Origin of the sequence: Pusillimonas sp. (assembly GCF_044464525.1) — a bacterium.
Classification (GTDB): domain Bacteria; phylum Pseudomonadota; class Gammaproteobacteria; order Burkholderiales; family Burkholderiaceae_B; genus Pusillimonas.
Genome location: NZ_JBIQLE010000013.1, coordinates 1 through 97,694, shown reverse-complemented (window position 1 = coordinate 97,694; position 97,694 = coordinate 1). Strand labels below are relative to the sequence as shown.

Below are 97,694 nucleotides of genomic sequence, written 5' to 3'. Positions count from 1 at the left end.
AAGAGCCCGGTGGGGCAGATGTTCCACCAGTTCTTCGGCGAAAACATGCTGCGCGCCGACGTCTGCAATGCGGTCGACGAATTGGGCCAGTTGCTGGACCACACCGGCCCGGTGGCCGAGTCAGAGCTTAATGCGGCCCGCATTTTCAATGCCGACCATTGCTTTTTCGTAACCAACGGCACTTCCACCTCGAACAAGATCGTCTGGCATGCCAACGTGGCGGCTGACGATGTGGTGGTGGTTGATCGCAATTGCCATAAATCCATATTGCACGCCATCACCATGACGGGCGCGATACCTGTTTTTTTGCGTCCGACACGAAACCATCTTGGCATCATCGGCCCGATTCCGCTCGAAGAGTTCGAGCCCGAGAGCATCCGGCGCAAGATCGATGCTCACCCGTTCGTCGATCGTATCAAGAACAAGAAGCCCCGCATTCTTACGATTACGCAAAGCACCTATGACGGGGTCAGCTACAACGTCGAGATGATCAAAGAGAAGCTGGGCTCTGAAATCGATACCCTGCATTTTGACGAAGCCTGGATTCCGCACGCGGCCTTCCACGAGTACTACAAGGATATGCACGCCATCGGCAAGAACCGTCCGCGCAGCAAGGATGCCATGGTCTTCGCCACGCATTCAATCCACAAGCTGCTGGCCGGCTTGTCGCAGGCCTCGCAAATTACGGTGCAAGACTCCGAGACCCGCAAACTTGATCGCAACGTGTTCAACGAGGCTTTTCTCATGCACACGTCCACGTCGCCGCAGTACGCCATCATTGCGTCGTGCGATGTGGCCGCCGCCATGATGGAACCGCCAGGCGGCACGGCGCTGGTCGAGGAAAGCATCAGCGAGGCCCTGGATTTTCGTCGCGCCATGCGCAAGGTCGAGTCCGAGTTCGGCAAGAACGACTGGTGGTTCAAGGTGTGGGGCCCCAAGCGTTTGGCCGGCGAGGGCATCGGGCATCGCGACGACTGGATGCTGGAGGCCGACGACGAATGGCACGGCTTTGGCCCGCTGGCCCCAGGCTTCAACATGCTCGACCCGATCAAGGCCACGGTGGTGACGCCGGGGCTTGATATTTCGGGCACGTTCGCCGAAACCGGCATCCCGGCGGCGCTGGTTTCCAAGTACCTGGCCGAGCACGGCGTCGTCATTGAAAAGACAGGCTTGTATTCGTTCTTCATCATGTTCACCATCGGCATCACCAAGGGCCGCTGGAATACGCTGCTTACGGCCTTGCAGCAGTTCAAGGACGATTACGATCGCAACAACCCCATGTGGCGCATACTTCCCGACTTCTGCAAAGAACATCGGCGCTACGAAAGAATGGGCTTGCGTGACCTGTGCCAGCAAATCCACGAAGCTTATCGCGCGCACGATATTGCGCGGCTAACCACCGAGATGTATCTTTCCGACATGGTGCCGGCGCTTAAGCCCTCGGATGCCTACGCCAAGATGGCTCACCGCGAGGTTGAGCGCGTGGCCATCGACGATCTTGAAGACCGCGTTACCGGCGTGCTGCTAACGCCTTATCCACCGGGCATCCCCTTGCTGATTCCGGGCGAGCGCTTCAACGACCGCATTGTTCATTACCTGCAATTCGTGCGCGAATTCAACGCGCGCTTTCCGGGTTTTGAAACCTATGTGCATGGTTTGGCGGAAGACGTCGGCCCCGATTCCCAGCCGCGTTATTACGTGGATTGCATCAAGGAAGAAGACTGAAGTGGCCGGTTTTGCGGCATTGGCGTCCGCTGCCTGCCGACGCAGTCGTATTGCGACCGGCGATCATAAGCTGACGGTTTGACGTGAGAGCAAAGCAAATCTTCGACGTTGCCGTCATCGGGGCGGGTGCGGCGGGCATGATGGCCGCCTCGGTGGCCGGACAGCGTGGCCTGAAGGTCGTGCTTATCGACCATGCCACACGACTGGCCGAGAAAATACGAATTTCCGGGGGCGGACGCTGCAATTTTACAAACGTCGGCACTACGCCGGCCCAGTTTATTTCTCAGAATCCGAATTTTTGCCGTTCGGCGTTGGCGGGCTATACGCCGCGCGACTTCATCGACCTGGTTGAGCGCCATGGCATCGCCTGGCACGAAAAGCATCGTGGCCAACTATTTTGCGACGAGTCCAGCGAGGACATCATTCAGATGCTGCGGCGCGAGTGCGATGCCGGCCGCGTCAGTTGGCGCATGCCGTGTCAAGTGTCGGCGATAAGCCACGAGGAAGAGCGATTTACGTTGACGACTCAAGCCGAACCCATTCAAGCCCGGCAGGTGGTGATGGCATGCGGTGGAATGGCTATTCCTCAACTGGGCGCAAGCGATTTCGCGCTGAAGATCGCCAGGCAGTTCGGCCTGAAGGTTATAGAGCCTCGTCCCGCCCTGGTGCCCCTGGCATTCGATGCCGAGCAATGGAAGCCCTTCGCCGCGCTAAGCGGCGTTGCGCTGGAAGTGACGGTGCGATGCGGCTCCGGAAAGCGCAAGACGGCTTTCCTGGAAGACCTGCTTTTTACCCATCGCGGCCTGTCGGGGCCCGCCATACTGCAGATCTCAAGCTATTGGAACCCGGGCGAAGCGATCGAGATCGACCTGGCGCCGGCGCAAGACCTTGAGCAGATCTTGCTTGCCGCCAAGCCCGGCAACCGCCAGCAGCTTGACACGGTCTTGGCCTCGATCTGGCCGAAAAGACTGGCCGAGCAATGGCTTGCAGCCGCAGCGGACTCCCCGGGTGTGATGCGCATGGCCGACATCCCCGACAAGATCTTGCGCAGATTGGCCGCAAGCATACATGAGTGGAGCCTGAACCCCAGCGGCACGGCGGGCTATCGCAAGGCCGAGGTAATGCGTGGTGGCGTGGATACGCGCGGGCTGGACCAGAAGACCATGCAGGCCAAGGCGGCGCCGGGCTTGTATTTCATTGGCGAAGCGGTGGACGTGACGGGTTGGCTGGGAGGGTATAACTTTCAATGGGCCTGGGCTTCCGGCGTGGCTTGCGGACGGGCGCTGCGCGCCGCTTAGGGCAAGGAGGTCAACCCGGTGTTGGCTTGCCGCATGGATTCACGCTATGCTCCTGAAAAGCACTAACCCCAACAAATCAAGAGGTCTAAATGAGTCAACCGGACGATCGCAAATACACGCCTTCGCATGAATGGGTAAAAGCCGACGGCGATGTGTTTCTTGTAGGTATAACAGACAATGCGCAAGATCAGCTGGGCGACCTGGTTTTCGTTGGCGACTTCAAGGTGGGCGCGCATCTGAAGGCGGGAGAAACCGCCGGCGTGGTTGAATCAGTAAAGGCGGCTTCCGACATCTACGCACCGGTTGCGGGCGAAATCACCGAGTTCAACGAGGCGCTGGACGGCCAGCCAGACCTGATCAACCAGACGCCTTTTGAGGCATGGATCTTCAAGATACGTCCCAGCAACCCGACCGACGTCGAAGCCTTGCTGGATGCCAACGGCTACCAGGGTCTGGTCGATTCCGACTGATCCGAACTGCCCGGTTTCCTGTTCTGCGTAATCTTAAGCATGAGCGCAAGTATGGAAACAAAACCGGGCCCGTCGCTTCGCGCACGCATGGCCGCTTTTGTGGCGCTTTCGTGCGCTTTCCTGCCTTGTGCCGCCGTGGCCGTTGAACTGGTCGACTCCATCAAGGGTGATCTGCATCTAGATTTCCAGGTTGGCGCCGGCGCCTATCACAGTCAACGCAACTACCAGCAATCAGGTACCCAGGAAGAAGGCTCTTCCACCTGGCAAGAGGGCTATGTGAAGCTGGGCCTGCGCGGGGCACGAAAATTATCCGAAGGCAGCGAGCTATACGGCGTCGTGTCGGCACTGGGCAAAAGCACATTCGGCGATGGCGACCCCGCCGGATGGACGAAGCCCAACGACAGCGGCGCGGCGCTTTCCGAAGCCTATGTGGGCTGGCGTTCGGGCGACATGTTTCCGGCGCTGGGCAAGGACGGGGTGCATGTCACCGCCGGACGCCGCCGGCTGTTCGTCGGTGACGGATTTCTTATCGCCAAGGACAGCCTCAGCCTCGGGCGCGACTACGCTGGCGGCGCCTATGACCGCGGCGGCGTTTATTATCTGGCTCCCGAGAACGCTTTTGCGCAGACGGCCGCTGTGCGGTTGGGCGGCGAGCAGGGCCTGGTTGGCGAGTTCATGTGGTTGAAGTCGAACAACCCCGGCCAGGCGCGGCCCGAGTTCGCCGTGGCGACGTTGATGGCAAAGTCGGCCCGCAACCTTGTCGGCGCCAGCTATATCGAAGTGCTTGATACTGACTCCGCCCTTGATTCGAAGCAGCGCAAGGGCGTCAAAACCTACAGCTTGCGCACCCAGGGTGACCTGGGCGTGGAAAACCTGTTCTTTTCAGCCGAGTATGCGCACCAGCGCAGGCATTCGGGCAACGAGCGCGCATGGTACGGCGAGGTGGGCTGGACATTTGCCGATCTGCCGGGCGAGCCAAGCATCAACTATCGTTACAGCTATTTTTCCGAGAGGTTCGATCCGCTGCTCTACGGCAACGTGCGCAGCTTGGGAACCTGGGTGCAGGGCGAACTGGCCGGAAACTACGCGGGGCCGTTCAACAGCAATACCAAGGTGCATCATGTCAACTTAAAGGTGTCCGCGTCCGACTCCTTTAGCGTGGGAATGCTGGCCTACCGATTCAGCTCCTTGAACAAAGCCCTGGGCCGCCTGGATGGGTACGAGATCGACCTGTATGCCGAGTGGGTGTTGGACAGCTTCTATGTAATGCCCGCCATCGGCTGGTACAAGCCCAAGTACGATGCCGCTCAAGGCGGAACGCAAATCGGCGGCGCCAAGGGTAATTTATGGGGCATGCTGCTGGTTACTTATACGTTCTGAGCATTGTGCTTATGGTCGGCAAAGGTCTCAGGCCACCTTGGCCAGTACAGACTTCAACGTATCGAACACTTGATCGATCTGGCTCTCGTCAATGATCAAGGATGGCGAAACGGCGAGGGTGTCGCCGGTATAGCGCAATAAAACGCCGCGATCATAGCAGGCCTGGAAGACTTCGGCGGCTCGTGCGCCGGGTGCGCCTTCCCGGGCTTGCAGCTCGATGCCCGCCACCAGGCCCAGGTTGCGAATGTCCTGAACATGGGGGGCGCCTTGCAGGCTGTGGGCCGCTTGCTCGAAATAGGGCGCCAGGGCGGCGGCGCGGTCGAATAAGCGCTCACGCTCGTAGATGTCCAGCGTTGCCTTGATTGCGACGGCGGCAAGCGGGTGGCCCGAATAGGTATAGCCGTGGAACAGCTCAATGCCGCCGGCGGCCTGGTCGACGATGGCGTCATGCACGCCTCGGTGCACGGCCACTGCGCCGCAGGGCACTGCGGCATTGCTGATTCCCTTGGCCAGCGTCACGATGTCGGGGTCTACGCCGAAACACGCACTTGCCGTGGCAGCACCCAGGCGGCCGAACGCCGTGATCACTTCATCGAAGATCAGCAGTATGCCGTGCTGCGAAGTGATGGCTCGTAGCCGTTCCAGATAGCCTGCGGGCGGAACCAATACACCGGCGGAGCCGGCCAAAGGCTCGACAATGACGGCGGCGATGGTAGAGGGGTCGTGCAGGGCGACGATGCGCTCAAGCTCGTCGGCCAGGTGGGCGCCCCACTGCGGCTGCCCCCGTGAGAACGCGTTGTGCTGCAGATTGTGGGTATGGGGAAGATGGTCTACCGCCGGCAGCAGGGCGCCGGAATACGTCTTGCGGTTGGCGGTGATGCCGCCCACCGAAATGCCGCCGAAACCCACGCCGTGATAGCCCCGCTCGCGTCCAATGAAGCGCGTGCGCTGGCCCTCGCCTCGGCTGCGATGGTAGGCCAGCGCGATTTTCAGAGCGGTGTCCACCGATTCGGAACCCGAGTTGGTGAAAAAGATGCGGTCCAACTGCGCGGGCATGATGCGAGCCAGGGCCGAAGCCGCCTCGAAGGCGGCGGGATGGCCCATCTGGAAGCCAGGCGCATAATCCAGTTGCGTGGCCTGGTGTGTAATCGCTTCGATGATTTCCGATCGTGCGTGGCCGGCATTGACGCACCACAGGCCGGCCATGCTGTCCAGTATCCGCCGGCCCTGGGTCTCGGTGTAATACATGCCCTGCGCTGTCGCCAGCAAGCGCGGGTTTTGTTTGAACTCCCGGTTTGCCGTAAACGGCATCCACAAATGCGATAGATCTGGCTGAACAGGCGCGCGGCCATGTGTGGTGCTGTCTGTGCTGCCTGCGGCGTTGTCGCCGCCGCCCGAAGCTTCTGTAGTCGAGTGGGCGGATGTGCCGGCCTTTGGTCCATCGGTATCGCGGCTGCGGCAATACGTGACGAAGTCGTAGCGGTAACCGTTTTCCTCGGGTTGCGGCAAGCGTGCTTTTTCCTGCCAGGCGCCGGCAGGTAAAGGCGGAAAGTACACATCGCCGTCGACGTCGGCATGGATTTCGGTGGCGATGATCTCGTCCGCAAGCGGCAGGGCGTCGGCAAAGATCTGTGCGCCGCCGATGACGCAGACGGAACTATCGCCCTGGCACGCAGCCAGTGCGTCGGCCAATGAAGCGAATACGCGAGCGCCCTCTGCCGCATAGCCGGCATTGCGGCTGATGACCAGATTGGGCCGGCCCGGTAGCGGGCGCCCCAACGATTCCCAGGTCTTGCGGCCCATTACGATGGGCTGCCCCATGGTTGTGCGCTTGAAATGCACCAGGTCGCTGGGCAAGCGCCAGGGCAAATCGTTGTCGCGGCCTATTACGCGGTTCCTGGAATAGGCGACAACCAGCTTGATATAGGGCAGTGCCATGGCGGTGCCTCGAGAAAATGCGTCAGACGGCGACGGGCGCCTTGATATGGGGATGAAACTGATAGTCGAGAATCTCGAAATCTTCGTATTCGTATTCGAACAAGCTGGCGGGCTTGCGTTTGATGTTCAGGCGCGGGTAGGGGAAGGGTTTGCGTGAAAGCTGTAGTTCAACCTGTTCGAAGTGATTGCTGTACAAGTGACAATCGCCGCCCGTCCAGATGAAGTCGCCCACTTCAAGGTCGCATTGCTGCGCCATCATGTGGGTCAGCAAGGCATAACTGGCGATATTGAAGGGCACGCCCAGGAAGATGTCGGCGCTGCGCTGGTACAGCTGGCACGAAAGCTTGCCGTCGGCCACGTAGAACTGAAAGAAGGCATGGCAGGGCGGCAGGGCCATGTTGGGAATGTCCGACACGTTCCAGGCCGAGACAATAAGGCGGCGTGAATCCGGGTTGTCGCGTATCTGTTGCAACACCTGGCTTATCTGGTCGATATGCCGGCCATCAGGCGTGGGCCATGAACGCCATTGCACACCGTACACAGGCCCAAGGTCGCCGTTGGCGTCCGCCCACTCGTTCCAGATGCTGACGCCCCGCTCTTGAAGCCAGCGTACGTTCGATCCGCCACGCAGAAACCAGAGCAGTTCAATGAAAATGCTTTTGGTGTGCAGCCTCTTGGTGGTGATCAGCGGAAAGCCTTCGCCAAGATTGAAACGCATTTGGTGGCCGAACACCGAACGAGTGCCTGTGCCCGTGCGGTCGGTTTTCGGGGTGCCGTGGTCGTACACGTGGCGCATGAGGTCTTCGTACTGTTGCATGGTAATCGCTGGAAATCGGTTGTCGGTGTGGCGCCGCCGCGTGCTCTGGCGACAGAACAGTCAGGCTTCCTGGATGGTTACGGAATGCGTGATTTCGGCGGTATGCGTCAGCATGGCCGTGGCCGAGCAGTATTTTTCGTGAGAAAGCTTGACGGCCCGCTCGACGGCCGCTTGCGGCAAGCCGGCGCCCGTGACAGTAAAGGCGAAGTGTATTTTGGTGAAGACCTTGGGGTCTGTGTCGGCCCTTTCGGCATTGAGCTTTACCTGGCAGCCTTTAATGCCGTGTCGTCCGCGTTTGAGTATGAGTACGACGTCATACGCCGCGCAGCCGCCGGCGCCCGTCAACAGCAATTCCATCGGGCGCGGCGCAAAGTTGTGGCCGCCGCCCTCGGGGGCGCCATCCATTGCGGTGACGTGTCCGCTGCCGGTGCGCGCGACAAAGAGCATGCCTTCAGGGCCGCCCCAATCTATAGTGCATTCCATTTCAGTCTATTTGCCTGGGTATGGTGGAAAGTGAGTCGGAACGATGCCTATTCCTTAGGTGTCAATCATAGCGCAAGCCTTCCGGGAACCAGATGCCGGCTGCGACCTGATCGAAGAATTCCTTTGCTGTGCAAGGCCGGTCGGGCAGATCAGTCGGGTCGGTCGGGGTTGGTTGAAGGCGTGGCATAACGGGACGGACGCCAGCGGTGGAGCCCGATTTTTTATATCATGATCAAGGTATGACCCAATTGACGGTGTTTGCACAGTCGAATACGGGTTTCAATGGAATAAGGAGAACGCCATGGCTGATTCAGATGCACTCGAGACAGCAGTGAAAAGCGCCGGCAATTCGCCCGCGCGATCAATGCAGGGGCTTGATGCCGTCTTGGCCGAAGCGGGGCGCGCCTTGCAAGTGCTGACGGGTTCTGCACAGGCCGGGCGGCCCAATCCGGCGGGGCATCAGCGCGGCGAATCTACATTGTCGGATGCCGAGCGGCGCCACGCAGCGGGTTTGATGCGGGTCAATCATGTGGGCGAGGTCTGCGCCCAGGCCCTGTATCGCGGTCAAGCCTTGTTATGCGAAGACCCAGCCACACGAACTTTATTATTGGATGCCGCCGGCGAAGAGGTCGATCATCTGGCGTGGTGTCGCGAGCGTCTCGAAGAGCTGCAAAGCCGGCCCAGCTATTTGAATCCGCTCTGGTATGCCGGTTCGTTCGCCCTGGGTCTTGCGGCCGGTCGTGCCGGAGCAGCGCGCAACCTGGGTTTCATGGCCGAGACGGAAGCACAGGTCGAGCAGCACCTCGATGGTCACCTAACCCAGTTGCCCGCCGACGACGAGCGTTCGCGTCGCATCGTCGAACAGATGCGCACCGATGAAATCGGCCATCGAACCACAGCCCAGCGAGAAGGCGCCGAACGCCTGCCTTTGCCGATTCGGCTGGGTATGCGGGTAATGTCCAAGATAATGACCACTACGGCGTATCGCATCTAGTGCGTCGAGGCCCAGCCGCTCTTTTGTTTGTAACTAATTAACCACGTTGCTTTTATTCCGCTTGCCATTCGGGTTTCCCCTAGGTATACTTCAGTTGTGTCGGCAAGAAGTTAGCAGGCACTAAGTATTAAAAGCAGCGCGGCAAGGCAATACACGACAAACTGCTTTAAATACAACAGGTTTCAAATATATCTTGCATTGCACCATTTGTGTAGATATAATTTAGTTATCGGATGTTGAAGCGTGATTGTAGAGGTAAACCCTTAACAAAACTCCAGTCACGTTGGCTCAAGCAACTGCTTTTGTAGCCCAACATGCCACGGTTGTCTCCTCCACCCTCCTCCTTTGGTGGATTTAGCCCGAGATCGCAAGATCTCGGGCTTTTTTTTTGTTTTTTCGGCCCCGGCTTCATTCCGATGCTGATCTACCCCGTGCCGGCCTACCATTAGATGGCTGACCGCCGGCGTTCGAACGCAGCGCTTATGTGCGTTTTTCATCAAGGCATCCGCCAAGGACATGCTGATTGGGCCGACAGGCCGCCGATCCTATTGCAAGCGCTTGGCGCTAAAATGGACCGCCTTCAGTTACATGTTTAGTTGCATATTTTTTTAAGGGTTTGCCCTGACTGTTACAGTTTCGGCCCATAATGTCGATAGTCCGATTGGGTACTGCTGATGCGCGTGGCCGCAAGCAGAACCGTTTCGGTGGCAACATTTAAATCGTAGCGGGGAGTTCTCCACTCGTGCCTCAAACTTGGGACACTTTAACTTGGCTATATATATGTATCGTCGCCTTCACGGTTGGCGGGCTTATTGTCGCGTCTGAACGTTGGCATGGCGCCTTCACAGGCGATTCCGACCTATCCAAGCCGCAGGCATCGCACACTCGGTCCACGCCCCGGGTTGGCGGTCTGGCTGTGGTGGCCGGCAGTTTGGCCGGCTTGCTGGTGCTTGGCCCCAGCAACATGACGCTAACCTGGCTTTGGCCGGTGCTGTTCATCGCAGCCATGCCCGTCTTTGTTGCGGGCTTGCTGGAAGACATCACGAAAGAGGTAGGGGCCGGCAAGCGCCTGCTCGCAGCTTTTGTGTCGGCCGCCATTGCCTGGTGGTTGCTGGGCGGCATCTCGCGTGTCGGCTTTACCGGCATCGACTGGATGTTGTCGTTCTGGCCTATTTCGCTGGTTGTGACAGTGGTGGCGGTGGGCGGCTGTACGCATGCGCTCAATATCGTCGACGGCATGAATGGGCTGGCCGGGATGGTGGCCACGCTGATGGCATTGTCCATTGGCCTGGTCGCGCTGCAGGTGCAGGACATCCCCATCTTCCTGATTGCTGCCGCGCTGGCGTCGGCCACCCTGGGTTTCCTGGTTTGGAATTTTCCGTTTGGGCGAGTGTTTCTTGGTGATGGCGGAGCATATTTCCTGGGCTTCATGCTGGCCTCGCTGGCTGTGCAACTGGTGGTGCGCAACCCAAGCGTCTCGCCTTTCTATGCCCTGGCGGCGGTGTTTTACCCTGTGTTTGAAACACTGTTCTCGATATGGCGGCGGCGCTTCAAGCGGGGCACGCCGGTGGATCAGCCCGACGCCCTGCACTTGCATCAATTGGTTTTTCGGCGCCTGGTACGTGTCACGTTCAGCCGAGACAGCCGCCATGCGGTGCCGGCGCTGTGCAATGCCATGGCGTCGCCCTATCTGTGGGTGTTGACGCTGATCGGCCTGGCGCCGGCCACGATCTGGTGGGATGACCCTGTCATTTTATGCATCAGTCTTGCGGTGTTCGCCGCTGTTTATATCTGGATATATTCGCGCTTGGTTTTGTGGCGCCGTCCGGCGTGGCTGCTGCTGCCTTCGCTGGGGCGCAACAATCGCAACAAGCACTGATAACGGGAGCGCACCAGCACGCCGCGCCGGGTGACCGGCAGCGTCATCGTGCTGGCCGACCCATTGATATTGTTCGAAAATTCTACGTGGGAGATTCGATTTGCAACTACAAGACGTGAAATTGGCCGTCGTCGGCCTGGGCTATGTGGGCCTTCCGCTGGCGGTCGAATTCGGCAAGAAGCGTTCGGTCCTGGGTTTTGATATCAACGCTCAGCGCATCGCCGAGCTGAAAAACGGCGAAGACCATACGCTCGAGGTCGAACCCGAGGAACTGAAGAGCGCCACGCAAATGGAGTTCTCGCACGAGGCTGAGTCGCTTGCTCGGGCCAATGTATTCATCGTGACTGTGCCCACGCCAATCGACGCTTATAAGCAACCCGACCTGACGCCCTTGATACGGGCCAGCGAAACCATAGGAAAGGTGCTCAAGCGGGGCGACATCGTTATTTATGAATCGACCGTCTATCCCGGAGCGACAGAAGAAGACTGCGTGCCTGTGCTTGAAAGGGTCTCGGGTCTGCGCTTCAACGAAGACTTCTATGCCGGCTACAGCCCCGAGCGGATCAACCCGGGAGACAAACAGCACCGAGTCTCCAACATCAAGAAAGTAACCTCGGGCTCGACCCCCGAAGTGGCCGAGCTGATCGATCAGCTTTACGGAGAAATCATCACGGCCGGCACGCATAAGGCGGCATCGATCCGTGTGGCTGAAGCCGCCAAAGTTATCGAAAACACGCAACGAGATGTCAACATCGCGCTCATCAACGAGTTGGCCCTTATTTTCAATCGCCTGGGCATCGATACCCAGGCCGTGCTCGAGGCTGCGGGCACCAAATGGAACTTCCTGCCTTTCCGTCCCGGCTTGGTGGGGGGGCATTGCATTGGTGTCGATCCGTACTACCTGACGCACAAGGCCCAGGCCATTGGCTATCACCCCGAAATCATCTTGGCCGGTCGCCGGTTGAACGACAGCATGGGCAATTACGTGGTGTCGCAATTGGTCAAGGCCATGACAAAGCGCTGCATCCAGGTGCAGGGCTCGAAGGTGCTGGTGATGGGGCTGGCCTTCAAAGAAAACTGCCCCGACCTGCGCAATACGCGCATCGTCGATATTGTGCGAGAGCTGGCCGAGTACAGCATCGACGTCGATGTCTACGATCCGTGGGTGGGAGAAGCCGAAGCTCAGCAAGAATACGGCATTACGCCCGTCAAGGCGCCGGCCAAAGGCGACTACGATGCCATCATCCTGGCCGTGGCCCACCAGCAGTTCGTCGACATGGGCGCCGACGCCATCCGGGCGCTGGGCAAAGAGCAGCATGTGCTTTACGATTTGAAGTACACACTGTCGGCCGAGCAGTCCGATTTGCGCCTGTGATCAACAAGACAAGAGGTCAGAATGACTAATCGCTACCAAGAGGTTATTGAGTCGCTGCGCGAAGAGCCCAAGCGCTGGCTTGTTACAGGCTGCGCCGGCTTCATTGGATCGAACCTGCTCGAGACTTTGTTGGCGCTGGGCCAGAAAGTAGTGGGCATCGATAATTTTTCCACCGGCCACCAACATAATCTGGACGAGGTCGAGAAAACCGTTGGCGCCGATAAATGGGCCAGCTTCGCATTCATCCAGGGCGACATCCGCGATCTTGACGTTTGCCGCCGCGCCATGCAAGACGTCGACCATGTCCTGCACCAGGCGGCCCTGGGCTCGGTGCCGCGCTCGCTGGAAGACCCCATCACCAGCAATGAAGTCAACGTATCGGGCTTCTTGAACATGCTGGTGGCGGCGCGAGACGCACACGTGAAATCCTTTGTCTATGCCGCGTCCAGTTCCACCTATGGCGACCACGAGTCGCTGCCCAAGGTAGAAGACCAGATCGGGCGTCCGCTTTCGCCCTATGCCGTCACCAAATACGTCAACGAGCTGTACGCCGACGTGTTCGCGCGCTCTTACGGTTTCGGCAGTGTGGGTCTGCGCTACTTCAACGTGTTCGGCAAGCGCCAGGATCCCAACGGCGCCTACGCCGCAGTCATTCCCAAATGGGTCGCCGCCATGATCCGCGGCGAAGAGGTCGTGGTCAACGGCGACGGCGAAACCAGCCGCGATTTCTGCTTTGTCGAAAACGCTGTGCAGGCGAATATTCTTGCCGCTCTGGCCCAGCCCGAAGGTGTCAACGAGGTATACAACGTCGCGTTCAACGCACGCACCACGCTCAATGAGTTGTTCCAGTATTTGGCTCAAACACTTGAGGAACAGGGCGTCAAGTACGACAAGCAGCCCATATACCGTGATTTCCGGGCCGGAGACGTGCGGCATTCGCAGGCCGACATCAGCAAGGCCAAAGAGCTGCTGGGCTACGAGCCGATGCACAATATCGTCCAGGGGCTTGAAGTGGCCATGCCGTGGTATACGCAGTTCCTGCGTTAACTTGAAAATCTCTTGAAGACCTTTTCCCAAAGGCTGGCCGGGCTGCATGCGGATCATCGCCGTATCGCCAAGGGCGCCGCCCGGGTGGCTTTCTTCCTGTTGCTGGGCAAGTTCGCAGGCGCCCTCAAAGAGATGGCGGTGGCATATCGCTACGGCGTCAGCGACGTTGTAGATGCCTACCAGTTCACATTGACGATGGCCGGCTGGCTGCCCGTCACCATTGTGGGCGCTTTGTCGGTGGTTCTTATCCCGGTTCTGGTGCGCACACGACGCGAAGACAGGTCGGCGCGGGCGCGGTTTCTGGGCGAGCTGCAAGGTTGTGCCCTGGTGCTGGGGGTGGCGCTGGCCGTCGCAAGCTATATTGCCTGGCCCTATTTGCTCGAACTGGCCGGCCAGGGGCTTGACCCGCGCACTCAGCGCATGACTTCCCAACTGATGTTCGCTTTTGCGCCCGCGGCGTTGCTGACACTCATGACGGGAATCAGTGCGGCGCGCTTGCGCGCGCACGAGCGCCACATCAACACTCTGCTCGACAGCGTGCCTGCGGTGGTGATTCTGGTGTGGGTGCTGCTTGCCGTAACAGTCGACGATGTGGGGCCCTTGCTTTGGGGTACGCTGGTTGGCTATTTGATCCAGTCGGCATGGCTGCTGTGGTTGGCCTCGCGCGCCGACGGCATGTGGGGGCGCCCCAGGTTGGGGTTTTCGGCGCATCAATGGCCCGACCTGGTCAAGGCGGCCGGGGTGATGTTGATCGGGCAGATAGCCATGAGTTTCGTCGGCCCCATCGACCAGTACACAGCGGCCAACCTGGGCGACAATGCCAACGCGACACTCGGCTACGCTGCGCGGCTGTTGTCGCTGGTGCTGGGCTTGGGCGCCGCGTCGGTCGGCCGGGCGGCCTTGCCCGTATTGGCAGACGTGCACAGCAGGGGGGATGCGGCCCATGCCCGGACGGTCGCCTTGAAATGGTCGGTGTGGATGTTGGGCGCAGGGGCAGCCGCAGCCGCGCTGGGCTGGCTGCTTGCTCCTTGGGGCGTGGCTTTATTGTTCGAGCGGGGCGCTTTTACCGACCAGGACACCCAAGCGGTGGCGCACGTATTGCGCTGGGGGCTGTTGCAGCTTCCGTTCTATTTCGGGGTGCTGATTCTGGTACAGCTTTTGGCCAGCCAGAACAGGTATCGGATCATGGCCGGCATCGCTGTGGCCAACTTCGCCATCAAGGCGGTCATGAACCAGGTGTTGGCGCCCACTATGGGCACGGCCGGCATCATGTTGGCCACCAGTTGCATGTATGCGCTGTCATACAGTTGCTATGTCATTGTTGCGCTGCGTCCGCCCGAGACGGCGTCCATAGCGCGTTGAGTTTGTCGATCAAGGTATTCAATTGTCTCGTTCTTCTGTTCGTTCTCCGTATTTGATGATTGTGATCCATTCGCTAAGGGGCGGTGGCGCCGAACGGGTGGCGGTCGACCTGGCCGCCTATTGGGTAGATCGGGGCTATCGCGTGGCCTTGGTCACGCAGGCCGATCCGGCGGGCGACGCCTACGAAGTGGATTCCCGCGTGAAGCGCGTTGCGCTGGGTACGGCGAGCGACAGCGGCGGGGGTCTGACGGGCTTGCTGGCGAATCTGCGCCGTATCTGGACGCTGCGCCGCCTGTTTCGGCGCGAGAAGCCGTCATTGGTGCTGGGCATGATGACAACCTCTTCCGTCTTGTGCGTAATGGCCGCGCGCGGCCTGCCGTGCCGGGTCATTGCCACCGAACACACTCATCCGCCGGCGCAAACCATTGGGCCGATGTGGCAGCGCCTGCGTCGATGGGCCTACCCGCAGGCTTCCAGAGTGATCGCGCTTACCTCGGGAACGGCCGCCTGGATAGAAAAACATGTGCCGGGTTCGCGGCTTAGCGTCATTCCCAACGCAGTGCGGTGGCCCATGCCGGCCGAAGAGCCCATTGTTGAGCCTCCGGCCCGCTATGGACGCCGTCGCCTGCTGGCGGTGGGCCGCTTGCATCGTCTCAAGGGCTTTGATCTTTTATTGGCCGCGTTCGCGCAGGTGGCCGACTATTTCCCCAACTGGGACCTGGTGATATTGGGCGAGGGGCAGTGCCGCGAGGCGCTGCAAGCTCAGATCGAGGCGGCAGGCCTGGCTGATCGCGTGTCCATGCCGGGCCGGGTCGGCAATGTCGGGCAGTGGTATGCCGAGTCTGATCTTTACGTGCTCAGCTCGCGCGTCGAGGGCTTGTCCAACACCCTGCTGGAGGCCATGGCCAGCGGCCTGGCGGCGGTGGCCTTCGATTGCGAGACGGGGCCTCGCGAGATTGTGCGTCATGGTATTGACGGTGCTTTGGTCAACCCGCCCGAAGATGCAGAAGCCCTGGCGGCCCATCTGTCAGACATGATGGGGCATGAAGATAAACGGCGGTTGTGCGCGCGTCGCGCCGTCGACGTGCTCGACCGCTTTTCGACGGCGCGCATAATGACATTATGGGACGAAGTGATTCGCGCTCGATAAACGCCGTGCATTCTTGCGTGCGTTCTTATTGAACGGAAGCCCGGTTTTTGGAGCATCGCAATGATACGAATCAAGCCAGTTGAATCCAGGTGCTTGGGCGGCCGGTCATGAAGATATTGTTTCTGGTCAGCTCGCTAAATACCGGAGGGGCCGAGCGCGTGGCCACGACCTTGGCCAGTGCGTGGGTCGCCCGGGGCGACGAGGTTACGCTGGTCTCCACCTATCCCCGCCGGGGTGAATGTTTTTATCCGCTTGACCCCGACGTGAAGCTCGTGTGGATGGCGGATTATCTGAAGGGTACCCGTAATCGGCTTGGCGTCACGGTGGCCAAGCTAAGGGTTATGCGCGCCATGATGCGCGACGAGGCCCCCGACGTGGTCATCTCCTTCCTGACCAATGTGAATGTCATGGCCTTGCTTGCGCATAGCGGCTTGAACGTTCCCATCATTGTCTGCGAGCGCACCAGCCCCATTGCAGCGACCAATAGCGGTCTCTTGTTGCGGACGCTGCGTCGCTTCACGTATCCCCGGGCGAACGTCGTGACGGTGCAAGCCGAGTCCAGCGTCGAGCCGTTCAAGCGCATGGTGCCCGGAATTCGCCGGCTCGAGGTGGTCTCGAACCCCTTGCCGCCCGAACTCTTGCTCCGCTCGCCACAGGGGGTATCCACGACCCAGCGCAAGCGCCTGATGGCTATGGGCAGATTGGTCCCCAACAAGCAGTTCGATGTGTTGATCGAGGTGTTCTCCTTGCTGGCGTCCCGGCATCCCGATTGGGATCTGGTGATCTGGGGCGACGGCCCGATGCGAGACCTTTTGCTGACCCAGGTGCACCGTCTCGGAATGGCCGAACGCATTTCTTTACCAGGGCGCAGCAATACTCCATGGGACGAACTGGCCGCCGCCGATGCCTTTGCCCTGACATCGGCGGTTGAAGGGTTTCCCAACGTGTTGCTCGAGGCCATGGCCTTGGGCTTGCCGTGCATTGCATTTGATTGCCCCAGCGGCCCGGCCGACATGACCCGCCATGGTCAGGATGCTTTGCTTGTTCCGTTGGGTGACGTGGCCGGGCTGAGCAAGGGCCTGGAACAGCTTATGCAAGATCCAGAGCTGCGCGCCAAGCTGGGGCGGCGGGGTGCTGAATCGGTCAGAACGCGTTATGCGCTGCCGCGTGTGCTTGAACGCTGGGATGGCATCATGAAGCAGGCGGGAGTCACGCCTGCCACAGGCTGAACAAAGGACATCCATGGGCGGTACTGATACCTTGCACGTCGTACACATTATTTCCGGCCTAGGGCAGGGCGGAGCCGAGACGGTTTTGCATCGTCTGGCGACGGCGCCTGGCCAGGCCGTTCGGCACACGGTGGTATCCATGGGAGGCGAAGGCGTCTTTGGTCCCTTGCTGCGGGACGCAGGCATACCGGTGGTGACGCTGGACATGCCCGCCGGCAAGCTCACCTGGCGCGGCCTGCGACGCTTGCACGGTCTTCTGAAAGCCGAGCAGCCCGACGTGGTGCAAACCTGGATGTACCACGCCGACCTCATCGGCGGCATCGTCGCACGCTGGGCGGGCGTGCGCACCGTTTCCTGGGGTATACGCAACTCGGGCGCCAACCTCGAAAAAAGCAGCCGGCTCACGAACCTGATTGCCTGGGTTTGCGCGCGACTTTCGGGGGTTGTGCCGGCCGGCATCATTGCCTGTGCCCAGGATGCGGCGACCCGACATCAGGCGCGGGGCTATCGTGCCGACCGTATGGCGGTGATTCCCAATGGCTACGACCTGTCGCGCTGGGAGCCGCGCGCGGGCGCTCGCGAACGATTGCGGGCCGAATGGGGGGTGGCGGGCGATACGCCGTTGTTCGGCAGCGTGGCGCGCTGGAATCCGCTCAAGGATCATGCCAATCTGCTCGAAGGCTTTGCCGTATGCCTGCGTTCGGCGCCTGACGCGCGCTGCGTGCTGATCGGCCACGGGTTGTCCCCCGACAACGCGGCGTTGATGGCTTTGCTAGATCGCTGGCAATTGCGCGACAAGGTAATTTTGCTGGGTCGCCGCGACGACGTGCCGGACATCATGTCGGCCTTGGATATGCACGTCTTGTCCAGCTGTGCCGAAGGCTTCCCCAACGTGGTGGCCGAGGCGATGGCGGCGCGCGTGGCTTGCGTTGTCACAGATGTGGGCGACGCCGCGCATATCGTCGGCGATTGCGGCTGGGTGGTCCCTTCGCAAAACGGTGCGCTGTTGGGGCAAGCCATGGAAGCAGCCCAACGCGAACTGGGAACCCCGGCCATGGAAGAGCGCTTGCGCCAGGGCAGAGGGCGTGTGGAACGCCTGTTCAGCCTGCCGGCCATGGTGTCGGCCTATGAGCAAAACTGGAGTCGCCTGGCTGAGCGCCATTCGGCGCAACGCTCGTTGCCGTCCAGCCAGGCGCAGGCTTCCTCCCGGACCGGCGGCGCCCTTGGGACGCAATCCGGCTCAAGGCTGCATACAGGCGGACTCGGACGTTTGCTGTACGTGGTGAACAACCCGGCTTTCTTTCTTTCCCATCGCTTGCCCATCGCACTGGCCGCCCAGGAGGCCGGCTACGATGTGCATGTAGCGACCATGGCGGGGGCAGCCTCGGCCGACATCGTGTCGCACGGCTTTCAGCACCATGAAATTCCCATGTCGCGCAGCGGCAAGAATCCTTTGCAGGAATGCGCCACGCTGTTCGCGCTATGGAGGCTGTATCGCGCGCTGCGCCCCGATATCGTGCATGCCGTCACGATCAAACCGGTGCTGTACGGGGGCATCGCGGCGCGCCTGGCGGGTGTTCCCGGCTATGTCGCCGCCGTATCTGGCCTGGGTTTCATCTTCATGCGCAAGCGCGGGGGCTTCGATCTTTTGCGCTGGGCCGCGCTGATGCTTTATCGGCTCGCGCTGGGGCACCGCAACAGCCGCGTCATCTTCCAGAACACCAGCGACCGCGATGTGCTGCTGCGGGCGGGGGCGGTTCGCCAGCGGCAGGTCGAGCTCATACGCGGGTCGGGGGTCGACCTGGACCACTTCGCGGTCCAGCCCGAGCCCGAGGGGCCGCTGGCGACCGTCATGGTGGCCCGCCTGCTTGCGGACAAGGGCGTGCGCGAGTTTGTCCAGGCGGCGCGCATGGCGTCGAGGCGAACGGACGGCATGCGCTGGGTGCTTGCGGGCAGCCTCGACAGCGGCAATCCGGCGGGCATTTCCGCCCAGGAGCTCCAAGGCTGGCAAGATGAGGGTGTGGTGGACTACGTGGGCGAACAAAAGGATGTGGCCGGCCTGTATGCCCGTTCGCATATTGCCGTGCTGCCTTCGTACCGCGAGGGGCTGCCCAAGTCGCTGATCGAGGCGGCGGCATGCGGCAGGGCCGTGGTCACCACCGACGTGCCCGGCTGCCGCGACGCCATCGAGGCCGACCGAACCGGCCTGCTCGTACCCGCTCGCGATGCGGCAGCACTAGCTTCGGCGGTACAGCGCCTGGCCGACGATGCGGCGCTTAGGCGGCAGTTCGGGGAAGAGGGCAGGCACTTGGCTGAGCGCGCCTTTGACATCAGGCTGGTGGTGCAGCGGCATCTCGAAATCTACGAGGCCCTTTCCGCCACAGCCGGCGCATCTCGCAGGTTCGAGCCGTCAGACCTCGATTAGCCGTTTGACTTTAATTAACTGCCCCTGTTTTTCCAGCCTGGACGCCGGAATTATTTCCGCACGGTAACTTGTCCAACTACCGGGTAGTCTGCAGGGCGGTGATCTGTCCATTCCATTCGTGACCGTGGAGTATCCCCGGCTTTTTGCCGCGGCTACTGATTTATTCACGCCGCATTCCGCCAGACGGGCTGAAAAAGCCTGTCTAGTGCGGGTGTGAAGAGCCAAACGCCGTGGGTTCTTTAGGGCAGGTTGAACTTAAAAGGGAAGCTGGGCGCCTCCCGCCAGGGGTGTCAGCGCGGCGCGGAATTCCTGCTGGATGCGCTCAAGCGCCTGCTGGCTATCGGCCTCGAAGCGCAGTACGACCACGGGCGTGGTGTTGGACGCCCGCGCAAGTCCGAAGCCGTCGGCGTACTCGGCCCGCACGCCGTCGATCGTATTGATGCTTTCGGCAGTTGCAAATTTTCCTTCTGCTTGAAGCCGCTTGATCAGGGCGTGCGGCTCGCCTTCTTGCATTTCCAGCTTGAGTTCGGGCGTGGAGATATCTTTGGGCAGGGCCTCGAGCACCGCTGAAGCATTATCGGAGCGCGCCAGAATCTCGAGCAGGCGGGCGCCGGTGTACAGACCGTCGTCGAACCCGAACCAGCGTTCCTTGAAAAAGGTGTGGCCGCTCATTTCGCCTGCCAATGGCGCATTGGTCTCGGCCAGCTTGGCCTTGATCATGGAGTGGCCGGTCTGCCACATCAGCGGTGTGCCGCCCGCCGCAGTAATGGACGCGGCCACGTGACGGCTGCACTTGACGTCGAAAATAATGGTTGCGCCCGGCACCCGCGACAGCACGTCGCGAGCATAGAGAATAAGCTGCCGGTCGGGCCAGATGATTTCGCCCGCCTTGGTGACCACGCCCAGGCGATCGGCATCGCCGTCGAACGCCAGCCCGATTTCGCAATCGGAGTTTTGCACGTGGCGGATGAGGTCTTGCATGTTGGCCGGGTCGGCCGGGTCGGGATGGTGGTTGGGGAAATGGCCATCCACTTCGCAATACAGCTCGTCCACTTCGCAGCCCAGGGCGCGGAAAAGCTGTGGGGCCACCGCGCCGCCCACGCCATTGCCGCAATCGATGGCGATTTTCATGGGCCGCGCAAGCTTGACGTCGGAGGCGATGCGTTGCACGTAGTCGTCGATCAAGTTCAGGGTGGTGCGTCGGCCTTGCAGTGCTTCGTCGGTAGGATCCAGCTCGCGCATGACGGCCTTCAGGGCCTGAACATCGGCGCCATGCAGCGTTTTGCCGCCCATCATCATCTTGAAGCCGTTGTAATTGGGCGGGTTATGGCTGCCGGTAATGGCCACGCCCGAGCCGGTTTGCTGGGTGTGGGCGGCAAAATAGACCAGGGGGGTCGGCGCCATGCCGATGTCGAGCGAGTCGACGCCTTCGGCGTTGATGCCTTCCTGCAGGGCCTGCGCCAGTTCGGGGCTGCTGAGCCTGCCGTCATAGCCGACGACCAGTGTGTCAATGCCTTCGCTGCGGGCTCTTTGGGCCAGGGCTCGTCCCAGCAGGCGGGCGAACTGCGCGTTGATCTGTTCGGGCACGGTGCCGCGGATGTCGTAGGCCTTGAAGACGGCATCGGGCAGGGCGTTGGTCGACGTCACGAGGTTTCCTTAGAAGAAATCAAATATTGGGCGTACCGACAAATATCGGGCGTACCGAGATTGAGGCCGCCTTTTCAGCGCCTGCGGCAATGCGCACAGGCCCTGGGATTATTGCATAGCCGCTCAAGGGCTAAAATGAAGGCCTTATCCGCGCAATGGGCGCATGGCAAAGGCAGGTAATGATAAAACTGGATCAACTCGTTGAACTTCTTGGCCCTTCTCATGTACTGACGGGGCCCGACACCGCTTCTTATGTGGAAGATTGGCGGGGGCGTTATCGCGGCCAGGCGCTGGCGGTGGTAAGGCCGGGCAGCACGGAAGAGGTGGCGCAGGTGGTGAAGTGGTGCGCTGAAAATGGTGTGCCCATTGTGCCGCAAGGCGGCAATACGGGGCTTTGCGGCGCGGCTACGCCCGATTCTACCGGCTCGGCCATCGTATTGTCGCTAGGGCGCTTGAACCGCATTCGGGGCGTCGATACCGATAACGACACGATGGAGGTAGAGGCCGGCTGCATTCTGCAATCGGTGCAACAGGCGGCGCACGACGCACAAAGGCTTTTTCCCTTGAGCCTGGCGGCGGAAGGCAGTTGCACCATAGGCGGCAACCTGGCCACCAATGCGGGCGGCACTCAAGTGCTGCGTTATGGCAACGCACGTGATCTGGTTCTTGGCCTAGAGGTCGTTACACCGCAAGGAGAGGTCTGGCACGGATTGCGCGGCTTGCGCAAGGACAATACCGGCTACGACTTGCGTAATTTGTATATGGGCAGTGAAGGCACGCTTGGCATCATCACGGCCGCCACGCTCAAGCTGTATCCCTTGCCGGTGGCGCAGTGCACGGCCCTTGTGGCCCTTAACTCTGTGGACGATGCGGTGGCTTTGCTGACGGTGGCGCGCCAAGGCTTCGGCCCGGCCCTCACGGGCTTCGAACTGATTGCGGGTTCTTGCCTGCACTTGGTCAACAAGCACTATCCTCAGCAGAAGCTGCCCTTTGAAGGCGAGTCGGCGACGTTGCCTTGGTATGCCTTGCTTGAAATCTCGGACAGCGAAAGCGCTGAGCACGCACGCGAGCGATTTGAAACGATTGTTGGTGATGCGTTCGAGGCGGGCTTGGTGGCGGATGCGGTCATTGCGGAAAACATCTCGCAAAGCAAGGCTTTGTGGCATCTGCGGGAAAGCATTCCGCTGGCGGAAAAAGACGCCGGCAAGAGCATCAAGCACGATGTGTCGGTGGCGGTCTCGAAGATGTCTGTGTTTATTGAGTCAGCCAACGCGGCCTTGCAGGCGCGGTTTCCTGGCATTGAGCACGTTATTTTCGGGCACTTGGGCGATGGCAATCTGCATTACAACGTGGCGCGCGGAACAGCTTTTACCGAGGATGAACTGCTGTCGCATCAGGACGCGGTCTACGAAATCGTGCACGACAATGTGCACAAGCTGGGCGGCTCGATCAGCGCTGAGCACGGGGTGGGGCAGCTTAAGCGGGATGTTTTGCCGCGCTATAAAGACCCGGTCGAGATGTCTCTGATGCGCCGGGTTAAAAGGGCGCTTGATCCTGAGGGCTTGATGAATCCGGGGAAGGTGTTGGGGGTCGAGCCTGATGTCGCCCCAAACCCCACTACACCGAAATCCATAGGCGTTATTCGGTAACGAATTCGTTGGTGAAGACGTCGTTCAGGTCGAGCTCTTTCTGAATAATGCCTTGTTCAAGGTAGAACTTTTGCAAGGCGTCGATGCGCTGGGGATCGAACTGGCCTAGCACTTCTTGACCGGGGTACACGTTGTTTGCGTAGTAGGTTAATACCTTGGTTACGAGTGCTTCGCGGCCTTTGTAGCTGGGCTGTGCCTCGACATACGCTTTGGCTGCGGATTCGGGGTCGTCGCGCACTTCGGCGAGCGACTTGAGGGTGGCGGCCACAAATTTCCGGATGGTGTCGGGGTTGTTCTTGATCATGTCTTCCGAGGTGAGAATTGCCTGCGCCATGCCTGGGAAGAATTCGCCCGTGGATTGCCAGTTGAGCGATGCGCCGGCGTCTTCGGCAAATGCGCCCATTTCGGGGGCGCCGACTATGGCGTCGGCATTGCCGTTGGCGACCAGTTGCCAGATACCATTGGGGCCGGCGGCCTGGATACTGGCGTCGTCCCGTGTCAGATCTGCGTTGGCTAGCACGGCAAGAGTGGCAAAAAACGAAGTGTCTTGGTAGGACATGACTGTAATCGTCTTGCCTTCAAGGTCGGCCGGGGTTTTGATGTCGCGGTCGGTGCGAGCCATGAGCTGGTGCAGGGCCTTGCCGCCCAACAGCGCTACGCCTTTAACGGGGATACCGTTCTGGCGCAAAATAAGCGGGGTATCACCCAAGGCGCCGCCGAGCTCGCCGTTGCCCGCACCCAGTTGTTTACCGACATCGGCTCCGCCCCGTACCGAGACAAAGCGCACGTTCAGACCGGCATCGGCGTAGTAGTTTTTGTATTGAGCCAGCATTAGCGGCGCGAACGCGATGGCGTTGGTCGGTGCCGGCAGTAAATAGGTAATGTTGACGGGCTGTTGCTCTGCGTGGGCGCTTGCCATCGCCAATGAAGCCGCCGTGGCTACGGCTGCGAGTTTCACCAGATTTCGTACTGTGTTAAAGATGTTATTCATAGTCTCTTCCCTGCTTTGCTTGGATTTACACTTCTTGGATTTACACTTTATTATTTAATTCACTTTAGCGGGAATTATAGAGGGTTGAAATTCGGGAGTCTAGCTTTGTGCGACTCCAGTTAGCAGTTTACGTATAAACCCTTAAAACCATCATGATGAAAGCCAGTAAGAACACAGTAAAAAAAGTGCGGGCCAAAGGCCGCCCCGATGCGGACGAGACCGTCGGCCGAGATGCTCTACTGACGGCCGCCATTGAAGAGCTGCGCGTTTCGGCGCCTGAATCCCTTACGTTGGCAAGCGTTGCCGCACGCGCCGGCGTGCATCCTGCCCTGATCCGCTATTACTTTGGCAACAAGGATCAATTGTTGCGCGCAGTCGTTCGCCGCCTGGTTGATGAAGGACAGGACGCGGCTCGCTCTACCTTGGAAAGCAGCGCCCCACTAAAAGAAAAGCTTACTGGGCGGCTGCAAAGCATGATTGGCCATATTCAAGCCAACCCCCAATTTCATCGCTTGGTGCTCGACAAGATCTACGGTGCGGGCAGCGGGTCCGACGGCGAAGACCTGCTGGCGCGTATTGCCACACGCGGCTTGCATTTAACGGTTTCCATGCTGCACGACCAGCCGTCTCAGCCGGTACGCCCGATCGATCCGCGCTTTTTACATGTGGCCATGATCGGCATGACGGAGTTTTTTGTGGCCGCCTCGCCGTTGCTCCACGAGCTGTTCGGTGAAGATGCAGACGTCGATGAGCTGAAATCCCGCTATGTGGATTTCGTCACTCACCTCATCATGCACGGCATCACGTCCGAGCTGCCCGATGCAGCCGCCGAGATTGACAATGAAGTAAGTTCTTCGCGATAATTCTCGTTAGAGTGAATTAATTGACGAGTCAGTTGACCAGTCATCCCCCGCGCCGCGCGTCTGTGAGCGCTACACGGAGAAGCTATGCTGAAGAACTATTGGTATGTTGCTTGTGCCGCCACGGAGGTGGGCGCACAGCCGCTCGGCCGAATTATCGGCGGCGAGCCGATTGTGGTGTTTCGACAAGATAACGGCGCCCCCGCTATTTTGCGCAATGTCTGTCCACACCGACAAGCGCCACTGTCCATGGGTCATGTTGATGGCAATGTCTTGCGTTGCCGCTATCACGGCATGGAGTTCAACAGCGAAGGCCGCTGTGTGCATATTCCTTCACAAGACGTTATACCGCCCCGGTCGCATATTAGAAGCTACCCCTGCGTGGAGCGCTACGGGCTGATCTGGATCTGGCCCGGCAACCCCGAAGCCGCCGACCCCAAGTTGATACCGCATCTGCCATGGCGCGAAGACGAAGGCTGGAACAGTGACATTGTTCAGTATTTTCATGTCAAAAGTGCACATGTGCTGATGAGCGACAATTTGCTCGATCTGTCGCACGTGGCGTTTTTGCATGCCGACTCGATTGGCTTTGATTCTAAGCGTCTGGATAATGACCCACTTGAGGTCGTGGTCGAAGATACTTGCATAACTTCGCAGCGTGTATTTAAGAACACCATTCAGGCACCGGCGCACAAGGCATGGCGCGAACTGAAAGAGCCCATTGACCGCACGCAAGTGGCGCAATGGCACCCGCCGTGCACTATTAATGTGCTGGCCCGGAACGAGAACAATGAAGCCCAAGTTGATCTACGCGCCGATCACTTCATCACCCCGGAAACCGACGAATCGCATCACTACTTTATTGCGATGTCGCGAAACTTTCGGATCGACGACGAGGCCTTGACACTTAAGCTGGACGAGGGTGCGCGTGTTGTCCATGGCGAAGACGTCGAGATTGCAGAGGCGCAACAAGCCATGAAGCCCTGGACTGGCGGTACCCCTGATATGGCTTTAAAGGCTGACAAGGCGGTTACCGCATCCCATAAGATACTGGCCAGGCTTCATGCCGCCCAAGAGCAAGACAGTAATCGCGCCGAATCGGCCATGGCCTGAGTTTTACCGTTGACACCATTTCCCACATAGAGACCCATGCCCCTTATCAAAAACGCCCTCATCGTTGGAGCCGGCATCGCTGGCTGCTCTGCGGCCATTACCTTGGCAAGCCGCGGCATTGCTGTTACGCTTCTCGACAAGCAAACGGAATGGCGGTTTCAAAGCTCGGGCATTTTTGTGTATGGCAATGGACTGGCGGCCTTACGCGATGTGGGCGTGCTGGACGAGATTCTGGCAGCGGGATTTGCCATTGAAGACGGCAAGAATATTTATCTGGATCACCATGGCGAACCGATCGTTGATGTGTATTATCCGTCGGCAAGAGAAGGTATGCCGCCAATCCTGGGCATCAAGCGGGCCGAAATCCACCGTATTTTGGCCGGCCGGCTCGAATCGCTTGGCGTAGGCATTCGTCTGAACACCACCGTCGCCAACCTGGACTGCGGTTCGTCCGATCAGGCTGCCCGCGTCTCGCTCTCCGACGGCAGTACGCAAGAATACGACCTTGTGCTGGGTGCCGACGGCATACGCTCGCAAATCCGTGGCCTGTTGTTTCCGGAAGTTCAACCGCGTAATACGGGCTTTGGCGTATGGCGCAGTGTGCACGACCGCCCCGCCGACCTGGATGTGAAGATCATGCTGATGGGGGTGGGCAAACGATTGGGCATAATGCCCATCAGTGACGATAAGCTCTACATATTCGGCACGGTCCCCGAACCACAAGGGCACTGGTATCCAAAAGAAGACTGGCCTGCGACGATGCGCAGCAAGTTTGCTGAATTTCAGGGCCCTGTACGACGTTTTCTGGACGAGATATCATCCCAGAACGAAGTGCTGTACACGGTCGTGGAAGAAGTGGCGGCGCCCTTGCCCTGGCACCTGGGTCGCGTACTGCTTATTGGCGATGCGGCCCATGCCTCGACGCCATTTATGGGCCAAGGCGGTGCAATGGCCGTTGAAGACGCAGTGGTGTTGGGCCGCATGGTGGCGCAGCATATGGCGAATGGCAACGTGCCCGGGTTGCTGCAGCGTTTCGGCGAACAACGCTATCCGATGTGCAAGTTCGTACAGGACGCTTCACGTCAGGTTGGCGAAGCGGGCGCTTTGGAAGACCCGGAAAGCTGCAAGATACGCAACGCCGCCATGCGGCAGAACGCGCAAGGGCACGTCGATAATTTTTATGCACGATTAGGCAAGCTACGCGGCTAACGGGTTGTTGTGATATTCGCTCAGGCTGTCTCCGACCTCCCCCAACGCTAATTGGCGGGCAGAATTGTGGCTGCGCAGTCGCCGAAGCCGATTGAAGGGTGGCCGTCTTTCTGGCAGTAGGCGTGCATGATGACTCGATCGTAGTCTTCAAGAAAGCAGCGGTCTTCGCCCCAGGGCAAGGCTACGCATTGCTTGCCGCCGCGCGTTGCTTCGAGCAAGGAGCCCTCTTGACCGGGGGCTGGGCCGGACAGGGTGCCGGTGCCGAGCAGGTCGCCGGGGCGCAGGTTGCAGCCGTTGACTGTATGGTGCGCAATCAATTGTGCAATGCTCCAGTAGGCATGCCTGAAGTTGCTTCGCGCCAGCCGGTGTGGCTCGTGTCGGGCTGCGCGTGATTTTCGTGTGCTAATGGCCACTTCAAGTTCGATGTTGATGCCGCCCGCGATGGTGTTCTGGTCGGAAGACAGGTAGGGCATGGGCTGGGGGTCGGCGGGGTCTCGCTCGAAGGGAGCGCGGTACGGCGCCAATGCCTCCAGGGTCACGATCCATGGCGAAATTGTGCTGGCGAAATTCTTGGCCAGGAAGGGTCCTAGCGGCTGGTACTCCCAAGCCTGCAGGTCGCGTGCGGACCAGTCGTTGAGTATACATAGACCGAACACGTGGGATTCGGCTTCATCCATGTCGATGCGGCGTCCTTGCGCGTTTCCGCAGCCAACGAAAACACCAAGCTCAAGTTCGTAATCCATGCGTTGGCTCGGGCCGAATGAGGGGATGTTTGCGTCTGCCAAGGGCCGGGTCTGGCCTTGGGGGCGTGGAAAGTCGGCGCCTGAGACGTTGATGCTCGAGGCTCGGCCGTGATAGCCGATGGGGACCCATTTGTAGTTGGGCAGAAGCGGATTGTCGGGGCGGAACAGGCTGCCCACGGCGGTTGCATGATGTAGAGAGATGTAGAAATCGGTGTAGTCGCCGATGTGTGCGGGAAGATGAAATTGTGCTGTCGCACGTTCGCTAAGCAAAGGTTCAAGCCGCGCTTGGTGGGCGTAGCCTTTGCTTAAAGCGCGCGAAAGGGCTAGCCGCAAGGCGGACCAATGCTCGGCATCGAGCGCCATCAGCGCGTTGAGAGAGTCTTCGCGGCAGGCATCCAGGGCGCGCGCGGCCAGTTGGCTGAAAGGCCCTTGAGCGGCCAGGGCGCGCAGGTCGAGTATGTGGCTGCCTATGGCGACGCCGGCGCGGTAGTCATTGCTGCCGGCGGGCCGGTAGATGGCAAAGGGCAGGTTCTGAATCGGAAAGCAACAGCCGTCTTCGTTGGCCGATTCAACCCAGCTTTTCAGGTCGGGATCGTGGGTTTCGTTCATGTTGCGAATTACCGGTGTTTTTTGTCACGTTCGATTGAAGCTTGTGAATCAATGCGTCAAGGGCTCAAAATCGCTGGCAGCGCGGACAGTAATAAGTGGCCCGCTGTCCTTGCACTATACGGCGTATCGGGGTCTCGCACAGCTTGCAAGGCTGCTTTTCCCGGTCGTAGACGGCGGCGTGAATCTCGAAGTATGAGCCTGGGTTGCCGGTGGCGTTCACATAATCGCGCAGGGTACTGCCGCCCGAGGTAAGTGCATCGTCCAAAGTGGCCTGTATGGCTACGCAAAGATGCTCGCACCGCTGCAATGATATGCGTCCGGCGGGGGTCAATGGGTGTATCCGTGCACGAAACAGGGCTTCCGAGGCATAGATATTGCCGACCCCGACCACGATGTCGCCGGCCAGTAAAGCCTGCTTGATGGCAAGGCGTTTGCCGCGCAGGCGCGAGTGCAGAAACGCAGGGTTAAGATCGGGGCCCAGCGGCTCGACGCCCAACTTGGCCAGCAGCGGATGCGCCGGCAGGGGCCCGTCTTGGGCGTCGTGCCACAGAACGGCGCCGAAACGGCGTGGATCATGCAGCAAGAAGCGGGCATCGTCGAACAGCCACTCGATATGGTCGTGCTTGCGGCGAGGCTCGTCCAGGTGCACGCGGCGTAAAGATCCGGACATGCCAAGATGGATGAGCATGGTGCCGTGGTCGAAGTTCAACAGCAGGTATTTGCCTCGTCGTTCGCAGCTTTGGACCACCCGGCCGGCGACGCGGGCGGACAGGTCGGCAGGCACCGGCCAGCGCATTCGTGGCTCGTGCACCATCAATTGGCGCAGGGGGCGGCCGGGCATGATCGTCGCAATTCCGCGACGTGTGGTTTCAACTTCTGGGAGTTCGGGCATGACAGGGTGATAACATCGCTAAATCTGATAATGTATTTTCGCCATTTTGCGCTTTTTGTCTTCGCGCCGCAGCGGCGGTTCATGAATGAAACTATCCAGTCTCCTGTTTTGGGCGGTATCGGCAAGTTTGTGTCTTCAGTTACCTGGTCTGGCGTCGGCGGCGCAAGACGGGGCCGTCGAACAGATACGCCTGCGTGCCGGCGAGCCGCCGGCGGTGGCACTGACCCCCGACCTCTTGTACCGCATTTTGCTGGCCGAGATCGCCGCCCAGCGCGGCGACTTCGACGTGGCCAGCGCCCAGTTCCTGAGCCTGGCCAAGGATACCTCTGATCCGCGTTTGGCCCAAAAGGCCTTCCGTGCATCCATTATCAACCGGAACATGGCTCGCGCACACGAGGCGGCGCAGCAGTGGGTGCTGCTGGCGCCCAGCGACCCCGAGGCCGTGGCAAGCTCCCTGGCGCTGGCGGCTTCGAATGGGCAGACCTCCGGCATGGCGTCGGCATTATGGAAGCGTATCGAGCATGCCGACGACAAAAACACGGCCATCCTGCAGGCGGCGGCCATTATTTCCAAGCTGAATGACAAACGGGTGGCCCTGGACGTGCTCGAACGCACCTTGCGCGCGCCTGTGCGTTCGCTGCCGATTTCACATGTGGTGCTTTCCGACGCGGCGTGGGCGGCGGGCGACCCCGCCCGAGCGCTGGACGAGGCTCGTCAGGCGCAGGCGCTCGACCCGGCGCTTGAGTCGGCCGCGCAACGGGTGCTCGAATATGGCATGAGCGTCGAGCCCGAGGCCGTGCTGGCCGAAACGCGCACGTTCATCCACACACATCCCGACGCCAACAAGGTCCAGCTCCTGCTGGCCAACCATCTTGTGCGGCGGGGTGATTTCGAGGGCGCGCTCGATGTGGTCCACACCCTGCGCCAGCGCACGCCCGAGGATTTCGACCTGCTGTATACCGAAGCCGAGATCAACTTCCGCGCCGAACGCTTCGAGGCTGCCCGGAATCTTCTGCTGGAATACATCAACGTACAGACCCAGCGCCGGCAATCGGTCGACGACAGGGTGACCGACGCCATGGGTGACACCTCCGACGCCCGGCTGATGCTGGTAAAGATTGCGGAAAGGCAGGGCGACATGGCGGAAGCCATACGCCAGCTTGAACAGATCGACGACCCGTCGCTTGTCTTCCAGGCACGTATCCACAAAGCCGTGCTTGAAAGCCGTCGGGGCGATCTGGCCCAGGCCCGCCGCACCCTTGATACTCTCAAGCCATCCAATGACCGAGAGCGCGCTGTCATCGCGCTTACGATGTCGTCCATATTGCGCGAAGGAGGGCGCACCGAGCAGGCCGTCACGGTGCTCGAGGAAGCGGACAAGGCCCTGCCCAATACGTCAGAGATCAAGTACGACCTTGGCATGCTTTACGAGCGCCAGGGCCGCTACGACGAGTTCGAGGCAATGATGCTGCGCGTGATCGAGCTCAAGCCCGATGACGCCAATGCCTATAACTCGCTGGGCTACACCTTTGTCGATCAGGACACGCGCCTGGATGAAGCACGCGAACTTCTAGAGCGTGCGCTGGAGCTCGAGCCGGACAACCCTTACATTTTGGACAGTGTGGGCTGGTATTTCTATCGGATGGGTGATTACGAGTCAGCCCAGGAATATCTCGAGCGCTCCTACGAATTGATGTCCGCGGCCGATGTCGCTGCTCACCTGGGCGAGGTGCTCTGGAAGCAGGGCAAGCATGCAGAAGCACGCCGCATCTGGCGTGAAGCCCTTGCAAAGGATGCCGATAACGAGGTGTTGAATAAGACGATGAAACAGTTTGGAGTCTCGCCTTGATGCACGTTCCATTCCGCGCCGCCAGGCGTCGCCTGATGGCGGGCGGCCTGGGCCTGGCAACCGTGCTGGCCGCCGGTTGCGCTTCGCCGCCGCGTATCGGGGGTGAATCCTCCGGGCTGTCTTTCGATCGCACCGGCCGCTTTGCACTGCTGGTAGAGCATCGCGCGGCAGAGCAGGACGCCGTTCAGGGCGGCTTCGCCTGGCGGGACACGCCCTCGGGGCAGCGGCTGGACCTGGCCAATCCATTGGGCAATACGCTGGCCCGTATCGATCTGCAGCCGGGCAAGGCCATATTGACGCGCACCAATGGTACGGTCGAAGAAGCCTCCGACCCCGACGCCCTGGTCGAGTTGGTGTTGGGCAGCCCCATACCTATCGCCGGCTTGCGCTATTGGCTGCGCGGGAAGCTTGCGCCCGGCCCGACCGAACATGTCGAGAAAGACGACGACGGCCGGCTGTACCGCTTCGGGCAGCAAGGCTGGCGTGTCGAGCTTTCGCGCTATGACGAGCAAGGGCCTCGCTTATTGCGCTTGCGCCGTACCGAGCCCGCGCGCGACATCAGCCTCAGGCTGGTGGTGGACGGCGCGTAAAAAAGCCCCATGTATTTGAACGAGGTTCCCGCACCGGCCAAGCTGAATCTATTCCTTCACGTGACAGGCCGGCGCAGCGATGGCTACCATCTGCTGCAAACGGCGTTCCGCTTCATCGACTTGTGCGACACCCTTAATTTTGAACGCACGGACGACGGGGCCATCGTTTGCGAAAACCCAGTTCCGGGCTTGCCGGCCGAGGATGACCTTATCTTCAAGGCGGCGACCGCGTTGCGCCGGGCTACGAATGTGAAGTGGGGCGCACGCATTTCCTGCGTCAAGCGCATACCGGCCGGTGGCGGTTTGGGGGGCGGTTCCAGCAATGCCGCCACGACGTTAATTGCATTGAACCGGCTCTGGCAGACCGGCCTGAACCGCCGACAGTTGATGGAGCTGGCCTTGCCATTGGGCGCTGATGTGCCGGTGTTCATCTTCGGCCAACCCGCATTTGCCGAAGGTGTAGGCGAGATTCTGACGCCGGTAAATTTGCCAAGTCGGGCTTATTTGGTCGCCCGGCCGGCCCAACATGTGTCTACAGCCCACATTTTTACCGACCCCAACTTGACACGCGACTCCAAACCCATCAAAATATCGGTCTTTGCTGAATGGCTGCTTGAACAGCAACAAAGGCGACAGGAAAGACAGCTTTCCGGGCAGGCGGGGCCAGAACCATTTTTTGGCCACAATGACCTGGAAGCGGTTGTAAGGGCTAGGTATCCCACGGTTGAAAAAGCATTGGTTTTTTTAGCCCGGCACGAAATACCGGCTCGCATGACCGGTTCGGGCGCATGTCTTTTTGCCGAGTTTGTAACGCATGGTCAGGCGCTGCTGAAGCAAGAAAAAATTATCGGTAAAATACCGAACTGTGGCAACACGGTACCGGTCATCGACGCAACATGGGTTTGCCATGGATACATCGATCATCCGTTGCGGTATTGGACCAAAGATTAATTGGGGAATCGCCAAGCTGGTTAAGGCACTGGATTTTGATTCCAGCATGCGAAGGTTCGAATCCTTCTTCCCCAGCCATTTCCACGCAGCTCTGGTCAAAGGCCGGAAGCGCGTATCACAAGCTGTTGAGTCAGCGCGTCGCTCTGGCGCGCGTCAACAGCTTTATTATTGACGCCGCGGAATCCCATCCATCATGGCAAATGACAGATTCATGATCTTCACCGGTACCGCCAATCCCCGGTTGGCGGTCGACGTTGTCAATCATCTGGACATGTCGCTCGGTAAAATGACCGTAGGCCGTTTTTCAGACGGTGAAGTCATGGTCGAAATCAACGAAAACGTCCGCGGTAAAGACGTGTTTGTCCTCCAGCCCACCTGCGCACCCACCAACGACAACCTGATGGAAGTCATGGTCATGGTCGATGCGCTGCGTCGGGCTTCTGCCGGACGCATTACGGCGGCCATTCCCTACTTCGGCTATGCAAGGCAAGACCGCCGCCCGCGTTCGGCACGCGTCGCCATTTCGGCCAAGGTGGTTGCGAACATGCTGCAGGTGGTGGGGGTTGATCGTGTCATGACCATGGATCTGCACGCCGACCAGATACAGGGCTTTTTCGATATTCCGGTCGATAACGTCTATGCGGGCCCCATCCTGCTGGGCGATATCTGGCGCCGCAACTACCAAGACGTGGTCGTGGTTTCGCCCGACATCGGCGGTGTGGTGCGGGCCAGGGCGCTGGCAAAGCAGCTTGAGGCCGACCTGGCCATCATCGACAAGCGCCGTCCGCGTGCCAATGTGTCTGAAGTCATGAACATCATCGGTGAAATCGATGGCCGCACCTGCATCATCATGGACGACATGGTCGATACCGCCGGAACGCTGTGCAAGGCTGCACAGGCCTTAAAAGAGCGCGGGGCGAGCGCCGTTTACGCTTACTGTACCCATCCGGTCCTGTCTGGCGGCGCCATCACCCGCATCAACGAATCCGAACTCGACGAACTCGTCGTCACCGACACCATTCCGCTATCCGACGAAGGCGTTGCCTGCAGCAAGATCCGCCAGCTCTCTTGCGCCTCGCTGCTGGGCGAGACCATGCTGCGCATTTCCAACGCCGAGTCGGTAAGTTCATTGTTCGTCGAATAAAACCCATGCGCCGTCCCGCTGGTCGCGGCGGGAAGGCGAAAGCGCGCGGCGCCCATCGCCGCGTTTTTTAACGGGCATTTGCCCTTTGTGTATTGGAGTACTTCCATGAAATTCAACGCCACTTTGCGTAGCGTCCAAGGTACGAGTGCGAGCCGCCGCCTGCGCCACGCTGGCCGTGTTCCAGCCATTGTCTATGGCGGCACCGACAAACCCCTGAACATCGAGCTGGACCACAACGAAATCTTCCACGCGCTGCGCAAGGAAGCCTTCCATGCATCCATTCTTGATATGCAGCTGGATGGCAAGTCGCAGCCCGTTCTGCTGCGCGCGGTGCAATGGCACCCATACAAGCAGTTGGTTCTGCACGTCGATTTCCAGCGCGTCGTGGCCAAGCAGGCCATCACCACCAAGGTGCCTTTGCACTTCATCAACGGCGATGCTTCGCCCGCAGTCAAGATCAGCAAGGCCATCATCAGCCACGTGCTCACCGAGCTTGAAATCACCTGCCTGCCTGCAGACTTGCCCCAGGGGATCGAAGTCGACCTCATCAACCTCGAGGCCGGCGCCACGCTGCACCTGGCCGACATCGAGCTGCCCAAGGGCGTCACCTTTGTGGGTCTGGGCGAAGCAGCCAACCCCGCGCTGGCTACCGCTCTGGTCAAGGGCGGCGGTGCTTCCGCCAGCGAAGACGAAGAAGTTGAAGAGGGTGATCAGCCAGCAGCGGACGACGAGCCCGCAGCCGAGTAAGCATCTTCGGCGAAAGGGTTCTGCGCGGGGAAAAGCCGCGTTGAGCCCGGCGAACCCCCTTTTGGCGACTGCCATAGGGGGTTTGTTTTATTTTTGTTTTACGATAGGCGCTTTGTGTTCATGTCTGCTCAAGACGCCATCCACCTTGCGCACTTGCCGAAATGCATGCTGGCAACAATAGTCTTATGAAACCACCCATACGCCTCATCATCGGCTTGGGCAACCCGGGCCCCGAGTATGAAGCCACGCGGCACAACGCGGGCTTCTGGCTTGCCGACCAGCTGGCCGATGACCTGCACGCCTCGTTCACGCTGGAGAAAAGTTTTTTTTCCTGGGTGGCCAAGGCGCGTGTCGATGGCGAAGTGGTATTGCTGGCCAAGCCCGCTACCTTTATGAACCGTTCGGGGCAGGCGGCGGGCGCTTTGATGCGGTTCTACAAATTGACGCCGGCTCAGGTATTGGTATTGCACGACGAGCTCGACCTTATGCCGGGCCAGGTAAAGATCAAGCAAGGCGGCGGCCACGCCGGCCATAATGGCCTGCGCGACATCCAATCCGTTTTTTCCAGCGCCGATTTCTGGCGGATGCGCATTGGTATCGGGCACCCCCGCTCCCTGGGGCTGGCGCAGCAGGTTGTGGGTTTTGTATTGGCTCCGCCTCGACGCGATGAACTGCTCGAGATAGAAAAGGCGCTTGAGCGTAGCCGGGTTGTGGTTCCCGCCTTGCTGCGGGGTGAATTTGATCAGGCCACCCAGCAGCTTCACGGCGGTAATGGTGGCTAGCGCGACGCCCGCCGTCACGTTCCGCCAAGAGTGGCGCGACTTCCTGCGTTTCATCGTCAGGCCGGCAGTGTCTCCGCGGCTGCCCGGGCGCCAGCCCGGCAACGGCGAATGGGTGGATTGGTTTCCCGAGGTTTCCTTTACGCGGTTGCTGCGGTGGGCCGCCATGTTGTGGGCAATCAATCTGCTCTTCCTGGGGCCGATCGCGCTGGCGGCGGCCGGCGCCGGCGGCGCCGAACATCGTCTGAATCTTGCCAGCATTCCCTGGCTGCAGGCCCTGATCTGGGCTCCCGTCGTCGAAGAGCTCGTATTCCGCTACGGCTTGCGCCGTCCCGGCCGAGCCCTGTGGCTGGTTCCGGTGAGCGTGTTCGCCTTGTTGAACGGGCCCCAATCGCATACGGTGGCTGTGGTGGGTATTGTCGTCCTACTGTGTTGGTGGCCCAGCCTGCGTCGCAAGCCACTGGCATCCACCGCCCTGCCATGGCGGCTGCGCCGTCTTTATCTGGCGGGGTTTCCCATCATGGTGCATGGCTCCTGCCTGTTGTTCGCAGCGGTGCACCTCAATAATTTTTCATTGAATCAGACCCCGTGGTGGCTGATGCCGCTATTGGTTTTGCCGCAATGGCTCACCGGCCTGGCTCTGGCTTGGCTGCGCGTGCGCCGCGGAATCGGCGCGGCCATGCTGCTGCATGGCATATTCAATGGCGGGCCCTTGCTGGTGGTATGGCTGGTATTGCAATGGATGCCGTTGCCGCCAGGCTGACGCTGCATTGGCGTGGAGGCGGCTGTTCCGCGCTGCGCTATCGAGGCCGGTTGCCTTGCGGCCAGTTAAAATAAACCCTATTTGCTTGCGATTTCTCGCTTCATTCAACTTTCAGGATATCCATGGCTTTGCAATGCGGCATCGTTGGCCTGCCCAACGTCGGAAAATCAACTTTGTTCAACGCGTTAACCAAAGCGGGCATCGCGGCTGAAAACTACCCCTTTTGCACGATAGAACCCAACGTGGGCGTGGTCGAGGTGCCCGACACGCGGCTTGATGCGCTGGCCGAAATCGTCAAGCCCGAGCGGGTGCTTCCCGCCGTGGTCGAGTTCGTTGACATCGCGGGCCTGGTTGCCGGCGCCTCAAAGGGCGAGGGTCTGGGCAACCAGTTTCTGGCCAATATCCGCGAAACCGACGCCATCGTGCACGTGGTGCGCTGCTTCGAAGACGAGAACGTGGTCCACGTTGCCGGTCGCGTCAACCCGATATCCGATATTGAAGTCATCAACACCGAGCTGGCGCTGGCCGACCTGGCTTCCGCCGAAAAAGCCTTGCAGCGCCATCAGAAAACGGCGCGGTCCGGCGATAAAGATTCCATCAAGATGGTGGCCGTGCTTGAAAAACTGATCCCTGTCTTGAACGAGGCACGCCCCATCCGCTCGGCGGCGCTCGACGAAGATGAACTCGCCCTTATCAAGCAGTTTTGCTTCATCACCGCCAAGCGCTGCATGTATGTGGCCAACGTGCGTGAAGACGGCTTCAACGATAATCCCCATCTGGATGCCGTGCGCCAGTACGCGCAGGCCGAGAACGCCCCCGTGGTGGCCGTGTGCGCCGCGGTCGAGGCCGAGATCGCCGAGCTCGACGACGAAGACAAGTCTGTATTTCTGGAAGACATGGGCATGGAAGAACCCGGCCTCGACCGCGTGATCCGCGCCGCCTACACCCTGCTGGGCCTGCAAACCTACTTTACCGCCGGCGTAAAAGAAGTGCGGGCCTGGACGATCCGCGTCGGCGACACCGCCCCGCAGGCCGCCGGTGTCATCCACACCGACTTCGAACGCGGCTTCATTCGCGCCCAAACCATTGCTTATGACGACTTCATCGCATGCAAAGGCGAGCAGGGCGCCAAAGAAGCCGGCAAGATGCGGGCCGAAGGCAAGGAATATGTGGTGAAGGACGGGGATGTGTTGAACTTTTTGTTCAATGTCTGATGGCCCGCATTCGATTGTGTCAGCATTCGCAAGAACCTTGCGGCGTAGCCAACGTTTCAAGAATGGGGTAGTCAAATACTGGTAATGAGGTAATTTTCGAGACAATACCCTTTTCAATGACTATGATTGCCCAACTAGTTAGCTCTTACGTTTGGGTTGTTTTATTTACATATTGGAATATTGCTTCCTTGCGGAAGATTTTTATGCCGTTTACGCCGGTGCGCCTAGCATGAATTACAAGGCTTATTTCGAAGCTCAAAAAGCGTTGAAAGGGCTTGAAGATATAACGTTCTCCGATGATGAGGTAGATGCTTTTCTTCCTAAGGAACTGAAGCGGAAGTAACACATGACCAACAAACCGATCTCCCTCGCCTCCGCCCCACAAGACTACGCAGACTGGCTGGCTGAACTGAAAGGCCGCATTCATACGGCGCAGCAGCGTGCCGCACTGGCGATCAATCGGGAACTGGTAGGGTTGTACTGGCAGATCGGCCGCGACATTCTGGCGCGGCAGGCCATGCAGGGTTGGGGGGCAAAGGTGATCGATCGGCTGGCACATGACCTGCGTGCGGCCTTCCCAGAGATGAAGGGGTTTTCGCCGCGCAACCTTAAGTACATGCGCGCGTTTGCGGAGGCTTGGCCGGATGAATCAATTGTGCAAGAGGTGCTTGCACAATTGCCTTGGTATCACCAGTTGGCCCTGCTGGACAAGCTGCCCGGCCCTGAAACGCGTCGCTGGTATGCCGCCAAGGCCATCGAGCATGGCTGGTCACGCAACGTGTTGGTGATGCAGATCGAGTCCCGCCTGCTGGAGCGCAGCGGTTCTGCCATGACGAACTTTCCGGCCACCTTGCCCGCACCGCAGTCTGGCTTGGCCATCGAGTCGCTGAAGGATCCGTACCGCTTCGATTTTCTGGGTCTGGGCGAGGAAGCACAGGAACGCGAGATCGAAAATGCACTGGTGCAGCACGTCACCGAGTTTTTACTGGAGCTGGGCGCAGGTTTTGCCTTCGTTGGCCGTCAGTTTTTGCTGAACGTGGGCGGTGATGAGTTTTTCATCGACCTGCTGTTCTACCATCTCAAGCTGCGCTGCTACGTGGTGATCGAACTCAAGGGGGGTAAATTCAAACCTGAGCACCTGGGGCAGTTGGGTTTCTACCTTACGGCGGTGGACACACAAGTGAAGCATCCAGACGACGGCCCAACCATTGGCATGCTGCTGTGCAAAGGCAAGAACAAGGTGGTGGCTGAATATGCATTGCGCAACAACGCCCAGCCGCTTGGCGTCGCCGAGTATCAACTGGTTGAATCCCTGCCCGCCGAATTGCAGACCAGCTTGCCTAGCATTGAGCAGATCGAGCGGGAACTGACAGGTCATGCCAGCGACGACGTGAAGGAGTGAAACTTGACTCATGCCGCGCTCCCAGCGCAACAGCCAGAACCGCGTGGCGCGGCTATGGACCACCGGCGTATCACCCTGAACGTTCGTCCTGGAGCCGATACAGGCAGACGGGAAGCCATCTACCGACGCTGGCAACGATCCTTGTTGCACGAAGCGATTCCGCCTTTGATTGCGCATTGGGAACAACGCATCGGAGTGAAGGTGGAAGGGTGTTTTTTACAGCGCATGAAAACCAAGTGGGGCAGTTGCAATCATTTGCGGGCTCACATTCTGCTCAATGCGGAGCTGGTCAAAAAGCCCCGTGACCTGCTCGAATATGTAATCGTGCATGAGATGATTCATCTGATCGAGCCGACGCACAGTGAGCGCTTCATCATGCTGCTGGAAAAATACTATCCAGCTTGGCGGGAGGCTCGTGCGGAATTGAACTCCCTTCCGCTGGGGTAAGCAGTCTGAGACACTATTGGCGACGTAAAACGTTTACTAAACTTGGGGCAAGCCCTAAGTGGCACGCTTATTTTTTTCGTGCAACAATATATTAGTTGAAACATAAACTATTCTCGGAGATAACCCCATGAAAATGCTTACCAAGCTAGCCGGGGCGGCCCTGGCTGTCGGCGCACTATTCGCGGCAGCCCCAGCCAGCGCAGACGAAGTCGTGCTGCGCGCTGTCAGTTCATTCCAACAAGGTTCGCTTATCGAGCGTCCGTTTGCCCGCTTTGTTGAGAAGGTCAACGCCGAAGGCAAGGGCTTGGTAAGAATCAACTACATGGGCGGGCCTTCGGCCATGCCGCCTTTCGAGGTCGGCAACTCGGTTTCTTCGGGCGTCATTGATATGGCGTTTGTAACCGCAGCGTTCTACACCAACCTGTTGCCTGCAGGCGATGGCCTGAAGCTCACCGAGCTCTCCATTCAAGAACTGCGCGAAAACGGCGGCTGGGAATACATCAACGAGCTGCACAATAAAAAGATGAACAGCTGGTACCTGGCTCGCACCGGCGACGGCAACCCATTTCATCTGTATGTGAACAAACCGGTCGAAAAGGCCGATCTTAGCGGCCTTACCCTGCGCGTAACGCCCGTTTATCGTGCGTTCTTCGAAAAGCTTAACGCCAGCAGCATTCAAACACCTCCCTCCGAGGTCTATACCGCACTCGAGCGCGGCGTAGTCGACGGCTACGGCTGGCCCATTCAGGGCGTGCTCGACCTGGGCTGGCAAGAGGTCACCAAGGCTCGCGTCGACCCCGGTTTCTACACTGTCGACGTCAACGTCTTGGTCAACCTCGACAAATGGAAGTCGCTCTCCGACGAGCAGCGCGAATTCCTGAACAAAATGGCCATTTGGCTCGAATCCACCAACGCCGAGAATGCCGAGATCAACAAGGAAGAAGCCAAGAAGCAGGCTGATGCCGGCATGGTCGTGTACACCATCGAGGGCGAAGAGCGCGAGAAATGGCTTGACACTGCTCGCGAAGCCGGTTGGGAACAGGTCATCAAGGCCGCACCCGACGACGGCCCGCGCCTGCGTGAACTGCTTACCAAGTAAAATTAACTTTTCGTTCCGGCTTTATTCAGGATACGCATGACGGCGTCAAATTTATTAATCGTGCGGGCCTACGATTCATTAATCGGAGGCCTGGCCGTCATCGGGGGGGCGATCTTCGGGTTAATGGCCTTTTTTATCGGCGCCGACGTGGTGGCACGCAACATGTTCGGCGGCGGCCTGGCCTGGGTGATCGAAACCCTCGAGTACGCCATGTATATTGCGACCGTCTTCGCAGCACCTTGGGTGCTTCGCGAAGGCGCTCACGTTTCCGTGGACGTTGTCACGGGCAACCTGCCCGAGCGCCTCAGGCGCATGGTCAACACCTTCGTTAACCTTTTGGGCGCGGTCATCTGCTTCATCATCTGCTACTACAGCACCATTGCCACGGTGGCGGCATTCAACCGGGGCAGCATGATCTACAAAACCTTCACCATCCCCGAATGGTCCATCAACGCCTTCGTGCCGTTTGGCATGCTCTTGGTGACCATTGAATTCCTGCTTCTTATGCGCAAAGAGTTTCGCCTTTTGTCGCACGCTTCCGCCAGTTAACCAGACACCCTCCCAATGGATTGGATTTCCTCACTGCTGTTGCTGACAGGATTACTCATCTTCCTGCTCATGCTGGGCCTGCCGGTCGCAGTAACCTTTTTTGGCGTCAACGTCATAGGCGCCTTTGTATTTCTTAATGGCGAGATAGGCCTTATCCAAATGACCCGCAACGTGGTCACGGCCATCACCCATTACAGTCTGGCGCCTATCCCGCTGTTCATTCTCATGGGCGAAATCCTGCTGCATTCAGGCATGGCTTTCAAGGCCATCGATGCAATCGAACGCTTGATCAGCCGGGTGCCCGGCCGCATGGCGGTGGTTACAGTGGCGGCGGGTACGGTGTTTTCGGCGCTGTCCGGCTCCAGCATCGCCAACACGGCCATGTTGGGCCGCTCGCTGCTGCCTGTCATGCTCAAGCGCGGCTATCACACCACGCTTGCCATGGGGCCCATCATGGCCACGGGCGCCATAGCCATGCTCATACCGCCTTCGGCGCTGGCCGTGCTGGTGGGCAGCCTGGCGGGCATGTCCATTTCGCGGTTGCTGCTGGCCGGTATTATCCCCGCGTTGCTGATGGCCTTCCTGTTCTTTGTCTACATCATTGTGCGGGCAAAGCGCCGGCCTCAAGACGCACCACCCGATGAACCCGTGCAGCGCACGCGCTCCGAACGCTGGCTTCCTTTCCTGATCTACGTCGTGCCGCTTTCAGGCATTCTTATTGTGGTGGTGGGGTCGCTGGTCTTGGGCGTTGCAACGCCCACCGAGTCTGCCGGGCTGGGGGTAATCGCTTCGTTCCTGGCTGCGCTATGCTATCGCAGCCTTACCTGGCAGGGCATTAAAGTAATGCTGGCGGAAACCGGCAAGACCAGCACGATGATTCTTTTCATCATCATGGCATCCACCACCTTCAGCCAGATTCTGGCGTTCTCCGGCGCCACCAGTGGCGTGGTCTCGGTGGTTACCAGCCTGGGCGCCGATCCGCTGACAGTCTTGGTCATGATGATGATCGTCCTGCTTATTCTTGGCTGTTTCGTCGACCAGGTCAGCATGGTGATGATCACCGTGCCGCTGTTCATACCTATTGCAAATGCGGTGGGCATCGACCCGATCTGGCTGGGCGTCATCTACCTCATCACGATGGAGATGGGCTTCCTGACCCCGCCGTTCGGCTTGCTGCTGTTTGTCATGAAGGGTATTGCGCCGCCCGATATACGCATGTCGGTCGTATACAAGGCGGCCGTGCCATTCTTGGCAATCGAGATGTTCGTGTTGATCCTGGTCGTGTTCTTTCCCCAGATCAGCTTATGGCTGCCTAGCCTGATACGCTAAACAAAGGGGGCTGCAAAGCCCCCTTTAGCTTGCACGTAACCGCGTCTCGGCCGAAAATGGCTCTATGACGTGTGTACAGCGGGGGGGTGGGATGCGCGTGTTGGTCATCGGCGGTACCGGGTTCATCGGGCAGCATCTGGTAGCCCAGCTCGTCAAAGAGGGCCATGTGGTGCATGTGCCCACGCGCCGCTACGCCAAAGGGCGCGATCTACTGGTGTTTCCCGCCCTTACTCTTTTCGAAGTCGATGTCCACGCCGACGCCGATCTCGAGAGTCTGCTGGCCCACGTAGATGTAGTGATCAATCTTGCCGGTGTCTTGCACAGTAAGCGGGGCAAGCCCTATGGGCCGGAGTTCGAACGCGTCCATGTCGAGCTTCCGCGTCGTATCGCGGCGACATGCCGCAAAATGGGTGTGCCGCGGCTACTGCATGTCAGCGCCCTGGGTGCCGACGCACAAGGCCCCAGCGCTTATCAGCGTTCCAAGGCGGCCGGCGAGGCGGCGTTAAAGTCTGAATTCTCTGCGTATCCCGAAGGCAACTACACAATTTTCAGGCCTTCGGTTGTCTTTGGCCAAGAAGACAGCTTCATGAATCTGTTCGCAAAGCTGGCGCGTTGGCTGCCTGTAATTCCACTTGCACAAGCGAAAGCTCGTTTGCAGCCGGTTTATGTTCGCGATGTTGCAAGGGTAATGGTTAACTCGCTCGAAAACTCGCTCACTTACAGAAAAACCTATGTCGTTGCAGGTTTGTCGCAGTACAGCCTGGCCGAGCTTGTGAGCTTGGCGGCGCGCTGGAGCGGCCGGCCGCGGCCTGTGCTTGCGATGCCCCGGTTTATTGGCTACCTGCAAGCCATGTTTTTTGAGTTATTGCCGGGCCAACCCATCATGTCGCGAGATAATCTAGATTCTTTGCGGGTCGACAACACAAGCGACGAGCGCATGGCGCCCGAGCTCGGGGTGGTGCCCACGCCACTTGAGTCGGTTGCGCCCATCTACTTGCGAAAGCGCAAGCCGTAACTGGCAGCTCGCCGCTGGGCAGGCTGCCTGAAACCCTAGTCCACCGCCTTGACCATGTCTTCAAGCACCTTCTTGGCGTCGCCGAATACCATCATGGTCTTGTCCATGTAGAAAAGCTCATTGTCGAGGCCGGCATAGCCTGCCGCCATGGAGCGCTTGTTGACGATAACCGTGCCGGCTTTGTAGGCCTCTAGAATGGGCATGCCCGCAATGGGCGATTGCGGGTCGTTTTTGGCGGCGGGGTTGACCACGTCGTTGGCGCCCAGTACCAACACAATGTCGGTCTGCGAGAATTCGCCGTTGATGTCGTCCATCTCGAAGACCTGGTCGTAGGGCACTTCGGCCTCGGCCAGCAGCACGTTCATGTGACCCGGCATGCGGCCGGCCACGGGGTGGATGGCGTATTTGACCGTGACGCCTTTTTCGGTGAGTTTTTCAGCCAGCTCTTTGAGGGCGTGCTGGGCGCGCGCCACCGCCAAGCCGTAGCCCGGCACGATGGTTACGGTTTCGGCGTTGCTCATCAAGAAAGCCGCGTCATCAGGGCTGCCCGATTTAACGCTGCGCTGCTCTTGCGAACCGCTTTGAGCCGGGCCGCCTTCCGAGCCGAATCCGCCAAGAATCACGTTGAAGAACGACCGGTTCATCGCCTTGCACATGATGTACGACAAGATTGCGCCTGACGACCCCACCAACGAGCCCGCAATGATGAGCATGGGGTTGTTGAGCGAGAAGCCGATGCCCGCCGCCGCCCAGCCCGAATAGCTGTTGAGCATGGACACCACCACCGGCATGTCGGCGCCACCGATTGGAATGATGATGAGCACGCCCAGGATGAACGCCAGCACCGTCATGATGATGAAGGGCGTCCATTGCTGGGTGAACATGAACCACAGGCCGCAGGCCAGCATGAAAAGGGCCAGCAGCAGGTTGAGCATGTGCTGGCCCTTGAAGACCACCGGCGCGCCCTTAAACAGCCGGAACTTGTATTTGCCCGACAGTTTGCCAAAGGCGATGACCGATCCCGAGAACGTGATGGCGCCAACAAAGGTTCCAATGAATAGTTCGAAACGGTTGCCAATGGGCAGGCCTTCGCCTTCGGCGGCAATATTGAAGGCGTGCGGCTCGGCCACGATGGCCACGGCGATGGCCACCGCCGCCAGGCCGATCATGCTGTGCATGAAGGCAACCAGCTCGGGCATTTTGGTCATTTCGACCCGCTTGGCCATGACGGTGCCGATGACGCCGCCGATAAGCAGGCCAAGCACGATCCAGCCCAGCCCGGCTGCGGTTGCGGTTGCGCCTTCAGACAGACTGACGATCAGCGCGGCGGTGGTCAGCACGGCGATCGCCATACCGACCATGCCAAAAACGTTGCCCCGACGCGAAGTGGTTGGATGAGAAAGACCCTTGAGCGCCTGGATGAAGCAAATGGACGCCAGCAGGTAGAAGAAGGTGACGAGATTGATTGAAATCACGATTTTCCTCCGGCCTTCTTTTCTTTCTTCTTGAACATCTCGAGCATGCGCCGTGTGACGAGAAACCCCCCGAATACGTTGACGGCGGCCAGCGCCACCGCAAACACACCCATGAAACGGGCCAGGTTGCCTTCAGTGAGGGCGGCGGCCAGCATGGCGCCTACGATCACGATGGCGGAGATGGCGTTGGTGACCGCCATCAGCGGCGTGTGCAAGGCCGGCGTGACGTTCCAGACGACGTGGTAGCCCACATAGACGGCAAGCACGAAGATGATGAGGTTGAGCAGGGTTGGGTTGATGGCGTCCATCATGCGCTCCTGAGTACATTGCCGTCGTGGGTCATTAGGCAGGCCGTGACGATTTCATCCTCGCGTTGTATGGCCAGCCCGCCCTCGGCGTCGGTGATCAGCTTTAGGAAATCGAGTACGTTGCGTGCATACAATGCCGAGGCGTCGGTGGCCACCATGGCCGGTAAATTGCTGTAGCCCACCAAGGCCACGTCGTGCTTGACAACGACTTTGTCGATCTCGGACAGCGGGCAGTTGCCGCCGCGCTCGACCGCCAGGTCGACAATAACGGAGCCGGGCTTCATGGCCTGCACGGTTTCCTCGCTGATCAGCGTGGGGGCGGGGCGTCCGGGGATAAGGGCTGTCGAGATGACGATGTCGGCCTGTTTGCAGCGCTCGGAAACCAGCGCAGCCTGGCGCGCCATCCATGCAGCCGGCATCGGTCTGGCATAGCCGCCCGCGCCTTGAGCGATTTCACGCTCTTCGTCGGTTTCGAAAGGCACCTCGATGAACTTGGCCCCCAAGGATTCGACCTGCTCTTGCGCGGCCGGCCGTACATCCGAGGCCTCGACCACAGCACCCAGGCGTTTGGCGGTGGCGATGGCTTGCAAGCCGGCGACGCCGGCGCCCAGCACGACGACACGCGCCGCCTTGAGCGTGCCCGCTGCCGTCATCATCATGGGAAAGATGCGCCCATATTGATTGGCGGCCAGCATCACGGCCTTGTAACCGGCCAGGTTGGCTTGTGATGACAGAACATCAAGGCTTTGGGCGCGGGTGATGCGCGGGGCCGCCTCGAGGGCGAATGAGGTGAGGCCGGCCTGAGCCAGCGCGGCGAGGCCTTCTTGGTTGAAGGGGTCGAGCATGCCTACCAGTACCGCGTCGCGCTTCGTGTGGCCCAGTTCGGCCGACGAGGGGGCGCGCACCTTCAATATCAGCTCGGCGCCCAAGGCATCCTGGGCGTTGCCGACCGTTGCCCCCACATCGGTATAGGCCTTATCAGGATAGCTGGCCGCAAGGCCGGCCTTGGTCTCGATGACGACGCTGTGCTTGCCCGCAATGTATTTTTTGACGGTTTCTGGCGTTGCGGCGACGCGAGTTTCGCCCGCCGTGCTTTCGCGCGGAATGCCGATCAGCATGATGTTGTCTCCCCGGTTTTTCTGGCTTTTGCTGCGTGTTTTTTAAGCGTTAACTATAACCGAAGCGAAGGGCCCGGCCGCGAGAGAGAGTTTTCGGCCGGGCCCGCGGTGGCTGGTCTAGCCTTTGCTGGCTTCCAGCGCCTGCGAGATATCGGCCAGAATGTCGTCGATGTGCTCGATGCCGATCGACAGGCGGATCATGTCTTCACCGACTCCGGCCGAGGCGAGCTCTTCGGGGCTGAGTTGGCGATGCGTGGTGGAGGCCGGATGGCAGGCCAGCGACTTGGCGTCGCCAATGTTCACGAGCCGCAGAATAAGCTGCAAGGCATCGATGAAGCGCGCGCCCGCCTCGAAGCCGCCCTTGATGCCGAATGACAGGATGGCGGCCGGCTTGCCGCCCATGTCGAAGTATTTTTTGGCCAGTTCGTGCTCGGGATGGTCGCTTAGGCCGGCGTACTGCACCCAGCCCACCTGCGGCTGGGCCTTGAGAAACTCGGCCACTTTTTGCGCGTTCTCGACATGGCGTTCCATGCGCAAGGACAAGGTTTCAATGCCCTGCAAAATAAGGAAGGCGTTGAATGGCGATAGCGCTGCTCCGGTATTGCGCAAAGGAACGACGCGGCAGCGGCCGATGAAGGCGGCCGGGCCCAGGGCCTCGGTATACACGACCCCATGGTAGGAAGGGTCGGGCTCGTTGAGCATGGGAAAGCGCTGCTTATGCTCGGCCCAGGGGAATTTTCCGGAATCGACGATGGCCCCGGCTAGCGTCGTGCCGTGGCCGCCCATGTATTTGGTTAGCGCGTGCACGACGATATCGGCGCCATGTTCGAACGGACGGCACAGGGCAGGGGAGGCCACGGTGTTGTCGACGATTAACGGCACGCCATGACGGTGGGCGGCATCGGCCAGCGCGCGGATGTCGACCACATTGCCGGCCGGGTTGCCGATGGTTTCGCAGAACACGGCCTTGGTGTTTTCGTCGATAAGCGCCTCAAGGGCCGCGATATCGTTATGAGGCGCAAACTTTACCGTAATGCCTTGACGTGGAAACGTATGGGCGAACAGATTGTAGGTGCCGCCATACAGCTTGCTGATCGAGACGATGTTGTCGCCCGCCTGGGCGATGGCCTGTATGGCGTACGTGATGGCCGACATGCCCGAGGCCACCGCCAGCGCGCCCACGCCGCCCTCGAGCGCGGCGACGCGCTCTTCAAGGATGGCGTTGGTGGGGTTGGTGATGCGGGTATAGATATTGCCGGCCACCTTAAGATCGAACAGATCGGCCCCGTGCTGTGTGCTGTCGAAAGCGTACGAGGTGGTCTGGTAGATGGGCACGGCCACCGATTTGGTGGTGGGGTCGGGCTTATAGCCGGCGTGTACGGCAAGAGTTTCTAGTTTCATGCGTGTTCTTTATGGACGGAAATGGAATCGGTGCTGCATGGCGGCGGAAGCGCACGGTTTACCATACCGATTGGAAACCTCGCTATGGAAGATGAACCGAATCGGGCTTTGTGGGTCTTATACGAAAACTATAAGATAGCGTATTTGCAACTGTTAAATTACAGCTGCTAAAACTCATGTTGAAAATTTCGTTGAACGCGCCCGCAGCCTTGCGCTGATCGGGTAGGTTAGCATTCACTATATCGATTGTGTCATACGCTGGGGTAAACCCCAGCTTCTTTGAGGTAGCAAATGAAAGTTGGGCTCAGACGTGTGCTAACGGGCATAGCCGCACTAGTGGTCCTGGCACTGGGAGCCTTGGCAATTTTCCTATGGACCTTCGACCCCAATGCCTACAAGGGCAAGTTCGAAGAGTTCGTCCACGACCGCTATGGCCGCACCCTCTCTATAGAAGGTGACATCGAACTGTCGCTATTTCCCCGTATCGGCCTGTCGGTGCAAAACGTCTCGCTGTCCAATCCGGATGCACCTGACGATTTGTTCGCATCCATGGACAGTGCGCGGCTTGCGGTCGCCATCTGGCCCTTGCTGTCCAATCGCTTTGTCGTGGATCACGTGGCAATCAGCGGCTTCAAGGCGTGGATTCGTCGCGACGAACAGGGTGAATACAATTTCCACGACCTGTTCGAAGGTGTGGCAGGTCCATCCGAGCCAATTGCCTTAGCTCCAGACCCGGGCCCCGCTGCCGAGCCGGAGCCTTCGGTGGTGGTCGTTAAAGAAGCTTTCGCCCAGCCCTTGACCGAAGGCGGCACACTGCCTGCGCGGCCCCGCAAAGAAGCAGCACTACATGTCGATATTGCGGGCCTCGAGCTAAAAGGCGGAGAAATTCATTACCTGGATGTCAAGCGGGCCAAGGCGGCAAGGCTGGTCAATTTGCAGCTCAATACGGGCCGCATGACCTTCGACCAGCCTTTCGATGTTTCCATGCGGGGTGCGCTGCAGGGCGAAGACCCGCGCGCCGATGCAACCATTGAGGGCCAGGCGCTCGTCAAGATCGACCCATTGCTTGAAACCTATTCTGCCCAGAAGCTGAATGTACAGCTTAGCGGCGCAGTGGGCCCGCTGGATGCCAAGACGGTCACCCTGCGCGGTAATTTCGCCTACAACGGCTATTCGCGCATGCTTGACGCCAGCGGGGTCGAAATGCTGGTGCAGGGAGCCGTTCAGGGAAACCGCAGCATCCAAGATCTGAACGCCACATTGACCATGCCACGCCTAAAGGTCGACCAGACTCATTCCGAGTTCAATATCCAGAGAATGTCGTTGCGCGCGACGGGCACGATGCCGGACAAAACATTCGACGTGGCGTTTGATGCTCCGCGTCTGTCGATCTCGCCCGAAACGGCGGATGGCGAGCCAGTGGCGGGCACTGTAAAGCTAGAGGGCAGGCAAACGGTGGGGCTGGCGCTAAGCATGAACGGGCTTGGCGGCAATGCCTGGAATCTTTCCCTGAAAGAACTGAAGGTCGACGGCAACCTCAAAGACGGCGAGCACGTGATGCTTGTCAATATGTCCACCCCCGTGCAATGGGACGTCATCAACGAGAAAGGCACGTTCTCGGCCATCAGGGGCGATGTCGCCATCCAGAATACCGAAGAACCCGCCAATACCTTTGAATTCCCCCTTATCGGCAGCTTGCATGCCGATCTGATGAAGGACGAAATAAGCAGTGAAATCAACGCGGTGCTAAACGGTGCTCCGTTGAATTTCAATTTGAAGGCAACCAATCTGTCCGACCCCAAGCTGCAGTTCGCCTTGCAGGCTGAGATGCTGGATTTCGACAAACTTCTTCCGGCGCCTAAACCAGCGCCCGCCGCCGAGCAGCCCGACGCCGAAGAAGCCGACAAGACCGAGCAAGCCGCCGAGGCACAGAACGAAACCCCCGACAAGGCCGAAGCCCAGCCTTCGCCCATCGATCTGACTCTGCTCAACAATATCGATGTCGAAGGCACGATCAAACTGGGCGGGTTGAACATAAGCGGCGTCGAGGCCACCGATTTCAACATGTCGGTGGCGGCGCGCGACGGCAAGCTAAACCTCAGCGGGATATCCGCCAAGCTTTACGATGGGTCGCTTGTCGGCACGTTCAGCGCCACTTCCCGGAACCAGTTCGCCGGCAAGTTCGATCTGACACAGGCGTCCATGGGGCCTTTGGTGCGTGCGCTCAGCGGCAGCGACCGCCTTAGCGGCAAAGGCAATGTGGCCATTGACCTGAAAAGCGAGGGCTCAACCCCTGCCGCCTTGAAAGGGGGCCTAAACGGCAGCGCGAGTTTGCAGCTGCGCGAGGGCGCCATCCGGGGTATTGATCTCAATCAAACCTTGGCTCAGGTAGGAGGCATCCTCACCACTGTGCTTGGCGGCGAAGGCCCCAGCCTTCCCACCGCATTCAACTTGGGAAGCCGCACCAGTTTTGATTCGCTGGATGTTTCGTTGGCTATCAAGAACGGCGTGGCAGACGTTCGAAAGCTTGATTTGCGGTCTCCCTTGCTGCGCATCACGCAAGGCAAACCGGCCAGCATCAACCTGGTTCATAACAGTCTTGATCTGTTGGCCAATGTTCGGGTGGTCCGAGCCGGAGACGATAGTGTCAATTTGTCCGCTCTTCGGGGCATGACCGTGCCAGTGCGATTCGCAGGGCCGCTCAATGGCCCTCGCATCGACGTTCAGTGGCAAGACATGGGCGGCAGCCTGGTCAAAGACGCCATCCAAAGGGGGCTGACGGATTTGGTTGGCGGGCAAGGCAACGCCGATCCTGCTTCGGCAGCTGAACCGAACCCGGCCGCGCCGCTGGTCGAAGACCCGGTAAAAAGCCTGGGCAAGACCCTGAAGGGCTTGCTCGGGGGTTAGAAATTCGCCCAAAGGTTGAATATGCAGGCGTCGTTGACGCGGGGTTAGGCCGGAAGCCCGGCCAGGCGCTGGAATTTGCTCATTAGCGTGTCGGCGTCTTCTTTATGTGCCGGGTCTATCTCGATGCACTCTACCGGGCACACCACCATGCATTGGGGTTCTTCGTGGTGCCCGACACACTCGGTACAGAGATCGGGGTTGATCTCGTAAATTTCAGCGCCCATGTAGATGGCGGTGTTCGGGCATTGGGGCTCGCAGACATCGCAATTGATGCATTCGTCGGTGATACGCAACGCCATGGTCGTTCCTGCTGTCAAAAGTAAGGTCGGGCATGCCGCCCGTCGGCGTGTTTGAATAGCCGCGCCTTATGGGCGCCATAATGCCGGGCCGCTGGGTAGGGCCCGGGATGAAGGAAGTTCCATTTTAGTCTTGTTGGGCGATCTAAGCCAACGCGCGTCGGTTTCCGTGGCTAACCACGGTGACTGCCCGGCGTTCGGCTTGGCTTTCGCTGCTTAGGCGTTGGGCTGAGACTCGCGTATCGCTTTGGCTTTTTCGTGCAGCCAGCGCTCGACCGACGGAAACACGAACTTGCTGACATCGCCGCCCAATATGGCTATTTCGCGAACTATCGTGCCGGAGATAAACTGATACTGGTCGGAAGGCGTCATGAACAGGGTTTCCACCTCGGGCAGCAAGTGCCTGTTCATGCCGGCCATCTGGAATTCGTATTCGAAGTCGGAAACCGCACGCAGGCCACGCACGATCACGCGCGCATCCTGCTCGCGAACGAAATCCTTCAGCAGCCCGGCAAAGCTCTTGACCTCGACGTTGGGGTAGTGGCCCAGCACCTCTTGGGCGATCTCAACCCGTTCGTCGACTGTGAAGAACGGCCTCTTGGCCTGACTGTGGGCTACCCCAACAACGACATGATCGAACAGGCTGGCGGCGCGACGGACCAGATCTTCGTGACCACGGGTGAGGGGATCGAATGTTCCTGGGTAGACGACGGTTATCATGAGGCTTCCGTTGGGAAAGAGGTTGCAGAGGACGAAAAAGAGGGATTATTGTCTTTTTCTTGCGGTGCAGCAAACTGGAGCAGGCCGAAATGCACATGCCCGGCCTTGCTTTGGCGAACAACCGTGTATTGCGGCGGTATGTCGGGGGGCGCTTCGGACTCAATGTATATCAGCCCGCCCGGCGTTAGAAATTCGGGTATTTGCCCCCATAACCGCTCGAGCCAACTTTGTCCAAAGGGCGGGTCAAGCAACACCAGATCATAACGCGTGGCGTCCAGGCGACGGGCGACTATGGATGCATCCCCGGCGTGTATACGCACGTTCTTGGCGCCGAGCTTGGTGCGCAACGCTCGCAAGGCTGCTGTGGCCGCAGGGTTGTTCTCGACCATTTGAACGTGAGCGACACCGCGTGATGCCGCTTCGAAACCCAAGGCGCCGCTGCCTGCGAAAAGGTCCAATACCTGCTTATCGGAAAACTGCCCGCCCCACAGATGGTGCAGCCAATTGAACAGCGTTTCGCGCACCCGGTCGGGCGTTGGACGCAAGCCTGCCGCCTCGATCACTGGAATTGGGGTGCGCCGGTAATCACCGCCTACAATACGGACGATATGTTTTTTCATGTTGATGTGGGTTGCCGTACCGCTCAAAGCCATTTTTTACTAGTGTAAAGCCTATGTTCAGTTTTTTTAAAAGAAAGAAGGCGCCTGAAGCCAAGCCAACTGCTGAAGAGGCGTTGCTCGACAAAGGATCGGAGCATGCTGCGCCGCCTGCCGAGAATGAGGCTGGGGAGCATGAGCGCGCTGCTTCCCCCGGTATCGAGCAAGCTCAGGTCTCAGGCGCCGTTGAGGCGAGCGTGGACCAGCAGGCGGCGGAAGATGCGGCGCGCTTGAGTGCCGCCCGGGCAGAAGAGGCACGCATCGAAGCACAACGCGTCGAAGCCGAACGGGTCGAGGCCGAGCGCGTCGCGGCAAAGGCTGCGGAGACAGAGCGCATCCGGGCGGAGCAGCTTGCAGCGGAGCGGGCCGGGGCGCAGCGTATCGAGGCGCAACGCGCCGAGGCCGAGCGCGTTGAAGCTGAACGAATCGAGCTAGAGCAAGCGGAAGCCGCCCGCCAGGCGGCCGAGTCGGCTCCGGCGTCGGCCAAGACATCGTGGCTGTCCCGCCTGTCGAGCGGGTTGTCTCGCACGGGGCAAAGCATTAGCACGCTTTTCGTAGGCGTGAAAGTCGATGAGGCGCTTTTCGAAGAGCTTGAAACTGCCCTGATCATGGCCGATGCCGGGGTGGAAGCCACTAATCAATTGCTGACGGCTTTGCGCGCCAGGGTGCGCAAGGAAAAAATCACCGACGCCGCCAAGGTAAAGGCTGTTTTGCGTGAAGTATTGGCCGAGCATCTGGCCCCCCTCGAGAAGCCTTTCCCCATCGACCAAGCGTCGCCGCTGGTTGTCATGATCGCTGGTGTCAACGGCGCCGGCAAGACCACATCCATCGGCAAGCTTGCCAATGCATTCCAGCGCCAGGGCAAGAGCGTTTTGCTGGCCGCCGGTGATACGTTCCGCGCGGCTGCGCGCGAACAGCTAATCGCCTGGGGTGATCGCAACAACGTAACCGTCATCGCCCAGGACGGCGGCGATCCCGCCGCGGTGGCGTTCGATGCGGTAAATGCCGGGCGTGCGCGCGCCGCCAACGTAGTGATGGTGGATACGGCCGGCCGTCTGCCCACCCAGCTTCACTTGATGGAAGAACTCAAGAAGATCAAGCGAGTCATTGGCAAGGCCGATGGCCAAGCTCCTCATGAGGTGTTGTTGGTGGTGGACGGCAATACCGGACAGAACGCCATCTCGCAGATTCGCGCGTTTGATGCGGCCATCGAATTGACCGGTTTGGTTGTGACCAAGCTTGATGGCACAGCCAAAGGAGGCGCGCTGGCTGCGGTGGCGGCCGGCAGTCAGGGCGTCCGGCCCGTGCCCGTATATTGGATCGGTGTGGGCGAGGGCCTGGAAGACCTCCAGCCTTTTGTTGCGCGCGAGTTTGCCATGGCCGTTGTTGGAGATTGACATTGCCTGAGTCGGACTGCCCGCAGACTGACCCAGAAACAACCCCGAATCATTATGAAACCCCAAGGCGCCATGAAACCCAAGGGCCGGGCAAGGCTTGTGCCCGTCTCAGGCGCCGCTGGTTTCCAGCCTTTCAGAGTCGCCCAGGTGAACGAGCTGTTTCAATAAGCCAAGCAGTATCAGTTGGAATTCAGGCCCTGCGGCAATGGCTTGTAATTGGTCGGGACGCTTGCGGGCGAGCGCTTGTGCAATGGGCGGCTCGATGTCGGGGGCCAGGGCCGGATACCGCTTCCAGCAAGCGCGCAAGCGCCGGATACCCAGTTTCAATTGATGAAGCTGTGCGGCGCGGTCTTCGTCGCTGACGTTTCGCGCATCGACGCCGGCAAGCAAAGAGGCGTTGGCCATGATCTGCACCAGGCTTTCGCCCACATGGGCGATGTACCGTTCGGACACCGTTGCATTAGCGGCCACGTTAGGCCGCTTTGCGCGGCGAGCCTCGAACAGGGCCGGCGGCATGGCCGCCGCCGTTGCGGGGGCGGGCTCCAGATCGGCCAGCCGGTCGCCGCGCTGGGCCTTGCTGCGTATTTCGAGGATGAGGCCGTGCCTGGATAGCCACTCTTGTGCCAGGTCGAACAGCGCGCTCATGTCGCCCGACACCAGTTCAAACTCCACCTCGCAAACAGGAAGCGTCCAGCCCTGGGCAAGGATGGCGCCCTCGTCATAGGCGATCTCGATCAAGGTGCCGTCCCGCCCAGCCTGTGCGACCAGTCTTTGGACGTCGGTCTCGTAGCGGACCTTGAGCGGCTCATTGAGCTTGGCGAAGAAATTCGCCAGCGGGCCCTCTTTGTAAAGAGTGAGATCGATCTGGGCGTGTGGGCGCGGGTGGTTGATTTCGATGCGGGAAAGCGGGTCGTGACCAGCCGCCTTCAAGGTTTGCACCCATTGGCCGCCTTCGCGGCGTACACGAAGTGCGATGCCGGCCCGGGCCAGGGCTCGCGAAGCGGTATCAAAATAGAGGGCGCGCAGGGCAATGCCATGCGCCTTTTTGCCGTGCATGGCCGCTGCAATTCCAGCCTTGGCGGCGCTTGGGACGTACAGGCAGAGTTCTCTTTCCATTGGCCAATAATACCCGCGTACCATTACAGCAAGAGCGGTTTCTTCATTACAGCAAGAGCGGTTTTTTTCCGGTGCGGGCGGGGCGGCTTCCATGCGGGGGCCGCACGCTGCACGTTTAGCCGGTTCAGGCGACAATACGGGATAATCCGCCTCATCCTGGCGTTAAAATGAACGGTCTTTCATTGAGTCTTTTGTCATGAGCAATTTATCCGAGGCGCACCCCGATAGCGCGCAAAGCTACGATATCGCGCCCGTTCCGGAAATTATCGCCGAACTGCGTGCCGGCCGCATGGTCATACTGGTCGACGAAGAAGATCGCGAGAATGAGGGCGACCTGGTCCTGGCCGCCGAGTACGTCACGCCCGAGGCCATCAACTTCATGGTCACCCATGCTCGCGGGCTGGTGTGCCTTACGCTTACCGAAGAGCGCTGCCAGCAGCTTGATCTGCCCCTTATGGCCAGCCGCAATGGGGCCCGTTTCGGCACTAATTTCACGCAGTCCATCGAAGCAGCAGAAGGTGTGGAAACCGGCATATCGGCGGCCGACCGCGCCCGCACCATTCAAGTGGCCGTAGCGCGTAACGCCAAGCCATCCGACCTTGTCCAGCCCGGCCATATCTTTCCGGTGCAGGCAGTTCGGGGCGGCGTGCTGGTGCGCGCCGGCCACACCGAGGCGGGTTGCGACCTGACCGCACTGGCCGGGCTTACCCCCGCAGCCGTCATCTGCGAGATACTCAAGCCCGACGGCACAATGGCGCGGCTTCCCGACCTCATGGTTTTTGCGCGCGAGCATGGCCTCAAAATAGGCACCATCGCCGACCTCATCCAATACCGCAGCGAACACGAATCCATGGTCGAGCGCGTCAATCAGCGCAGCCTGCTCACCCCTTGGGGCGAGTTTCAGGCCATTGCTTATCGCGACCTGGCTTCGGGCGCGCCGCACCTGGCGCTGGTGCACGGCGATATTTCGCCCGATTCCGAGGCCCTGGTCCGTGTGCATGAGCCCACCACCATGCTCGACATTTTGTCGGCCGATCCCACCGCCCATAGCTGGACAGTGCCCAGCGCCATGAAAGCCATCGCCGCCGCGCCCGCCGGGGTGATGGTACTGCTCAATTGCCATGCCTCGGCCGATTTGCTCTTCGATCAGTTCGATGCCTGGAACAAGCCTGTTCAGCCTACTGCCGCGGCAGACGGGCAGCGCTTCGATCTCCGCACTTATGGCATTGGCGCCCAGATACTTCGCGATCTCAACGTCGGCCGGGCTCGTCTGCTGGCGCGGCCCCGAAAAATGCCCAGCATGGCAGGCTTTGCCCTGACAGTGACAGGTTACGATAGTGAACCCACCCCTTCCGACTAAAAGGAAATCCAGACATGAACCCTTATACCTTAACGCCAGATCTAAACGGAGAAGGCCTGCATTTGGGCATTGTCCGCGCGCGCTTCAATGAAGAGATCGGCCTGGCCGAACTGGATGCTTGCCTGGCCGAATTGGCCGAACTGGGTGTTGACGAGCGCGACGTCATGGTGGTCACGGTTCCCGGCGCGCTCGAGATGGGTGTGGCGCTGGCGCAAATGGCTGAAACCTTCGAGTTTGACGCCCTTATCGCCCTGGGCGCGGTAGTGCGCGGTGAAACCTATCATTTCGAGATCGTCAGCAATGAAAGCGCTGCCGCCATCAGCCGCGTCGCGCTAGAAACCGGCATCCCTGTCGCCAACGGCGTGCTTACCACCGAAACCGAAGAGCAGGCCAACGCGCGTGCCGCGGAAAAAGGACGCGACTGCGCCCGTACGGCGGTTGAGATGGCCAATCTGGCGGCGGCGCTCGAACCCGAGATCGACGACGAGGATGACGATTACGACGAAGACTTCGACGACGAGGACGAAGATTTTGACGAAAAGTAAAGCGGCGGGTGGTGCAACCCGCGCCAATACTCGCAGTGCGCGCCGCCGGGCGCGCGAATTCGCCTTGCAGGGCGTATACGCCTGGTTGTTGCGGGGCGACGAAGGTTTGCAGGAAGCAGGCGCAATCGACGCTCATCTGCGCGACGACGAAGAGTTCCCCGAAGCGGATGCCAACTGGTTCAAGACGCTGCTGCACGGTGTGCTGCGCGAGGCTCCCACCTTGCGTGAACGTTTTGCTCCCTATCTCGACCGGCCGCTCGAAGAGCTTTCGCCCATCGAGCACGGCATTTTGCTGATAGGCAGTTACGAGCTTATCCATCACGTTGAAGTGCCGTACAAAGTAGCCATCAACGAGGCGGTCGAGCTGGCTAAATCGTTTGGCGGCACCGATGGCTTCAAGTTCGTCAACGGCGTACTCGATCGCATGGCGGCCGACGTTCGTTCTGCCGAGGTGGAAGCCGCGGCGCGTCAACGCAGAGGCGGCTAGCGCCTCGCGTGGCAGGACGGCCATTGAACGAATTCGACCTCATCCGACGCTTTTTTTCTCGTCCTGTCCCCCCTGGTTATTTGGGCGGGGGCGACGACTGCGCCCTAATGCCCCTCGATGCGGGCAAACAGCTTGCCATCAGTACCGACCTGCTCATTGAGGGCCGGCACTTCCTGCCGGGCGCCGACCCGGCCGGGTTGGGACACAAGGCCCTGGCTGTCAATATTTCCGATCTTGCAGCGATGGGAGCCAAACCGACAGGCTGCGTGCTGGCATTGTCGCTTCCCGACATAGACGAGGCCTGGCTAGCTGGTTTTTCCGAGGCCTTCTATCGCCTCTCCGACGAGACTGGGTGCCCCCTGATAGGCGGGGATACCACTCGAAGCGAAAGTATTGTCATCAGTGTCACCGTGTTCGGACAGGTTGACCCCGCGCTGGCCCTGCGTCGCAATGCCGCCCGGCCGGGAGACGAAATCTGGCTTACCGGCACATTGGGCGCCGCGCACGTAGCGCTTCAACTGCTTACCGGGGCCCTGCCCGAGCATCCCGCTTTGCTGGCCGCAACGAGGCCGGCGCTCGAGCGCCCCAGCCCGCCCTGGCAGTTTGCGCAGGGCCTGCCAGGCTTGGCGCACGCCGCGTTGGATATCTCCGATGGCTTGCTGCAAGACCTGGGCCATATTCTGAAGGCCAGCGGCTGCGGCGCCACCTTGCGTTATGCTGACTTGCCGGTACATGCCGCGTTGGCGTCGCTGGACGAATCCATACGTCGTGAAGCTGTGCTGGCGGGCGGCGACGTTTATCAATTGTGCTTCACGGCCCCGGCCAAGCACCGCGACGAGATCGAACGGTTGGCCGATAAGCTGAAGGTTCAAGTGAGCCGTGTCGGTACGATAGACGAAGGCCGGAACTTGACGGTTCGGGATAGCGCCGGCGAAATTCTTCCCTTGTCCTCCCGGGGATTTGATCATTTTTCCTGAGCAGATGCCTACTATTCCACCTGAGTCTTCCGGCGCCGGCCCCGCACAGTCCTTGACGCTTAAATGGGTTTTCCGTTCTCCGGCCCGCGCCGTAGCCTTCGGCCTGGGCAGCGGCCTGCTGCGTCCGGCGCCAGGCACCTGGGGCACTGCCCTGGGCTGGTTGCTGTGGGTTCTGGTCGTATCGCGGCTGTCTGATGTGGGTATCGCCGCCGTATTGGCAGGGTCGTTCGCGTATGGTTGCTGGGCATGCCACAAGGTCGGAAAGGAATTGGGCCGGGCCGACGACAGCGCCATGGTGTGGGACGAAATCGTGGCCTTCTGGCTCGTGCTATGGCTGATGCCTGAAGAACTTGGCATTCAGGCCGTGGCATTCGTCATCTTCAGGCTGTTCGACATAATCAAGCCGCCGCCCATCCGGTACTTTGACAAGAAATTCAAGAACGGCCTGGGGGTCATGTGGGATGATATTCTCGCGGCGGCCTATAGTTTGCTGGTATTGGCTGTACTGGTACGCCTGGAGGTCTTATGAGCACCGATCAAACCCTCGACGCAGCACGACAACTGGGCAAGCTGTTGTCCGACCGCAACGGGATGCTGGCTTGTGCCGAATCATGCACCGGGGGTCTGCTCAGCGCCGCGATCACCGACGTGGCGGGGTCCAGCCAGTGGTTCGAGCGCGGGTTTGTCACCTACAGCAATGCGGCCAAGATAGAGCAGTTGCGAGTCAGTGTCGATACGCTCGAGCGTTTCGGCGCGGTCAGTGAAGAAACCGCCATGGAGATGGCCGGCGGCGTGCTTGATGCAAGCCATGCCCAGTTCGCCGTGTCCACCACCGGCATCGCGGGCCCCGGCGGGGCGGTGCCAGGCAAACCGGTAGGCATGGTGTGTTTTGGTTTTGCCCAGCGAAGCGGGCAAGGCATCACGACGCGGGCGGTCACCAGGGTGTTCGATGGCGATCGCGCCCAGGTGCGTGCCCAGGCGGTATTGTTCGCGCTGCACACCGCGCTGGACATCATTCAGCCCCAGTAAGCGGTTTTATAGGGCTGTGCGTGCCGTATTGATGGCATCCCGCGTGTCCAGTGCCGCCTTGGCGGCCGCTTCGCGCCAATCATCCCCCGCGCCTGCATAGATGATGGCGCGCGAAGAGTTGATCATCATTCCCGTGCCTTTGCGGTCACAGCCCGCCTTGACTGCGGCGGCGATGTCGCCGCCCTGGGCGCCAATGCCGGGTACCAGCAATGGCATGTTGCCTACACGCCGGCGTACCTGGGCCAGTTCTTCCGGAAAGGTGGCGCCCACCACCAGCGCGCATTGGCCGTTGCGATTCCAGCGTTCGGCCACCAGTTCGGCCACCTTCAGATACAGAGGCTCTTCCGACTCCAGTTGTAGCGCCTGCAAGTCGGATCCTCCTTTATTCGAGGTGCGGCAAAGAACGATCACGCCTTTTTCTTCCCACGACAGATAAGGCTCGATGGAATCAAATCCCAAATAAGGGCTGACGGTGACCGCGTCGGCGCCAAAGCGCTCAAACGCTTCACGCGCATATTGTTCCGCAGTCGACCCGATATCGCCGCGCTTGGCGTCCAGAACCAGAGGCAACTGCGGGTATCGTTCTTGAATGTAGCGGCACAGCTCTTCGAGCTGGTCCTCGGCCCGTTGCGCGGCGAAATACGCGATTTGCGGCTTGATACCGCAGGCATAGGGCGCGGTTGCGTCGACGATGCCGCGGCAAAACTCATAAATTGCATCGGGACGGCCATGCAGTTCGGCTGGAAAACGCATGGGGTCGGGGTCAAGCCCCACCATGAGCAGCGAGTTTGCGTGGTTCCAGGCGGAGTCGAGCTTTTGGATGAAATTGGTCATGGGTGATGTGTAAATTTGGATTTTTTGATGCGGCTGGAGTTCACGCAGAGGAGGAGCCCAAGCCTGTCAGCACCGCGATCCAGACGATGGCGGCACCGATGATGGCCAGCATGACGGCAGCACTGCCGAGATCTTTGGCCCGGCCTATCAGGGGGTGCTGCTCTAGTGTCACGCTGTCGGCGACGGCTTCGAGCGCAGAGTTGAGCAGTTCGACGACCAATACAAAAAACAAGGTGGCGATAAGCAGGAGTTGCTCGGCCAGAGTGTTGCCTGCCCAAATTGCGACCGGGACCAGCACCATGCATAGCAGCAGCTCTTGGCGGAAGGCAGCCTCGTGCTTTAGCGCGGCGCCCAACCCTTGCACTGAGTAGCGTAAGGCGTTGAACAGGCGAACCAGGCCGCCGCGGCTTTTAAAACGAGAATGTTGTTGCGTCATGACGCCGTTCTTTAAGGGGCCGGACAATGCCGGAACAAATGCATTGTATTCAGAAAACGCCAAGTGCCCTTCGAGCCGCCAAGGCCGCTTGTGCTTCCAGCCCGGCTGATGTGTCACAAGAGCCGGCAAGGCGAAGCCGCTATGGTCCCACAATCAGAGTGTATCCCGAGCCACAGGCACCCAAAAAAAGCCCTCGATTGCTCGAGGGCTTGCCGTGCATGTCAACAAGGCGCGGCGGTGTTTAGAATCGCCACTGCACATTGACTTTGGCGGCGTGCTCGCGGTTGCCGCCGCCCAGTTGAGCGCCGTATGACAAGCCGGCCGTGGCATTGGCCGAGAGCGAGACATCCGCCGCAAGCTCGACCAGCGCGGCATTGCGGGCAATAGGTGCCCCGGCTACGGCAAACTGTTGGCTGCCCTCGAATGCAAGCGTGCGCCGGGGGGCAAGGTTGCCAAAGGCGTGACGCCATGCCACCGAGGCATGCAGGCGCCCTTGGGTTTGGCCAAGTTCGAAGCCTGTACTGGCGCGTAGCCCCAGTGTGCCGGCGGTGGTGTCGTAACTTTGGCTGGAGGCGGACAAGGCCGTGGGGCCGCCCGATTCTTCAAATCCGCGCGCGCGGGTATTTATCCAGGCGAGCCCTGCGAAGGGTTCGATTGTTGCTTGGCCGACAGGCAAGGCGTAGCCCAGTTCGCCGAAGACCTGGCTGGTGTGGGCACGGTAGTCGGCTTTTAGTGTGTGGCGCCAGTCGGCTACGGTCGCATGGCGGCGGCTGTCGATGTCGTGCCTGCTATAGGCGCCGCCCAGCATCAGGTTCAAGCCGCCAGTGTCAAGTGCATAGGTTTTACCGGCGTACAGCGCGGCGCTGTATGTCGTGATGTCGGCCTTGCTGTCGCGGTCATCGATACGAAGCTTGGCGTCGGTAAAGCCCAGGGCAGCGCCGATGCGCCATCCTGCGCCCACATGGTAGTCGCCGCCTACGAATACACCGCCCGTCGATTGCTTGAGCGATGCCGCGTTGCCGTCGCTGGTCAGGGTCTGCCAGTTTCCGGCCACCTCGGCCCACAAAGGCCGGGCGGCGGATTGCGGCAGGCTCGACGCGGGTAGGGTCGAAGTATTCGCTTGGGCCAGCGGCGCACCGGGCAGCAAGCCCGCGGCGAGGTTTTTGCGCATGTGCGACAGAGGCCTGCTGCGTATTGTGTTGCTGCCGGCCTGCACAGCCGACATGAGGCTGGCGTGTACTTCGCCCGACAGCGAGTCGAAGACGCCGGCCGGCGCGCCTTCCGGAAGATTAAGAATGCGCTGGTACAAGGCATTGCCGCTGGGCAGGCTGGATAAACCGTATGCCGTTGCCCGTTGGTTGGGCGTGTGCGCAAGCGATTCGAAGCTGGAACCATTGAGCTGCAAACGCAGGTCGATGGTGTGGTTTTCGTAGTCATAGGCCAGGCTTGGCGTCAGGAAGGCCAGGTTCGACGTTACTTGGTCAAAAGCCCCTGTCAGGGCCGTGTCCGCCGAAAGGACACGGTAGCTGGAATCGGGGGCATACAGGCCGTTGGCCCCTACATGTATCACCGAGCCGCCTTGCAGCGACGCAGTGCCTGCTACCCTGATCAGGTCAGAATCGGGGCCATCAGGGCTGACCTCAACGTCGTAGCGTGAACCCGGCTCGAATGTCAGGTCGCCGGTCACCGTCAAGATGCCGATGGAATTGCCCGGAGCGACCGTGCCGCCGGACTGGATCGTGGTCGTTCCCACTTGGCCCGTACCGCTCAAGGCGCCGCCATCGGCCACCGTCAGCGTGCCGCCCAGGCGGCCGGCTCCGTCGGCGCCGCCCACCGAGAGCGTGCCTTCGTGCACGGTGGTATGGCCAGCGAAGCCGCCGCTGTCGCCGGGTAGCCGCAAGGTTCCTTCACCTGTTTTGTGAACCAGGCCTTCGCCTTGCAACGCGCTGATGAGTGTGGCGTCGCCGGCCTCGTTAAAAGTGATCGACCCGTCGGCGCCTGTTGCGGCATACCCTCGGAAACGATCGGCGGACGTGATCAACCCGCCTTCGTGGATATACCAGTTGAGCGTCGAGGTTCCCGTCAAGGTCAGCAGGCCGGCGCCTTCCTTGATCAGCGAGGCATAGGGGCTTGGCGCTCCGGTGATATTCCCTGCGAACCGGGCGTCATGCTCTTCGACAAACGTGACGGCGGCCGTGTCGTCATCGGCGATAAGGATGTTGCCGCTGATCGAGCGACTGTTGCCGATCAGTTCGCCCTCGCGAACAATGGTGTTGCCGTAGGCATTGTCGCCGGTCAGACGCAGGTTGCCCCGACCCAGTTTGGTCAAATCGCCGGCGCCACCCAAGTTACCGGAGAAGGTAACGGTTTCTTCGTCGAGGCTGTTGAATTCCATGTCAAAGCCACCGCCTTTTTCACCCAGGGTGACTGCACGGCCGGTTTCGCCAAAGTTCGAGTCGGTGATTCGAAGCGTGCCGCCGTTGAATGTCAAAGGACCATCTGCGTGGCCTAGATTCGCGTCTGATGCCACCGAAAGCACGCCGCCTTCCAGGCGGGTGCCGCCGGCATAGGTGTTGGCCCCGGACAGCGCCACCGTGCCCTCTTGCGTCTTGGTGATGCCTCCAGCGCCTGTGATCTGTGTGGCGATGTGCGCTTGGTCCGCCAGCATGCGAATCTCGCTGCCGCCCGTAACGGTTTCCAGTGAGCCCGTTCCTTGAAGCCGGTAGCCGTTGTCGACAAACTGCAAGCCTTCAAAGCTCTGTGTTCCCTCGACCGAAATCGTGGCCCCCATGTGGCTGCCGGTGTCTTTGAAGACCGCTTCATGGCCGCTCCACACTACCGGCGTTCCGGCTCCGTCATTGCGCCATGACAAGTTCGTGTCATTCCAGGTTCCGTCGCCGCCTTGCCAATGCTGCTGCGGGCCGTGAGCGCCAAGCGAGGCGAAAGGAGCCCCATTGCCTCCATTGCCGAGGGTGTTAGCCGTAGCCAAGCCGGGAGCCAGGCCCAACGCCAAAGCGGCAATGGCTGTGCTGCGCTTTAAAAAGCGCTCAGTGTGGGAGACCGGGCTCTTGCCGGCCTTGCCTCGCATGCGGCTTAGTTCGGGGACGGCCTGCATCACACCCAAAGTCTGGTTGAAGACGACGCGGTAGTAGTGATTCATTGCTTTTAGATTCCATTTTCGAGCTGCGGCGAAAGCCAGGCACAAACCTCGACGGCCTCGGCAGGATGCCTCATGAGGCGTTGCGGATACTTGGCTGTATTGCGTACGGATGGCTCTCGTTGCCAAACCCCGAAAGGGTAGGTTCAAACAGACGGGCGGCGGTAATCAAACCGTCCAATGGGGCCATCAGTTTGTTTCAAGAAGCGGCTTATGCTGGCCAGATGCGCCTATCAGGGTGACGAGGGTGATTAGAAGAAGATGGCCTGCGCTTATTCTTGCGTGGGCGCGAATCGAGCGGCCCGGTATTCTTGCGGGCTCACGCCAAAACGCCGTCGGAACATCCGGCTTAGGTTAGGCGCATCTTGCAAACCGCAGCTGTGCGCAAGTTGAGCAATGGGTATCGTGTGCGAAGAGTGGCGCAGCAAGCTCGCCAGCTTTTGCAGCCTCAGTTCTCGAATTTGTTCAGCAAGGCTGACGCCGTGTTCCGCCAAAGCGCGATATAGTGTGGCGCGCGAACAACCCAGGGCCGCGGCAACGGTGTGGCCGTTCAGATCGGCTGATGACAGATGCTTTCGGACATAGCGCTGGACGGCGACGTACAGGGCATGGAGCCGGTCGTGCGAGTGGTGGCCGGTGAGGGCGTTTTCCAGCACACCGACCGCCAGCGCTTCTGAAGCTTCCAGATAGCTATAACGTTCTTGTTCGGTGAGGCGGCCGCTTAAGTTTCGAAACTGAGCCAGTTGGCTTGCCAGCAAGCCGCCCAGCGCTGAACGGGAAAGTGCTTTATGTACCTGGCTGGGCGCCAGGGCGCGCGGGATCATGTTATGCGAATAGGCGCGCGGTAGATTGATCTGAATAAAACGTGACTGATGGAAGCTGATTCGATTGGAACGCGTGCCGTCAAAAAGAAAGAACTGCCCTTGGTGGATAGCGGTGTCTATGTCGTTTTCGTACTGGCAGACGACCGAGCCGTGCATGACATAGATCAGCGCCAGTTTGTCGGTGTCGTGCTTTTGTATGCCGCGCCTGGAGTGCGCTCCGTGGAAATCGTCCAGTTGTGCGTCGTGGAGCTCTCGAGTGCCAAGTACCAACGACGTGACATGGCCTTGAAAGTCTTGGCATTGCCTGGCATTGGGCGCTGCCGCTTCAAAATTCGACAAGAGCGGCCTTAGCCAGTGCTCGTAGCGCTGGGTAGCGGGCAGAACCGAAGAAGAAGCCACCTGATACACAAGGTCGGACGATGACGCGGACATGATTGGAACCCCGGTTGGTCATGCCAATGATCGGGCTCATCATAACAACCGCGCTCTACCCAGACAACACGCCCCATTTTGAATCTGCAAGCGCTGCAGTTTCATGAGCCTCGGGCTCGAGCAGGATGTCGTAGGCTGACTCTTTCCCTTGTCGGGCGAGTAGGGAACTTGCACCCTCTGGTGGGCGCGCCATAAAAAAAGCCCTCGATTGCTCGAGGGCTTGCCGTGCATGTCGACCAGGCGCGGCGGCGTATAACTTGGGTGCGAGACCCCTGCCGCCGGCCTGGAGATGACCGGGGCTTAGAAACCGCCCATGCCACCCATGCCGCCCATGCCACCCATGTCGGGCATTGCAGGAGCAGCCTTGTCGTCAACGATTTCGGCCACTGCTGCTTCTGTGGTCAGCAGCAGGGCTGCAATCGAAGCGGCGTTTTGCAGGGCAGTGCGGGTGACCTTGGTGGGGTCCAGCACGCCTTGCTCAACGAGGTCACCGTATTCGTCGGTGGCAGCGTTGTAGCCGTAGTTGCCTTCGCCTTGAGCCACATTGTTGACCACGACGCTGGGCTCTCCGCCGGCGTTGGCAACAATGGTGCGCAGGGGGGCTTCAACAGCGCGCAGGATCAGCTTGATGCCGGCTTCCTGGTCGATGTTGTCACCCTTGACCTTGGCGATTGCAGGCTTGGCGCGGATCAGTGCAACACCGCCACCAGGAACAATGCCCTCTTCGACAGCTGCGCGCGTAGCGTGCAGGGCGTCTTCGACGCGGGCTTTCTTTTCCTTCATTTCGACTTCGGTAGCAGCACCAACACGGATCACTGCAACACCGCCGGCCAGCTTGGCCACGCGCTCTTGCAGTTTTTCACGGTCGTAGTCGGACGTTGCTTCTTCGATCTGAACGCGGATCTGCTTGACGCGCGCTTCGATCGATTTGCTGTCGCCGGCGCCATCGATGATGATGGTGTTCTCTTTGGCAACTTCGATGCGCTTGGCCTGGCCCAGCTCTTCGAGAGTAGCGTTTTCCAGCGAGCCACCGGTCTCTTCAGAGATGACGGTGCCGCCGGTGAGGATGGCGATATCTTCGAGCATGGCTTTGCGGCGGTCGCCGAAGCCAGGAGCCTTGACAGCCGTGGTCTTGAGGATGCCGCGGATGTTGTTGACAACCAACGTGGCCAGAGCCTCGCCTTCGACGTCTTCAGCAACGATAAGCAGCGGACGGCTCGATTTTGCAACTTGCTCGAGCACCGGCAGCAGATCGCGGATGTTGCTGATTTTCTTGTCGTAGATCAGAACGTAGGGGTCTTCCAGAACGGAAACCTGCTTGTCCTGGTTGTTGATGAAGTAAGGCGAGAGGTAGCCGCGGTCGAACTGCATGCCTTCGACGACGTCCAGCTCATTATCAAGCGACTTGCCGTCTTCGACGGTAATCACGCCTTCCTTGCCCACTTTGTCCATGGCGTCGGCGATGATCTTGCCGATGGATGCGTCGCTGTTGGCCGAGATGGAGCCAACTTGTGCGATTTCCTTGCTGGTGGTGCAAGGACGCGACAGTTTCTTGAGCTCTTCGACAGCTACGGAAACAGCCTTGTCGATGCCGCGCTTCAGGTCCATGGGGTTGATGCCGGCGGCCACGTACTTCAGGCCTTCTTCGACGATGGACTGTGCCAGCACGGTGGCGGTGGTGGTGCCGTCGCCGGCGTTATCGGAAGTTTTGGAAGCCACTTCTTTAACCAACTGGGCGCCGATATTTTCGAAGCGGTCTTTCAGTTCGATTTCTTTGGCAACCGACACGCCGTCCTTGGTGACGGTGGGGGAGCCGAACGAACGCTCGAGTACAACGTTGCGGCCTTTGGGGCCCAACGTGGTCTTGACGGCATTTGCCAGGGTGTTGACGCCGCGCACGATGCGTGTCCGTGCCTCGTCGCCGAATTGTACTTGCTTAGCAGCCATTGTTGATTCCTTGCTAGATTCGTATTCGTTTGCAGATTATTCGATGACGGCGAGGATTTCGTCCTCGCGGATGACGAGCAGCTCTTCGCCATCGACCTTGACGGCCTGGCCGGCGTACTTGCCAAACAGAACCTTGTCGCCGGGCTTCACGTCGACCGGGGTGAGCTTGCCGTCTTCGGCTTTCTTGCCGGGACCGACAGCAATGATTTCGCCCTGATCGGGTTTTTCAGCGGCGCTTTCCGGGATTACGATGCCCGAAGCGGTGGTGCGCTCGTTGTCCAGACGTTTGACGATCACGCGATCGTGCAAAGGACGCAGTGCCATGAAGGTACTCCTGTTTTCAAATTGATTGGAATTAGCTTAAGGGGTGGTTGTTAGCACTCTACCCCCTCGAGTGCTAATTATAGGGGCGATATGGAATACTTCAAGAGGAGGGGCGGTTTTTGTTACAAGTGCGGGCGCTCCCCAACTCAGTGGGTAGATCGGTACATCACTCCAAAGCGTTTTGCCAAGGCTGAAAGGCGCTTATCCAATGTCCAGAGCTCTGTTTGTGGCGTCATCATGGTCGAGGCCAATAGCAGCATATCAACCAGCCCGCAGCCCAAACCGTAAAATTTTTCGGATTCAATGAAGTCCAAGGTTTCTTTCAGGGTTGCTTGTTGGGAGTGCTGCAGACTATCGAGATAGACCAAAATACGTGCCCGATTGGGTGGGGTTCCACAGGCCAGCTCACCAAGAATCATGGGGTGCACCATTACCCGATCGCGCTCCAGCAAATAGACCAAACCCTGATTTTCGCGTCGGAAGTGATCGACCCATACCGAAGTATCAACCAATACTCCATTCATGCTTCGGAGGGCTGCTCTCGGCGACGCGGTATGTCAGACATCTGAGGCGCTGCCCCCCCGAGAGCCGCAAGCCGTTTCGCGGACTGTACACGCACGTACGTCTTGACCGCTTCACGAATAAGATCGGCTTTTTCGATACCTGGATCGGCTACTTGCAGCGCTCTTTCAAACAACGCATCGTCAATCGTTACTGTAGTTCGCATTTGTTGCCTCTATTGAAGCCGCATCAATATATGCATCATCCTACATCAAAACACTGTCTGCGCCTGCGTTTTCTTGAGCGCTGTATGATCGCAACACGTTCAGACGACTTGGGGCAGATTCACATTGAAGAGACTTTACCGAGCCCGATGATTGATTTCGCGCTCGTATACCCCGCATTGGTTTTAAGCGTTGGCTATCTGGTCCTTGGTCTCACGGGTTTTGGTTCGGCCCTTATTGTGGTTCCGTTGCTGGCCAATCGCTGGCCTTTGGCCGAGGTGGTGGCCATGGCCATTTTGCTTGATATCCCGGCCAGCATGCTGCATGGCGGGTTGAACATGAGGCAAGTGCAATGGGCAGAGTTGCGTCGACTGTTGCCTGGCATGGCGATTGGCGCTATTGCCGGTCTATGGCTGCTTGGCCAGCTGGACAGACGCTGGCCACTGTTCGCTCTGGGATGCTACGTGGTTTTTGTCGGCGCCCGCGCCTTGCTGCCGCGATCGCACGGGGCCGCGACGCTGTCGCCGGCGTGGGGTCATCCCGTGGGAGCGTTGGTAGGGCTCATTCACGTCATGTTCGCAACGGCCGGTCCGGTCGTGGTCACCTGGTTACAACGTCGCCTGGGAAGCGCGGCCGCCGTTCGGGCGACGGTTCCGGTGATCATGGTTTTGGTGGGCTCGATAGCTGTTTCAGTGTTGTGGACGTCTGGACAAGTTGATGCTGATGTTGTCATGTCGCGATGGCTGTACGGGATACCTATCGCCCTCGGAGGGGTTTTGCTGGGAAATCGCTGTGCCGCGCGGCTTTCGCCGCTAATGATGGAGCGCTTGCTTGCCGCCTTGTTGATGGTAAGCGGGCTATCGTTGATGCAGCACGTGTTCATCTGAAGACTCGCATACTTCTTAACCATGTCGGGCCAGAAGCAGCAGGTCGTGCCACGCATGGTCCGATTCGAACCCAACTCTATAATTTCATTCAAGGAGACTCATCATGAATAAGAAAATCATCGACCCAATCCCCGGCCTCTCGGCGGGCATGAAGGCGGCGCGTATTCCCATATCGCCTGTCGTGCGGGCCAACGGGTTTCTGTTTTTGTCGGGCATGCCGCCACTTAATCTCGAAACCGGCGACGTCATCCAGGACGCTGACATCAAGACTCAAACAAAGTTGTGCCTGGAAGGCATAAAGCACGTGTTGACCCATGCCGGGTCATCCTTGGACAAAATCGTCAGTATGCGTGTCTATTGCAGTGATCCCACCCAGTTCAAGGCCGTCAACGAAGTCTATAGCGACTATTTCCCCGAAGACCCTCCTTCCCGAACCTTCATACCTGTTTCATCCTGGCAAATGGGGTTCGAGATCGAACTCGAGTGCGTCGCGCTGGAGTGATGGCGTCAATTGCAGCGCCGGTACAGTCGATTCGTTGACAATGCCCGGGTGCGGCTTGGCCGGCGCGGCCGGCCAAGCCCGCTTTAGCCGGCCCGGTGCTTAATCTATATCAGCACATACTGTCTGCAGTTTCTGCAAAATCTCATACAGCTTGACCCGATCCTCGGTATCCAGAGCCAAAAGCAGGCGGGCGTGGCGTTCCCGTGCCAGCGGAATGACCTTGTCGACCACTCTGGCGCCCTTCGCCGTGATGTTGCATACCAGCGAACGGTCTCCTCTTTTCATGGATGCGGTGGAAACCAGCCCCTTGGCTATCAGCTCCTTGACGGTACGGCTGACGAGCGCCTTGTCGCTGGCTGAGATTTCAGCCAGTTGCTTCAAGGGGATGGAGCGATGGTGAGCAACGGTGGAAACCAGCCGCCACTGCGGCAGGGTCAGGTCGGCCGTGCTGGCATAGATGCTGGGAAAGCGTTTAAGGTGTGCCGCGATTCGCACGACCGGCACGGAAAGAAAATCTTCGACGGTCAGATTGGAGCCATCGGGTTCTATGTGCTCCCAGGGGCAAGGGACTGAAGTTTTTTTTACCACGGCCAAAGGTCGGATGAGGGAACATCGTCAATCGATGCTCCACAGGTTGAAAAAAGCGGGAGCCCAGCAGGAACGGCGCACCGAAGACAGCGGATGGTGCGACGCGTCTTGAAGAAAAACGGCAACGCCCAATTCTAGCCCTTGGGTATGAAAAATACTTTTCCAGGCAACTACCGCTGTATATCAGGATACTATTTACTCCTATCAAATTGATAAGTCAATAAGCGGTGATGCTAATTGATTTATCAATTTGATAGGCGCAAACTGGCTCTCGAATACGAAAATTTACTTATGTACGAGAGACGTCATGAAGAGTTTGACTGAGGAGCGCGAGGGCCTGGACGGTGCGTCCAGGCATTCCACGTTGGGCACAGAGGTGCCGCAAGTCAACCATCGCGCCAAAGTGGCGGGCCGGGCGATGTACGCCGGCGACATGAAGCTGCCCGGCATGTTGCATGGCGCCATTTTGCGCAGTCCCTACCCGCATGCGCGCATCGTCAGCATTGACACGGCGGCTGCGCGGGCCCTGCCTGGTGTCCGGGCTGTGCTGACCGGCGAAGATGCGCCTGATACGCCGTGGGGAGGGGGGCCTATAAAAGAGCGTTACATCCTGGCCAAGGGTGTAGTGCGCTTTGCGGGGGAAGAGGTCGCAGCGGTGGCCGCCGTATCTGAGGATATTGCACGAGACGCTCTGGACCTGATCCGCGTGGAGTACGAAGAGCTGCCAGCTTTGCTGACGCCGGACGAAGCGCTGGCGCCCAACGCGCCCACCGTGCATCCGGGCCGCGAAAACAACGTTGGCCATGAGATCAAGTTCAATCGAGGCGACGTAGAGGCGGCATTCGCCTCGGCAGACCTGGTATACGAAGCCACTTACAACACATCGCGGCAGTACCCGGGCTATCTCGAACCCATGGTCTCTGTGGCATCGTTCGAGGCGGACGACCGTCTCCACGTCTGGACGTCTACACAAACCGTTTTCCTGGCAAGGTCGCGCATCGCCAAAGCGCTCGAAATGCCTATTTCATCGGTGCGTGTTATTCAGCAAACCACCGGCGGCGGCTTTGGCGGCAAGATCGTCGAAGACGATAACCAGCTCGTTGCCGGCTTGCTCGCCTTGCATACCCGGCGGCCCGTAAGGCTGTTGAACAACCGCCTGGAAGATTTTTTGTCGTGCTGTACCAGCGTGCCCGAGCGCATCACGCTTAAGCTGGGCATGAACCGCGACGGCGTTATCGTGGCAAAGGATGTTCGCATCGTCGCTGGCTGCGGGGCTTATTCGGGCTTGGCCGGCGAAGTCATGCATGTGTCGGCCATGCGCAGCGACAATATGTTCCGCAATTCCAACGTGCGTTGCGATGCCGTGCTGGTTTACACACACACACCGCCGCACGGCGCATTTCGCGGTTTCGGTGGTTCGCAAATGCTATTTGCCCTTAATAGCCATATCGATACCATGGCCCGCGAACTCGATCTGGACCCAACGCTAATTCACGAGCGTAACGCGGTCGAGGCGGGCGACACCACGGTCCATGGCTGGAAGATCCACAGCACCGGTTTCAAGCAGTGTATTGCCAATGCTTCCGAGGCTATCGGCTGGGCCGCCAAGCGTGCCGCGCCTCGGGGCAGTGGTGTGCGACGCAAGGGCGTTGGCATGGCCGCGGCGATGCACGTATGCGGCAATCGCACCATGGGGAACTGGGACGGCTCCACCGTGGTGCTTCGAATCAACGAAGACGGCGGCATTACAGCCTTCAATGGCGAGTGCGACATGGGGCAGGGGGCCATGACGATGATCACCCAGATTATCGCCAATGAGTTCAAAGTCCCGCTCTCGCAGGTGCGTTTGCTTGCGCCCGACACTGACAGCGCGCCTTACGCATTGGGCTCTTTCGCGTCGCGGGTGACCATGTCGGCGGGCAACGCGGCAATCCGCGCAAGCCGGGCCGCCCACGACAAGCTCTTTGCCTTGGCGGCCGAGTTGCTGGATGCCTCGCCCGACGAGATGGAAATTATCGACGATGGCGCCGTGCGCGTGCGCGGTACCGAGCGAAGCGCCAGCCTGGCCGACCTGGGTCGCGCCCACGTATGGCGCCATGGCGGAGAAATGCTGCAAGTCACCGGCACGTGGGATCCGCCCACCGAAGAGCCTGATGCAGAGCTTTACGGAAACTGTGCGCCCACTCATTCTTTTTCCGCGCAAGCCGTTGAGGTCGAAGTGGATATCGAGACGGGTCAGGTTCGCGTGCTCGACAGCTACCTGTCCGACGATCTGGGCCGGGCCCTGAATCTGAGCGCTGTGCATGGCCAGGCTAACGGAGGCTGTGTTCAAGCCATCGGCTGGGCCCTGTATGAAGACCTCCAGGTTGAAGACGGCCGCATTGCCAATGGCAACTTCGCCGACTACACGATGGCCACGGCCGAGTCGGTGCCGATGTTGCGTGGCGGCTTTGTCGAATCCATGGACCCGGTTGGGCCCTACGGCGCAAAAGCCTCCAGCGAAACCCCCATTTTGATGGCCGCTCCGGCCATCGCCAACGCGGTTTACGACGCTGTAGGGGTGCGTATCCGTGACCTGCCGATCACCCCTGAAAAAGTGCTGGCCGCACTGCGGGCCAAGAAGGAACAAGGAGGCGCCGCTCATGCGTGACTTTCATTACCTGGAGCCGGCCTCCGTCGAAGAGGCCAGCCGGATGCTGGTCGAACTCGAAGATGAGGACCCACGGCTGAGTGCCGGTGGAACGGCCTTGATACTGACGATGCGGCAGCGAATGCTGCAACCCAGCCATCTGATATCGCTGGCCAAGATAGAGCGGCTGCGCGGCATAAAGTTTGACGCCGAATCCGGTTTGCGCATCGGCGCGCTGTCGCGGCATGCAGATATCGCAAATTCGCCTGTCGTACGCCAACATTATCCGGTGCTGGCCGGCATGGCCGAGCGCGTCGCGAACCCGCAAGTGCGTAACCAAGGCACCATCGGCGGCAATCTTTGCTATGGCGATCCTTCCACCGATCCTCCTGCCTGTTTGTTGGCTCTGGATGCATCCGTCGTGCTGGGAAGTTCGCGCGGCGAGCGCACTCTTCCCCTGGAAGAGTTCATAGTGGATTTTTTCGAAACCGCACTCGAGCCGGATGAGGTCTTGATCGAGGTTCGTGTTCCGCCGCTGCCGGCTGGCGCCAAGGGTATCTACAGCCGTTTCCTGCGTACCGCCGCCGAGCATCGGCCGTTGGTCAGCGTCGCGCTGGTGGCGCGCCCTGAAGGCGCCGAGTGCCGCGATGCGCGATTGGCTGTGGGTGCGTCGACCCCCATGCCGGTTCGTTTGCGCCGAGCCGAAGAATATCTTCAGGGTCGAGCAATAAGCATCCAGGCAGCAGCCGAAGCCGCGGATATAGCGGCTCGAGACATCGAGCCTATTTCCGACTCGCGCGGCAGTGCCGAGTATCGGCGCGACATGGTGCGCGCCGTGGTCCGCCGCAGCATTTGCGAATTGTTTGAATTGTCCATCGATGAAGGAGTCGGGACATGACCACACATCACATTGAATGCACCGTCAACGGTGAAACCCACTCGCTCGACGTACCCACAGGCCGGATGCTCTCGGATTTCCTGCGAGACGACCTGCACCTTACCGGCACCAAGCGCGGTTGTGAAACCGGAGTCTGCGGAGCCTGTTCCATTTTGCTTGACGGCGAGGTGGTCAAGTCATGCTTGATGTTTGCTGCGCAGGTTGACGGCCGCGCCATCACCACCATAGAAGGCCTGTCGCAGGGCGACCAGTTGCATCCCTTGCAAGAAAGCTTTCTGGAATGCGGCGGGCTGCAATGCGGCTACTGCACGCCGGGCATGATCATGGCGTCGTGCGATTTGCTGAAGCACAATCCGAATCCGGGCATCGAAGAAGTGCAGCGAGGCCTGTCGGGGAATCTGTGCCGTTGCACAGGCTATACCCAGATCGTCGAATCGATTCTGCACGCTGCAAAAGAAATGAATCATGGAAATTGAAAAAACACTGACCGTTTCAGCTGCGCGAGAGCGCGTATGGGCCATGTTGATGGATCCTCACGTGATGACGGGCGCCGTGCCGGGCATGCAGTCGATCGATGTCATCAGCCCGACTGAATATGCCGCGCTGATGAAGGTGAAAATTTCCTTCATCAGCGCCAAGTTCAAGCTCAACACCAAGATTGTCGAGCAGCGCGAGCCTGAGTATCTGCGTGCCGAGGGTACCGGAGAAGACGCTTCCGTGGCGAGCTCGCTGAAACAGACTACAGAGGTGTTCTTGAACGAAACGCCCGAGGGCGGCACTGAACTGAAGATCAGGGTGAACGTCGACTTGCTCGGGCGGCTTGGCACCTTTGGCCTGTCCGTCATGAAGACTAAAGCCGACCGTATGTGGGACGAGTTTGGGAAAAACCTGGCTCAGCGGATCGAGGGCGGGCCCGAGGTTGACGCTGCTTCTCCCGCTCCGGCTGAAAAGCCTTCCGCCGGAGCGGGCATCCGGCCCGATACATCGGCCCGGCCTCAGGTAGCCGCCGCCTCCGGCGGCGAGACGTCGCGGCCGATACAAGCTGAAGCGGCAACTGCCGACGCCAAAGCATCTGAGCAAGCCGAACCCAAGGGCTGGTTCTCCCGTTTATTGGGTGCTAACCGTGCCGTTGTCGGCCGAACGAATGCCAGTGCGTCGTCAGTGATACGGGTAGAGATCAGGCAGCTTGATCGCACTATATCCGTCGAATGGCCTGTAGAGGCTGCGGGCCAGTGCCAGGAGTGGTTGCGCGAGGTGCTTGCAGGCCGCAGTTGAAATAGCTGGTTTCCCGAAACGACTGGCGGACCGAGTCGATCGCACATCAACAAAAAGGTCCGAAAAAATCTCATATACGAGAAGAGGAGATAAATCATGTTTCAGCATTTTAAAAGAGGCTGTGCCCTGCGGCTCATCAGCCGGGTCGCCATTGCAGGCCTGTTTGCCGCCGGAACGGCCGCACATGCGGCCGACATCAAAGTGGGCGTGATTCTGCCCCTGTCGGGCCCGGTTGCCGCCCAGGGTCTAAGCACCGTGGACGGCATCAAGGCCGGCGTCCAGTATCAGGATACGGTCAACGGCCATCAGTTGAAGATCATTCAGTTGGATGATGCGTCCAATCCTTCCATGACAACCCGCAATGCCCGTAAGCTGATCAGCCAGGACAAGGTCGACGTCCTGATCGGTACCAGCAGCGTTCCGGGCGCAATGGCGCTGGCGACAGTATCTCGTGAAGAGCAGACGCCTCTGGTTTCGTTCACACCGATCGAACTGAAGGACGATGCCGCGGCATGGGCCGTTACGACCACGCAGTCTGGTCATACCATGGTTTCGGCTGTGGTCGACGAGATGAAGCGCAACGGTGTCAAGACGGTGGGCTACATCGGGTTTGCCGACGCCTGGGGTGATGTTGCCTACGCTGCCCTGAACCAATACGCCAAGGAAGCGGGCATCGAAGTCGTGGCTAACGAGCGCTATGCGCGCTCCGACAATTCCGTCGCGGCCCAGGTGTTGAAAGTGATAGCCGCCAAGCCGGATGCTGTTCTCGGTGGCGGGGCTGGAACGCCAGGCGCCTTGCCATACATCGGTTTGCATGAGCGGGGATATAAAGGCGCAATCTACGGCACGCATGCCATTCTCAGCCCCGAGTTCGTCCAACTGGTTGGCGAGGCCGGAGAAGGCCTGATCGTACCGACAGGCCCCGCACTGGTGGGCGAGCAACTGCCTGCGGATAATCCCAGCAAAGAAATCATCGAGAAGTATTCCGCGGCCTATGAGGCCGTGCATGACGAAAAACCTTACGACGTGTTCTCGGCCTATGCCTTTGACGCGTGGCTGATTGTGGTTGAAGCGGCCAAGCGGGTGCCGGCCGATATCGAACCGGGTACTCCCGAATACCGTACCGCGTTGCGGGATGCCATCAAGTCAACTTCCGATCTTGCCGCAACAGAAGGGGTTTTCAGTTTTGCTCCCGATACCGCCTACGGTACAGACAAGAGCTCTGTCGTTATCGTCAAGCTTGAAAAGGGCAACTGGGTGCTGCAGTAGTCTTAATGAAGATGGAGCGCACCGCCAGGAACACGTGGTGCGTTCCATGCTTTTTTCACTAAGGATCGCCTTGCGCCCGCGTGCAAGGCGGTCTATATAAACCTAACGATAGACGGTTCCCGGATGGATTCCACTATTGCAATGATATTGCTGGCCGATGGTTTGGCGTGGGCGGCTATATATCTCATTATCGGCCTGGGCCTGGTGCTGATCTTCTCGGTTACTCGGGTGATCTTTGTTCCTTTTGGAAGCGTCGCGGTTTTTTCAGCGCTAAGCCTCGGAGCCATGGAGCTTGGCCGCATGCCGGCGTCGATCAACCTGATCTGTCTGTTCGTGGCCGTGGCCTTGCTCATGGAGCTTGCCCAGATCATCCGGCGCCACACTTGGAATCGTTTGCCGCGCGTCCTGTTGCATTGGCTGGTGCTGCCGCTTTTACCCTGTGCATTGGCCTATTGGGCGGCAGGCCAAGATTCCTCGGCGCTGCGTGTGGTAGCGGCTATTTTGCTGGCCGTGCCGCTGGGGCCGCTCATTGAACGGGTCGCTTTGCGTCCGATCGCCAACGCGTCTGTGCTGGCGCTGCTCATCGTATCGCTCGTGCTCGACTTGGTGCTGGCCGGCCTCGGCCTTTTATGGTTTGGTCCCGAGGGGCTGCGGACCAAGGCTTCTCTTGGCGGGTCTATCGCTTTGTCCGAGAACCTGGTTCTTAATTACCAGACTCTGCTTACCATTGGCGTGGCCATCGTGTTGGCCTTGTTGTTTTATGTGGCCTTACAGCGCACCCGCATGGGCAAGGTGCTGCACGCCACGGCATCCAACCCCACCGGCGCCCGGCTGGTCGGCATACGCCCGGCGTTCACGGCCACGATCGCGCACGTTATCGCGGCCTTGCTGGCCGGAATTGTCGGCGTGCTCATTTCGCCGGTCGCCACCATCTATTACGACAGTGGTCTCATACTCACCCTCAAGGCCTTTGTCGCAGCCATCATAGGCGGCCTGGTCAGCTATCCCCTGACCGCCCTGGGCGCATTGCTGGTCGGCGTGGCTGAAAGCTATGCGTCGTTCTGGAACAGCGGCTTGAAGGACGCCATCGTCTTTGGGCTGCTTATACCGATCCTGGTGATCCGCTCCGGCCTGACCGCCCATCACGAAGAAGAGAGTGAAGAATGAAGCAACATGCCTGGACCTCCGCGATGATGCCGCTGCTATGGATATTGCCGATTGTCATCGTGCCTCAAATCCTGGGCGGCTTTCATGTCGCCTTGCTCAACGACATTGGCATCGCAGCCCTCGTCGTTGTCGGCTTGATCCTTGTGTCAGGAATCGGCGGCGCCCAATCTTTCGGCCAGGCCGCATTTGTGGGTATTGCGGCTTACACGACCGCCTGGCTTAGCACCACGCAAGGCTTATCGCCCTGGGCCGGGTTGTTCATGGGCTTGTTGCTTACCTGCGGCAGTGCGTGGATAGTGGGGGCGGTCACCATGCGCCTCGGAGGCCATTATCTTGCCCTGAGCACCATCGCATGGGGGCTCGCCGTGCCGCTCGTGTTCGCCAATACCCAAGCGCTGGGCAGCCACACCGGCATCGACGGCATCCCTCCGATACATGTGGGGCCCTGGGCTCTTGATGAGTCCCGAACCATGTTTCTGCTGATCTGGATACTGGTGTTCGCCGGCGCCTGGTTCGCGTATAACCTGCTCAGTTCGCGGGTCGGCCGTACGGTTCGAGCGCTGCGGGGCGGAACGATATTGATGGCAAGCTTCGGCGCGGATGCCTTTCGGGTCCGCCTCATGCTGTTCGTGCTGGCCTCGGCGTATGCTTCTGTGGCGGGCTGGCTGTTTGCCCACGCAAACCGGTTTGTCAGCCATACCCCATTTTCCTTGCATGCCAGTATCGACTACGTATTCATGATGGTTGCCGGCGGCATGTCGCAACTAAGCAGTGCGCTGATCGGCTCCACCCTGTACATCGGCTTGAACAACACCTTGCAGGATGTCTTGCCATATGTCACCAGCCGGGGCGCGCAGGTGAACTCATTGATTTTCGCCTTGTTGTTCCTGGTGATACTGCAGCGCATGCCCGGCGGGATAGGCAGGCCGCTGGCGCGCCTTGCGGAACGGTTGCGCCCGACCCGCAAGGCCAAGGTTCTCCCGGCGTCGTCCGCCAGGCTTCCCCACCGGGCCATGCCCGACAAAGACAGCCCTATTTTCAGCGTTGAAAGCGCCACAAAGCGATTCGGCGGCCTGGTGGCCGTGAACGAGGTGGGGTTCGATGTGAAGGCGGGCGAAATCGTAGGGCTGATCGGACCCAACGGCGCGGGTAAATCCACGTTGTTCAACCTGCTGACCGGCACCCTGCCGCTAAGTGCGGGCTCCGTGCGATTTCTCGGCTTATCGCTGCAGGGCAAGTCGCAACGTGAGATCGCCTTGCTTGGGGTGGCTCGTACTTTCCAGCATGTAAAGCTGCGGCCGCGCATGACGGTTCTGGACAACGTTGCACTTGGCGCCCATGCCCGCGGGCAATGCGGATTATGGCGCGGCGGCCTGCATCTGGACCGAGAAGAGGAGTCGCGGATCATGGCCGAGGCGATGCATCAGTTGACGCGCGTGGGTTTGGCCGACCAAGCATACGAAATGGCCGGAAGCCTGCCGCTTGGCACCCAGCGATTGGTCGAGATTGCCCGCGCGCTGGCCGCGGACCCAGTGCTGATCATGTTGGATGAGCCCGCGGCCGGCTTGCGCCTTCTCGAGAAACAGGCCTTGGCTCGCCTGCTTGAAAACCTGCGATCCGAAGGAGTAACCGTGCTGATCGTAGAGCACGATATGGAATTCGTCATGAATTTGGTAGACCGCCTGGTCGTCATGAATTTCGGCAGCAAGATCGCGGAAGGCCGGCCTGACGAGGTGCGTGCCGATCCACAGGTGCAGGCCGCCTATCTTGGGAGCGACGCATGAGCACATTGTTGAAAGTCAATGATCTGCACGTCGCCTACGGCCAGGTCGAAGCGGTGCGCGGGGTTTCCTTTACCCTCGAAGAAGGCCACATCAGCTCGGTCATAGGCCCCAATGGCGCCGGAAAGACCACGCTGTTGGCCACATTGATGGGCTTGATGCCGGCCGTTGGCGGCCAGGTGTTCTTCGACGGTATCGACGTCAGCTGGCTCGACGTCGAGACACGGCTCGAGATGGGACTTTGCCTGGTGCCAGAGCAGCGCGAGCTGTTTGGCGACATGTCTGTACTCGACAACCTGGTTCTGGGCAGTTATGTTCGCCGCCTCTCGGCCGCTGAATTGAGGCGGGCCCTGGATGAAGCCTATGCGCGTTTTCCCCGTCTTGCCGAAAGGCGCGATCAGCGCGCCGATACTCTGTCGGGCGGCGAGCGCCAGATGCTGGCCTTGAGCCGTGCCATGATGAGCCGGCCCCGCCTGTTGATGCTCGACGAACCCAGCCTGGGCCTGGCACCGCTGATCGTGCAAGAGATTCTGGCCGAGATCGGACAATTGCGCCATAGTGGTCTTTCGGTCTTGCTGGTCGAGCAAAATGCCCGCGCAGCCCTGAAGGTGTCGTCCGAAGGCCATGTGCTGGAAGGCGGGCGTATTACGCTTGGCGGGCCGGCCGAACAACTGATCAATGACGAAGGCGTGCGGCGCGCCTATCTGGGTGGCGCATAAGGGCACGGGTTGATGCTAAACTCACGGGCATCAATCCGGCCGGTTCGTGTGTAGACACCTACCCCAGGCCAGTAAACAACATTGCCGTCGCGCGGGTATTCGCGCAATATACAAAAAAACAGGGGGCCCCATGATCTACATCTACAACCTTCTTTCCGCCATTCTCATCGGCCTGTCAATCGGTGCGGTAATGGGGCAGCGCAATAGCGCGGCTCTGGTCACCGGGCTGATCGCCATAGTTTTGGCCGTAATCACAATTGTGACCAATATGTGGATACTGCTGGCTGCTGGCTTGGTAATCTTCCTGATCGGCCAAGGCATGCAGCGCGATCGAAGGCGCGCGCTTTAATACGCAGCTTCCCTTTCAGGCAAGGCCGGCATAAAAACGGCGCCTGTCCATATGGGCAGGCGTCGTTTTTTCACGGTCGCCGTTCAAGGGCAACGGTCTTATTCGACGATGGCTTCCAGGGCGATGTCCAGCGTCACTTCGTCACCCACTGCCGGTGCGAACTTGTCGGCGTTGAAGTCGCTTCGCTTGATGACTCCGGTGGCGTTGGCGCCGATAGTGTCTTTCTTCAACATGGGATGAGGCCCGTTGAAGAACGACGTGACGGTCAGGGTTAGGGGTTTGGTGATTCCCTTGATGGTCAGGTCGCCTTCGATGCTGACGGGCTTGTCGCCTTCAAATACAACCTTGGTCGACTTGAACGTTGCGGTGGGGAACTGGGCCGTGTCCAGGAAGTCGGCGCCCTGGATGTGTTGGTCGAAATCGTCGAAGCCGGTATCGATGGACGTGGTATCGATAACGACGTCCACCTTGGCTTCGCGAGTTTTTTTATCAAGCATCACCGTGCCGCTTGTTTTGTTGAAGCGCAGGATTTGCTTGGACAAGCCCATGTGGTTATACGAGAAACGCGGGAAGCTATGGCTGGGGTCCAGCACATAAGTTTGCGGAGCGGCCAGGGCGGGGCCGGCGACGAAACTGGCAAACAATGCGGCGATGAGTGTTTTCTTCATGATGAATCCTTGTAAAAAAAAGCGTTTTCCGGCGCTGTGCCAGGGGTGTTATCGAGTAGTACGAAAGCTGCGGTCGCCTTAAGGGTTGGCGACGAAGTGAAACTTGATCTGTATGTCGTTTGCCACGATGCCGAAGTCGGCCCATTGGCCTTCGCCGATGCCGAAGTCGTCGCGCTGCAGGGTAAAGCTGCCCAGAAACACGCCGGCGTCGCCTTCTTCGGTGAATTCAAACGGGACGCTAACTTCCTTGTCGCGGCCCTTGATGCTTAGCTGGCCGGTTACTTCATAGCGGTTGTCGCCCAGCGCCGTCACCTGGGAAGACGTGAAGCGTGCAAACGGATGCCGTTCGGTATCCAGCCATTCGCTTTTTTCAAGCTCATCGTTGGCTTCGTCGTAACCCGCGTCCACATTGATGAGTGGAATTTCGATCACGACCTGGGCGGTTTCGGGGCGCTCGGTGTCGAAGCTGAAGCTTTTTGCTTCCAGGTTTTTGAAGCTGCCTTCCATGCCAACGCCCATCTGGCTATATGCGAAAACGATGCGGCTGTCGTCAGTGTTGAGGCTGGTGTAGCCGGCGGCTTGTGCGCCGCTAATGGCGGCGAAGGCCAGCGCGGCCGCGGCTAGGCAGCGGCCAAGAGGTCGGGTTGTCATAAGGTTCTCCGGTAATTTATTCAAGCTTGAGCCAGAAAAGGCAGCATGCGTGTCAGCACGGTGTCTTTCTTGATGAAGTGGTGTCCCAGGGCCGCACCCGCGTGGCCGATGACGGCGACGAACAGGGTGTAGTTAAGGTATTTATGCACTTGCATAAGCAACGCTCCCAGCTCGGCGTTCTTGGACACCAGGTCGGGCAGTGGTACGACACCAAACCACACCACTTGAAAGCCCTGGGCAGAGCTCATCAGCCAGCCGCTTATGGGTATGACGAGCATCAGCGCATACAGTAGCCAGTGTCCGGCATGGGCGGCCAGCCTTGAAAGGCGGCCCATCGAGGCGGGCATGGTGGGGGCTGGGTGCACAATGCGCCATCCCAGGCGCACTACGATCAGTAGCAACAGACCGATTCCCGCCCACTTGTGCCACGAATAGAGCTTGAGCATGTTCGGTGACAGCGGCAAATCGTGCATATAGAAGCCCAACGCGAACGTGCCAAGCAGGCCGAGGGCCATTAGCCAGTGCAGTGCGACGGCCATGGGGTTGTAATGAGTTTTCATGTCTTTGATGTATTTTGTTTAGAAGGAACCGTTGTCGCCTTCAGGTTAAAGACATTTTATTGGATATAAAAATAGTTATTAAGATGGCGATATTGGGTATTGAGTTCCATAAATGGAACAATTAAAGGGGCACAAAGACAAAATGGGTCTCGACGCCTATGCACAACGAAGGTTCGGCGGCGACGTTGGGCTGCGCCCAGGCCGGCTAAGATTGGATATCCGGACGCCGGACCCTGACACATTGGGCCACGCGCCGTGCACGTTCACGTGCGGCTTCAATGTTGTCGTCATAAGCCACCGCCACGCCCATGCGCCGATTGACGAAACTGTTGGGTTTTCCGAAAAGGCGCAATTCAGATTGCGGAATACGCAGCGCTTCATCGACGCCTTCGAATACGACGCCTTGGGCGTCGACGCCGCCGTAAATCACGGCACTGGCTCCGGGGCTTCGCAAGCGGGTGTCGACCGGCAAGCCCAGGATGGCTCGCGCATGAAGCTCGAACTCGCTCTGCCATTGGCTGATCATGGTGACCAGGCCGGTGTCATGCGGGCGCGGGCTTACCTCGCTGAACCACACCTGATCGCCCTTGACGAACAGCTCAACCCCGAAAACCCCCAGGCCGCCCAGGTCGTCCGTGATTTTGCGCGCGACCTCTTGGGCCTTGTGCAGGGCCAGGTCGACCATGGGTTGCGGCTGCCAGCTTTCAACGTAGTCGCCCGCTTTCTGAAGATGGCCGATGGGATCGCAGAAATGTGTTTCGGTCTGACCGTCGGCGCCCATGGCGCGTACTGTCAGTAGTGTGATTTCGTAGTCGAAATCGACAAACCCCTCGACAATGATGCGGCCGTGGCTGACCCTTCCCCCCGACATGGCGTAGTTCCATGCGGCTTCGATATCGTGGGGGCCGTCGATACGGCTTTGCCCCTTGCCCGAGCTGCTCATCACGGGCTTCACGATGCACGGGTAACCAATGCCGCCGTCAATTGCCGCGCGCAGTTCGTCGAGCGAATCGCAGAAGTGGTAGGGACTGGTCGGCAAGCCCAGCGACTCTGCGGCCAGACGGCGTATTCCTTCGCGATCCATGGTCAGGCGTGTGGCACGGGCGGTGGGTATGACGCGCGCCTGGCCAGCCGCCTCGAGTTCCTCGAGGGCGGGGGTGGCAATGGCTTCGATTTCGGGAACGATCAGATGGGGCTTGACCGAGCGGATCAATGCCTTGAGCTGCTCGGGGTCGGCCATGTCTATCGTGTGCGCATGGTGGGCCACCTGCTGACCGGGCGAGTTTTCATAGCGGTCGACCGCTATGGTTTCGACTCCGAGGCGCTGCAGCGCGATAAGTACTTCTTTGCCCAGCTCGCCCGAACCCAGCAACATTACGCGGGTGGCGGAAGGAGAGAGAGGGGTGCCCAGGGTCGTCATGCAACACTCATTCACAGTAGTTTGGAATCCGAATTGTACGCTGAGGCGGCGGCGGCTTTATGTTCACTTGGCCGCAATTAAGTTGACTCGAACCCCTTCTTTTAAGATAATAAGAACTATTCTCATTGCTATTTGAGGGTGTTTATGTCCTTGATCTGGTCATTCGCGCCGGTGTTCATGCTGGCGTCTGTGTTGCTGGCTCTGGCGCGCCGTTCCGGCAGCCCCGCGCCGTGGGCTTGTGGCGTTTTCGCGGCCTTGTTTTTCTTGCTTGGGGTGTTGGGCTTGTCCGCTGAAATCAGCCAGGCATCCGCCCTGGGTACCGGCGTACTGTTTATTCTGGTGGGGCTGCCTTTGGCGTCGTCGGGTGTGGCTCTATGGTGTCGGCTGGCGCCACGCATCGGCAATTCCCTTAATTTTTCCTGAACATGGTGTAATCGATAATTGGAATCGTTTAGAATTACGGGTTACACCAATCGGCGCCTGTCCGCCAACCAGGAGAATTGTTTGATGCGCAGTATGTTGCTTGGGGCATTGCTGGCCCTGTCCGTAGGTTCGGCCCACGCGGCCGTTGATAAAACCGCCGTTGTGAAAACCTATGCCGACGTGGCCCTGGCCGAGTACCAAGATGCATTGGCAACCGCCAAGCGCCTGCAACAGGCGGTCGATGCCCTGGCGGCAAAGCCCAGCGCCGACACACTCCGTGCCGCGCGGCAAGCCTGGCTCGATGCGCGTGTGCCGTATCAGCAGACCGAGGCTTTCCGCTTCGGCAACCCGATCGTTGACGCCTGGGAGGGCCGGGTAAATGCCTGGCCGCTGGACGAAGGCATGATCGACTATGTAGACGCCTCGTACGGCATTGAATCTGACGTCAATGCTTATTATGTTGTTAACGTCATTGCCAACGACAGCATCAGTGTGGGCGGCAAGGCCGTCGATACAAGCGTCATTGATGCCCAGCTGCTCGGCGAGGTGCTGCACGAAGCCGATGGCAACGAGGCCAATGTGGCCACCGGTTATCATGCCATCGAGTTTTTGCTGTGGGGTCAAGACCTCAATGGCACCGGCCCTGCACCCGCCGACCGTCAGGGTACGCCCCAAGAACGCCACGCCGGCAATCGTCCATACACCGATTTCGATCTTGCCAATTGCACCGGTGGCAACTGCGACCGGCGCGTCACCTATCTTACCGTGGTTACTCAGATGCTGGTCGACGACCTGCAGGAAATGGTTGAGAACTGGGAGGCCGACGGCGGCGCCCGTGCCGATGTGCAAGCCGATCCGCAGCAGGGCCTGATCGCCATGTTGACCGGACTGGGCAGCCTTTCGTATGGCGAATTGGCGGGCGAGCGCATGAAGCTCGGCCTAATGCTGCACGATCCCGAAGAAGAACACGACTGCTTCTCCGACAATACCCATAACTCGCATTATTACAATCAGATCGGCATGATGAACGTGTATTACGGGCGCTACAAACGCATTGACGGCACGGTCGTCGAAGGAACCAGCCTGTCGCAATTGGTCGCCGAAAAAGATGTCGAGCTCGATAAAGAGGTGCAGGCTCGAATGAATGAGGCCCACGAAGCCATGCTGGCCATGAAGCAGCGCGCGGAAACCACGGAAACCTACGACCAGATGATCGCGCAGGGTAATGCCGAGGGTAATCAGACAGTGCAAGCGGCCATCGACGCGCTTATCGCCCAGACGCGCAGCTTCGAACGGGTCATTACCGCGCTCGACTTGGGCGGCGTAGAGCTTGAGGGCTCAGATAGCCTCGACAGCCCGGACGCAGTGTTCCAGTAAAAGTGATGGCCGTGTCAGAGAAAAGGCGCCGGTTCACCGGCCTTGTGCCTGTGGCAATCGGTGTGCTGGCTGTATTGCTTCCGGTGGTCGCCCCTGGGGCGGCGCCGCTGTCGCATCGCGACGATCTCACTGACGAAGACCGCAGCCGTGTCGCGGCCATTGTCCGGCCGGCCACCGAATTTTCCGTGCCGGAGCCGTTCGAGGTTATGCAGGGCGGCGCCGGCACCGTCGACAAGCACGTCAACGCCGACATCTATTCCCATCCGGCAGCCAACCTCAGTTTCGAGGGGCGCCAGGAATTCATGGTGGGCAACGGCCTGTTTCGTAAAGACTGGGTGTCCTCGCCCGCTTCTACGCAGGCATCGGACGGCCTGGGGCCCTTGTTCAACGCGCGTTCGTGCCAGGCATGCCACGTCAAGGACGGGCGCGGCACGGTACCCGGTTTCGAAAAATTCGAACAGCGAGATTCGGTGGCGCTGCTGGCGCGCCTGTCTCGCCCCACCAGCGTGCAAGACGCGCGCGAGCGCATCGGGCACGGAGAAATCCAATGGATGCCGGACCCTGTATACGGTAATCAGCTGCAGCCGTTTGCGGTTGCCGGCGTGCCCGCCGAGGGACAATTGTCGATCGAATACCGCGAGGCGCCTGTGCAGCTCAATGGCGGCGAGACCGCGGTGCTGATGCAACCCGTCTATCAGGTGCGGAACCTCAACTACGGGCCGCTGCACCCAGACACCGTCATTTCGCCCCGCCTGGCTCCGCCGATGTTGGGGCTTGGCCTGCTCGAGGCCATACATGAGGGCGATATATTGGCTAATGCCGCACGTGAAAAGCCGGATGGCGTGGCCGGCAAGCCGAATTGGGCCTGGACGGAGGACGGGAAGCGGGTGCTGGGGCGCTTCAGCTGGAAGGCGGGCCAGCCAGATGTGCACCACCAGGCTGCAACGGCGTTTTCAAATGATATGGGCTTGTCGACGCCCCTGTTCCCCGACCACCACGGCGATTGCACCGAGGCGCAGATGGATTGCCGGCAGATGCCTCATGGCGCACAAGAACATCTGGGCGAGCACGAAGTGCCCGCGAGGTTGGCCGACTTTGTTACCTTCTATTCCGAAAACCTGGCCCTGCCTCGGCGACGCGATGTCGACGACCAGCGCGTGCTGGCCGGAAAGAAGCTATTTTATGAGTCTCAGTGCGTTGCCTGCCATGTGCCCAAGTACGTCACCAGCCGCGACGCGTCTCGTCCCGAGTATCGTTTCCAGCTGATCTGGCCATACACTGATTTATTGCTGCACGACATGGGTCCGGGCTTGGCGGACGGCCAGGTCGAGGGCGAGGCGAGCGGCAGCCAGTGGCGCACTCCACCCCTTTGGGGCATAGGCCTTACCAAGACTGTGAATCCCGATGCCACATGGCTGCACGACGGCCGTGCGCGCACTTTGCTTGAGGCCGTGCTGTGGCATGGGGGCGAGGCACAGGCCGCTCGCGACCGCGTGGTCGCCATGACTCCTGAAGAGCGTGGAAACCTTTTACGCTTTCTCGAATCGTTGTAGGGAAAAACGTGATGAAGAAATGGATGGCGGCAGCGCTGCTGGCCGTGGCGCCATTGGCGGCCCAAGGTGATGCTTTGCCCGAGACCGACGATGGCCTTGGGAGTCGGCTGACCCAGGTTTACATTGCGCCGGCGATGGCCGAGTTCCAGCAGGCGGCGGCGCATATGGGCGATACCTTGCAAAGCGCTTGCAGTACAGCCCATGAAAGCGGTAGCACAGAGTCGGCGGCAGCCTTCGAGCGCTTGGTCAAGGCGTGGGCCGGCATCGAGTTTTTGCGCTTCGGTCCCCTGGTCGACTTGAATCGCTTTGAAAACATTTATTTCTGGCCCGATCCGCGCGGCGTCATGACAAGACAGGTTCAAGGCATGTTGGCCAAGCCGGTCGCCGAAATTCCTGATGCCCGTGGCCTGGCGTCTCACAGCATCGCCTTGAAAGGGCTGCCGGCGCTGGAATATGTACTGTATAGAAACAAAGGGCTGTTAACGGGAGCCGAAGCTGACAACCGGGATACAGCATGCGCGTATGCGCTGGCAGTGGCGGGCAACCTTGAGCAAATCGGCGCCGACCTGGCGGCGCAGTGGAGCCAGGGCGGTGAGCAGGCCGGCCTGTTCGCCCGCCCCAATGCCGACAACCCGCTTTATCGCAGCTCTCAAGAAGTTGCCGCCGAGGTGGTCAAGGCTTTGTCCACCGGTCTGCAGTTCCAGGCTGACGTCAAGCTGGCGCCGGCCCTGGGCACAGATGTCGCGAAGGCAAATGTCCGCAAAGCACCGTTCTGGCGCAGCGGGCTTGCCGCCACGTCGATCGAAGCGGCTGTGCAGGGCATGCTTGCGTTTTACGATGCCGGGCAATATCGCTTTGCGAACGCTGCATGGTTGGACCAGAACATAAGGGGTGAGCTGAAGCGGGCCGCCGATCACCTGGCGCAAATGCATGGCTCAACCGATGAACTCTTCGGCGCAGAAGACAGCCATCGTGAGCTGGTGTTGGTAACGCTGCTGCTGCGTAATGCCAAAGACCTCGTCGACCAGCATATGGCGCCTGCCTTGGGCGTAAGGATAGGGTTCAATGCACTTGACGGAGATTGACCGGCGTCGCTTCTTGGCTTTCGTGTTGGCGTCGGGCGCCGTGCCCTTATGCGGAGCCGCCCAGACGCCGCCAAGCACAAGCCAGGCTCTATACCTGGCGGCCCGCAAGCGCGAAGGCCAGTATGAGGCGGCGGTGTTCGATGCGGCCGGAACCGACCTTCGTGTTGTGCCCTTGCCTGATCGCGGGCACAGCTTTGCCATCGACAAAGAGCGGCGGCGCGCAGTCGCCTTTGGGCGTCAACCGGGGTTCTTTGCGATGGCTTTCGATCTTGAAGGCGGGGAGCCGGCTCGGCCCCTGCCAATCGCAAAGGGAAGGCATTACTTTGGCCATGGCGTCTACACGCCTGACGGCCGTCTTCTGTTTGCCACGGAAAACGATTATGAGGCGGGGCGGGGTTTGCTGGGTATTTATGACGCATCCGCACTGGGCGGGTATCGACGGGTGGGCGAGTTTTCGTCGGCGGGAATCGGGCCGCACGAAGTCGTCTTGATGCCCGATGGGCACACGCTGTGCGTCGCCAACGGAGGCATACTGACCCACCCCGATTACGGCAAGCTTGAACTTAATCTCGATTCCATGAAGCCGTCGCTGGCATATGTGGATGCACGCAGCGGCAAGCTGCTCGAACAGGTGTACCTGCCGGACGAATTGCACCAGCTTTCCTTGCGCCATATGGCATTGGACGCAACGGGCGCGGTATGGGTCGGCTGCCAGTACATGGGCCCGGCCGCCGTCCGTCCCGCCTTGGTGGCCCGCCATCGGCGCGGCGAGCCGATACGGCTTTTCCCAGGGCCGCCCGAGGTGTTGCGCGGCATGCGCAATTATGTGGGTTCCGTGGCGGCAGACCCCGGCGGCCGTTTCATCGCCACCTCAAGCCCCGTGGGCAATTGCGTGGTGTTCTGGGAAGCAGTCAGTGGAAGCTTTCTTGGGCAAGTAAGACTGAATGATGGATGCGGCGTGGCGGCCGCCGCCGACAATGGGTTTTTATTGAGTAATGGCCTGGGCGCCTTGGTGTCTATCGGTCTGGCGCATGAGAGCCACACAATGGTTGACACAGCCGACCTGGCTTTGGAGGGTGAACGGCTAACCACGATCTTGTCAGAGCAGCCTGGCCGCGCCTGGGATAACCACCTGCGTAAGGTCTAAGCCAATTGAATGGCGCCACGCGGCCCAGGCTGGTATTACTTGCCGGTTTGTGCCTTGTGGCAGTCTCTCAAACCATTTACCATGGTTCAACCACCAACGAGTTCAGCGCAAGGAGCGAACCATGAGCACCAATCATGTCTACAAGCAGATCGAACTGACCGGTTCGTCGCCCACCAGCATTGAAGACGCGGTGTCCAACGCCATCGCGAAGGCAAGCGAAACCGTACGCAACATCCAGTGGTTTAACGTTGTCGAAACCCGCGGCCATGTCGTAGACGGCAAGGTGGGGCATTGGCAGGTCACCATCAAGCTTGGTTTCACCATGGAGTAAACCTTCTTTCCATGCAGGATGATTTTCAGCCGGTAAATAGCGTTTCCGCAGCGACGCTCGACGACTACAACAAAAACGCCAAGGGCTTTCGGGCCGGCACTTGGGGCCATGACGTCAGCCAGAACATCCAGGCGCTGCTGCGGCACATCCAGGCTGAACCGCCGTTTCGCATCCTGGATTTCGGCTGCGGGCCGGGTCGCGACCTAAGCGCTTTTTCTCAACTTGGCCATAATCCCGTGGGCCTGGATGGCTCGCGGGAATTCGTCGCGATGGCGCGCGAGGCTTCGGGATGTGAAGTCTGGCATCAAGATTTCCTTAAGCTCGATCTGCCCGATGCTTATTTTGACGGCGTGTTTGCCAATGCGTCGCTGTTCCACGTGCCCACCGCCGATATCGGGCGCGTTTTGCTTGAGTTGAATGCGTGTCTTAAGCCGGGCGGGGTGCTGCTAAGCTCCAACCCCAGGGGCGCCAACCAAGAAGGCTGGAACGGGGCCCGGTATGGCGTCTATCACGACCTGGCATCATGGCGTCAAGATCTTGAGCAAGCCGGCTTCACCGAGCTCGATCATTACTACCGTCCCGACGGCTTGCCGCGCGAACAGCAACCGTGGCTGGTTACCCTCTGGCGCAAGGCGGACGACCCGGCTTAGCGTTCGCTAAGGCTTCGCTTTTATAGCGGTCGGGATGCCTAAACCAACAGCCAACAGCAAGGGACGGTACAGCGGCAAGGCGGCAGTCGTTTTAGGCTGGAGCCATTTGCGGCGGGGCAGCGCTTGGGCAGGGAACTGTCCAGGCACTGTCCGTGATCAGAGGCGGGCGGTTTCTTGACGGCTGGGCGTGCAGTCTGCCTGGGTAACATAGCTGCCCGCAGCGACGTCCTGAGTCAGCCAGACATTGCCTCCGATGACACAGCCCCGCCCCAGCGTAACGCGCCCCAAAATGGTGGCGCCGGCATAGATGACCACATCGTCTTCAACAATGGGATGGCGCGGCAAGCCTTTTTGCAGCGAACCGTTTTCGTCGGTGGGAAAACGCTTGGCGCCCAAGGTAACTGCCTGGTAGATGCGCACGCGTTCGCCAATGACGGTGGTTTCGCCGATTACCACGCCGGTACCGTGATCAATGAAGAAACTGCCGCCAATCTGGGCCCCCGGGTGGATGTCGATGCCTGTCTGGCCATGAGCCAGTTCGGACGCGACCCGAGCCAGAAGAGGCAGGCCCTGCTGATACAACTGGTGTGCAATACGGTGATAGATCATCGCTTCCATGCCGGGGTAGCACAGAAGCACTTCGTCGACCGTTCGTGCGGCGGGGTCGCCGTGATAGGCGGCCAAGGCGTCGCTGTCGAGCAGGCTTCGGATGTTTGGCAGCGAGGCTGCCAGTTCGCGTATGGCCTGGCCGGCCCGCGCCTGGATGGCCACGTTGCCGACGTCTTCGTCGTGGCGCGCCATGTAGCGCAGTTCGAGGCGTGCCTGATTAAGCAGTGAATGCAGGGCCGACTCCAGTGTGTAGCCCACGTAGTAGTCTTCACTTTCGTGGCGCAGGTCGGTCGGCCCGAGACGCATCGGAAACAACGCGCCCTTAAGGTCGTTCATGGCTTGCGCCACCGCTTCGCGCGAAGGAAACTCGCGTCCGTCGGGTTCTCGGGGACGCCCTTGGGAATCACGCCAGTTCTGGCGGATTTCATGGAGGGACTTGACGATGGGGTTGATGTCGAAGACGGCCATATGGATACTGCCTGGTGATGACTTGGGACAATGATAAATGTTACCACCCAATGGCGGGCGTTTTGTTTTTACGTATCGCGTGCCGGGGCCGAACAAAGGGAACGTAAAATACATCGCCATGAAACCCACTTCCATCCAAACGTCAGGCGGCGCGACGAATCAGGGCAAGCCGCTGGTACTTGTCCTGCCCGTCCTTGGCGACGAGCATCTTGCGTTGATTGAACGAAACTATCGCATAATTTATGCCCCTAAGCCGGATTCGGTCCAGGCCCAGTTGGCGGCAGCCGATCCTGACGTTCGCGCCGTGCTTACCAGCGGCACAATAGGCCTTGCAGCGGAAGCCATCGCGGCGATGCCGCGGCTTGAGCTGATCTGCGCGTTGGGGGTGGGTTACGAGAACATTGATGTTTCGGCGGCCAGGGCCCGCGGGATAGTGCTGGCAAACGGCGCCGGCGTAAATGCAGATTCGGTGGCTGATCATGCCATGGGCTTATTGCTGGCAACCGTGCGGGGCATCGTCACTCTGGACGCACAAGTGCGCCAAGGCTTGTGGCGCGACGACCTGCCCTTGCCGGCCGATGTGTCGGGACGGCGGCTCGGTTTGCTGGGGCTGGGGGATATCGGCCATAAGATCGCCCGTCGCGCCCAGGCCTTCAATCTGGAAATCGGCTATTGCACGCGTAACGCGCGCACGGATGTACCGTATCTCTATCATGCCAGTGCGCTCGAGCTGGCACGCTGGTGCGACTTCCTGATCGTCATTACTCCCGGTGGCCCATCAACCCGCCACTTGGTCAACGCTCCGATCATCGAAGCCATAGGACCACAAGGGGTTCTCGTGAATGTGGCGCGAGGCAGCGTGGTGGACACCGCAGCCTTGGCAGAGGCCTTGCGCCACGGCCGCCTGGGCGGTGCGGGGCTGGATGTGTATGAAAGCGAGCCGTTGCGGCCCGAACTGCTTATGGGGTTGCCGGGCGTCGTGCTGACACCTCACGTGGGGGGAAGCTCGCCTCAGGCCGTGCGCAACTCGGTTGATCGCTTCCTGGCCAATGCCGACGGACATTTCGCGGGGCGTGGCCCCGACAGCCCGATATAGAGCCGGCCGGGGCCGCAAGGTTTGGCCTGATAATTTAGAACTCGTCCCAGTCGCCGCCCAGCGCGGCAGCCGACGCGCCGCCGGCGGCTGCCACCGCCAGGGCCGGAGCGGCCAGGCGTGGTGCGATGGGCTCGTGCGTCTCCGGTTTGTACCCTTCGCTCTGGAACTCGTCAGGCTGGTATTCCGACGAATGAGAAGACTGGGCATGCTCTTCAAATTCGTGTCCGACATTGAACACGCCGACCACATCCACCAGCCTGCGGGCCTGGTCGCGCAGGCTGTCCGCGGCAGCGGCGGATTGCACGACCAATGACGCGTTTTGCTGAGTGACGCCGCTAAGCTGGGCGACGGCGTCGTTGATTTGGTTTAGCCCCGAGGTTTGCTCGACGGTCGCTGCGCTGATTTCGTTGATCAGGTCGGTAACGCGCCTGACCTGCGTGACGATATCGGCCATGGCCGCACCGGCGGCATCGACCATTTTGCCGCCTGCTTCGACTTTCTGCGCGCTATCGTCGATAAGCTGCTTGACGTCCCTGGCGGCCGAGGCGCTTTTTTGCGCCAGGCTTCGCACTTCGCTGGCCACGACGGCGAAGCCGCGCCCTTGCTCGCCGGCGCGGGCCGCTTCAACGGCGGCGTTCAATGCCAGGATATTGGTTTGGAAGGCGATCGAATCGATGACCCCGATGATGTCCACGACTTTCTGCGACGAAGAGTCGATGTCGCGCATGGTGGAGACGACGTCGTTCACGACGTCGCCGCCCCGGGTGGCGGACGCGCTGGCGGACGAAGCCATGTCGGCCGCTTGGCGAGCGACGTCGGCGTTGTTCTTCACGGTGCTGGACAGCTCTTCCATGGCGGAGGCCGTTTGGGTCAGGTTGGCTGCCTGCTCTTCGGTGCGTTGCGACAGATCGGCGTTTCCGACGGCGATCTGATTCGAGCCGGTGGCGATGTGATCGCTGCTGCCGCGCACCGCCGCGACCACCTTGCGCAAGGATTCCTGCATTTGGTTCATTGCGTGCACCACGCTGCCGACAGCGGCTTTGCGCGTGTCGATCTTGCTTGTGAGGTTGCCCTGGGCGATGGCGGCCGCGATGCGCGCGACGTCGCGGGGTTCGCCTCCAAGCTGGCGGGTGAGCACACGGGTAATGAGCCATCCTAGAAGAACGGCCAATATCGCGCCGCCCAAAGTAAGAGCAATCAGGCTGTAGAGCGTCGTGCGGTATATGCCCGCGATCTGCTCCGAATAATGCTGCGCGATATTCTGCTTTTGGGCCGTCAGCATGCTGATTAATATTTCGGCAGTGTCGCCTCGCGAGCGTACTTCGCTGTACAGCCTATCGGTGATGACTTCTTGGCTGGGAAGATCGGCCCGGTTCTGTGTGACCAGGGATTCGACCGTTTCTCTGTATTCGTTGACGGCTTTTAAAGCGTCTTGAACCAGCTTTTTGTCTTGGTCTGAATCGAACGATTTTTCGAGGTTTTGAAGCTCATAGACAAGAGAGTCGAAACGCGACTCCATGGCGAGGAACTCGGCGACATGCACGCCGGCGTCGGGCGCCAGCAGAGTGTTGCGCAGGGCCCGTCCGGCTGAGACGATATGCAGACGGGCTTCAGCGACCGCCGCCACGCCAAGCAGCTCTTGCTCGTACATGTGGTGCGCCATTTGGTTCATCTGCTGAGTTGAACGGACTCCCACCGCGCCGATGACGGCAGAGATCGCCGCTACGATAAGAAACCCGCCGATTAGCCTGGTTCTGACCGTCGTATTGCTAATCCAACCCATTGTCTGCTCCATCCCGCATGTTTGTGATCGTGGTTTTTAGTTTTAACGACTCAAGAGACGACAAGTTTAGTTCGCCTTCTTTGGATGAACCCCCGGTGGGCGTGTGGATCATGGGTTCATAGCAGAGGTTCGCGGTACACTCGAAGCCGGAAACACCCAATCATTCGGAGTCAAAATGAAACACGCGTTTGTCGCTAGATTGGCCCTGTGCGGTGCAGCGGTCCTGGCTTGGCCGACTGTCATGCAGGCGTCCTCCTCACAGCTACCCATGCAACTGGCTCACGCTCATGGCGCTAAAGCACACAATAGCCACGGCCACGATCATCATGCACATCAGGCGCCGTCGCAAGAATCCATTGCGGCCATGCCGGTCGCACCGTCCGTTGCCATCGCCGATTGCTGGATCCGGCTACTGCCTTTGCCGGCGCCTTCGGCCGGATATTTCAAGACGGCCAATAAGGGCGATGGCAGCGTCACACTAACCGGGGCGGCGTCCGCGCGCTACGGCCAGGTCATGCTGCACCAGACCACGCATACCGATGGCATGAGCCGGATGTCCTCGGTCGAGGGGGTCGAGATTCCCGCCGGGCAAACACTTGAGTTCAAGCCGGGCAGCTATCACATCATGCTCGAAAAGCCCACTGACGAAATCAAGGTCGGTGACACCGTCGCCATGCAGTTCTTGTTCGAGTCGGGCGAGAAAGCCGAGGCCGATTGCGACGTGAAGCCGGCCAACACATTGGCCAAATAAGCTGGCTGTGGCTTAGGCCTGTTCTGATCGAGCAGATATGCCAGGTCGAGCCCCATAGCGAACCATGAACCAGCAGCACGGGCCGGCCTGCAAATTGCCACAGGCGCCGGCGCGAGGCCGTGCGCTCGCGGCAAACTGAAGCGTTTTATTGAAGTAGTTCGAGGCGGCTCTTCGCGGTATCGGCGGCCGAGCTTTGAGGATAGTCGCGCACAATTTGTTCAAGGCTGGCTTTTGCGCCGGCCATGTCGTTGAGTTCGATCTTGCTGGCGGCGACGATTAGCAGGGCGTCGGGCGCTCGTGGGTCGTTGGGCGCATCCTGGGACAGCTTCTGCAATTGGGCGACGGAGCCTTTGAAATCTTTAGTGGCATACATGCTGCTGCCCAGATAAAACTTGGCTTCGGACGCCAGTTGACTGTTGGGATAATCTTGCAGGAATCCGTTAAGCCCCTGGGCGGCCTCTTTATATTTGCCGCTGCGGAAGAGGCCCATTGCGTTATCGTACGACGCTTGTTCGCGTGGGTTGTCAACCTGTATCGAGCTGCCGCCCGCTTGGTCCTGGCCCGCGCGCTTATTGATGTCGAGCTCAAAACGCATGCGTTCGATCTGCCCACGCATGTCGGCGATTTCATGCTGCAGGGTTTCTATTTGGTCAGCGAGCAAGAAGCGGGCTTGCTGGTTCTGATCGTGCATCTGCCTCACTTGCTGGCGTAGCTCGAGTATGGCCCTGCGTGCCTCGTCGTCGGCGAAAGCATGGGCGGGCAGCATGAAAATCGCCGAAAACGTAAAGGCGGTGGCCATTACCAGGGGACGGGATGTGGAAACAAATCTGCGCATCGTGAGGCTCCGGCGCCGCATTCGAGCGGCGGGCTAATTTGTATCTGAGATATTAACGAAACGGAAACAAAAGCGCCGCGACGGAAAGCCGCCGCGGCGCCGCAGTGACTCAAGCCGTTAGATTAACGCCGATAGACGATGTCTGCACGACGGTTTTCGGCAAAGTCGGCTTCGGTGTTGCCATGAGCCTTGGGACGCTCTTTACCGAAGCTGATGGTTTCGATCTGGTCGGTGCGCACGCCCATGAGGGTCATCATGCGAGCGACGGCTTCAGACCGACGCTGCCCCAGAGCCAAGTTGTACTCGGCGCCGCCGCGGGCGTCTGTGTTGCCTTCAATGACAATTTGCTGCTGGCCGTTGTTGGAGAGATAAGAGGAGTGCATTTCGACCACATTGCGATATTGGTCGGGTACGACGTAGCTATCAAACTCGAAGTAAACCGAGCGTTGCTGGGCCAGTGGACTTTGTGGATTGAAAGGGTCCATAACCTGGCCGGTGGACGCGCCGTCGCCCATGCCGGCGCCGCTGCCGGACTGGGATTCGTCTAGGGGCACGGAGCTGCAAGCCGCCAACGAAGCGGCAAATGCGGCAACACTAAGGCTTTTTACGATACGCGATCTCATTTGAGTTCCTTTTAGAAAGAGTCACGAAAAACTAATTGGTAAATGGTCCCCAGGTGGGCTCACGTACTTTGCCGTCGAGAGTCGACAATGTCTGCCTTACCCTGCCATCGGTGGAAACCACGGCCAGTACGCTGCGCCCGCCCTGAATGGAACTATAGAGGACTTGCATTCCGTTCGGTGCGAAGCTGGGTGATTCGTCGTCGGGCCCGTCTGTCAACAATTGCTCGGCTCCTGTCGCCATGTTTTGCAAAGCGATGCGAAATGCGCCATCCCTTCGTGTAACGTACACCAGTTCGTTTCCGCTTGGCGAGAGGGCCGGTGAAATGTTGTAACTGCCATTGAACGTAATGCGGGTGGCATTTCCGCCTGATACAGGCACGCGATAGATCTGCGGTGCGCCGCTGCGATCACTGGTGAACACCAGGCTGCTGCCGTCGGCCGAATAGAAGGGCTCGGTGTCGATCAGGGGTGAGCGCATGACACGGCGCAAGCCCGAACCGTCGGCGTTGATGGTGTAGATTTGGGCGATGCCGTCGCGCGATAGTGTGATGGCAAGCTGTTCGCCGTTCGGAGACCAGGCAGGGGCGCTGTTGTTGCCTTTGAAATTAGCGATAGGGAAGCGCTGTCCGGTGGCCAGTGTCTGTACGTAGACGACGGGCTTTCCGGTCTCGAAGCTGACATAGGCAAGCTTGGAGCCATCTGGCGACCAGGCAGGCGAGATGATCGAATGCTTGGAGCGCAGCATTACCTGTGGGTTCTGTCCGTCGGCGTCTGCAATTTGTAACTCGTGCGTGTTGTTTTTCTGCACGACGTAAGCGAGCCGGGTCGAGAAGACGCCTCGTACGCCTGTAACTTGCTCGTAGATGCGATCGGCGATTTGATGGGCGATACGCCGCAGCTCTTTTTCGGAGCCGCTAAAAGCCACGCCGTCGAGCTGGCTTTTTTGGTTCACGGCGCCCAGACGATAGCTGATGGTGTATTGCCCAGCCGCCTGGCTGATGCTGCCGTAGGCGATGTAGTGTGCTCCGCGGTTATGCCAGTCGTCGTAGTCGATGGTGCTTTCGGCATCGAGTGTGGCTCCGGTGGCGTTGACCAGGCGGAACTGGCCCGAACGGGTAAGGTCGGCGCGAATTACCTCGCCAATGAGTTGGCCCTGGGGATCACCGGTGAAGTCGGCGATGGCGATGGGGTACTGGGTAGCGCCCACGCCGGAGATGTCGACCCGAAGCTGAGCCTGGGCGGTGCCGACGGCAAGCAGGCTTAGGGCAAGCAGCAGTCCGAACAGGCCTGCCCGCCATGAGCGATGCATGGTCTTGGTTACAGGGATGGCGGTGGTCATGTCGGCTGATCTCCTATTGGTCATACATTTGATAGTCCACGTCGATATATGGAGGATACTTGCCCGAAGGTGGCTTGGGGAAGGGATTGCAGCCCTTGATTCCGGATTCGACCGCCCGGTCGAAGGCCGGGTTGCCGGAAGAACGCATCATACGGGTTCCGGTCACGTTGCCGCTGCCGTTCAGATTCACCCTGTATTGTACTGTCGGGTTGGGGCCGTTGCGAGGTGGCGTCGCATAAACTACGCCGGGTCGCACGCATTGACGCACCAAGGCCGCATAGCCCGAGTCCGAGCCGCCGCCTCCGCTCTGATTTCGGTCAGCCGTGCCGCCGGCGATGCCCGCGGCTCCTAGAGCGTCGCCGCGCATCGCTGCCCGGATGGCGTCTTGTTTGGCTTGCTCTTCTTTGGCTTTCTTCTCGGCGGCTGCCTTGGCTGCGGCGGCTTTCTTTTCAGCCGCCGCTTTGTCAGCAGCAGCTTTCTTCTCAGCGGCCGCTTTTTCGGCGGCAGCTTTTTCAGCGGCGGCCTTCTTCTCGGCCGCAGCCCTTTCAGCAGCGGCTTTGTCAGCAGCAGCTTTCTTCTCAGCGGCCGCTTTTTCAGCAGCGGCCTTTTCAGCAGCGGCCTTTTCAG

At 59.7% G+C, this 97,694-nt stretch carries 93 protein-coding genes, 1 tRNA gene and 2 pseudogenes; 61 read left to right on the top strand and 35 right to left on the bottom strand.

What is annotated here, in order from left to right:
* The 4 genes from ACIY1O_RS09455 to ACIY1O_RS09440 all read left to right on the top strand — a co-directional run.
* A partial coding sequence (locus ACIY1O_RS09455) for an Orn/Lys/Arg family decarboxylase (RefSeq protein WP_397474840.1) occupies window positions 1-1,725 on the top strand: 1,725 nt, incomplete at its 5' end.
* A gap of 137 nt (window positions 1,726-1,862) precedes the next feature.
* Complete coding sequence (locus tag ACIY1O_RS09450; RefSeq protein ID WP_397474848.1) at window positions 1,863-3,023, top strand: BaiN/RdsA family NAD(P)/FAD-dependent oxidoreductase; 1,161 nt, start codon at window positions 1,863-1,865, stop codon at window positions 3,021-3,023.
* 89 nt (window positions 3,024-3,112) lie between these two features.
* A complete protein-coding gene (gene gcvH / locus ACIY1O_RS09445) occupies window positions 3,113-3,493 on the top strand; it encodes a glycine cleavage system protein GcvH (RefSeq protein ID WP_397474839.1) in 381 nt (126 codons plus the stop codon).
* 51 nt (window positions 3,494-3,544) lie between these two features.
* Window positions 3,545-4,873: a hypothetical protein gene (locus ACIY1O_RS09440; RefSeq protein WP_397474838.1), complete on the top strand. Its 1,329-nt coding sequence runs from the start codon at window positions 3,545-3,547 to the stop codon at window positions 4,871-4,873.
* 27 nt (window positions 4,874-4,900) lie between these two features.
* Here ACIY1O_RS09440 and aptA read toward each other — a convergent pair whose 3' ends face one another.
* The 4 genes and pseudogenes from aptA to ACIY1O_RS09420 form a co-directional block, all read right to left on the bottom strand.
* Window positions 4,901-6,190: an omega-aminotransferase AptA gene (gene aptA / locus ACIY1O_RS09435; protein ID WP_487047370.1), complete on the bottom strand. Its 1,290-nt coding sequence runs from the start codon at window positions 6,188-6,190 to the stop codon at window positions 4,901-4,903.
* A gap of 150 nt (window positions 6,191-6,340) precedes the next feature.
* Window positions 6,341-6,811: pseudogene (locus tag ACIY1O_RS09430) on the bottom strand (dihydrofolate reductase); the annotation flags it as partial.
* Between the two features lie 22 nt (window positions 6,812-6,833).
* On the bottom strand, window positions 6,834-7,628 hold the full coding sequence (locus ACIY1O_RS09425) for a thymidylate synthase (protein WP_397474837.1): 795 nt from the start codon (window positions 7,626-7,628) through the stop codon (window positions 6,834-6,836).
* A 60-nt stretch (window positions 7,629-7,688) separates the two neighbouring features.
* On the bottom strand, window positions 7,689-8,111 hold the full coding sequence (locus tag ACIY1O_RS09420; RefSeq protein ID WP_397474836.1) for an OsmC family protein: 423 nt from the start codon (window positions 8,109-8,111) through the stop codon (window positions 7,689-7,691).
* Window positions 8,112-8,475: 364 nt separating this feature from the next.
* Between ACIY1O_RS09420 and coq7 the strand changes: the two genes are divergently transcribed.
* The 9 genes and pseudogenes from coq7 to ACIY1O_RS09375 all read left to right on the top strand — a co-directional run bounded on the left by coq7 (window position 8,476) and on the right by ACIY1O_RS09375 (window position 19,572).
* Entirely contained in the window at window positions 8,476-9,105 is a 630-nt protein-coding gene (coq7, locus tag ACIY1O_RS09415) for a 2-polyprenyl-3-methyl-6-methoxy-1,4-benzoquinone monooxygenase (protein WP_397474846.1), read from the top strand.
* A gap of 742 nt (window positions 9,106-9,847) precedes the next feature.
* Window positions 9,848-10,984, top strand: coding sequence for an MraY family glycosyltransferase (locus ACIY1O_RS09410; RefSeq protein ID WP_397474835.1), 1,137 nt, complete (start codon window positions 9,848-9,850; stop codon window positions 10,982-10,984).
* A 100-nt stretch (window positions 10,985-11,084) separates the two neighbouring features.
* Window positions 11,085-12,359, top strand: a complete 1,275-nt coding sequence (gene tviB / locus ACIY1O_RS09405; RefSeq protein WP_397474834.1) for a Vi polysaccharide biosynthesis UDP-N-acetylglucosamine C-6 dehydrogenase TviB — start codon at window positions 11,085-11,087, stop codon at window positions 12,357-12,359.
* Between the two features lie 21 nt (window positions 12,360-12,380).
* Entirely contained in the window at window positions 12,381-13,406 is a 1,026-nt protein-coding gene (locus tag ACIY1O_RS09400; RefSeq protein ID WP_397474833.1) for an SDR family oxidoreductase, read from the top strand.
* Window positions 13,407-13,418: 12 nt separating this feature from the next.
* Window positions 13,419-14,768 carry a murein biosynthesis integral membrane protein MurJ gene (murJ, locus tag ACIY1O_RS09395; protein ID WP_397474832.1) on the top strand — a complete coding sequence of 450 codons (1,350 nt, stop codon included), beginning with the start codon at window positions 13,419-13,421 and terminating at the stop codon, window positions 14,766-14,768.
* A 55-nt stretch (window positions 14,769-14,823) separates the two neighbouring features.
* Entirely contained in the window at window positions 14,824-15,918 is a 1,095-nt protein-coding gene (locus ACIY1O_RS09390; RefSeq protein WP_397474845.1) for a glycosyltransferase family 4 protein, read from the top strand.
* A 107-nt stretch (window positions 15,919-16,025) separates the two neighbouring features.
* Entirely contained in the window at window positions 16,026-17,147 is a 1,122-nt protein-coding gene (locus tag ACIY1O_RS09385) for a glycosyltransferase family 4 protein (RefSeq protein WP_397474831.1), read from the top strand.
* A gap of 13 nt (window positions 17,148-17,160) precedes the next feature.
* Window positions 17,161-18,159 (top strand): annotated as a pseudogene (locus ACIY1O_RS09380) (glycosyltransferase); the annotation flags it as partial.
* Between the two features lie 234 nt (window positions 18,160-18,393).
* Complete coding sequence (locus tag ACIY1O_RS09375) at window positions 18,394-19,572, top strand: glycosyltransferase family 4 protein (RefSeq protein ID WP_397474844.1); 1,179 nt, start codon at window positions 18,394-18,396, stop codon at window positions 19,570-19,572.
* Between the two features lie 255 nt (window positions 19,573-19,827).
* On the opposite strand, the gene ACIY1O_RS09370 is transcribed toward ACIY1O_RS09375, so the two are convergent.
* Window positions 19,828-21,219, bottom strand: a complete 1,392-nt coding sequence (locus tag ACIY1O_RS09370; protein ID WP_397474830.1) for a phosphomannomutase/phosphoglucomutase — start codon at window positions 21,217-21,219, stop codon at window positions 19,828-19,830.
* 179 nt (window positions 21,220-21,398) lie between these two features.
* On the opposite strand from ACIY1O_RS09370, the gene ACIY1O_RS09365 reads away from it, so the two are divergent.
* Window positions 21,399-22,868 carry an FAD-binding oxidoreductase gene (locus tag ACIY1O_RS09365; RefSeq protein WP_397474829.1) on the top strand — a complete coding sequence of 490 codons (1,470 nt, stop codon included), beginning with the start codon at window positions 21,399-21,401 and terminating at the stop codon, window positions 22,866-22,868.
* On the opposite strand, the gene ACIY1O_RS09360 is transcribed toward ACIY1O_RS09365, so the two are convergent.
* Window positions 22,858-23,859 (bottom strand): ABC transporter substrate-binding protein, encoded by a 1,002-nt coding sequence (locus ACIY1O_RS09360; protein ID WP_397474828.1) that lies wholly within the window; start codon window positions 23,857-23,859, stop codon window positions 22,858-22,860. The genes ACIY1O_RS09365 and ACIY1O_RS09360 overlap by 11 nt on opposite strands.
* A 152-nt stretch (window positions 23,860-24,011) precedes the next feature.
* Between ACIY1O_RS09360 and ACIY1O_RS09355 the strand changes: the two genes are divergently transcribed.
* From ACIY1O_RS09355 to ACIY1O_RS09345, 3 genes are all read left to right on the top strand, one after another.
* On the top strand, window positions 24,012-24,722 hold the full coding sequence (locus ACIY1O_RS09355; protein WP_397474827.1) for a TetR/AcrR family transcriptional regulator: 711 nt from the start codon (window positions 24,012-24,014) through the stop codon (window positions 24,720-24,722).
* A gap of 84 nt (window positions 24,723-24,806) precedes the next feature.
* Window positions 24,807-25,832, top strand: coding sequence for a Rieske 2Fe-2S domain-containing protein (locus tag ACIY1O_RS09350; RefSeq protein WP_397474826.1), 1,026 nt, complete (start codon window positions 24,807-24,809; stop codon window positions 25,830-25,832).
* 36 nt (window positions 25,833-25,868) lie between these two features.
* On the top strand, window positions 25,869-27,041 hold the full coding sequence (locus ACIY1O_RS09345; RefSeq protein ID WP_397474825.1) for an FAD-dependent oxidoreductase: 1,173 nt from the start codon (window positions 25,869-25,871) through the stop codon (window positions 27,039-27,041).
* 47 nt (window positions 27,042-27,088) lie between these two features.
* Here the strand turns inward: ACIY1O_RS09345 and fahA are convergent, their stop codons facing one another.
* Window positions 27,089-28,402, bottom strand: coding sequence for a fumarylacetoacetase (gene fahA, locus ACIY1O_RS09340; RefSeq protein ID WP_397474843.1), 1,314 nt, complete (start codon window positions 28,400-28,402; stop codon window positions 27,089-27,091).
* A gap of 55 nt (window positions 28,403-28,457) precedes the next feature.
* Window positions 28,458-29,285 (bottom strand): bifunctional DNA-formamidopyrimidine glycosylase/DNA-(apurinic or apyrimidinic site) lyase, encoded by an 828-nt coding sequence (gene mutM, locus ACIY1O_RS09335; protein ID WP_397474824.1) that lies wholly within the window; start codon window positions 29,283-29,285, stop codon window positions 28,458-28,460.
* Between the two features lie 85 nt (window positions 29,286-29,370).
* On the opposite strand from mutM, the gene ACIY1O_RS09330 reads away from it, so the two are divergent.
* The 16 genes from ACIY1O_RS09330 to ACIY1O_RS09255 all read left to right on the top strand — a co-directional run bounded on the left by ACIY1O_RS09330 (window position 29,371) and on the right by ACIY1O_RS09255 (window position 43,163).
* Window positions 29,371-31,134, top strand: coding sequence for a tetratricopeptide repeat protein (locus tag ACIY1O_RS09330; RefSeq protein ID WP_397474823.1), 1,764 nt, complete (start codon window positions 29,371-29,373; stop codon window positions 31,132-31,134).
* Complete coding sequence (gene lolB, locus ACIY1O_RS09325; protein ID WP_397474822.1) at window positions 31,134-31,724, top strand: lipoprotein insertase outer membrane protein LolB; 591 nt, start codon at window positions 31,134-31,136, stop codon at window positions 31,722-31,724. Before ACIY1O_RS09330 ends, lolB begins: the two co-directional genes overlap by 1 nt.
* 9 nt (window positions 31,725-31,733) lie before the next feature.
* Entirely contained in the window at window positions 31,734-32,675 is a 942-nt protein-coding gene (gene ispE / locus ACIY1O_RS09320; RefSeq protein WP_397474821.1) for a 4-(cytidine 5'-diphospho)-2-C-methyl-D-erythritol kinase, read from the top strand.
* A gap of 1 nt (window position 32,676) precedes the next feature.
* Window positions 32,677-32,753 (top strand) — tRNA-Gln (locus ACIY1O_RS09315).
* 115 nt (window positions 32,754-32,868) lie between these two features.
* A complete protein-coding gene (locus tag ACIY1O_RS09310) occupies window positions 32,869-33,819 on the top strand; it encodes a ribose-phosphate pyrophosphokinase (RefSeq protein ID WP_397474820.1) in 951 nt (316 codons plus the stop codon).
* Between the two features lie 105 nt (window positions 33,820-33,924).
* Window positions 33,925-34,566, top strand: coding sequence for a 50S ribosomal protein L25/general stress protein Ctc (locus tag ACIY1O_RS09305; RefSeq protein WP_397474819.1), 642 nt, complete (start codon window positions 33,925-33,927; stop codon window positions 34,564-34,566).
* 185 nt (window positions 34,567-34,751) lie between these two features.
* Entirely contained in the window at window positions 34,752-35,348 is a 597-nt protein-coding gene (gene pth, locus ACIY1O_RS09300) for an aminoacyl-tRNA hydrolase (RefSeq protein ID WP_397474818.1), read from the top strand.
* The gene (locus ACIY1O_RS09295; RefSeq protein WP_397474817.1) at window positions 35,338-36,108 is read left to right on the top strand and encodes a CPBP family glutamic-type intramembrane protease; all 771 of its coding nucleotides are present in this window, start codon (window positions 35,338-35,340) and stop codon (window positions 36,106-36,108) included. The genes pth and ACIY1O_RS09295 overlap by 11 nt, the downstream gene beginning before the upstream one ends.
* A 122-nt stretch (window positions 36,109-36,230) precedes the next feature.
* Entirely contained in the window at window positions 36,231-37,322 is a 1,092-nt protein-coding gene (gene ychF, locus ACIY1O_RS09290) for a redox-regulated ATPase YchF (protein WP_397474816.1), read from the top strand.
* A gap of 151 nt (window positions 37,323-37,473) precedes the next feature.
* Window positions 37,474-37,665, top strand: a complete 192-nt coding sequence (locus ACIY1O_RS09285) for a hypothetical protein (protein ID WP_397474815.1) — start codon at window positions 37,474-37,476, stop codon at window positions 37,663-37,665.
* Between the two features lie 3 nt (window positions 37,666-37,668).
* Window positions 37,669-38,724, top strand: coding sequence for a PDDEXK nuclease domain-containing protein (locus ACIY1O_RS09280; RefSeq protein WP_397474814.1), 1,056 nt, complete (start codon window positions 37,669-37,671; stop codon window positions 38,722-38,724).
* Between the two features lie 3 nt (window positions 38,725-38,727).
* Entirely contained in the window at window positions 38,728-39,171 is a 444-nt protein-coding gene (locus tag ACIY1O_RS09275) for a SprT-like domain-containing protein (RefSeq protein WP_397474813.1), read from the top strand.
* Between the two features lie 127 nt (window positions 39,172-39,298).
* A complete protein-coding gene (dctP, locus tag ACIY1O_RS09270) occupies window positions 39,299-40,270 on the top strand; it encodes a TRAP transporter substrate-binding protein DctP (protein WP_397474812.1) in 972 nt (323 codons plus the stop codon).
* Between the two features lie 36 nt (window positions 40,271-40,306).
* Window positions 40,307-40,819, top strand: coding sequence for a TRAP transporter small permease (locus ACIY1O_RS09265; RefSeq protein WP_397474811.1), 513 nt, complete (start codon window positions 40,307-40,309; stop codon window positions 40,817-40,819).
* Window positions 40,820-40,834: 15 nt separating this feature from the next.
* A complete protein-coding gene (locus tag ACIY1O_RS09260) occupies window positions 40,835-42,148 on the top strand; it encodes a TRAP transporter large permease (protein ID WP_397474810.1) in 1,314 nt (437 codons plus the stop codon).
* A gap of 91 nt (window positions 42,149-42,239) precedes the next feature.
* A complete protein-coding gene (locus ACIY1O_RS09255) occupies window positions 42,240-43,163 on the top strand; it encodes a complex I NDUFA9 subunit family protein (protein WP_397474809.1) in 924 nt (307 codons plus the stop codon).
* 35 nt (window positions 43,164-43,198) lie between these two features.
* Here ACIY1O_RS09255 and ACIY1O_RS09250 read toward each other — a convergent pair whose 3' ends face one another.
* The 4 genes from ACIY1O_RS09250 to ACIY1O_RS09235 form a co-directional block, all read right to left on the bottom strand.
* Window positions 43,199-44,638 carry an NAD(P)(+) transhydrogenase (Re/Si-specific) subunit beta gene (locus ACIY1O_RS09250; protein WP_397474808.1) on the bottom strand — a complete coding sequence of 480 codons (1,440 nt, stop codon included), beginning with the start codon at window positions 44,636-44,638 and terminating at the stop codon, window positions 43,199-43,201.
* A complete protein-coding gene (locus ACIY1O_RS09245) occupies window positions 44,635-44,946 on the bottom strand; it encodes an NAD(P) transhydrogenase subunit alpha part 2 (protein ID WP_397474842.1) in 312 nt (103 codons plus the stop codon). Before ACIY1O_RS09245 ends, ACIY1O_RS09250 begins: the two co-directional genes overlap by 4 nt.
* Window positions 44,946-46,064 (bottom strand): Re/Si-specific NAD(P)(+) transhydrogenase subunit alpha, encoded by a 1,119-nt coding sequence (locus ACIY1O_RS09240; protein ID WP_397474807.1) that lies wholly within the window; start codon window positions 46,062-46,064, stop codon window positions 44,946-44,948. The genes ACIY1O_RS09245 and ACIY1O_RS09240 overlap by 1 nt, the downstream gene beginning before the upstream one ends.
* Window positions 46,065-46,181: 117 nt before the next feature.
* Window positions 46,182-47,465 (bottom strand): bifunctional O-acetylhomoserine aminocarboxypropyltransferase/cysteine synthase, encoded by a 1,284-nt coding sequence (locus tag ACIY1O_RS09235; protein WP_397474806.1) that lies wholly within the window; start codon window positions 47,463-47,465, stop codon window positions 46,182-46,184.
* 291 nt (window positions 47,466-47,756) lie between these two features.
* Here ACIY1O_RS09235 and ACIY1O_RS09230 point away from each other — a divergent pair, with 291 nt between their 5' ends.
* Window positions 47,757-50,372 (top strand): AsmA family protein, encoded by a 2,616-nt coding sequence (locus ACIY1O_RS09230; RefSeq protein WP_397474805.1) that lies wholly within the window; start codon window positions 47,757-47,759, stop codon window positions 50,370-50,372.
* Window positions 50,373-50,416: 44 nt separating this feature from the next.
* Here ACIY1O_RS09230 and ACIY1O_RS09225 read toward each other — a convergent pair whose 3' ends face one another.
* The 3 genes from ACIY1O_RS09225 to ACIY1O_RS09215 all read right to left on the bottom strand — a co-directional run bounded on the left by ACIY1O_RS09225 (window position 50,417) and on the right by ACIY1O_RS09215 (window position 52,008).
* On the bottom strand, window positions 50,417-50,671 hold the full coding sequence (locus ACIY1O_RS09225; protein ID WP_397474804.1) for a YfhL family 4Fe-4S dicluster ferredoxin: 255 nt from the start codon (window positions 50,669-50,671) through the stop codon (window positions 50,417-50,419).
* A gap of 213 nt (window positions 50,672-50,884) precedes the next feature.
* On the bottom strand, window positions 50,885-51,388 hold the full coding sequence (gene coaD / locus ACIY1O_RS09220; protein ID WP_397474803.1) for a pantetheine-phosphate adenylyltransferase: 504 nt from the start codon (window positions 51,386-51,388) through the stop codon (window positions 50,885-50,887).
* Entirely contained in the window at window positions 51,385-52,008 is a 624-nt protein-coding gene (locus ACIY1O_RS09215; RefSeq protein ID WP_397474802.1) for an RsmD family RNA methyltransferase, read from the bottom strand. Before ACIY1O_RS09215 ends, coaD begins: the two co-directional genes overlap by 4 nt.
* A gap of 53 nt (window positions 52,009-52,061) precedes the next feature.
* Between ACIY1O_RS09215 and ftsY the strand changes: the two genes are divergently transcribed.
* Window positions 52,062-53,441 (top strand): signal recognition particle-docking protein FtsY, encoded by a 1,380-nt coding sequence (ftsY, locus tag ACIY1O_RS09210; RefSeq protein WP_397474801.1) that lies wholly within the window; start codon window positions 52,062-52,064, stop codon window positions 53,439-53,441.
* 108 nt (window positions 53,442-53,549) lie between these two features.
* Here ftsY and ACIY1O_RS09205 read toward each other — a convergent pair whose 3' ends face one another.
* Window positions 53,550-54,497, bottom strand: coding sequence for a CYTH domain-containing protein (locus ACIY1O_RS09205; protein WP_397474800.1), 948 nt, complete (start codon window positions 54,495-54,497; stop codon window positions 53,550-53,552).
* A 256-nt stretch (window positions 54,498-54,753) separates the two neighbouring features.
* Here ACIY1O_RS09205 and ribBA point away from each other — a divergent pair, with 256 nt between their 5' ends.
* From ribBA to ACIY1O_RS09175, 6 genes are read left to right on the top strand one after another with little or no spacing between them, the layout of a single operon-like run.
* Complete coding sequence (gene ribBA, locus ACIY1O_RS09200) at window positions 54,754-55,917, top strand: bifunctional 3,4-dihydroxy-2-butanone-4-phosphate synthase/GTP cyclohydrolase II (protein ID WP_397474799.1); 1,164 nt, start codon at window positions 54,754-54,756, stop codon at window positions 55,915-55,917.
* A gap of 14 nt (window positions 55,918-55,931) precedes the next feature.
* Window positions 55,932-56,462 carry a 6,7-dimethyl-8-ribityllumazine synthase gene (ribH, locus tag ACIY1O_RS09195; RefSeq protein WP_397474798.1) on the top strand — a complete coding sequence of 177 codons (531 nt, stop codon included), beginning with the start codon at window positions 55,932-55,934 and terminating at the stop codon, window positions 56,460-56,462.
* On the top strand, window positions 56,407-56,949 hold the full coding sequence (gene nusB / locus ACIY1O_RS09190; protein ID WP_397474797.1) for a transcription antitermination factor NusB: 543 nt from the start codon (window positions 56,407-56,409) through the stop codon (window positions 56,947-56,949). The genes ribH and nusB overlap by 56 nt, the downstream gene beginning before the upstream one ends.
* Window positions 56,950-56,972: 23 nt before the next feature.
* Window positions 56,973-57,926: a thiamine-phosphate kinase gene (gene thiL / locus ACIY1O_RS09185; RefSeq protein ID WP_397474796.1), complete on the top strand. Its 954-nt coding sequence runs from the start codon at window positions 56,973-56,975 to the stop codon at window positions 57,924-57,926.
* 4 nt (window positions 57,927-57,930) lie between these two features.
* Window positions 57,931-58,455 (top strand): phosphatidylglycerophosphatase A family protein, encoded by a 525-nt coding sequence (locus tag ACIY1O_RS09180; protein WP_397474795.1) that lies wholly within the window; start codon window positions 57,931-57,933, stop codon window positions 58,453-58,455.
* Window positions 58,452-58,955 carry a CinA family protein gene (locus ACIY1O_RS09175; protein WP_397474794.1) on the top strand — a complete coding sequence of 168 codons (504 nt, stop codon included), beginning with the start codon at window positions 58,452-58,454 and terminating at the stop codon, window positions 58,953-58,955. Before ACIY1O_RS09180 ends, ACIY1O_RS09175 begins: the two co-directional genes overlap by 4 nt.
* A gap of 6 nt (window positions 58,956-58,961) precedes the next feature.
* Here ACIY1O_RS09175 and pyrF read toward each other — a convergent pair whose 3' ends face one another.
* From pyrF to ACIY1O_RS09135, 8 genes are all read right to left on the bottom strand, one after another.
* Entirely contained in the window at window positions 58,962-59,789 is an 828-nt protein-coding gene (gene pyrF / locus ACIY1O_RS09170; RefSeq protein ID WP_397474793.1) for an orotidine-5'-phosphate decarboxylase, read from the bottom strand.
* A gap of 40 nt (window positions 59,790-59,829) precedes the next feature.
* Window positions 59,830-60,225, bottom strand: coding sequence for a diacylglycerol kinase (locus ACIY1O_RS09165; RefSeq protein WP_397474792.1), 396 nt, complete (start codon window positions 60,223-60,225; stop codon window positions 59,830-59,832).
* A gap of 241 nt (window positions 60,226-60,466) precedes the next feature.
* On the bottom strand, window positions 60,467-63,385 hold the full coding sequence (locus tag ACIY1O_RS09160) for an autotransporter domain-containing protein (RefSeq protein WP_397474791.1): 2,919 nt from the start codon (window positions 63,383-63,385) through the stop codon (window positions 60,467-60,469).
* 269 nt (window positions 63,386-63,654) lie between these two features.
* Window positions 63,655-64,638, bottom strand: coding sequence for an AraC family transcriptional regulator (locus tag ACIY1O_RS09155; RefSeq protein WP_397474790.1), 984 nt, complete (start codon window positions 64,636-64,638; stop codon window positions 63,655-63,657).
* Between the two features lie 300 nt (window positions 64,639-64,938).
* Window positions 64,939-66,585: a chaperonin GroEL gene (groL, locus tag ACIY1O_RS09150; RefSeq protein WP_397474789.1), complete on the bottom strand. Its 1,647-nt coding sequence runs from the start codon at window positions 66,583-66,585 to the stop codon at window positions 64,939-64,941.
* A gap of 36 nt (window positions 66,586-66,621) precedes the next feature.
* Window positions 66,622-66,909 (bottom strand): co-chaperone GroES, encoded by a 288-nt coding sequence (locus ACIY1O_RS09145; RefSeq protein WP_397474788.1) that lies wholly within the window; start codon window positions 66,907-66,909, stop codon window positions 66,622-66,624.
* 146 nt (window positions 66,910-67,055) lie between these two features.
* The gene (locus ACIY1O_RS09140; RefSeq protein WP_397474787.1) at window positions 67,056-67,433 is read right to left on the bottom strand and encodes a type II toxin-antitoxin system VapC family toxin; all 378 of its coding nucleotides are present in this window, start codon (window positions 67,431-67,433) and stop codon (window positions 67,056-67,058) included.
* Window positions 67,430-67,636 carry a type II toxin-antitoxin system VapB family antitoxin gene (locus tag ACIY1O_RS09135; RefSeq protein ID WP_397474786.1) on the bottom strand — a complete coding sequence of 69 codons (207 nt, stop codon included), beginning with the start codon at window positions 67,634-67,636 and terminating at the stop codon, window positions 67,430-67,432. Before ACIY1O_RS09135 ends, ACIY1O_RS09140 begins: the two co-directional genes overlap by 4 nt.
* An 84-nt stretch (window positions 67,637-67,720) precedes the next feature.
* On the opposite strand from ACIY1O_RS09135, the gene ACIY1O_RS09130 reads away from it, so the two are divergent.
* Window positions 67,721-68,521 (top strand): sulfite exporter TauE/SafE family protein, encoded by an 801-nt coding sequence (locus ACIY1O_RS09130; RefSeq protein WP_397474785.1) that lies wholly within the window; start codon window positions 67,721-67,723, stop codon window positions 68,519-68,521.
* Window positions 68,522-68,624: 103 nt separating this feature from the next.
* Window positions 68,625-69,023, top strand: a complete 399-nt coding sequence (locus ACIY1O_RS09125; RefSeq protein WP_397474784.1) for a RidA family protein — start codon at window positions 68,625-68,627, stop codon at window positions 69,021-69,023.
* Between the two features lie 99 nt (window positions 69,024-69,122).
* Here ACIY1O_RS09125 and ACIY1O_RS09120 read toward each other — a convergent pair whose 3' ends face one another.
* Window positions 69,123-69,611 carry a MarR family winged helix-turn-helix transcriptional regulator gene (locus tag ACIY1O_RS09120; protein ID WP_397474783.1) on the bottom strand — a complete coding sequence of 163 codons (489 nt, stop codon included), beginning with the start codon at window positions 69,609-69,611 and terminating at the stop codon, window positions 69,123-69,125.
* A gap of 307 nt (window positions 69,612-69,918) precedes the next feature.
* On the opposite strand from ACIY1O_RS09120, the gene ACIY1O_RS09115 reads away from it, so the two are divergent.
* The 9 genes from ACIY1O_RS09115 to ACIY1O_RS09075 all read left to right on the top strand — a co-directional run bounded on the left by ACIY1O_RS09115 (window position 69,919) and on the right by ACIY1O_RS09075 (window position 79,698).
* The gene (locus ACIY1O_RS09115) at window positions 69,919-72,261 is read left to right on the top strand and encodes a xanthine dehydrogenase family protein molybdopterin-binding subunit (protein ID WP_397474782.1); all 2,343 of its coding nucleotides are present in this window, start codon (window positions 69,919-69,921) and stop codon (window positions 72,259-72,261) included.
* Window positions 72,254-73,138: an FAD binding domain-containing protein gene (locus ACIY1O_RS09110; protein ID WP_397474781.1), complete on the top strand. Its 885-nt coding sequence runs from the start codon at window positions 72,254-72,256 to the stop codon at window positions 73,136-73,138. Before ACIY1O_RS09115 ends, ACIY1O_RS09110 begins: the two co-directional genes overlap by 8 nt.
* Window positions 73,135-73,614: a (2Fe-2S)-binding protein gene (locus ACIY1O_RS09105; RefSeq protein ID WP_397474780.1), complete on the top strand. Its 480-nt coding sequence runs from the start codon at window positions 73,135-73,137 to the stop codon at window positions 73,612-73,614. The genes ACIY1O_RS09110 and ACIY1O_RS09105 overlap by 4 nt, the downstream gene beginning before the upstream one ends.
* The gene (locus ACIY1O_RS09100; RefSeq protein WP_397474779.1) at window positions 73,604-74,413 is read left to right on the top strand and encodes an SRPBCC family protein; all 810 of its coding nucleotides are present in this window, start codon (window positions 73,604-73,606) and stop codon (window positions 74,411-74,413) included. Before ACIY1O_RS09105 ends, ACIY1O_RS09100 begins: the two co-directional genes overlap by 11 nt.
* A 96-nt stretch (window positions 74,414-74,509) precedes the next feature.
* Window positions 74,510-75,682: an ABC transporter substrate-binding protein gene (locus ACIY1O_RS09095; protein WP_397474778.1), complete on the top strand. Its 1,173-nt coding sequence runs from the start codon at window positions 74,510-74,512 to the stop codon at window positions 75,680-75,682.
* Window positions 75,683-75,805: 123 nt separating this feature from the next.
* On the top strand, window positions 75,806-76,849 hold the full coding sequence (locus tag ACIY1O_RS09090; protein ID WP_397474777.1) for a branched-chain amino acid ABC transporter permease: 1,044 nt from the start codon (window positions 75,806-75,808) through the stop codon (window positions 76,847-76,849).
* A complete protein-coding gene (locus ACIY1O_RS09085) occupies window positions 76,846-78,633 on the top strand; it encodes a branched-chain amino acid ABC transporter ATP-binding protein/permease (protein ID WP_397474776.1) in 1,788 nt (595 codons plus the stop codon). The genes ACIY1O_RS09090 and ACIY1O_RS09085 overlap by 4 nt, the downstream gene beginning before the upstream one ends.
* Window positions 78,630-79,349 (top strand): ABC transporter ATP-binding protein, encoded by a 720-nt coding sequence (locus ACIY1O_RS09080; RefSeq protein WP_397474775.1) that lies wholly within the window; start codon window positions 78,630-78,632, stop codon window positions 79,347-79,349. The genes ACIY1O_RS09085 and ACIY1O_RS09080 overlap by 4 nt, the downstream gene beginning before the upstream one ends.
* A gap of 130 nt (window positions 79,350-79,479) precedes the next feature.
* Complete coding sequence (locus ACIY1O_RS09075; protein ID WP_397474774.1) at window positions 79,480-79,698, top strand: hypothetical protein; 219 nt, start codon at window positions 79,480-79,482, stop codon at window positions 79,696-79,698.
* A gap of 98 nt (window positions 79,699-79,796) precedes the next feature.
* Here ACIY1O_RS09075 and ACIY1O_RS09070 read toward each other — a convergent pair whose 3' ends face one another.
* From ACIY1O_RS09070 to purT, 4 genes are all read right to left on the bottom strand, one after another.
* Window positions 79,797-80,366, bottom strand: coding sequence for a YceI family protein (locus tag ACIY1O_RS09070; RefSeq protein ID WP_397474773.1), 570 nt, complete (start codon window positions 80,364-80,366; stop codon window positions 79,797-79,799).
* Between the two features lie 78 nt (window positions 80,367-80,444).
* A complete protein-coding gene (locus tag ACIY1O_RS09065; RefSeq protein ID WP_397474772.1) occupies window positions 80,445-81,017 on the bottom strand; it encodes a YceI family protein in 573 nt (190 codons plus the stop codon).
* 20 nt (window positions 81,018-81,037) lie between these two features.
* Window positions 81,038-81,577: a cytochrome b gene (locus ACIY1O_RS09060; RefSeq protein ID WP_397474771.1), complete on the bottom strand. Its 540-nt coding sequence runs from the start codon at window positions 81,575-81,577 to the stop codon at window positions 81,038-81,040.
* A gap of 205 nt (window positions 81,578-81,782) precedes the next feature.
* Complete coding sequence (gene purT / locus ACIY1O_RS09055; RefSeq protein WP_397474770.1) at window positions 81,783-82,997, bottom strand: formate-dependent phosphoribosylglycinamide formyltransferase; 1,215 nt, start codon at window positions 82,995-82,997, stop codon at window positions 81,783-81,785.
* A 144-nt stretch (window positions 82,998-83,141) separates the two neighbouring features.
* Between purT and ACIY1O_RS09050 the strand changes: the two genes are divergently transcribed.
* The 7 genes from ACIY1O_RS09050 to ACIY1O_RS09020 all read left to right on the top strand — a co-directional run bounded on the left by ACIY1O_RS09050 (window position 83,142) and on the right by ACIY1O_RS09020 (window position 89,563).
* Entirely contained in the window at window positions 83,142-83,420 is a 279-nt protein-coding gene (locus ACIY1O_RS09050) for a hypothetical protein (RefSeq protein WP_397474769.1), read from the top strand.
* 84 nt (window positions 83,421-83,504) lie between these two features.
* On the top strand, window positions 83,505-84,797 hold the full coding sequence (locus ACIY1O_RS09045; RefSeq protein WP_397474768.1) for an imelysin family protein: 1,293 nt from the start codon (window positions 83,505-83,507) through the stop codon (window positions 84,795-84,797).
* Between the two features lie 5 nt (window positions 84,798-84,802).
* The gene (locus ACIY1O_RS09040; protein WP_397474767.1) at window positions 84,803-86,350 is read left to right on the top strand and encodes a di-heme oxidoreductase family protein; all 1,548 of its coding nucleotides are present in this window, start codon (window positions 84,803-84,805) and stop codon (window positions 86,348-86,350) included.
* Window positions 86,351-86,361: 11 nt separating this feature from the next.
* Entirely contained in the window at window positions 86,362-87,435 is a 1,074-nt protein-coding gene (locus ACIY1O_RS09035) for an imelysin family protein (protein WP_397474841.1), read from the top strand.
* The gene (locus ACIY1O_RS09030; protein WP_397474766.1) at window positions 87,416-88,582 is read left to right on the top strand and encodes a DUF1513 domain-containing protein; all 1,167 of its coding nucleotides are present in this window, start codon (window positions 87,416-87,418) and stop codon (window positions 88,580-88,582) included. The genes ACIY1O_RS09035 and ACIY1O_RS09030 overlap by 20 nt, the downstream gene beginning before the upstream one ends.
* 121 nt (window positions 88,583-88,703) lie before the next feature.
* On the top strand, window positions 88,704-88,913 hold the full coding sequence (locus ACIY1O_RS09025) for a dodecin (RefSeq protein WP_397474765.1): 210 nt from the start codon (window positions 88,704-88,706) through the stop codon (window positions 88,911-88,913).
* Window positions 88,914-88,924: 11 nt separating this feature from the next.
* Window positions 88,925-89,563, top strand: coding sequence for a class I SAM-dependent methyltransferase (locus ACIY1O_RS09020; RefSeq protein ID WP_397474764.1), 639 nt, complete (start codon window positions 88,925-88,927; stop codon window positions 89,561-89,563).
* A 156-nt stretch (window positions 89,564-89,719) separates the two neighbouring features.
* Here ACIY1O_RS09020 and epsC read toward each other — a convergent pair whose 3' ends face one another.
* Window positions 89,720-90,640, bottom strand: a complete 921-nt coding sequence (gene epsC, locus ACIY1O_RS09015; RefSeq protein ID WP_397474763.1) for a serine O-acetyltransferase EpsC — start codon at window positions 90,638-90,640, stop codon at window positions 89,720-89,722.
* 118 nt (window positions 90,641-90,758) lie between these two features.
* Between epsC and ACIY1O_RS09010 the strand changes: the two genes are divergently transcribed.
* A complete protein-coding gene (locus ACIY1O_RS09010; RefSeq protein ID WP_397474762.1) occupies window positions 90,759-91,736 on the top strand; it encodes a 2-hydroxyacid dehydrogenase in 978 nt (325 codons plus the stop codon).
* A 34-nt stretch (window positions 91,737-91,770) separates the two neighbouring features.
* Here the strand turns inward: ACIY1O_RS09010 and ACIY1O_RS09005 are convergent, their stop codons facing one another.
* Complete coding sequence (locus tag ACIY1O_RS09005) at window positions 91,771-93,519, bottom strand: methyl-accepting chemotaxis protein (protein ID WP_397474761.1); 1,749 nt, start codon at window positions 93,517-93,519, stop codon at window positions 91,771-91,773.
* Window positions 93,520-93,694: 175 nt separating this feature from the next.
* Between ACIY1O_RS09005 and ACIY1O_RS09000 the strand changes: the two genes are divergently transcribed.
* Window positions 93,695-94,270 carry a copper chaperone PCu(A)C gene (locus ACIY1O_RS09000; RefSeq protein ID WP_397474760.1) on the top strand — a complete coding sequence of 192 codons (576 nt, stop codon included), beginning with the start codon at window positions 93,695-93,697 and terminating at the stop codon, window positions 94,268-94,270.
* Window positions 94,271-94,415: 145 nt separating this feature from the next.
* On the opposite strand, the gene ybgF is transcribed toward ACIY1O_RS09000, so the two are convergent.
* The 4 genes from ybgF to tolA all read right to left on the bottom strand — a co-directional run.
* Complete coding sequence (gene ybgF, locus ACIY1O_RS08995) at window positions 94,416-95,105, bottom strand: tol-pal system protein YbgF (protein ID WP_397474759.1); 690 nt, start codon at window positions 95,103-95,105, stop codon at window positions 94,416-94,418.
* Window positions 95,106-95,227: 122 nt separating this feature from the next.
* The gene (pal, locus tag ACIY1O_RS08990; RefSeq protein ID WP_397474758.1) at window positions 95,228-95,728 is read right to left on the bottom strand and encodes a peptidoglycan-associated lipoprotein Pal; all 501 of its coding nucleotides are present in this window, start codon (window positions 95,726-95,728) and stop codon (window positions 95,228-95,230) included.
* Between the two features lie 31 nt (window positions 95,729-95,759).
* Window positions 95,760-97,067 carry a Tol-Pal system beta propeller repeat protein TolB gene (tolB, locus tag ACIY1O_RS08985; protein WP_397474757.1) on the bottom strand — a complete coding sequence of 436 codons (1,308 nt, stop codon included), beginning with the start codon at window positions 97,065-97,067 and terminating at the stop codon, window positions 95,760-95,762.
* A 13-nt stretch (window positions 97,068-97,080) separates the two neighbouring features.
* A partial coding sequence (gene tolA / locus ACIY1O_RS08980; protein ID WP_397474756.1) for a cell envelope integrity protein TolA occupies window positions 97,081-97,694 on the bottom strand: 614 nt, incomplete at its 5' end.

What these genes read in the sequence shown, in the direction of transcription:
- ACIY1O_RS09140 (WP_397474787.1), bottom strand. Translation starts at nt 67,433, where the DNA reads ATGAATGGAGTATTGGTTGATACTTCGGTATGGGTCGATCACTTCCGA.
- ACIY1O_RS09085 (WP_397474776.1), top strand. Translation starts at nt 76,846, where the DNA reads ATGAAGCAACATGCCTGGACCTCCGCGATGATGCCGCTGCTATGGATA.
- ACIY1O_RS09265 (WP_397474811.1), top strand. Translation starts at nt 40,307, where the DNA reads ATGACGGCGTCAAATTTATTAATCGTGCGGGCCTACGATTCATTAATC.
- ACIY1O_RS09135 (WP_397474786.1), bottom strand. Translation starts at nt 67,636, where the DNA reads ATGCGAACTACAGTAACGATTGACGATGCGTTGTTTGAAAGAGCGCTG.
- ACIY1O_RS09260 (WP_397474810.1), top strand. Translation starts at nt 40,835, where the DNA reads ATGGATTGGATTTCCTCACTGCTGTTGCTGACAGGATTACTCATCTTC.
- nusB (WP_397474797.1), top strand. Translation starts at nt 56,407, where the DNA reads ATGACGATTACGACGAAGACTTCGACGACGAGGACGAAGATTTTGACG.
- ACIY1O_RS09230 (WP_397474805.1), top strand. Translation starts at nt 47,757, where the DNA reads ATGAAAGTTGGGCTCAGACGTGTGCTAACGGGCATAGCCGCACTAGTG.
- ACIY1O_RS09225 (WP_397474804.1), bottom strand. Translation starts at nt 50,671, where the DNA reads ATGGCGTTGCGTATCACCGACGAATGCATCAATTGCGATGTCTGCGAG.
- ACIY1O_RS09420 (WP_397474836.1), bottom strand. Translation starts at nt 8,111, where the DNA reads ATGGAATGCACTATAGATTGGGGCGGCCCTGAAGGCATGCTCTTTGTC.
- ACIY1O_RS09010 (WP_397474762.1), top strand. Translation starts at nt 90,759, where the DNA reads ATGAAACCCACTTCCATCCAAACGTCAGGCGGCGCGACGAATCAGGGC.
- ACIY1O_RS09095 (WP_397474778.1), top strand. Translation starts at nt 74,510, where the DNA reads ATGTTTCAGCATTTTAAAAGAGGCTGTGCCCTGCGGCTCATCAGCCGG.
- ispE (WP_397474821.1), top strand. Translation starts at nt 31,734, where the DNA reads ATGTATTTGAACGAGGTTCCCGCACCGGCCAAGCTGAATCTATTCCTT.
- ACIY1O_RS09115 (WP_397474782.1), top strand. Translation starts at nt 69,919, where the DNA reads ATGAAGAGTTTGACTGAGGAGCGCGAGGGCCTGGACGGTGCGTCCAGG.
- ACIY1O_RS09330 (WP_397474823.1), top strand. Translation starts at nt 29,371, where the DNA reads ATGAAACTATCCAGTCTCCTGTTTTGGGCGGTATCGGCAAGTTTGTGT.
- gcvH (WP_397474839.1), top strand. Translation starts at nt 3,113, where the DNA reads ATGAGTCAACCGGACGATCGCAAATACACGCCTTCGCATGAATGGGTA.
- ACIY1O_RS09065 (WP_397474772.1), bottom strand. Translation starts at nt 81,017, where the DNA reads ATGACAACCCGACCTCTTGGCCGCTGCCTAGCCGCGGCCGCGCTGGCC.
- ACIY1O_RS09040 (WP_397474767.1), top strand. Translation starts at nt 84,803, where the DNA reads ATGGCCGTGTCAGAGAAAAGGCGCCGGTTCACCGGCCTTGTGCCTGTG.
- ACIY1O_RS09145 (WP_397474788.1), bottom strand. Translation starts at nt 66,909, where the DNA reads ATGGCACTGCGTCCTTTGCACGATCGCGTGATCGTCAAACGTCTGGAC.
- ACIY1O_RS09180 (WP_397474795.1), top strand. Translation starts at nt 57,931, where the DNA reads ATGCCTACTATTCCACCTGAGTCTTCCGGCGCCGGCCCCGCACAGTCC.
- ACIY1O_RS09000 (WP_397474760.1), top strand. Translation starts at nt 93,695, where the DNA reads ATGAAACACGCGTTTGTCGCTAGATTGGCCCTGTGCGGTGCAGCGGTC.
- mutM (WP_397474824.1), bottom strand. Translation starts at nt 29,285, where the DNA reads ATGCCCGAACTCCCAGAAGTTGAAACCACACGTCGCGGAATTGCGACG.
- ACIY1O_RS09205 (WP_397474800.1), bottom strand. Translation starts at nt 54,497, where the DNA reads ATGCACGGCAAAAAGGCGCATGGCATTGCCCTGCGCGCCCTCTATTTT.
- ribBA (WP_397474799.1), top strand. Translation starts at nt 54,754, where the DNA reads ATGAGCAATTTATCCGAGGCGCACCCCGATAGCGCGCAAAGCTACGAT.
- ACIY1O_RS09070 (WP_397474773.1), bottom strand. Translation starts at nt 80,366, where the DNA reads ATGAAGAAAACACTCATCGCCGCATTGTTTGCCAGTTTCGTCGCCGGC.
- ACIY1O_RS09125 (WP_397474784.1), top strand. Translation starts at nt 68,625, where the DNA reads ATGAATAAGAAAATCATCGACCCAATCCCCGGCCTCTCGGCGGGCATG.
- pth (WP_397474818.1), top strand. Translation starts at nt 34,752, where the DNA reads ATGAAACCACCCATACGCCTCATCATCGGCTTGGGCAACCCGGGCCCC.
- ACIY1O_RS09245 (WP_397474842.1), bottom strand. Translation starts at nt 44,946, where the DNA reads ATGGACGCCATCAACCCAACCCTGCTCAACCTCATCATCTTCGTGCTT.
- ftsY (WP_397474801.1), top strand. Translation starts at nt 52,062, where the DNA reads ATGTTCAGTTTTTTTAAAAGAAAGAAGGCGCCTGAAGCCAAGCCAACT.
- ACIY1O_RS09155 (WP_397474790.1), bottom strand. Translation starts at nt 64,638, where the DNA reads ATGTCCGCGTCATCGTCCGACCTTGTGTATCAGGTGGCTTCTTCTTCG.
- ACIY1O_RS09100 (WP_397474779.1), top strand. Translation starts at nt 73,604, where the DNA reads ATGGAAATTGAAAAAACACTGACCGTTTCAGCTGCGCGAGAGCGCGTA.
- ACIY1O_RS09240 (WP_397474807.1), bottom strand. Translation starts at nt 46,064, where the DNA reads ATGCTGATCGGCATTCCGCGCGAAAGCACGGCGGGCGAAACTCGCGTC.
- purT (WP_397474770.1), bottom strand. Translation starts at nt 82,997, where the DNA reads ATGACGACCCTGGGCACCCCTCTCTCTCCTTCCGCCACCCGCGTAATG.
- ACIY1O_RS09385 (WP_397474831.1), top strand. Translation starts at nt 16,026, where the DNA reads ATGAAGATATTGTTTCTGGTCAGCTCGCTAAATACCGGAGGGGCCGAG.
- ACIY1O_RS09110 (WP_397474781.1), top strand. Translation starts at nt 72,254, where the DNA reads ATGCGTGACTTTCATTACCTGGAGCCGGCCTCCGTCGAAGAGGCCAGC.
- ribH (WP_397474798.1), top strand. Translation starts at nt 55,932, where the DNA reads ATGAACCCTTATACCTTAACGCCAGATCTAAACGGAGAAGGCCTGCAT.
- ACIY1O_RS09365 (WP_397474829.1), top strand. Translation starts at nt 21,399, where the DNA reads ATGATAAAACTGGATCAACTCGTTGAACTTCTTGGCCCTTCTCATGTA.
- ACIY1O_RS09310 (WP_397474820.1), top strand. Translation starts at nt 32,869, where the DNA reads ATGGCAAATGACAGATTCATGATCTTCACCGGTACCGCCAATCCCCGG.
- ACIY1O_RS09235 (WP_397474806.1), bottom strand. Translation starts at nt 47,465, where the DNA reads ATGAAACTAGAAACTCTTGCCGTACACGCCGGCTATAAGCCCGACCCC.
- ACIY1O_RS09390 (WP_397474845.1), top strand. Translation starts at nt 14,824, where the DNA reads ATGATTGTGATCCATTCGCTAAGGGGCGGTGGCGCCGAACGGGTGGCG.
- ACIY1O_RS09175 (WP_397474794.1), top strand. Translation starts at nt 58,452, where the DNA reads ATGAGCACCGATCAAACCCTCGACGCAGCACGACAACTGGGCAAGCTG.
- groL (WP_397474789.1), bottom strand. Translation starts at nt 66,585, where the DNA reads ATGGCTGCTAAGCAAGTACAATTCGGCGACGAGGCACGGACACGCATC.
- ACIY1O_RS09050 (WP_397474769.1), top strand. Translation starts at nt 83,142, where the DNA reads ATGTCCTTGATCTGGTCATTCGCGCCGGTGTTCATGCTGGCGTCTGTG.
- ychF (WP_397474816.1), top strand. Translation starts at nt 36,231, where the DNA reads ATGGCTTTGCAATGCGGCATCGTTGGCCTGCCCAACGTCGGAAAATCA.
- pal (WP_397474758.1), bottom strand. Translation starts at nt 95,728, where the DNA reads ATGAGATCGCGTATCGTAAAAAGCCTTAGTGTTGCCGCATTTGCCGCT.
- ACIY1O_RS09440 (WP_397474838.1), top strand. Translation starts at nt 3,545, where the DNA reads ATGGAAACAAAACCGGGCCCGTCGCTTCGCGCACGCATGGCCGCTTTT.
- ACIY1O_RS09345 (WP_397474825.1), top strand. Translation starts at nt 25,869, where the DNA reads ATGCCCCTTATCAAAAACGCCCTCATCGTTGGAGCCGGCATCGCTGGC.
- ACIY1O_RS09075 (WP_397474774.1), top strand. Translation starts at nt 79,480, where the DNA reads ATGATCTACATCTACAACCTTCTTTCCGCCATTCTCATCGGCCTGTCA.
- pyrF (WP_397474793.1), bottom strand. Translation starts at nt 59,789, where the DNA reads ATGACCAATTTCATCCAAAAGCTCGACTCCGCCTGGAACCACGCAAAC.
- tolB (WP_397474757.1), bottom strand. Translation starts at nt 97,067, where the DNA reads ATGACCACCGCCATCCCTGTAACCAAGACCATGCATCGCTCATGGCGG.
- epsC (WP_397474763.1), bottom strand. Translation starts at nt 90,640, where the DNA reads ATGGCCGTCTTCGACATCAACCCCATCGTCAAGTCCCTCCATGAAATC.
- ACIY1O_RS09025 (WP_397474765.1), top strand. Translation starts at nt 88,704, where the DNA reads ATGAGCACCAATCATGTCTACAAGCAGATCGAACTGACCGGTTCGTCG.
- ACIY1O_RS09080 (WP_397474775.1), top strand. Translation starts at nt 78,630, where the DNA reads ATGAGCACATTGTTGAAAGTCAATGATCTGCACGTCGCCTACGGCCAG.
- coaD (WP_397474803.1), bottom strand. Translation starts at nt 51,388, where the DNA reads ATGATAACCGTCGTCTACCCAGGAACATTCGATCCCCTCACCCGTGGT.
- ACIY1O_RS09215 (WP_397474802.1), bottom strand. Translation starts at nt 52,008, where the DNA reads ATGAAAAAACATATCGTCCGTATTGTAGGCGGTGATTACCGGCGCACC.
- ACIY1O_RS09295 (WP_397474817.1), top strand. Translation starts at nt 35,338, where the DNA reads ATGGTGGCTAGCGCGACGCCCGCCGTCACGTTCCGCCAAGAGTGGCGC.
- ACIY1O_RS09360 (WP_397474828.1), bottom strand. Translation starts at nt 23,859, where the DNA reads ATGAATAACATCTTTAACACAGTACGAAATCTGGTGAAACTCGCAGCC.
- ACIY1O_RS09130 (WP_397474785.1), top strand. Translation starts at nt 67,721, where the DNA reads ATGATCGCAACACGTTCAGACGACTTGGGGCAGATTCACATTGAAGAG.
- ACIY1O_RS09305 (WP_397474819.1), top strand. Translation starts at nt 33,925, where the DNA reads ATGAAATTCAACGCCACTTTGCGTAGCGTCCAAGGTACGAGTGCGAGC.
- ACIY1O_RS09255 (WP_397474809.1), top strand. Translation starts at nt 42,240, where the DNA reads ATGCGCGTGTTGGTCATCGGCGGTACCGGGTTCATCGGGCAGCATCTG.
- ACIY1O_RS09425 (WP_397474837.1), bottom strand. Translation starts at nt 7,628, where the DNA reads ATGCAACAGTACGAAGACCTCATGCGCCACGTGTACGACCACGGCACC.
- ACIY1O_RS09060 (WP_397474771.1), bottom strand. Translation starts at nt 81,577, where the DNA reads ATGAAAACTCATTACAACCCCATGGCCGTCGCACTGCACTGGCTAATG.
- ACIY1O_RS09355 (WP_397474827.1), top strand. Translation starts at nt 24,012, where the DNA reads ATGATGAAAGCCAGTAAGAACACAGTAAAAAAAGTGCGGGCCAAAGGC.
- ACIY1O_RS09160 (WP_397474791.1), bottom strand. Translation starts at nt 63,385, where the DNA reads ATGAATCACTACTACCGCGTCGTCTTCAACCAGACTTTGGGTGTGATG.
- coq7 (WP_397474846.1), top strand. Translation starts at nt 8,476, where the DNA reads ATGCAGGGGCTTGATGCCGTCTTGGCCGAAGCGGGGCGCGCCTTGCAA.
- ACIY1O_RS09165 (WP_397474792.1), bottom strand. Translation starts at nt 60,225, where the DNA reads ATGACGCAACAACATTCTCGTTTTAAAAGCCGCGGCGGCCTGGTTCGC.
- ACIY1O_RS09045 (WP_397474768.1), top strand. Translation starts at nt 83,505, where the DNA reads ATGCGCAGTATGTTGCTTGGGGCATTGCTGGCCCTGTCCGTAGGTTCG.
- ACIY1O_RS09400 (WP_397474833.1), top strand. Translation starts at nt 12,381, where the DNA reads ATGACTAATCGCTACCAAGAGGTTATTGAGTCGCTGCGCGAAGAGCCC.
- ACIY1O_RS09280 (WP_397474814.1), top strand. Translation starts at nt 37,669, where the DNA reads ATGACCAACAAACCGATCTCCCTCGCCTCCGCCCCACAAGACTACGCA.
- ybgF (WP_397474759.1), bottom strand. Translation starts at nt 95,105, where the DNA reads ATGCGCAGATTTGTTTCCACATCCCGTCCCCTGGTAATGGCCACCGCC.
- ACIY1O_RS09350 (WP_397474826.1), top strand. Translation starts at nt 24,807, where the DNA reads ATGCTGAAGAACTATTGGTATGTTGCTTGTGCCGCCACGGAGGTGGGC.
- ACIY1O_RS09020 (WP_397474764.1), top strand. Translation starts at nt 88,925, where the DNA reads ATGCAGGATGATTTTCAGCCGGTAAATAGCGTTTCCGCAGCGACGCTC.
- ACIY1O_RS09105 (WP_397474780.1), top strand. Translation starts at nt 73,135, where the DNA reads ATGACCACACATCACATTGAATGCACCGTCAACGGTGAAACCCACTCG.
- ACIY1O_RS09090 (WP_397474777.1), top strand. Translation starts at nt 75,806, where the DNA reads ATGGATTCCACTATTGCAATGATATTGCTGGCCGATGGTTTGGCGTGG.
- ACIY1O_RS09450 (WP_397474848.1), top strand. Translation starts at nt 1,863, where the DNA reads ATGATGGCCGCCTCGGTGGCCGGACAGCGTGGCCTGAAGGTCGTGCTT.
- ACIY1O_RS09005 (WP_397474761.1), bottom strand. Translation starts at nt 93,519, where the DNA reads ATGGGTTGGATTAGCAATACGACGGTCAGAACCAGGCTAATCGGCGGG.
- ACIY1O_RS09030 (WP_397474766.1), top strand. Translation starts at nt 87,416, where the DNA reads ATGCACTTGACGGAGATTGACCGGCGTCGCTTCTTGGCTTTCGTGTTG.
- dctP (WP_397474812.1), top strand. Translation starts at nt 39,299, where the DNA reads ATGAAAATGCTTACCAAGCTAGCCGGGGCGGCCCTGGCTGTCGGCGCA.
- lolB (WP_397474822.1), top strand. Translation starts at nt 31,134, where the DNA reads ATGCACGTTCCATTCCGCGCCGCCAGGCGTCGCCTGATGGCGGGCGGC.
- ACIY1O_RS09035 (WP_397474841.1), top strand. Translation starts at nt 86,362, where the DNA reads ATGAAGAAATGGATGGCGGCAGCGCTGCTGGCCGTGGCGCCATTGGCG.